Annotated in this window: 68 protein-coding genes, 4 tRNA genes and 1 riboswitch (1 of these 73 cut by a window edge); of the genes, 51 read left to right on the top strand and 21 right to left on the bottom strand. The window is 65.7% G+C overall.

Annotation, left to right across the window (positions count from 1 at the left end; translation table 11 throughout):
- Positions 1 to 448: 448 nt before the first annotated feature.
- The 5 genes from IPV08_RS12770 to IPV08_RS12750 all read left to right on the top strand — a co-directional run bounded on the left by IPV08_RS12770 (position 449) and on the right by IPV08_RS12750 (position 5,149).
- Entirely contained in the window at positions 449 to 670 is a 222-nt protein-coding gene (locus tag IPV08_RS12770; protein WP_207412137.1) for a hypothetical protein, read from the top strand.
- Between the two features lie 80 nt (positions 671 to 750).
- Positions 751 to 1,602 carry a DNA/RNA non-specific endonuclease gene (locus IPV08_RS12765; RefSeq protein WP_207412148.1) on the top strand — a complete coding sequence of 284 codons (852 nt, stop codon included), beginning with the start codon at positions 751 to 753 and terminating at the stop codon, positions 1,600 to 1,602.
- A gap of 74 nt (positions 1,603 to 1,676) precedes the next feature.
- Positions 1,677 to 1,943 carry a hypothetical protein gene (locus IPV08_RS12760; protein ID WP_207412136.1) on the top strand — a complete coding sequence of 89 codons (267 nt, stop codon included), beginning with the start codon at positions 1,677 to 1,679 and terminating at the stop codon, positions 1,941 to 1,943.
- Between the two features lie 308 nt (positions 1,944 to 2,251).
- Positions 2,252 to 3,904 carry an energy-dependent translational throttle protein EttA gene (gene ettA, locus IPV08_RS12755; RefSeq protein ID WP_056429151.1) on the top strand — a complete coding sequence of 551 codons (1,653 nt, stop codon included), beginning with the start codon at positions 2,252 to 2,254 and terminating at the stop codon, positions 3,902 to 3,904.
- Positions 3,905 to 4,282: 378 nt separating this feature from the next.
- Positions 4,283 to 5,149, top strand: a complete 867-nt coding sequence (locus tag IPV08_RS12750) for a porin family protein (protein ID WP_056429153.1) — start codon at positions 4,283 to 4,285, stop codon at positions 5,147 to 5,149.
- Positions 5,150 to 5,279: 130 nt separating this feature from the next.
- Here IPV08_RS12750 and IPV08_RS12745 read toward each other — a convergent pair whose 3' ends face one another.
- The 3 genes from IPV08_RS12745 to IPV08_RS12735 form a co-directional block, all read right to left on the bottom strand.
- The gene (locus tag IPV08_RS12745) at positions 5,280 to 6,134 is read right to left on the bottom strand and encodes a formyltransferase family protein (protein WP_207412135.1); all 855 of its coding nucleotides are present in this window, start codon (positions 6,132 to 6,134) and stop codon (positions 5,280 to 5,282) included.
- Positions 6,131 to 6,901, bottom strand: coding sequence for an SDR family NAD(P)-dependent oxidoreductase (locus IPV08_RS12740; RefSeq protein ID WP_207412134.1), 771 nt, complete (start codon positions 6,899 to 6,901; stop codon positions 6,131 to 6,133). Before IPV08_RS12740 ends, IPV08_RS12745 begins: the two co-directional genes overlap by 4 nt.
- A gap of 117 nt (positions 6,902 to 7,018) precedes the next feature.
- Positions 7,019 to 8,326, bottom strand: coding sequence for a capsular biosynthesis protein (locus IPV08_RS12735; protein WP_207412133.1), 1,308 nt, complete (start codon positions 8,324 to 8,326; stop codon positions 7,019 to 7,021).
- 316 nt (positions 8,327 to 8,642) lie between these two features.
- Between IPV08_RS12735 and IPV08_RS12730 the strand changes: the two genes are divergently transcribed.
- From IPV08_RS12730 to IPV08_RS12720, 3 genes are all read left to right on the top strand, one after another.
- The gene (locus IPV08_RS12730; RefSeq protein WP_348646117.1) at positions 8,643 to 10,139 is read left to right on the top strand and encodes a capsular biosynthesis protein; all 1,497 of its coding nucleotides are present in this window, start codon (positions 8,643 to 8,645) and stop codon (positions 10,137 to 10,139) included.
- Positions 10,139 to 11,632: an LTA synthase family protein gene (locus IPV08_RS12725; RefSeq protein WP_207412132.1), complete on the top strand. Its 1,494-nt coding sequence runs from the start codon at positions 10,139 to 10,141 to the stop codon at positions 11,630 to 11,632. Before IPV08_RS12730 ends, IPV08_RS12725 begins: the two co-directional genes overlap by 1 nt.
- A gap of 234 nt (positions 11,633 to 11,866) precedes the next feature.
- Complete coding sequence (locus IPV08_RS12720) at positions 11,867 to 13,036, top strand: polysaccharide biosynthesis/export family protein (protein WP_207412131.1); 1,170 nt, start codon at positions 11,867 to 11,869, stop codon at positions 13,034 to 13,036.
- 176 nt (positions 13,037 to 13,212) lie between these two features.
- On the opposite strand, the gene IPV08_RS12715 is transcribed toward IPV08_RS12720, so the two are convergent.
- Positions 13,213 to 14,586: an aminotransferase class I/II-fold pyridoxal phosphate-dependent enzyme gene (locus tag IPV08_RS12715; protein ID WP_207412130.1), complete on the bottom strand. Its 1,374-nt coding sequence runs from the start codon at positions 14,584 to 14,586 to the stop codon at positions 13,213 to 13,215.
- Positions 14,587 to 14,652: 66 nt separating this feature from the next.
- Positions 14,653 to 22,065, bottom strand: coding sequence for a type I polyketide synthase (locus tag IPV08_RS12710; RefSeq protein ID WP_207412129.1), 7,413 nt, complete (start codon positions 22,063 to 22,065; stop codon positions 14,653 to 14,655).
- A 736-nt stretch (positions 22,066 to 22,801) separates the two neighbouring features.
- Here IPV08_RS12710 and IPV08_RS12705 point away from each other — a divergent pair.
- The 3 genes from IPV08_RS12705 (at position 22,802) to IPV08_RS12695 (ending at position 25,866) form a co-directional block, all read left to right on the top strand.
- Positions 22,802 to 22,876 (top strand) — tRNA-Val (locus IPV08_RS12705).
- Between the two features lie 283 nt (positions 22,877 to 23,159).
- Complete coding sequence (locus tag IPV08_RS12700) at positions 23,160 to 24,608, top strand: DUF1800 family protein (RefSeq protein WP_207412128.1); 1,449 nt, start codon at positions 23,160 to 23,162, stop codon at positions 24,606 to 24,608.
- Between the two features lie 22 nt (positions 24,609 to 24,630).
- The gene (locus IPV08_RS12695) at positions 24,631 to 25,866 is read left to right on the top strand and encodes a DUF1501 domain-containing protein (protein ID WP_207412127.1); all 1,236 of its coding nucleotides are present in this window, start codon (positions 24,631 to 24,633) and stop codon (positions 25,864 to 25,866) included.
- Positions 25,867 to 25,903: 37 nt separating this feature from the next.
- Here the strand turns inward: IPV08_RS12695 and IPV08_RS12690 are convergent, their stop codons facing one another.
- Positions 25,904 to 26,323 (bottom strand): PilZ domain-containing protein, encoded by a 420-nt coding sequence (locus tag IPV08_RS12690; protein WP_207412126.1) that lies wholly within the window; start codon positions 26,321 to 26,323, stop codon positions 25,904 to 25,906.
- 425 nt (positions 26,324 to 26,748) lie between these two features.
- Here IPV08_RS12690 and IPV08_RS12685 point away from each other — a divergent pair, with 425 nt between their 5' ends.
- The 5 genes from IPV08_RS12685 (at position 26,749) to IPV08_RS12665 (ending at position 31,959) form a co-directional block, all read left to right on the top strand.
- Positions 26,749 to 28,509, top strand: coding sequence for a type I secretion system permease/ATPase (locus tag IPV08_RS12685; RefSeq protein WP_207412146.1), 1,761 nt, complete (start codon positions 26,749 to 26,751; stop codon positions 28,507 to 28,509).
- A complete protein-coding gene (locus tag IPV08_RS12680) occupies positions 28,509 to 29,852 on the top strand; it encodes an HlyD family type I secretion periplasmic adaptor subunit (RefSeq protein WP_207412125.1) in 1,344 nt (447 codons plus the stop codon). The genes IPV08_RS12685 and IPV08_RS12680 overlap by 1 nt, the downstream gene beginning before the upstream one ends.
- 232 nt (positions 29,853 to 30,084) lie before the next feature.
- Complete coding sequence (gene ykgO, locus IPV08_RS12675; protein WP_003601867.1) at positions 30,085 to 30,210, top strand: type B 50S ribosomal protein L36; 126 nt, start codon at positions 30,085 to 30,087, stop codon at positions 30,208 to 30,210.
- Between the two features lie 84 nt (positions 30,211 to 30,294).
- Complete coding sequence (locus tag IPV08_RS12670; RefSeq protein ID WP_207412124.1) at positions 30,295 to 30,939, top strand: hypothetical protein; 645 nt, start codon at positions 30,295 to 30,297, stop codon at positions 30,937 to 30,939.
- Positions 30,940 to 30,945: 6 nt separating this feature from the next.
- Positions 30,946 to 31,959, top strand: coding sequence for an alpha/beta hydrolase (locus IPV08_RS12665; protein ID WP_207412123.1), 1,014 nt, complete (start codon positions 30,946 to 30,948; stop codon positions 31,957 to 31,959).
- 7 nt (positions 31,960 to 31,966) lie between these two features.
- Here the strand turns inward: IPV08_RS12665 and pyk are convergent, their stop codons facing one another.
- Positions 31,967 to 33,403: a pyruvate kinase gene (pyk, locus tag IPV08_RS12660; protein ID WP_056429184.1), complete on the bottom strand. Its 1,437-nt coding sequence runs from the start codon at positions 33,401 to 33,403 to the stop codon at positions 31,967 to 31,969.
- A 222-nt stretch (positions 33,404 to 33,625) separates the two neighbouring features.
- Here pyk and IPV08_RS12655 point away from each other — a divergent pair, with 222 nt between their 5' ends.
- The 3 genes from IPV08_RS12655 to IPV08_RS25060 all read left to right on the top strand — a co-directional run bounded on the left by IPV08_RS12655 (position 33,626) and on the right by IPV08_RS25060 (position 37,022).
- Complete coding sequence (locus tag IPV08_RS12655; protein ID WP_348646115.1) at positions 33,626 to 34,630, top strand: polysaccharide pyruvyl transferase family protein; 1,005 nt, start codon at positions 33,626 to 33,628, stop codon at positions 34,628 to 34,630.
- Positions 34,631 to 35,285: 655 nt separating this feature from the next.
- The gene (locus IPV08_RS12645) at positions 35,286 to 35,429 is read left to right on the top strand and encodes a hypothetical protein (protein ID WP_207412121.1); all 144 of its coding nucleotides are present in this window, start codon (positions 35,286 to 35,288) and stop codon (positions 35,427 to 35,429) included.
- Between the two features lie 114 nt (positions 35,430 to 35,543).
- Positions 35,544 to 37,022: a glycosyltransferase family 61 protein gene (locus IPV08_RS25060; protein WP_207412120.1), complete on the top strand. Its 1,479-nt coding sequence runs from the start codon at positions 35,544 to 35,546 to the stop codon at positions 37,020 to 37,022.
- 90 nt (positions 37,023 to 37,112) lie between these two features.
- Here the strand turns inward: IPV08_RS25060 and IPV08_RS12635 are convergent, their stop codons facing one another.
- The gene (locus IPV08_RS12635; protein ID WP_348646114.1) at positions 37,113 to 37,568 is read right to left on the bottom strand and encodes a DUF1036 domain-containing protein; all 456 of its coding nucleotides are present in this window, start codon (positions 37,566 to 37,568) and stop codon (positions 37,113 to 37,115) included.
- A 4-nt stretch (positions 37,569 to 37,572) separates the two neighbouring features.
- On the bottom strand, positions 37,573 to 38,901 hold the full coding sequence (locus tag IPV08_RS12630; protein ID WP_207412119.1) for a glycerate kinase: 1,329 nt from the start codon (positions 38,899 to 38,901) through the stop codon (positions 37,573 to 37,575).
- Positions 38,902 to 39,106: 205 nt separating this feature from the next.
- On the opposite strand from IPV08_RS12630, the gene IPV08_RS12625 reads away from it, so the two are divergent.
- Positions 39,107 to 39,853, top strand: a complete 747-nt coding sequence (locus IPV08_RS12625) for an N-formylglutamate amidohydrolase (RefSeq protein WP_207412118.1) — start codon at positions 39,107 to 39,109, stop codon at positions 39,851 to 39,853.
- 84 nt (positions 39,854 to 39,937) lie between these two features.
- Here IPV08_RS12625 and IPV08_RS12620 read toward each other — a convergent pair whose 3' ends face one another.
- A complete protein-coding gene (locus IPV08_RS12620) occupies positions 39,938 to 40,210 on the bottom strand; it encodes a hypothetical protein (RefSeq protein WP_207412117.1) in 273 nt (90 codons plus the stop codon).
- 352 nt (positions 40,211 to 40,562) lie between these two features.
- On the opposite strand from IPV08_RS12620, the gene IPV08_RS12615 reads away from it, so the two are divergent.
- Together IPV08_RS12615 and IPV08_RS12610 are read left to right on the top strand one after the other, a co-directional pair.
- Positions 40,563 to 40,871 (top strand): DUF1244 domain-containing protein, encoded by a 309-nt coding sequence (locus tag IPV08_RS12615; RefSeq protein WP_056429233.1) that lies wholly within the window; start codon positions 40,563 to 40,565, stop codon positions 40,869 to 40,871.
- 82 nt (positions 40,872 to 40,953) lie between these two features.
- On the top strand, positions 40,954 to 41,220 hold the full coding sequence (locus IPV08_RS12610; RefSeq protein WP_018044356.1) for a DUF2312 domain-containing protein: 267 nt from the start codon (positions 40,954 to 40,956) through the stop codon (positions 41,218 to 41,220).
- A 214-nt stretch (positions 41,221 to 41,434) separates the two neighbouring features.
- Here the strand turns inward: IPV08_RS12610 and IPV08_RS12605 are convergent, their stop codons facing one another.
- The 4 genes from IPV08_RS12605 to IPV08_RS12590 form a co-directional block, all read right to left on the bottom strand.
- Complete coding sequence (locus tag IPV08_RS12605) at positions 41,435 to 42,775, bottom strand: voltage-gated chloride channel family protein (protein ID WP_207412116.1); 1,341 nt, start codon at positions 42,773 to 42,775, stop codon at positions 41,435 to 41,437.
- A gap of 24 nt (positions 42,776 to 42,799) precedes the next feature.
- Positions 42,800 to 42,870, bottom strand: a riboswitch (Fluoride riboswitch).
- A gap of 122 nt (positions 42,871 to 42,992) precedes the next feature.
- Complete coding sequence (locus IPV08_RS12600; RefSeq protein ID WP_210348415.1) at positions 42,993 to 44,561, bottom strand: DUF882 domain-containing protein; 1,569 nt, start codon at positions 44,559 to 44,561, stop codon at positions 42,993 to 42,995.
- Positions 44,562 to 44,749: 188 nt separating this feature from the next.
- A complete protein-coding gene (locus IPV08_RS12595; RefSeq protein WP_207412115.1) occupies positions 44,750 to 46,858 on the bottom strand; it encodes a L,D-transpeptidase family protein in 2,109 nt (702 codons plus the stop codon).
- Positions 46,859 to 47,039: 181 nt separating this feature from the next.
- Complete coding sequence (locus tag IPV08_RS12590; RefSeq protein ID WP_056429202.1) at positions 47,040 to 48,533, bottom strand: sigma-54 dependent transcriptional regulator; 1,494 nt, start codon at positions 48,531 to 48,533, stop codon at positions 47,040 to 47,042.
- Positions 48,534 to 48,873: 340 nt separating this feature from the next.
- Here IPV08_RS12590 and IPV08_RS12585 point away from each other — a divergent pair, with 340 nt between their 5' ends.
- The 11 genes from IPV08_RS12585 (at position 48,874) to IPV08_RS12535 (ending at position 58,845) form a co-directional block, all read left to right on the top strand.
- Positions 48,874 to 50,715 carry a M3 family oligoendopeptidase gene (locus IPV08_RS12585; protein ID WP_207412143.1) on the top strand — a complete coding sequence of 614 codons (1,842 nt, stop codon included), beginning with the start codon at positions 48,874 to 48,876 and terminating at the stop codon, positions 50,713 to 50,715.
- Positions 50,716 to 50,774: 59 nt separating this feature from the next.
- Positions 50,775 to 50,999: an AbrB family transcriptional regulator gene (locus IPV08_RS12580; RefSeq protein WP_056429206.1), complete on the top strand. Its 225-nt coding sequence runs from the start codon at positions 50,775 to 50,777 to the stop codon at positions 50,997 to 50,999.
- The gene (locus IPV08_RS12575) at positions 50,996 to 51,382 is read left to right on the top strand and encodes a type II toxin-antitoxin system death-on-curing family toxin (protein ID WP_207412114.1); all 387 of its coding nucleotides are present in this window, start codon (positions 50,996 to 50,998) and stop codon (positions 51,380 to 51,382) included. The genes IPV08_RS12580 and IPV08_RS12575 overlap by 4 nt, the downstream gene beginning before the upstream one ends.
- A gap of 107 nt (positions 51,383 to 51,489) precedes the next feature.
- Positions 51,490 to 52,854: an AarF/ABC1/UbiB kinase family protein gene (locus IPV08_RS12570; protein ID WP_207412113.1), complete on the top strand. Its 1,365-nt coding sequence runs from the start codon at positions 51,490 to 51,492 to the stop codon at positions 52,852 to 52,854.
- 300 nt (positions 52,855 to 53,154) lie between these two features.
- A complete protein-coding gene (locus IPV08_RS12565) occupies positions 53,155 to 53,448 on the top strand; it encodes an aa3-type cytochrome c oxidase subunit IV (protein WP_056429210.1) in 294 nt (97 codons plus the stop codon).
- Positions 53,449 to 53,542: 94 nt separating this feature from the next.
- The gene (locus IPV08_RS12560; protein WP_207412112.1) at positions 53,543 to 54,685 is read left to right on the top strand and encodes a Re/Si-specific NAD(P)(+) transhydrogenase subunit alpha; all 1,143 of its coding nucleotides are present in this window, start codon (positions 53,543 to 53,545) and stop codon (positions 54,683 to 54,685) included.
- 17 nt (positions 54,686 to 54,702) lie between these two features.
- A complete protein-coding gene (locus IPV08_RS12555) occupies positions 54,703 to 55,143 on the top strand; it encodes a proton-translocating transhydrogenase family protein (RefSeq protein WP_056429213.1) in 441 nt (146 codons plus the stop codon).
- A 4-nt stretch (positions 55,144 to 55,147) separates the two neighbouring features.
- The gene (locus IPV08_RS12550) at positions 55,148 to 56,548 is read left to right on the top strand and encodes an NAD(P)(+) transhydrogenase (Re/Si-specific) subunit beta (RefSeq protein ID WP_056429217.1); all 1,401 of its coding nucleotides are present in this window, start codon (positions 55,148 to 55,150) and stop codon (positions 56,546 to 56,548) included.
- Between the two features lie 229 nt (positions 56,549 to 56,777).
- On the top strand, positions 56,778 to 58,517 hold the full coding sequence (recJ, locus tag IPV08_RS12545; RefSeq protein WP_210348434.1) for a single-stranded-DNA-specific exonuclease RecJ: 1,740 nt from the start codon (positions 56,778 to 56,780) through the stop codon (positions 58,515 to 58,517).
- A gap of 88 nt (positions 58,518 to 58,605) precedes the next feature.
- Positions 58,606 to 58,689 (top strand) — tRNA-Tyr (locus tag IPV08_RS12540).
- An 82-nt stretch (positions 58,690 to 58,771) separates the two neighbouring features.
- Positions 58,772 to 58,845, top strand: a tRNA-Gly gene (locus IPV08_RS12535).
- 164 nt (positions 58,846 to 59,009) lie between these two features.
- On the opposite strand, the gene IPV08_RS12530 is transcribed toward IPV08_RS12535, so the two are convergent.
- From IPV08_RS12530 to IPV08_RS12510, 5 genes are all read right to left on the bottom strand, one after another.
- Positions 59,010 to 60,419 carry a TAXI family TRAP transporter solute-binding subunit gene (locus IPV08_RS12530; protein ID WP_207412110.1) on the bottom strand — a complete coding sequence of 470 codons (1,410 nt, stop codon included), beginning with the start codon at positions 60,417 to 60,419 and terminating at the stop codon, positions 59,010 to 59,012.
- A 424-nt stretch (positions 60,420 to 60,843) separates the two neighbouring features.
- A complete protein-coding gene (locus IPV08_RS12525) occupies positions 60,844 to 61,047 on the bottom strand; it encodes a CsbD family protein (RefSeq protein WP_207412109.1) in 204 nt (67 codons plus the stop codon).
- Positions 61,048 to 61,125: 78 nt separating this feature from the next.
- Positions 61,126 to 62,043: a PhnA-like protein gene (locus tag IPV08_RS12520; protein WP_207412108.1), complete on the bottom strand. Its 918-nt coding sequence runs from the start codon at positions 62,041 to 62,043 to the stop codon at positions 61,126 to 61,128.
- A 90-nt stretch (positions 62,044 to 62,133) separates the two neighbouring features.
- On the bottom strand, positions 62,134 to 62,610 hold the full coding sequence (locus tag IPV08_RS12515; protein WP_207412107.1) for a CsbD family protein: 477 nt from the start codon (positions 62,608 to 62,610) through the stop codon (positions 62,134 to 62,136).
- Between the two features lie 336 nt (positions 62,611 to 62,946).
- Entirely contained in the window at positions 62,947 to 64,404 is a 1,458-nt protein-coding gene (locus IPV08_RS12510; protein ID WP_207412106.1) for a PAS domain S-box protein, read from the bottom strand.
- Between the two features lie 690 nt (positions 64,405 to 65,094).
- Between IPV08_RS12510 and IPV08_RS12505 the strand changes: the two genes are divergently transcribed.
- The 9 genes from IPV08_RS12505 to rplA all read left to right on the top strand — a co-directional run bounded on the left by IPV08_RS12505 (position 65,095) and on the right by rplA (position 71,288).
- The gene (locus tag IPV08_RS12505; RefSeq protein WP_246747926.1) at positions 65,095 to 65,685 is read left to right on the top strand and encodes a sigma-70 family RNA polymerase sigma factor; all 591 of its coding nucleotides are present in this window, start codon (positions 65,095 to 65,097) and stop codon (positions 65,683 to 65,685) included.
- Complete coding sequence (locus tag IPV08_RS12500) at positions 65,678 to 66,370, top strand: NrsF family protein (protein WP_207412104.1); 693 nt, start codon at positions 65,678 to 65,680, stop codon at positions 66,368 to 66,370. Before IPV08_RS12505 ends, IPV08_RS12500 begins: the two co-directional genes overlap by 8 nt.
- A gap of 412 nt (positions 66,371 to 66,782) precedes the next feature.
- Positions 66,783 to 67,973 (top strand): elongation factor Tu, encoded by a 1,191-nt coding sequence (gene tuf, locus IPV08_RS12495; RefSeq protein WP_207412100.1) that lies wholly within the window; start codon positions 66,783 to 66,785, stop codon positions 67,971 to 67,973.
- 121 nt (positions 67,974 to 68,094) lie between these two features.
- Positions 68,095 to 68,637, top strand: a complete 543-nt coding sequence (locus IPV08_RS12490; RefSeq protein WP_207412103.1) for an RNA 2'-phosphotransferase — start codon at positions 68,095 to 68,097, stop codon at positions 68,635 to 68,637.
- Between the two features lie 83 nt (positions 68,638 to 68,720).
- Positions 68,721 to 68,797 (top strand) — tRNA-Trp (locus IPV08_RS12485).
- A gap of 227 nt (positions 68,798 to 69,024) precedes the next feature.
- Complete coding sequence (secE, locus tag IPV08_RS12480; protein WP_056429694.1) at positions 69,025 to 69,327, top strand: preprotein translocase subunit SecE; 303 nt, start codon at positions 69,025 to 69,027, stop codon at positions 69,325 to 69,327.
- 67 nt (positions 69,328 to 69,394) lie between these two features.
- Complete coding sequence (nusG, locus tag IPV08_RS12475; protein WP_056429674.1) at positions 69,395 to 69,928, top strand: transcription termination/antitermination protein NusG; 534 nt, start codon at positions 69,395 to 69,397, stop codon at positions 69,926 to 69,928.
- Positions 69,929 to 70,126: 198 nt separating this feature from the next.
- Entirely contained in the window at positions 70,127 to 70,576 is a 450-nt protein-coding gene (gene rplK / locus IPV08_RS12470) for a 50S ribosomal protein L11 (protein ID WP_018044245.1), read from the top strand.
- Between the two features lie 13 nt (positions 70,577 to 70,589).
- Positions 70,590 to 71,288: a 50S ribosomal protein L1 gene (rplA, locus tag IPV08_RS12465; protein WP_056429676.1), complete on the top strand. Its 699-nt coding sequence runs from the start codon at positions 70,590 to 70,592 to the stop codon at positions 71,286 to 71,288.
- Between the two features lie 62 nt (positions 71,289 to 71,350).
- On the opposite strand, the gene IPV08_RS12460 is transcribed toward rplA, so the two are convergent.
- Positions 71,351 to 72,514 (bottom strand): YeeE/YedE thiosulfate transporter family protein, encoded by a 1,164-nt coding sequence (locus tag IPV08_RS12460; protein WP_348646113.1) that lies wholly within the window; start codon positions 72,512 to 72,514, stop codon positions 71,351 to 71,353.
- A gap of 56 nt (positions 72,515 to 72,570) precedes the next feature.
- Positions 72,571 to 73,467, bottom strand: a complete 897-nt coding sequence (locus IPV08_RS12455) for a sulfurtransferase (protein ID WP_348646116.1) — start codon at positions 73,465 to 73,467, stop codon at positions 72,571 to 72,573.
- A gap of 798 nt (positions 73,468 to 74,265) precedes the next feature.
- Here IPV08_RS12455 and IPV08_RS12450 point away from each other — a divergent pair.
- The 9 genes from IPV08_RS12450 to fusA all read left to right on the top strand — a co-directional run.
- Positions 74,266 to 75,600 carry a PLP-dependent aminotransferase family protein gene (locus IPV08_RS12450; protein ID WP_207412101.1) on the top strand — a complete coding sequence of 445 codons (1,335 nt, stop codon included), beginning with the start codon at positions 74,266 to 74,268 and terminating at the stop codon, positions 75,598 to 75,600.
- Between the two features lie 206 nt (positions 75,601 to 75,806).
- Entirely contained in the window at positions 75,807 to 77,435 is a 1,629-nt protein-coding gene (locus IPV08_RS12445; RefSeq protein WP_056429685.1) for a B12-binding domain-containing radical SAM protein, read from the top strand.
- A gap of 559 nt (positions 77,436 to 77,994) precedes the next feature.
- Entirely contained in the window at positions 77,995 to 78,525 is a 531-nt protein-coding gene (rplJ, locus tag IPV08_RS12440) for a 50S ribosomal protein L10 (protein WP_056429688.1), read from the top strand.
- 57 nt (positions 78,526 to 78,582) lie between these two features.
- Positions 78,583 to 78,954 (top strand): 50S ribosomal protein L7/L12, encoded by a 372-nt coding sequence (gene rplL / locus IPV08_RS12435; RefSeq protein ID WP_018044238.1) that lies wholly within the window; start codon positions 78,583 to 78,585, stop codon positions 78,952 to 78,954.
- A gap of 247 nt (positions 78,955 to 79,201) precedes the next feature.
- Complete coding sequence (gene rpoB, locus IPV08_RS12430; protein WP_056429690.1) at positions 79,202 to 83,326, top strand: DNA-directed RNA polymerase subunit beta; 4,125 nt, start codon at positions 79,202 to 79,204, stop codon at positions 83,324 to 83,326.
- A 179-nt stretch (positions 83,327 to 83,505) separates the two neighbouring features.
- Positions 83,506 to 87,714: a DNA-directed RNA polymerase subunit beta' gene (rpoC, locus tag IPV08_RS12425; protein ID WP_056429692.1), complete on the top strand. Its 4,209-nt coding sequence runs from the start codon at positions 83,506 to 83,508 to the stop codon at positions 87,712 to 87,714.
- Positions 87,715 to 88,364: 650 nt separating this feature from the next.
- On the top strand, positions 88,365 to 88,736 hold the full coding sequence (gene rpsL, locus IPV08_RS12420; RefSeq protein WP_018044234.1) for a 30S ribosomal protein S12: 372 nt from the start codon (positions 88,365 to 88,367) through the stop codon (positions 88,734 to 88,736).
- 99 nt (positions 88,737 to 88,835) lie between these two features.
- Positions 88,836 to 89,306 (top strand): 30S ribosomal protein S7, encoded by a 471-nt coding sequence (gene rpsG / locus IPV08_RS12415; protein WP_018044233.1) that lies wholly within the window; start codon positions 88,836 to 88,838, stop codon positions 89,304 to 89,306.
- Between the two features lie 30 nt (positions 89,307 to 89,336).
- Positions 89,337 to 91,205: the 5' portion of an elongation factor G gene (gene fusA / locus IPV08_RS12410; protein ID WP_018044232.1), read on the top strand. It continues 207 nt past the right edge of the window; the window shows 1,869 of its 2,076 coding nt (coding positions 1-1,869); it begins with the start codon at positions 89,337 to 89,339; its stop codon lies off the right edge, out of view.

Below are 91,205 nucleotides of genomic sequence, written 5' to 3'. Positions count from 1 at the left end.
TTCTCGGGAAGCGCGCGAAGAGCAGACGTCTCGTCAAGCCCGTCGAGGATCGAGGTTTCTATCCGTGACAATGGCTCACTCACTTCTTTGAATCAGGTAACCGATCGACAGCGCGCCCCACCTGCCGCTATCGGCTTCGGGCGAGACATCCGTCGATCCTGGCTTTGGCGACTTTCATACAGCGTGGCCGCCGTGACCAACGCGCATTATAACGCTACCGTCGGTCAATGCCACGCCGCCATATCGAGTCTTCTGGCCGTGCCCCACGCATTTGGTGCCTGGAACGGCCGAAGGAGGTAAGGATTTGTGGCTGATCGATCAATGTCGAAGATTGGCTTTTCGCACGGCGATGACTTCACGGCGAGCCCGAATGACCTGTTGTCGACCCCTGTCCGCGATGGTGCTCTTGGGCCTTTCTGCCTGTGTGACGCTTTGTCCTGAACCATCGGTGGCGTCTCCCCGATCCCGCCAGGGCTTCTGGGACGGCGTCCCGGCGCCGGTCTTCGAATTCAAGCTCCCATGCGACAGGCTCGATGGGTGCAGCCATCCCGGTGCGTCGCAGCAGCCCGACCGGCGGGTCCACCCCTTCGAGGGAACGCTCGGCCGGCCCTGTGGCTATCGCTGGCGTCCGACCCCCTCCGGCACGCGCAAGGTCCGGGTCTGCTATTGAGGGTCATCCTCCCGGAAGCCGCCTCGCCGAGGGTACGCCTCAGGCGGCTGCCACATGCGGCGGCGTTCCTGTTCGTCGGAATGTTGGTTTCGGCGGAGGAGAGCCGGGCAGGCGTCGCCTGCCCCTCCCTGTTCGCTCGCGGGCAGGTACCGGTGATCGTCAACCGCAAGCTCGCCGCGGAGACGACGAGCCTCTGCTACGAGGCTTTCGCGGTGCTGCATTCGGGCGTGTCGCGCACCCCCGTCTACGCCTCCGAACATCTGACGCGGGCGAGCGTCGCTGCGGCGCGCATCGTCGATCGGACCGATTCCTTCCACGAGGAAGACCGACTGCCGGTGGCTAGCCGCGCCCGGCTCGACGATTATGTCCGTAGTGGCTTCGACCGGGGCCATATGGCGCCTGCCGGGGACATGCCGAGTGAGTCGGCGCAAGCCGAATCCTTCACCCTGGCCAATGTGGTGCCCCAGGACCGTGCCCTGAACCGGGGCCTGTGGGCTGCGATCGAGGAGAGCGTCCGACGCCTCGCCATGGCGCGGGGGCAGATCTTCGTCGTCACCGGGACGATCTATGCGGGCACGAGCATCGACTCTCTCGACGGGCGTGTCCTGGTGCCGACGTCGCTGTTCAAGGCGGTGTACGATCCGGCCCGCGGCGAGGCGGCGGCTTATCTCGTGCCGAACCGCGCCGATGCGGACTGGCGGTCGATCCCGCTCGGCGAGTTGACGACGCTCTCGGGGATCGACGTCTTTCCCGGGCTCGTCGCTTCCATGATGGACCTGCCCGAACCGCGCACCTATTCCCGGGGCGACACGGCGGGTGGGCGACCGAAAGGGCGCACGCGCGATGAGCCGAGCTTCGAGGAATGGGCCCTTGCAACCCTCGAGCGGATCGCGCGGCGTGTGCTTCGCGAGTTTCTAAAGTCGATCTTCTGAACGCTCGAACGAGACGAGAGGCGGATATGACGAAGCCGGATGAGACAAGGGCGGCGGAGACCGGAGCGCCCACGATGAGGGCGGAACCTGACGCCTTCACGCCCTTCGCGGATGACGCCACGGTCGAGACCGTCGGGGGCCTCTCGGTGGAGAACGGCACCCTGGCGATCGCCATTCACGGCAGCCTCGACCTCTCACGGGACAAAGTGGGGCTGGAACGGGCGCGCAGGCTCAGAACCATCGCAGAGGCGATCGTCGCCGTGCTCGAAGCGGCCGACCTACCGGACGAGGTGGCGCGAACGGCCTCGAACACGCGCAAAGTCGAGAACCCTTTCGCGTGAGCCGCTTCGGCGCAGCTTCGACCCTGCGCAGAAAGGGCTCTTCCGCTCCCCTAGCGGACCATACCCGTTCTTGCCGCTGACCCGCCGCCCTGGTAGGTCCAACCATTGTCCGACGCGGTGCGGTTTCAAGGATGGCACGACGCCGTTCGATGCCACCGCACGTGGGACGGACCGGGCAGACAAGAGCAACGCGCGCCGCCCTCATGGCGCGCGACCTCGGCGGCGAGCCCCATTCACGCCATTTCCGGCGGCCGATCAAGCGCCCAAGCGCCGCGCCGCCCAGCAATAGTCAAGGATACCGGACGCTCATGGCGCGCGAATTCATCTACCACATGAAGGGTCTGACCAAGACCTATACCGGCGGCAAGAAGATCCTCGATAACGTCAACCTGTCGTTCTATCCGGACGCCAAGATCGGCGTGCTCGGCATCAACGGCTCGGGCAAGTCGACCCTGCTCAAGATCATGGCCGGCATCGACACCGAGTGGACCGGCGAGGGCTTCGTCGCCCAGGGCGCCCGCGTCGGCTACCTGCCACAGGAGCCGCAGCTCGATCCGAACAAGTCGGTGCGCGAGAACGTGATGGAGGGCGTCGCCGAGAAGCAGGCGCTGCTCGACCGCTACAACGAACTCGCGATGAACTATTCCGAGGAGACGGCGGACGAGATGACCGCCCTCCAGGACCAGATCGAAGCCAAGGATCTGTGGGAACTCGACTCGAAGGTCGATCAGGCCATGGAGGCCCTCGGCTGCCCCAGCGACGAGCAGCCGGTCGCCACCCTGTCGGGCGGCGAGCGCCGTCGCGTGGCGCTCTGCAAGCTGCTGCTCTGGGAGCCGGAACTGCTCCTCCTCGACGAGCCCACCAACCATCTCGACGCCGAGACGGTGAACTGGCTCGAAGGCCACCTGAAGCAATATCCCGGCGCGATCCTGATCGTGACCCACGATCGCTACTTCCTCGACAACGTCACCGGCTGGATCCTCGAACTCGACCGTACCCGCGGCTACCCCTACGAGGGCAACTACTCGGCCTGGCTGATTCAGAAGCAGAAGCGCCTCGCCCAGGAAGGCCGTGAGGACATGGCGCGCCAGCGCGCCATCAATCGCGAGCAGGAATGGATCTCGGCCTCGCCCAAGGCCCGCCAGTCGAAGTCGAAGGCCCGCATCACCCGCTACGAGGAGCTCGTGGCGAAGTCGCAGGACAAGATCGACGCTTCGGCCCAGATCGTCATCCCGATCGACGAGCGCCTCGGCAACAACGTCATCGAGTTCGAGCACCTCAACAAGGCGTTCGGCGACCGCTTGCTGATCGAGGACCTCTCGTTCAAGCTGCCTCCCGGCGGTATCGTCGGCGTCATCGGGCCGAACGGCGCCGGCAAGACCACCTTGTTCAAGATGATCACCGGCCAGGAGAAGCCCGACGGCGGCACTATCTCCGTCGGCGAGACCGTGCATCTCGGCTATGTCGACCAGTCGCGCGACGCCCTCGATCCCGGCGCCACGGTCTGGCAGGAGGTCTCGGGCGGCAACGACATCATCTATTTCAACAAGCGCGAGATCAATTCCCGCGCCTATTGCGCGGCCTTCGCCTTCAAGGGCTCCGACCAGCAGAAGAAGGTTGGGACGCTGTCGGGCGGTGAGCGCAACCGCGTGCATCTGGCCCGCACGCTCAAGGGCGGCGCCAACGTGCTGCTGCTCGACGAGCCCACCAACGATCTCGACATGGAAACCCTGCGGGCGCTGGAAGAGGCGCTGGAGGATTATGCCGGCTGCGCCGTCATCATCAGCCACGATCGCTGGTTCCTGAACCGCATCGCGACCCACATCCTCGCTTTTGAGGGCGAGAGCCATGTGGAATGGTTCGAGGGCAACTTCTCGGATTACGAGGAGGACAAGAAGCGCCGCCTCGGTGCCGATTCCCTCATGCCGAAGAAGATTAAGTACAAGAAGTTTTCGCGCTGACGACGCGGCCCGGTCCAAGACCGGGCCGTTTTCGTATGGCCCGTCGGGAGACCAAGGCGACGATGCCGCACCTTATCGATCGGGTAGCGGCATTGTTCTTGCCAAGCCCTGCAGAACTCACCCCGGTCTTCACCTAAGACCGGCACGATGTCGGCAGGGGGGTCAGCGTTGAAGCAAAGGTGATCGAAACGTTACCGATCTCGATGTCTTCGTTTTTTCGCCCCGTCGAACGAAATTTCTAAGGGCGCCGCCTCCGTATCGATGGAGATCGGCCGACGACGCTCGTTTCTACGTTAGGGTGTGGCTCGGGGGTCATAGGCGAGCCGTTTGAGAGGGGCTAATTTGACCTCAAGGTCAGCCCCCACGGACATCCTCATCATGATCGCGAAGCTTCTTCTCGCCGGTACCGCCTCCGTTCTTCTGGCCGGCGCCGCTTCGGCCGCGGATCTTCCGCGCCGCGCCGCTCCCCCGCCGGTCTTCTCGCCCGTCCCGGTCTTCACCTGGACCGGCTTCTATCTCGGCACCCACAGCTCCTACGCCTGGAGCGACGATCAGACGATCCGCACCACCGGCAACGAATTCAACACGCGCGAGAACGTGCGTCTGGACCGTCGCCCCGGCACGTTCCGTTCCGAGCAGGACGGTATCGGCAATGTCGGCGGCGGCATCGGCTACAACTATCAGCTGACCCCCGGTTCGGGCTTCGTCCTCGGCGTCAACGCCGACGTGACCTGGACCGACATCAGCAAGAGCTACGCCTATTTCGGCCCCAGCAGCACGGTTGGAGGCCCCCTCAATCCCGCTAATCTGCGCCAGCGCCTCGACTACCTCGGCACCGTCCAGGGCCGCATCGGCTACGCCTTCGACACGGTCCTCGTCTACGGCACCGGCGGCTTCGCCTACGGCAACGTAAATTACGGCGCCAACTTCTTCAACGGCGCCGGCGCTCTGGCCTATGCCGGCCGCTACAACGACATGGAGACCGGCTACGCCTATGGCGGCGGCATCGAGTGGGCGATCCCCACCGACAGCTTCCTCAACCGGTTCAACTTCATCGGCAGCTTCATCGGCGCCAGCGCCATCACGCTGAAGGCCGAGTACCTGCATTACGACCTCGGCAGCCGCAACGTCCTGGTGAACAACACCGGCCTCGGCGCTCCCTCGACCGGTTCCTACACCTCGCGCTTCAGCACCGAGGGCAACCTCATCAAGGCCGGATTCAACTACAAGTTCGGCGGCCTCTGAGGTCCGACTCTGCCGGAGCGGTCTTCGCTTCGGCAGTAGAACGACAGCGAAAGCCATCAAACGGCCCGGTCCCCAGGACCGGGCCGTTTGTTCATGACATCAATCCAGCTGCTCCGGCCGGTGGGCGCATTCAAGTCGTCGCGTGCACGCTCAACGCGGCTCGCAGATCGGCGCCATCGACGAGCTTTCGGTTCTGTCTCGCGAGACCCGCCAGCAGCGCCCGGTCCGGGAACGGGCAGTAGGGCAGGGCCTCCGCCACCATGCCTTCGCCTAGGATACCTGCGGCGAGATCGTCGAGCACCCCATCGAGGAGGACGCGCCCCCTCTCGTGCAGCAGGATCGCCGCGCGGGTGGCGGTGGTGCCGGACGGAAAGTCCGATGCTTCCTGGGCGAGGATCGCCCCCGCGTCGATTGCTGGCGTCAAGCGATGGATCGTGACGCCGAAGCCGGGAACCTCCTCTGCCAGCGCGTGGATCGTCGGCACCGGCCCACGATGGCGCGGCAGCAGGCCGGGATGGACGTTGATTCCTCCAAGCGGCGCCAATGCCAGGGTCGCGGCGAAAAAGATCTGGTCGAAATGGAACGCGACGATGAGGTCCGGCACATGGGCCTCGAAGGCCTGGACCACATCCGATCCGTTGACGTCATCGATGCGGAGAGTCGGAATACCAAGCGTCCGGCACAATGCCTTGAGCGGCGTCGCAGTGGCCACATGTCCAGCCCCCGTCAAGCGCCGCAGCATTCCCGATGCCGGAGCCAGCAGATCGGGCAGGCCGAAATTCACCGCGAGATAGGGCAGGAATGCCGGGCCGGACCGGGCGAGGTGGCGCCGGACCTGGCCGGTGAGACCACCCGAGTTCGGACGCTCCGCATTCGACAGCCCGACAAAGGCGATGTCGCCGGCATGGTCCTGCACGAACTGGCGGGCGGCACGGGCATTCGGCAACGCTTCGAGCACGAACAATGCGATACGGGGGCGCGTCATCGCTTGCTACGCCCGACCTTGAACCGGAAACCGCGCATGGAGCGGCGTCGCAGGCTCTCCGGCAGCAAGGCCGATCCTCGTGCCAGGGAGGCGAGGGGCTCTGGGAAGGCGATGATGTCGAGGTCGCGGGCGAGGCCGCGCGCGATGCGGACAGCCGCCTCCTCGGCACTCATCTCCATCGGACGCCAGCCCTCGTAATCCCCACCCATGGTGGTTTTCACGTAACCGGGAGTCACCACGTTCATCCGGACGCCACGCGGACCGAGCTTGGCGCGCAGCGCCAATCCGTGGGCGAGCAAGGCCGCCTTGGTGCCGCTATAGGCCGGTGCGTCGGGCAAGGGCGCGAAGGCCGCGAGAGACGAGATCAGGGCGATCTGGCCGCTCCCGCGCGCCAGCATCAGGGTCACGCAGGGTAGGGCGACATTTAGTGCGCCGTTGAGATTGACGTCGACGGTCTCGAACGCCATCGCCTCGGTCTCGATATCCCCACCGGGATGGCCGCCATTGATGCCGGCATTGACGATGACGAGATCGAGGGGCGTCACCGCGTGCGTCTCGCGTAGCCATTCGCCCACGGCCTGCCTGTCGCGCACGTCGAGGGACCGGGTCGCCACGGTTGCGCCGAGGTCGCGGCATACGGCGGCGACGGTATTCAGCCTGTCGATGCCACGCGCATTCAGAACGAGATGCGTGCCGGGTGCAGCGTAATGCCGGGCCAGAGCCGCGCCGATACCGCTCGACGCACCGGTGATGAGAATGACGGGCATGAGGCCTGTTCTAGAGCATCACCCTGGCAAGCGGGAACCCGTTCTCGGACAAGATGATGCCGTGCCGATATGAAGGCGCACCGTCCCCGGAATGAGTCGAAGCCCGGCGGCGCTCCGTCAGTAGACCGGCGCGAGTTCCGGCGTCGTCGTCGTGCGCTCGCGAATCACCCTTGCGGCGGCCAGGGCCGGTGCAGGCAGACGGGCTTCGAGGCGCGAGACGCTCCCCGCCACGGCTCGGTCGATCGACGGACGGGAGAAGAATCCGCCATTCACCTGGGTCCGATGCAAGACGACCCGACGAAAATCCGCGACCAGCTGCATGTCGGGAGCTTCCGGCTTCGTCCAGAAGGTATCGAGCCCACCCTGATGCGTGAGGCCGGGTATGTTGTAGATCGCATCACCCGCGGCGACCGTCGGACGGCCGAGCTCCAGGGACAGCATCCCCACCGTGCTGTTCACCAAGACGACGCCTCGGCTGCCGGCGATGAGGTTCGGGAGGTCGCCGCCATCGATGAAATCGAGCCGGTCTTCCACGCCATGACGCCGGGCGGAGTTCCTGGCGTGTTTGCGCCAATTGACCAGCCCGCTGTCGAGGGGGTGAAGCTTGATCAGTAGGCGCGCGGCGGTGTTGGCATGGGCGGCAAAGGACGCGATGGCCCGGTCCATGAACCCTTCGACCCCCAGAAAGGGCGAGTGGATGCGAATCTGGTAATCGCTGTCGAGCTGCAATGGCAGCAGGAAATACTCGTGCTTGCGCGCCAGATAGATCTCATTGAGTTCCCGCGCCTGGCGGCGTGTACTGGCCCGGCCGGCGAACTTCTTGATCCAACCGACATATTCCGCCGCGATGTGAATCGGCCGGTGGCTGCGGAAATGCGGGAAGAAATAGGGAAAGCCGATATTGGCGACGTTGTAGGCCACATCCCACAGGCTGCGCCGGGCCATGTCACCGCTCGCCGGCATAGCGCGGCCGGCCAGCGGCAGGCGCCGGGCGATGGCGCGGATCTCATCGGGACAGCGAGGCAGCGAGGAATGGCCGTTGACACCGCCGAGTTCGCACGTGACCCAGTTCGGCCGCAGATAGCCTTCCTCGAACACGTGGATACGAACGCCGAGGGGGCTTGCGGCCTCTCGCGCCGCGACGTGATAGGGCCGGCAATCGCCGAACAGGACGATATCGGTCACGCCGTGCTCGACGATATAGCCGGCGATATAGGCGTCCCAGCCGTCGCGAGGGCCGCGATAATTGTCGGAGCCGAGGCGCCAGAACAGCCAGTCGCCCGATGAAAAGTTGATACGTCGAACCCGATGGCCGCGCTTGAGGAGCGCTTGGCCGAGATCCGCAAAGAAGGGCGACGCGATCCCCTGCAGAAACAGGAAGGTCGCTGGCCTCTCGCGTGTCGTGTCTACGCGTGTCGGCAACATGCGGAAGTGCTTGCTCCTGCGCCCGGCGAGGGCGTGTCGAATGGGCACGTGAGAGCCCTGATCGCACGGATGGTGCATTGCGGCAATTGGGTAGCACGGGGTCCTTAACGGAATTCCTGGCCGCGTGATGTGTCTGCAACATGACGCGCTGGCGACGCCTTTGAGATCCCGAACTCGAACGCTCCGATTGCCCGTTCTCCCACGAGATCGCATCGCGTGACGGCGCGGATCGTCGTATGCCTGCGGCCCCGCATAACCGGATCCGCCATAACCATTGCCCGAGCTTTCGCCACCTTTCCCCCCGGCCGCCTCGTCGGTGCCCCGGCCGCTGCTTGCCACGAGCCGGCCGATTCGGGCTCTGCGAGTCGAGATCGAATCCGTGACCGGTCTCGTCTTCGCTCAAGCCTGGGCTCCGGGCGCCATCGGTGTGATCTGGGGACGGCGCGGGCTTGCCGGGCGGTGCCTGCAAATGGCGGGTCGCCGGGTCCTTACCGTCGAACCGGGGCCTCTGCTCAGCCCCTACGATTCTCCCGAAAGGGGTCTGTCCAGCCTGCGCTTCACCTTTGACGGAGTTCCGTTCGGCGGCGAGGCCGGGATCCACGCGTTCGACCCTTGGACTCGGCAGCCGATCACCCTCGACGAATGCCGCGATCGGGTGGCCTGGCTGGAGCGCCGGTTCCGCGACAACGAGAGCCTCACCGTCCTCGTCGGAATCTCGCGCTGGAAGCGGCCGGCCCTCGATGTCTTCGTCGGCGGACCGGCGGGTAAGCCCGTTTACGCCATGAATGCCGAGGAGGCGGTGGCGAAGGCGAGGAGCAGGGGACAAGCCGGAAAGGCCCGCATCCTCGCCTGGGCGACGCGGATGCCGGCACATTTGCCGTCGCTCTGCGCGGAGCACGGTATTCCCCTGGCCCGGATCGAGGACGGATTCCTGCGGTCGGTGGGGCTTGGAGCGAGCCTACAGCCGGGCGCTTCTATCGTCGTGGATGACAGCGGCATCTATTACGACCCCCGCACCGAAAGCCGCCTCGCTCGCATCCTGAAGAACGCGGATTTCTCGCCCGAGCTCGTGGCCAGGGCCTCGCTCCTGCGCCGGCTCGTGGTGGAACGGCGCCTGACGAAATACAATGTCGGGCTCGCCGGAGATGCATCGGGTTGGCCCGAGGATCGGCGCATCGTGCTGGTGCCGGGGCAGGTCGAGGACGATGCCTCGGTGCGCCACGGCTCACCGCATGTCCGCTCGAATCTCGAACTCCTGCGCGCGGCCCGCAGCCGTAATCCGGGGGCATTCCTGCTCTATAAACCGCATCCTGACGTGGAGGCCGGCTTCCGGCCGGGCGCGATCCCGGAGGCCGAGGTTCTGGCCGTGGCCGACAGGATCGTGGCGGGGCTCTCCATCGTCGACCTCCTCGACCGGGCGCACCATGTGGAGACGATGACCTCGCTTGCCGGATTCGAGGCCCTGATCCGGGGCTTGAGCGTGGCGGTCCATGGCCGGCCCTTCTATGCCGGCTGGGGGCTCACCGAGGATCTCGCACCGGGCGCCGACAGGGGGCGGCGGCTCGCCCTCGACGAACTCGTCGCAGGAGCGCTTCTCGTCTACCCGCTCTATCTCGATCCCGTGGCGATGAAGCCGTGCACGCCCGAGCAACTCCTCGAGCGGCTGAGCCAGAGCCGAGAGGCCGCTCCCCCCTCGAAGCTCGCCCTCAGCCGCAGGGCACAGACCGTCATGCGCCTACGCTACGCTGTTCTGAACCCCATCGTCCGCCTGATCCGGGCGCGGCGGGGGATCGGACGAGGCGGCGACAAGTGATGACTCTGCTCGCCGCTCTCACCCTGGCGTTGATCGGCTCCCTCGCCATCGAGGCGTGGGATGGTGCGGGCCGGCGGCCCATCGGCAGACGCCCCAGCGAGCTGGCCGTACGACTTGGCGGCTATGCGCTCCTGACGATATTCTGGTTCTGCTTCTCCTGGCGCCCCTGGCTCGCAGCCTTTTCCTGCCTGCTCACCGTCGCGATCCTGGTCGTGGTCAGCCGGTTGAAGCAGGCGGTGATCGGCGAGCCGCTGGTCTTCAGCGATTTCGCCCTGTTGCGCCAGGTGCCTCGCCATCCGGACCTCTATTATACGAGACCGATCACCGACCCGCGCATGGCTATCCCCCTCGGGGCAAGCCTCGCCGTCGTCGCCCTGTGGTACTGGATCGAGCCCAGCGCGCTGCCTGAAGAGCCGAGCGTCGCCGTCGTCTCGCTTATCGGTCTGCCCTGCCTCCTGGTCGGATTGGCCTCCGGCCTCGCCACAGGAATGGCGGCGCCATGGCTCGCGACCCGGTTTCCCCGACCCGATCTCGACGCGGATTGCGCCCGCTACGGGCTGCCGGCCACGATCATCGCCTATACCCTGCGCTGGACGAGCGACGTGCCGGCTCCCGAACCGGACGATACCGCTGCGCCCGGACCGGCCGCTCCGGCACCGGTCATTGTCGTCGTCCAGCTCGAATCCTTCGTCGATCCAGCCCGGCTCGGCGGTCCGGATCTGCCATTGATGGAGACGATCCGCCACCGTGCCTCGCGCTATGGCCGGCTGACGGTCCCGGCCCACGGTGCCTACACGATGCGGACGGAGCACGCCCTCCTCACCGGACGAGAACCGGAAAGCCTCGGGTTCGGGCGCTACGATCCCTATCTCAGCGGCGGTGGCGACGAACCGACGAGCCTTGCCCGGCTTGCATCGGGGGCAGGGTACGCCACCGTGTTCGTGCATCCCTTCCACCGCGACTTCTTCCAGCGCGCCGAGGTGATGCGGCGGTTCGGTTTCACCCGGCTGGTGATGGAGGATGATTTCATCGGGGCCGCGAGAATCGGGCCCTATATCGCCGATGAGGCCGTCATGGCCCGCATCCTGGCGGAGGTCGATGCGGTGCAAGAGCCCGTCTTCGTTTTCGCCGTGACCATGGAGAACCATGGGCCGTGGAAACCCGGGCGGCTCGACGGCATCACCGAGCCGCTGGACCAGTATCTCCACCACGTGGCCCATACCGGCCGGGCCGTCGAGACCTTGATCGAAGGTCTAGAAGGGCGCGATGCGATCCTGTGCGTCTATGGCGATCACGCCCCATCCCTGCCGACCTGCACGCCCGGCTTCGGCGATACAGCTACCGATTACGCGATCTTCGGCTTCGGAGCGTTCAGGGAAACGCCGCAGCGCATCGATATGAGCGCTGACGGACTCGGTCGTTTCCTCCGATTCCGCATCGGGGAGCGCTCGGCAGACGAGGCCGGATCGGCTATCGCCTCACCATCGTACTGACACGAACGTGACCGACGCGAGACCGCGCATCGGCTCGACCATGCGATAGTAGAGCGATCGTTAAACGATCGAAGAGTTTTGACGCTATGAATGGTGGACCGTTCGAAAGGTCCGCTCTCGCACAGGCCCACGTGGCCAGCCAGCGAGACTGGAGATGACGGACGGTGCGTATCCGCCGACCCGACACGTGATCTGACAAGGCACTCGTCGCGGGGGCGGGTCTAGGAGAGTTCGATGTTTCCCAAAGCCACCCTGGCCATTGCCATCGCCGTCACGGTGTCCGGCTGCAACGCCTTCCTGCCCGCCGCCGGTCCGTCGACCTCGGCCGTGGTGGACGGCGCGGATCAAACGACGAGCGAGGGGACGTTCGCCCGCTACGAGTTCATCGACGTGAACGCCGCGGTGGTGGAGGCCCTGCGCGGACGACCCCTCGACAGCCTGCTCTCCTCGTTCGGGGATGGACGCATGCCCTCGGAAGCGGTGATCGGCATTGGCGACGCCGTGGCCGTCTCGGTGTTCGAAGCCGGATCGGGTGGCCTCTATTCCGGACCGCTCACGGTCAACTCGATGTCCGCCGGCTCGAAGGCGGCGCAGCTGCCCGAGCAGGTCGTCTCACGCGATGGCGCGATCTCGGTCCCCTATGCCGGCCGGATCAAGGTCGCGGGGCGCCGCGCCCAGGACGTCCAGTCGCTGATCGAGACCGAGCTCGCCGGCAAGGCGATCCAGCCTCAGGTGATCGTCACCGTGAGCCGCCCGGTCTCGCAATCCGTCACGGTAGGCGGCGAGGCGGTGGGGGGTGCCCGCGTCCCGCTCGGCACCCAGGGCGATCGCATCCTCGACGTCATCGCCACCGCCGGTGGTGTGAAAGCCCCGGTCAGCGAAACCTTCGTGCGTCTGTCGCGCAACGGCAGGACGGCAACGGTGCCGCTGACGACGGTGGTGTCGAACCCCAAAGAGAACATCTACCTGCGCCCCAACGACAACCTCACCCTGGTGCGCGATCCCCAGACCTTCCTGGCCATCGGGGCCCTGGGCTCGTCGAATGAAATCCCGTTCCAGGCCGAGGGCATCACTTTGGCGCAGGCGCTGGCCAAGGCGCGCGGCCAGAGCGATGCCGATGCCGACCCGACCGGCACGTTCCTGTTCCGCTTCGAGCCGGCGCCGGTGGTCCGTCGCCTGAAGCCCGGAAGCCCCCTTCTCGGTACGCCGCTCGTCCCTGTGGTCTATCGGTTCGACATGCGCGACCCGAACAGCCTGTTCCTCACCCAGGCCTTCCGCATGCGCAACCGCGATATGGTCTACGTCTCGAACGCGCCGTTCACCGAGATCAAGAAGGTTCTCTCAGTCTTCGCCGCCGCGTCCCAGCCGATCACGACCGGCGTCCGCGTTGGCGGTGCCTTCTGAAGGGGAAGGCCTGTAATCGCGGATCGGCGGATCGCTCGACCGTTACGGGCGCCCCCCCGCGAAGCGGCGGCCCCGGCTTCGGGGTCGCGCCATCCGGCCGATGGTGCCGGCCTCAGGATCACACCCGTCGCGGGCGATGCCGCGCCGTCTGCACGGCGGAGCCGGGCAGGGTGCTCTCAGGGCTTGCCGCGCTTGGCCATCAGCTGCTCGATGAGGGAGCCGCCCTTCTCGATCTCCGCGAGTTCCTCGGCCACGGCCGTCACTGTCTCGCGGATCTGCTCCGGCGTGTGTTCGGAGGTGATGAAGAAGCGCAGGCGCGAAGAGCGCTCGGGCACCGCCGGATGGATGATCGGCTGCACGTTGATGCCGCGCTTGTACAGGCGGTCCGACAAGGTGACCGATTTCAGCGAATCGCCGACAATGACGGGAATCACGGCGAGGCCGAGGCTCGTTCCGGTATCGAGCCCATGCTTCTTGGCGCATGACAGGAACAGGTGGCCGTTCTGGCGCAGTCGCTCGACCCGGTGCGGCTCGGCCTGCATCAGGGCAAGGGACGCCTCGGCGGCGGCGGCCAGCGGCGGGGACAGGCCGACGCTGTAGATGAAGCCCCCGGCCGTGCATTTCAGGTACTCGATCAGGGCCGCCGGGCCGGCGATGTAGCCGCCGCAGGACGACAGGGTCTTCGAGAGCGTGCCCATCCAGATATCGACGAGGCGCGGATCCACGTCGCAATGCTCGGCGAGCCCGGTTCCCGTACGGCCGAGGACGCCGAGCCCGTGTGCATCGTCCACCATCAGCCAGGCATCGTAGCGCTGTTTCAGGGCGACGAGGCCGGCGAGGTCCGGCGCATCCCCGTCCATGCTGTAGAGGCCTTCGACCACGATCAGTGCGCGGCGATGCTCGTGGCGCGTGGCGCCGAGCAGGGTCTCCAGGGCGTTGAGATCGTTATGGGCGAAGGAGCGACGCTGGGCTCCCGAGAGCTGGGCCCCGGTGACGATGCTGTTATGGCTCAGCGCATCGTGGAAGATCACGTCGCCGGGTTCCAGCAAGGCGCCGATCGTGGTGACGTTGGTGGCATGGCCGCTCACCATCACGACGCAGGCTTCGGTCTCGTAATGATCGGCCAGCGCCTGTTCGAGGCGGATATGGCCTGGGCGCTCGCCGGCAACGATCCGGCTCGCGGAGGCCGAGGTGCCGAACTCGTCGATGGCCCTGCGCGCCGCCTCGCTGACGTCGGGATGTCCGTTGAGCCCGAGATAATCGTAGGACGAGAAATTGACGAAGCCCTTGCCGGCGATACGCGTCGTGGCGCCCGCCCTGGTCTCGTGGACCCGGAAGAACGGGTTGCCGAGGCCGATCAGGTCGGCGGCCGAGCGCTGCAGCCGCAACTCGCGGTAGCCCGGCAGGGTCTCGAATTTCTGTACCGATGCGTCCGTGGCCTTCGCCTCGGGGCGGGGCGGGGCCTGCCGGTTGGCATTGCGGCCGAGCCGGTTGGTGACGAAGCCCGCGAGCGCCGCGCGGCCGCCGTCGGGGCGGGCTGGATTACTCATGCGTGTTGAATCTTCCGATTGACCGATGCCGCCGAACGCGACCGGCCTTTCGGCCGGCCGCGCGGATCATGGCAGAATTTCTTTGATCTGGAGACTGTTCTGCTCGACGAGCTCGTGGAACGGCTCGAGTGTGCGGACATCCACGCCTTCGCTGGCATGGCGCTGGGCGAGGCTCATCACCGCCGCCGAGGCCTCATCGACCGGCGCCGCCACGGACTGGATCAGCGTTTCGGCCAGTTCGACGACGGTCAGGCCCGAGGAGATACCCGAAGGCGGCGCATCGAGGGCGAAGCGCTCCTGCAGGCTGGCGCCCAGTTCCACACCCATCAGCGAGTCGAGGCCGATCTCGGAGAGGTGGCGGACACGGCTGATATCGTCCTTGGGCAGACGCAGGATGCGGGCAATGTCCTCTACGATGGCATCGGACACGGTCTTGCGCACCGCATCGAGGTCCAGGCTCTTGAGCAAACCACCGATATCGATGGCGGTCACGGTGCCGGATTCCGCCTGCTGGTCGGAACCGAGATCGCCGTAGCTCGGCGAGCGCATGGTCGCGAGACGTTCGCGCGCCTTGCCCCAATGCATCGAGGCAATGGCCAGGACGGCATCGTCGGGTGACGAGCCTTGCCCTTCCAGGGCCTCGGCCATGAGGTCGAGGGAGCGGCGGGCATCCATCGGCGTCACGCCGACGCGGCCAGCCAGGGTCTCCATCACCGCGCGGTTGCGCGCCAGTACGCCGACATCGCCGATCGCGCCCCAGGCGACCGCGAGGGCGGGCAGTCCCAGCGCCTTGCGACGGCGGGCGAGCCCTTCCATGAAACCGTTGGCGGCGACGTAGGCACCCTGTCCCGGATTTCCGATGAAGGTCGTGGCCGAGGAGAACAGCACGAAGTAGTCGAGCTGCCGCTCGCGGGTGGCGGCATCCAGATGCTCGGCGCCGACGACCTTCGGTCGGATGACCGCGTCGAGGGCGGCCGCGTCGAGATTGGCGATGAGGCCGTCCTGCAGCACCATCGCCCCATGGATCACGCCCGCGAGCCTGCGGCCATCGCCCTCGACCTCGGCAAGGAGATCGTCCACCGCCTCGCGACTGGTGATGTCGCAGGCCATCGCAGCGACGCTGACGCCACGGACCGCCAGATCGGCCACCACCTGCTTGGCCTCAGGGCTCGAGGCGCCCTTTCGGCCGACCAGAACCAGGTGACGGGCTCCCCGGTCGGCAAGCCACCGGGCCGCCTCGATGCCGAAGCCGCCGAGCCCTCCGGTGATGAGGTGGACGCCTTCCGACGAGACCCGGAAATCGGACTTGCGCTCGACCACGATGCTGCCCGGCTTCGGCGGGGCGATAACGATCTTCCCCACATGCCCGGATTGCTGCATCAGCCGGAACGCGTCCGAGACCTCGTCGGCGGTGAAGGGCTGGAACGGCAGGGGCTTGAGGCCGCCTTCCGTGAACAGGGCCATCACCTCTCGGAACAGACGCGCCCCGTCCTCGCCCTGGTGCTGGAGCACCTGATCGAGATCGACGCCGAAATAGGAGAGGTTCCGGCGGAACGGGCGCAGGCCGATATGGGTGTTGGCGACATAGTCGCGCTTGCCCAGCTCGATGAAGCGACCGAACGGCTTCAGGCAGTTCAGGCTGCGTTCCATCGCTTCGCCGAACAGGCTGTTCACCACGATGCCGACGCCGTCGCCCGTGATGCGGCGGACTTCGTCGACGAAGGCGAGGGAGCGGGAATCGAGGACGTGCTCGGCCCCGAGAGCCTTCACCAGCGCACGCTTCTCGCGCGACCCGGCGGTGGCGATGACGCGGGCTCCCTTCAGCTTGGCGATCTGCAGGGCGGCGAGCCCGACGCCACCGGCACCACCATGGACCAGCACCCATTCGCCGCGTCGCAGCCGGGCGCAGCTGACGAGGCTGTAATAAGCGGTGAGGAAGGCGACCGGCACGGTGGCCGCCGCCTGCGGGTCGAGGCCGGGCGGGCTCGGTGCCACCACGAGCTCGGGCACCACGATATGGGTCGAGAAGCCCGATTGTGCGAAGGCGACGACAGGGTCGCCCACCTTGAAGGCAGCGACGCCCTTGCCGACCGAGACGACGCGACCGGCGACTTCGAGGCCGAGACGCGGACCGGCGAAGCCATCCTCCAGGATCTCTTCCGGGAGCATCGACAGGGCCCAGAGCACGTCGCGGAAGTTGAGGCCCGTGGCCTCCACGGCGATCTCGACCTCGCCGCGTCCGGGCGTGCGCCGCTCGGCCGGTCCCCAACGCATGTCGTTGAGTCCGCCGGTGACGCTGCGTTCCAGCTGCGCGGCTGGAGCCGCTACGGCATCGGAGGCGGGACGGCGCGAAAGCTGCCCTGGCGCGAACCGGATCACGCGGGTGGCGTCCGCGTCGAGGATGATCTCCGTCTCGGTCGTACCGGACAGGATCACGTCACGCAGGCGCTCTGATGCCTGCTTACTCGGCATCGCCGCGGTGAGATCGATGCGGCGAATGTCGAGGGTGGCGACCTCGTTGGCGAGGGTGCGGGTGAAGGCCCAGAGGCCCGCTTCCACCGCTCCGTCGGCGTCTCCGTCATGACGCGTCGCGCCCGGACAGATGACCCAGAGACGGGTCTGACGGGTCCCGAGATGTTCGACGCAGCGCTTGAGACCGAGGCAGCGTTCGCGCAGCCGGTCGGCGGCGTCGCCCTTGGTGTCGAAGGCTCCGGCGAGGAACACCACCGTATCGGGGGTCTCGCGTTCGAGTTCGAGCAGCGATTGCTCGGAATCGAGGATGATCGAGACATGGACACCGGCGGCGACGAGGAGCGTCGCCAGCGACGAGGCGGTTTCCGCCGCGAAGGAATCCTGCGACCCGATGATGAAGGTGAAGGTCTGGCCGGTGGAGGCCTTTGCCCGTACCGGTGCCTCGGCGAGGAAGAGAAGATCGTCGCCATTGGCCGAGACCGCCCGGTCGACGGCGACGCGGACGAGACCGGTATCGCTGAGCGAACGCTGCCAGCCGGTGATGTCGTCGAGGCGTCCCAGGGGCATCCCGTCCAGACTCTCGAACCAATCGGGCAGCAGACCGAAGACGAGGTCGCGGAAGAGCGAAGCGCCCGGCTCCACCGCCAGCAGGAACCCACCCGTGGCGAGGGCGTCGGCGATCTTGCCGAGAAGGCCGCGCTCGGTCCGGTGCAGGACGTTGCTTGCCAGGATCGCGTCGAAGCCGCCTTCCGTCAGGTCGGCTTCGTCCTCGATCACGGTGACGCCGCGCGGCAGGGCGAGGCGGGCGCGCTCGGCGAGGCGGCGATCGGTCTCGAACACCGTAAGGTGCGCGGCGATTCCATCGGCGATGGCGGCCGCCTGGGCCGAGAGCGGCCCGAACCCGAGCTGAAGCAGGCGCAGGGATCGGTCCGTCGGAAGGTCGGCGCGGGCGCCGTCGAGGATACCGGCGATCACATCCGAGGATGCGCGTGCGCTGGCGCTGCGCAGGACGAAGGCGTCGAGAGCGTTCTGCGACAGGGTGGGCTGGCTCGCGAGATCACCGTCGAGGAGGCGGGAGACGACGGCGCCGAGATCCGCCGTGAGCACCAGTTCGGCGGACAATTCGGGATGGTCGGCCGCGATCCAACGCATGATCTCGTCGGGGGCGGGCAGGGTCACGTCCTTGCGCAGAGTCCAACGCGTTCCGTCGAGGGTGGCGAGCCCGCTGCTCTCGAGGGCGTAGAGGGCGTTCAGCAGCCAGGGCCGCATCGATTCCGGCACACGATCGTCGATGGCGACGGTGCCCGAGCGCTGCAGCCCTTCGGCCATGCGGTAGGCGAGGGAGGTGGCCCAGCCTTCGAGGAGAAGATGGCCCGGCGAGAGTGCAGCATCGGCGGGCGCGAGAGCCGCCTTGATGCCCGGACGGACCGCATCGGCGATGCGGGCGCGGCGATCGAGGGGGATCGCGGTCGGCTCCGTGGCGAGTTCCGACCTCTGCGCGATGGCATAAGCGGCGAGATCCTGGCCGGACTTGGCGCGCAAGGCCTGGAACCGGCCTTCCCGCAGGGTCGCGATGACGTCGCCGGCCTCATCCACCAGGGTGAAGTCAGCGAGAATGCTGCGCTCGTTGCAGCGCCGCGTGCGGATCATCGCCCGGGCGATGACGGCACCGGGCCGAATCAGCCGGATCTCGCCGAAACGCACCGGTACATAGGCCTTGGTCGATCCCTCGCCCAACAGGTCGGCGAAGAGCAGGATCAGGCCGTGGAAACAGGCATCGAGCCGCGCCGGCACGAGGCCGAAGCGCGGATCCGGCTCCGCCGGCTTGAGTTCGGAGACGATCACGGTCTCGTCCACACGGGCGCTGAGGGCCACTTGGCGGAAGCTCGGCCCGAAATCGAGACCTGAGGCGGCTGCGAGACGATACAGCCCCTCTCCCTCGACGGCGTTCTCGGCCGGGATGATGATGTCCTGCCGGGGACGTGCCGCGAAGGTGCCGTCCACGATCTTGGCGGAGGCGTGCAACTGCCAGCCCGCCTGGGTCAGCCGAGGCCGGCTGAGGATCTGGATCTGGTTGCCGCTGCCCGAGAGCCGCACGGCGACTTCGCGGAGGGCGTCCTCACCGAAGACCATCGGCGACTGGATTTCGAACTCGGCGAGGACGACGTCGTCGCTGCGCATCGCCTCGCGGGCGACACCCAAAGCCATCTCGATGAAGGCCGCACCGGGCAGGATCGCTTGGCCGTCGATACGGTGGTCATCGAGTTCCGGCACCGTAGCGATGTCGAGATGGCCGTTCCACTCGAGCCCGTCGGCCGAAAGGCGCGATCCGTAGAGCGGATGATAGGCGCGGGCCGTCGCGGCGCCCACGCCTTCCGAGGTCTCCGACAGCCGGAACGGCCGACGCTGCCAGGGATAAGTCGGAAGCGCGACATCGCCCTTCGGGTTCTCGCCGAAGACCGCCGCCTCGTCGACGGCGGCACCGTGGACGAGGGCCGAGGCCAGGGCGCGGGCGAAGGGGTCACTGCCAACGGGTTTGTTGGTGAGGACGCCGACCGTGGCATTCTCGATGCCGAGGGGCTCGATGCAATCGCCGATATGCGGAAGCAGGGTCGCCCTTGGGCCGACCTCGACGAAGATGCGGGCGCCCTTGCGGGTCGCTTCCTGGACAGCCTCGCAGAAGCGCACCGGCTCGCGGATGTTGCGCCACCAATAGCCGGCGTCGAACTCCCCGCCCTGCAGCACGGCCCCGGTCACGGTGGAGACCATGGGAATCGTGCCGGGATGCGGCTTCAATCCTGCGAGATCGCGCAGCAGCGGCTTCTCGGTCGGGTTCATCAGCCGGCCGTGGAAGGGGTAGGCGAGGTCGAGCTTGCGACCACGGCGGCGCTTGCGCGCCAGCGCCTTCATGGCCGCGTCGATATCGGCGACCGGGCCCGCCACGGTGACGGCCTTCGGGCTGTTATAGGCGGCGATGTCGAGGCTCGGATAATCCTCGAGGAAGATCTCGATCTCCTCCACGGGTGCCAGCAGCACCGCCATGGTGCCGAGGCCGCGCGTCGTCTCCTGATGCTGGCTGCGGTAGAAGATGACCTTCACCGCCTGTTCCAGGCTCAGGATGCCGGCTCCCTCGGCCGCCGCAATCTCACCCACGCTGTGGCCGAGCACGTAGGACGGGACGAGACCGGCGGCCTTCAGGGCCGTGGTCGAAGCGCTGGAAATGGCGAAGATCAGCGGCTGCGAGACCCGCGTGAGGACCATGCGCTCGGCCAGATCCTCGGCGAACAGGGCTTCCTTCAGCGACCAGCCCGAGATCTCGGCGAACAGGACGTCGATCCGGTCGAAGGCCGACCGGTAGATGGCGTTGCGGTCATAGGCCTCCCGGCCCATCCCGACCCATTGGCTGCCATTGCCGGAATAGACGAACGCGATCTCGGCGCTACGGTCGACGGCGGTGCCGACCCGGGCGATGTCGGTCTCCTCGGCATCGGCGACCGCGCGCAACGTGGCGGGCAGGTCTGCGTCCATGGGCATGGCGAGGCGGGTCGACAATCGCTCGCGGCGATGAGCGGCGGCGGCGGCGATCCGCACGGTCTCGGCGGAATCTGCGCGTTCGAACCGATCGGCGTAGTCGAGAGCGAGTTCGTTCAGCGCGGCGCGGCTCTGGGCAGAGAGAAGTAGCAATTCTGGCCCGCGCCCGGCATCGCTCGAGGCCGAGGCCGGCGCGCCGTCGGTGAGGACGATGTGGGCGTTTGTGCCGCCGAAGCCGAAGGAGTTGACGCCGGCGAAACGCTCACCCCGGCCACGCGGGATCGCCAGCGGCGCGGTGACCACCGAGAGATTGAGCTTGGTGAAGGGAATGTCGGGATTGAGAACGGTCGCATGCAGCGAGGGCGGCAGCAGATCGTGCTCGAGGGCGAGACTTGCCTTCAGAAGACCGGCGAGGCCCGAGACCGGCTCGGTATGTCCGATATTGCTCTTGATCGAGCCGATCGGCAGCGGCTCCTTGCGGGGCCGGCCGATCTTCCCACCGATGGCGCCGGCCTCGATCGGGTCGCCCACCGCCGTGCCGGTGCCGTGCGCTTCCACGAACGCGACCGCATCGAAATCGATCTCGGCCTCGCGATAGACCTGTTCGAGCAGCGCGCCCTGTGCGTAGCCGGAAGGCAGGGAGATGCCGGTGGTCCGGCCGTCGGAATTCACGCCGCTCGCAGCAATGACGCCACGCACGGTATCGCCGTCGCCCGAAGCGGCCCGCGCCGATTTCAGGACGAGAACGACGCCGCCCTCGGACCGGACATAGCCATCGGCATTGGCCGAGAAGGCTTGGCACAGCCCGGTCCGCGACAGCATCTGCGCGTTGGAAAAGCAGATGAAGTTGAAGGGGCTGGCGAGCAGGTTCACGCCCGCCACGACCGCAGTGTCGATCCGGCCACTGGCGATCGCCGCGACGGCGGCATCGAGCGCTACGAGCGAAGAGGAGCAAGCGGTATCGACGGTGAAGCTCGGCCCCTTCAGGTCGTAGATGTAGGAAATCCGGTTGGACAGGATCGAGAGCGTGTTGCCGGTCGCCGCATAGGCATCACCCGATGAGGTATCGAGGACGCGCAGGTTTCCGTAGTCGAGGGACGAGGCGCCGACGAACACCCCAATCTGCGATCCGGCCACGGCGGAGGGACGCAGGCCCGCATCCTCCAGGGCCTCCCAGGTCAGTTCGAGGAGGAGCCGCTGCTGCGGGTCCATCTGCTCGGCTTCGCGGGGCGAAATGCCGAAGACGCCGGGATCGAACGACCAGATGTCGTCCAGAACGCCTGCCGACCATGTGTAACTCTTACCGCGCTCCTGCGCGCGTGGATGGCCGAACCGCTCCAACGACCAGCGATCGTCAGGGATACGCCCGACGGCGCAGCGGCCCTCGCTCAGAAGCTGCCACAGGCCATCGACGCTTGCAGCGCCGGGCAACCGGCACGAACGGCCGACGATCGCTATGTCTGTACGCTTGATCACGTTCGGTTCGCACACGCTCTTGATCGAGGACATCGCCGTCTCGCACCTGCAGCGGACAACCGACGTGAGGATGCATAATATGCAGCCGGAACCGTGTCCAACCCATGGCAGCTTTGCTGCAGCAAAGAGACAGAGGGGATTTCGAGATACGGATAGTTTCACGGGCTGATAAAAATCACACAGTCATGATTACGGCAGCATTCAATATAGGCCGCTACTTCAACGGCACGTCTGAAACTGTACAAACCTATCCCGCATCGGCATAATATCAAACATTATTAACGCACCGCGCCATCGGTTTCCAGAATTATTATTGTATTACTACAATAAAAAATCGACACTTAGTAACAAACGTGACTTAATTTACATAACTCAACAATCTATGCATCAGAAAATCCCCAATGCTAATACGCCTGTCATATTTGTGATAGTATAGTAAAAGGTGATTTATAGCATATCCTTGGATTGTCATGAAGGTGTCGATTTTTCCATTCCTCTTATTGATAATGCCTGGAATAAAAATCCACTTACGCTCCGTCACGATATTCATTCAAGCATCTCTATGCTGCGCCGCAATATAAATGCCTCACCTAGAGCTCGATGGGATAGGGTGGTCCCATCGAAGAAAACGCGGCCCGGATCGAAGGAACGCCTGCTTTCCGCGAAAAGGCCCTTGACGCCCGTTCCAGCCGAAAGCTATACGCCGCTCCTCGCTGCAGCGGAAACGCTTCAGCCGGGGCGCGTAGCTCAGCGGGAGAGCACTACCTTGACATGGTAGGGGTCACAGGTTCGATCCCTGTCGCGCCCACCATTTCCCTTCGGGCGAGATGGACGAGAGAACACAAGCCCCGGAAACGGGGCTTTTTCTCGTTCTGGCAGCCCCTCCGTCGTGAACGCACGACTTGCTCATACGTCGAGGCTTCCGCGTCCATCGCGCCCCAGGCAGTGAATGGCAGTTGTCTCATGCCAGCCACTGTCACGCTTGCGTGAGCCGCCGTCCCGGTCACAGAACCGCCTCAGACAAAGAGTGTAAGGCGAGCGCTTTCATTCGGTGCCGGGCATCTCGGCCACCGTGCCGGATGCCGGAGATAATGATGAGCCGAAACTTGGCATTCTCGAATGCGGTCGGACGGTTCGGCCTCGGATGCAGCGCCATCGATCTACGCGCCCTCGACGATCCGCGCGGCTACGTTCGCGCTCAGCTCGACATGTCGGTGACGGCGCCCGAAGCCAAACTGATGTCAACGACCGATCAGCTGCAGGCAATGATGCATCGTCGTCAGCTCGCGAAGCAGCGCCGCGAAGCGATGGCGGATGCGGACGGTGCCAAGGTCAAGCTAGGCAGCAATATGCAAGATGGTGCCATGGCGATGGCACCCGGCGCAGAGCCATCAATGGGTGGCGGCATGATGGAGAACGACTCCGAGGCCAAGGCCACTCAGGGGTCGATCACGAAGAACGCCGATGAGCTGATCACCTGGCTCAGACTGGCGGCGGCGACCAAGGCACCTCTGCACGAGCGGCTGTTTCTACACTGGACCAATCACTTCACCATCGGGGCTGGGAAGGGGAAATCCAGCCTTACGGCGGGTTCGTTCCAGCGCGAAGCCATTCGGCCATTCATTCTCGGCCGCTTTCACGACATGGCCAAGGCGGCGATCCTGCACGCCTCCATGCTCTATTATCTCGACAACGCATCCTCGATCGGCCCCGATTCCAAGGTTGGTCGCATCAAGAAATCCGGCCTCAACGAGAATCTCGGACGCGAGGTGCTCGAACTCCACACACTGGGCGTCGATGGCGGCTACAGTCAGGCCGACGTCACGGCATTGGCCTCCGTCCTCACGGGCTGGACCGTGGATATCAGCCCAAGATCCGAGACTTTCGGCGAGGTGGTGTTCCGTGAACGGCAGCATCAACCAGGGCCGAAGACCATCCTCGGTAAGCGTTACGCGGAAGCGGGAGCGGAGGAGTTTCCCGCGGTCCTGACCGACCTCGTCCGCCACCCATCAACGGCACGCTACGTGACGCGACGGATGGCGCGTGCGTTCGTATCGGAAAAGGCGTCGGACTCTCTTCAGAAGAATCTCGCCAAGGTCTTTCAGGACAGCGACGGCGACCTGAAGGCCGTGACCGCCGCGCTGATCCAAAACGACGAGGCCTGGACCGCCGCTCCCGTGAAGCTCCGCTCGCCGATCGAGTTCCTCGCCGCGACCGGTCGCCTCCTCGGACAAGCGCCGGTTAGGCCATCGCCGAAAGCCTCGCTTCTCGCGATGGGCCAGCCGTTCCTGGCCGCCCCGTCACCCAAGGGATGGGCCGAGGAAGACGATGCCTGGGCGACCTCGGATGGCATCAAGAGCCGGATCGACTGGGCGCAGCAATGCGCGACGTTCAACGCGAACCATGTCGATATCCGCAAACTCGTGGACGACCGGATCGGCGGCTATTTCTCGGACGAGACCCGGCGCGTGATCAGGCAGGGCGAAAGCCCCGAACAGGCGTTGGCCCTGCTGATGCTCAGTCCGGAATTCCAGCGGCGCTAGCCGGTCGAGAGGCGATGACCCCATGAATCCTCAGGAACACGCCCACCTGCCGACGCGCCGCAACCTGCTGCTCGGCGCCGGCGCCCTCTTCGCCTGGCCCTATGTGCCGAAGGTCTGGGCCGCGTCCGGCCGCGACCCGCGCTTCCTCGTGGTGGTGCTGCGCGGTGGGCTCGACGGCCTGTCGGCGGTGATGCCGGTGGGCGATCCGCAATTCGCTTCGATCCGCTCCGGCTTCAAGCTGTCCCCGACGCACACGCCCTTCCGGCTCGATCCGCTGTTCTCGCTCAATCCGGCCATGCCGAACCTGGCCGATCTCTATGCCAAGCGCGAGGCCACGCTGTTCCATGCCGTCGCTACCCCCTACCGCGCCCGCTCGCATTTCGACGCGCAGGAGGTCCTCGAGAACGGGATGACGCGCTCCAGTTCCGGCGTCGATACCGGTTGGCTCAATCGCGCACTGTCCCTCATTCCCAAGGCCAAGGGCATCGAGTTGCGGCCGACCAAGGCCCTTTCCGTCAGCGCAACAACACCGCTGATCCTGCGTGGTCCGGCCCAGGTCGAGACATGGCAGCCTCAGACTCTGCCCTACGCCTCGGCCGATACGCTGATGCGGCTTCAAGCGCTCTACGACGACAAGGACCAGGCCCTGGCAAATGCCCTGCGCGAGGGTGTGCAGGTCGACGATTTCATCGCCTCGGATCCGAGCATGGCGGCGATGGGCAAGCAGCCGTTGAAGGGCCCCAACAGCTTCGCCTCGGCCGCCCGCGCTGCGGCCTCGCTCATGGCGCCCGTCACCGGCCCCCGCATTGCCGTGATGAACTTCGACGGTTGGGACACACACTCGTCCCAAGGCCCCTATGAGGGGCGTCTTGCCAGGAACCTGGCCTCCCTCGATGCCGGCATAGCGGCGATCAAGGAGGGACTCGGCGCCTCCTGGGCACAGACCTCCGTTCTGATCGTCACGGAATTCGGCCGCACCGTGCATGTGAACGGCTCCTCCGGCACCGATCACGGAACGGCGACGGTGGCCTTCCTCGTCGGAGGCGCGGTGGCAGGGGGACGGGTGATCGCCGATTGGCCGAGCCTGAAGGAAAGCGCCCTGTTCGAAGGTCGCGACCTCGCGCCGACCACGGATCTGCGCGCCGTGATGAAGGGCCTGCTGATCGATCAGTTCGGGTTCGAGGAGAAGATCCTGTCGGAAAAGATCTTCCCCGGCAGCGAGAAGGCCCCCGGTATGAGGGATCTGCTTCGGGCCTGACCTGCGCGAGGCGCAGAGGCTACGCCATCGACCCTCGTCAAAAGATGGAGGGGGTCCGTCTGCGCGAAGGGATGCCGACGCCGCCCGGTTCGTCGGTGTTTGGGGGCTCCTCTACGGCGCTCTCCACGGCCGGGGGCAGCTGCGCGACCTGTTTGGCGCGAGACGGCGCCACCTTCCCGACGCGCTCGATCCTGACGCCGACATAGTCACCCCGCCTCCAGGCGAGCTTCACCATGCAGACGAAGTCACGGCCGATGATGCGGAGCAGAAAGGAAGGCGGCAAAGCTTGGTAGGACGGGATGCCGAGCTTGGCACCGGATTTGGAGACGTCCTTCACGGTGCAGGGGATTTCGCTACCGTCCGGAAGGCGGATATTCGCGATCCAGTTGGTTGAGTTCCGGTCCTCGCGCCGCGGCACCGGATCCTGCGACTCGCCCGTCTCTTTGTCCGACCGCACTTAAGACGCTCCGGCGTTTCGCCATTACTCGCATCGGCATAAGCCGAGAACGTTTACGGACATCTACTGGCAATCGGAATTTCTCGCGGTGCTTGGCGGCCGATACGCGAGGTCGCGCAATCCGAAGCATAGGGCATCGCGGACATTTTCGTCGCCGGATTGGCCCAGATGCGCGCGGACTTCGCCAGTCAAAAGATGCACCTGATCACCCCCACAAAGGCTGGATTGGACTACCAAAGGCGCTGCTGGAGAAGCGCCCGCCGGACGCAGGCGGTCATAATCCAACCGCACGGGCATGTTTTCGAGTTCTCGAATTCACACTTTTCTTCTAAGAGGAAGAGAGTGTCCGACCGCCGTTCGCAAACGGTATCGCAGACTTTCCTACGAACTAAGCTTGACAATCGAACGTGACGGCGGGGGCGGCAGTGGCTAAGGGGCGGGAATCGGCCGAGATCATTTCGGCGTTGGCAAGTTGCCGGACAGCGTTCATCGGCGTCGCGGTGATGAGCGGTTTGGTCAACATTTTATATCTGACCGGATCGTTCTTCATGCTCGAAGTCTACGACCGCGTCATTCCGAGCCGCAGCGTGCCGACACTGGTCGGTCTGGTGATCCTCGCCCTCGTCCTCTACGGATTTCAGGGCATTCTGGAGACGATCCGCTCGCGTATCCTTGCACGCGTCGGCGCGTCTCTGGACGAAGCCCTCAGCGCGCGGGTGTTCGACATCGTCGTACGGGCTCCCCTGAAGGGTGCCACCCCGGGCGACGGGCTGCTGCCCCTGCGCGATCTCGACCAGTTGCGTGCCTTCCTCGGCGGCACGGGCCCCTCGGCCTTCTTCGATCTGCCGTGGATGCCGATCTACGTCTTCATCTGCTTCCTCTTCCACCCGCTCATCGGCGTCGCCGCGCTCGTGGGCGCGGCGGTCCTGGCCGTCCTCGCCCTGACCACGGATCGCTCGACGCGCGGGCCCTCGCAGACCGCCACCGCCCACGGCATGCGCCGCAACGGATTGGCGGAAGCCGGCCGCCGCAATGCCGAGGTGCTCGCCGCCATGGGAATGCAGGGACGTTTCGCCGATCGCTGGGGTGGTGCCAACCGCGACTACATGCAGTCGCAGATGAACGTCTCGGACGTCGCCAGCGGTTTCGGTGCGGGCTCGAAAGTGTTCCGCATGGCGCTGCAATCGGGTGTGCTTGCCCTCGGCGCATGGCTCGTCATCAACAATCTGGCTTCGGCCGGCGTCATCATCGCCTCGTCGATCCTCGTCGCCCGTGCCCTGGCTCCCGCGGAACTCGCCATTGCGAACTGGAAGGGATTCGTTCAGGCGCGCCAGAGCTGGGCGCGGCTCTCGGAGCTGTTCGCGCGCCTGCCCGCCGCCGAACAGCCCCACGCGCTGCCCGCTCCGTCGCAGAGTCTCGTCGCCGAGAACGTCACCCTCGCACCGCCCGGCACCCAGCGCATCGTCGTCCAGGATGTCAGCCTTTCGCTGCAGCGCGGACAGGGGCTCGGAATCATCGGCCCGAGCGCGTCGGGTAAGTCCAGCCTCGTCCGCGCCATCGTCGGCGTCTGGCCTCCCGTTCGCGGCAAAGTCAGGATCGACGGCGCAGCCATCGACCAATGGTCCAGCGCCGATCTCGGACCGCATATCGGCTTCCTGCCGCAGGAAGTGGAGCTGTTCGCGGGCACCATCGCCGAGAACATCGCGCGGTTCGATCCCAACGCCCAATCGGGCGCCGTCATCGCGGCGGCCAAATCGGCGGGCATCCACGAGATGATCCTGCGCCTCACGGAAGGCTACGACACCCGGATCGGGGAGGGCGGCGCCGGCCTGTCGGCGGGTCAGCGCCAGCGTGTCGGCCTGGCGAGGGCGCTTTATGGCGACCCCTTCCTCGTAGTGCTGGATGAACCCAACTCGAATCTCGACGGGGAGGGCGAGAACGCCCTGACCCAGGCCATCGTCGGTGTGCGGCAGCGCGGCGGCATCTGCATCGTCGTGGCGCACCGCCCCAGCGCCCTGGCGGCCGTCGACATGATCCTGATGATGGCCGACGGGCGGGCCCAGGCCTTCGGCCCCAAGGACGAGGTGCTCAAGCGCGTCCTTCGGTCGACCCCAGCTCCCGCTGCCGAGCCCGTCGCCGCACAACGAACCGGCGCGAACGTCGCCACCCTTCAGGAGAGCGCGTGATGGCCATCGCACTGTCGCCCGTCGGACTTCCCGCCGCCCAGGTCCGCCCCACGGCCAACGGGTCCATCCGCCGCCACCTTGCCGTCGCCATCGGTGTCGGCGCCGTCCTCGTCGTCGGCATCGGCGGCTGGGCCACCTTCACGATGATTTCGGGAGCGGTGATCGCTCCGGGCCAGCTCATGGTCGAATCGGATGTGAAAAAGGTCCAGCATCCCACCGGCGGCGTCGTCGGTGAGTTGCGGGTGAAGGAGGGCGCACGGGTCAAGGCCGGCGACATCCTGATCCGCCTCGACGAGACCCAGACCCGCGCCAATCTCGACATCATCCTGAAGGCGCTCGACGAATTCGCGGCCCGCCGCGCCCGCGACGAGGCGGAGCGTGACGGCGCATCCGAGATCACCTTCCCGGCGGATCTCCTGGCCCGCAAGGCCAAGGATCCGTCCGTCGCGCATCTGGTGGACAGCGAAACCCGTCTGTTCCAAGCCCGCGTCGCCGGCCGTGAGGGCCAGAAGGCGCAGTTGCGCGAGCGCGTCTCCCAGCTCGGCGAGGAGATCAAGGGTCTCACCGAACAGGCCGCCGCCAAGGAGCGGGAAACGGCGCTGATCGGGACCGAGCTGAAAGGGGTGCGCGAGCTCTACGGCAAGAACCTGGTGCCGCTCTCGCGCGTCACGGCGCTCGAACGCGACGGCGCCCGGCTGCAGGGCGAGCGCGGTCAGCTCATCGCCTCCACCGCATCGGCCAAGGGGAAGATCACCGAGATCGAACTGCAGATCTTCCAGATCGATCAGGACATGCGCACCGAGACCGGAAAGGAACTCGCGGAGATTCGCGGCCGCTGGTCGGAATATGTCGAGAAGCGCATCGCCGCGGAGGATCAGCTCAAGCGCATCGACATGCGCTCGCCTCAGAACGGCACGGTCCACCAGCTGACCGTGCACACGATCGGCGGTCTCGTGGTTCCCAGCGAGCCGGCGATGCTGATCGTGCCCGACGCCGACAAGCTCATCGTCGAAGTAAAGATTCAGCCGCAGGACATCGACAACGTGCGTGTGGATCAGCGGGCGGTCCTGCGTTTCCCGGCCTTCAACCAGCGGGTGACGCCCGAGATCGACGGGATCGTGAGCCGGGTTTCGGCCGACGTCTCGCAGGACCCGAAGAGCGGCATGACCTACTACACCGCGCGCATCCGCATGACGGAGGATCAGGTGGAGCGCCTCGGCAAGGTCCAGCTCGTGCCCGGCATGCCTGTGGAAGCGTTCATGCAACTCGGGGACCGCTCGGTCATCTCCTACCTGACGAAGCCTCTGACGGACCAGATCGCCAAGGCTTGGCGCGAGCGTTGACGGCTCCGAGAGGCGAAGCATGGAGACCCCGACCATGCGTCGGGGCGAGAGTTTGAAGAATCCGCATCATGGGCAGGTCGGTTGCATCTTGCCTTCAGGCGCTCAAGCCTGATATGGCAACCGCCTTTCCGCGATGCGTGAACTGCCATCGCCGAGGACGCCTTACCGAGGTGCCTCGTTCCCGAGACCCTATGGACAGGCGGCGGGCTCAAACCCGGCCGACGTGAGACCGATGAAGATTCGCAACTCCCTCAAGTCCCTCCGTGGCCGTCACCGCGACAACCAGCTCGTGCGCCGTAAGGGCCGCGTCTACGTCATCAACAAGACGCAGAAGCGCTTCAAGGCCCGCCAGGGCTGAGGCTGCGGGCTGCCCGGCAATTCGGGGCAGCCGCGTCAAGCCTGCCTGTTGACGGCGGCGTGAAGGGCGAGGAAGCTCGCTCTCATGACGCTGTCCCGGCACCTCGGCATTCTTTTCAACGCTGCGCTCCTGAGCGCCGCGTTTTTTTCATTAGGGGCATCGTCCGCCGACGCTCTGCCTCAAGCGAGTCAGGGCCGGGAGACCGGACGGGTCAGAGAAACCGAGAAGGATGCACCCAGGAAGGTGCAGGCGCCGAGCCTCGAAGATCTCTACGCGAGGCTGAAGGCGTCCGAGGACGATGCCGAGGCCAAGGGTATCTCCCGCCTGATCGAGCAGCGTCTCGGGCGCTCCGGCAGCGCCACGGCAGATCTCCTCACCGAACGTGCCCGCCAGGCGATGTCGGGCCGCGATTATGCCCTCGCCGTCGAGTTGATGGACCGCGCCACTACCCTCGAGCCGCAATGGGCGGAGGGCTGGAACCGGCGGGCCACGGTGTTCTGGCTGCTCACCGACCAGACCAATGCCGTGGCCGATCTGCAGCGGACGCTGGTGCTGGAACCACGACATTACGAGGCCTGGGCGGCACTGGGCCGGATCTACCTATCGATGGATGACAAGCGCCGTGCCCTCGACGCTTTCCGACGCGCCTCCGCCATCTATCCGCGCATGGAGAAGCTCCAGAGCGCCATCGACCGGCTTGTCCCCGAGATCGACGGACGGGACCTGTAACCGGACATGGTTCTTCTGCACTGGCTCGGCCTGATCGCGGGCGCGATGCTCGGATTGATCGTCAGCGTGCTCGCGGCCGGCGCTCTCGTGACCTTGATCGTCACCCTGCGGGTCGGCACCAAGTTCCCGCCGCTCGGCCCCTCCGTGGAAGTGGCGGGCGGACGGCTCGCGACGATCCAGGCCGGTCCGAATCCTTCCTCCAGGGGAACCATCGTGCTCCTGCACGGGGCTTCGGCCAATGCGGCCGATCCGATGGAAGGTGTCGGCCGCAGGCTCGCGGAGAGCGGTTTTCGCGTCATCGCCTTCGACAGGCCGGGATACGGCTGGAGCGACCGCCTCGGCGACCGCGATATGGCGAGTCCGGCGGCACAGGGACACGCCATCGCGCAGGCTATCGAAGGTATCGGGACCGGCCGTGTGATCCTGATGGGGCATTCCTGGGCCGGTGCGCTGGCCACCGCCATTGCCCTCGACCATCCGGAGGTCGTGTCCGGCCTCGTGCTGGTGGCGCCGGTTGTGATGCCGTTTCCGGCCATGGCGCCTCTGCCATGGTATTACCGCGTCGCGTTGAAGCCCCCGGTCGCTTGGCTGCTCAGCCGCACCGTCGCGACACCGCTCGGCCTCTATTATCTCGAACGCGCAGGGCGTGCGGCCTTCCGGCCGCAGGAACTTCCCGGAAATTATCTCGACCGTAGCCGCTCAGCCCTGGTGCTGCGCCCCGCGACGATGTTAGCGAATCTCGAAGACCTGATCGGCCTACCCGCAGCCTTGGCGGCCCAGGCTCCGCGATACGGTACGATCGCCGTGCCGACGGTGATCGTCTCCGGCGATGCGGATGCTGCCGTTCCGGCGACGCGCCATGCGGAGCCTTTGGCCAGGACTATCCCCGGCGCGCGCCTCGTTCTGCTGCCGGGCATCGGCCACATGGTGCCCTATATGGCGACGAATGCGCTCGTGGATGCCATTGAGCGCCTCGCCGCCGAGATCGGCGCGACGGAAACTGAACCCGTCGCGCCCTGACAGTCGATCAGGCTCTCGCGGCGTGATCGCGGGTGACGAAGGCGATCCGCACCAGGTTGGTAGCGCCCGGCGTCCCGAACGGCACGCCCGCCACGACGATGACCCGGTCACCGATTTCGGCGAAGCGTTCGCGAACGGCGAATTTCGCCGCGCGGAAGGCCATGTCGTCCACGTCGCTCGCATCGTTGGTGACGATCGGGTGCGTGCCCCAGCACATGGCCAGCCGCCGGGCGGTCTCGCGCTTCGGCGTGAGGGCGATGATCGTGGCGTTGGGCCGCGAGCGGGCGAGACGCAGGGCCGTCGATCCCGAATGCGTCCAGGCCATGATGGCGGTGAGGCCGAGAGCACCGACCATTTGATGCGCCGCCGCCGCAATGGCGTCCGACGCGGTGGCATCGGGCTCAGAGCGCTGCGCCGTCAGGATCGTCCAGTAGAGCGCGTCGCGCTCCACCTGCTCGGCGATACGGCTCATCATTGAGATCGCCTCGATCGGGAAGGCGCCGGAGGCGCTCTCCGCCGACAGCATCACCGCATCCGCGCCCTCGTAGACTGCCGTCGCCACGTCCGAGACCTCGGCGCGGGTAGGGACCGGCGCGGTGATCATCGATTCCAGCATCTGGGTCGCGACCACGACGGGCTTGCCCAGACGCCGCGCACCACGCGTGATCCGCTTCTGCACGCCGGGCACCTGCTCGAGCGGCATCTCCACGCCGAGATCACCACGCGCCACCATGATGCCGTCGGAGATCTCGATGATCTCGTCGAGACGGGTCAGCGCCTGCGGCTTCTCGATCTTGGCCATGACCAGCGCGCGGCCGGCGGCGACCTTCTTCACCTCGGCCACGTCCTCGGGGCGCTGGACGAAGGAGACCGCGATCCAGTCCGCGCCGGCATTGAGGCCGGCCTCGAGATCGCCGCGGTCCTTTTCGGTCATGGCCGCGACCGGGATCACCGTGTCGGGCAAGGACACGCCCTTGCGGTTGGAAATCCTGCCGCCGATGACGACCTCCGTCACCGCGCGTCCCTCGGAGACTTCGGTCACGACGAGGCGCAGCTTTCCGTCATCGATGATGACGACGTGGCCGGGCTCGAGCGCGGACAGAATCTCGGGGTGAGGAAGGTAGACGCGATGGATGTCGCCCGGCGTCGGATCCGAATCGAGCACGAAGGAGGCCCCGTTCTCGAGGATCGCGCTGCCCTCGGCGAAGGCAGCGACCCGCAGCTTCGGGCCCTGGAGATCCACCAGGACGGCGATGGGCCGGCGCAACTCGCGCTCGATGGTACGGATCACCTCGATCTTCTCGGGCAATTTTTCGCGCGGAAGGTGGCTCATGTTGAGCCGGAACACATCCGCACCGGCGCGGAACAGTTTCTCGATCATCTCCGGCGTATCGGAAGCCGGACCGAGGGTGGCGATGATCTTCGTGCGGCGCGAGCGTTTCACTCCGGTCTCCCGTTTTCTTATGATTCCGCCTGTCGTGACCGACCGGACGAATGGAGGGCGAGCGGTCACAAGCACCGGGGCGGGTCAGGCGTCAAGGTGAGGGGCGCCGGCTGGAAATGATTGCCCCCGCCGATCGCCCGGATGGGGCCCCTCGACACAGGCCTTCGCAGGGACGATAAGCTCACGCCATTAGGGTCGACGGGCTGCCTGGGGAGACGGAGCGTGACGGAGAAGGAAAAGGCCGACAAGGGCAAGCTGGTCTCTCGGAAGTTGGCAACGCTGATCAGGGAAGGCGACAGGAAAGGATTTGAGAAGCTCGCAGCGGATCTTCTCGCCGAATCGGCCGAGGAATGGAGGCCGATGCTCAATTCCAACCGCGCGCTTCTCGACTTCGAGGACATGGCGGCGCAGGCCGGCCTCGAGGAGCAGTATCGTCCGAAGATCTGGTGGATGCGCAGCCCTTATCCGGGCAATTTTGGCGATATCCTCACCCCTTACGTATTGTGGCACGCTTTCGGCGTGATGCCACGCTGGGTTTCCAGTAAGGAGGCCGATGGCCTCTGCATCGGCAGTATCGCGAAATTCGCCAGACCGGGTATGCGTCTGTGGGGGACGGGCATGCCACGCGCTACCGATCCGCTCTGTCCCACGGCGATCTATGCAGCGGTTCGCGGCCCGCTCTCCCGCGGTGCCGTACTGGCGGCAGGCGCAGAATGTCCCGAGATCTATGGCGACGCCGCAGTGCTTCTGCCCGAAATCTACGCTCCCGACGTTGCCAAGACCCACAAGATCGGCATCATTTCCCACGTCCTGCAGGATGCGGAGATTCGGACTGCGATCCGCAAGCTTGGACTTGATCACATCAAAGTGATATCCCTCCACTCGGTGTCATTCGACGATATCGAACGTGTCATCAGAGATATTTTGAGCTGCGAAGAGATTGTCACGACCTCATTGCATGGTCTCATCGTGTCTCATGCTTATGGTGTTCCTGCCCAATACATGAACCTCAATGGAGACACCAACTCCTTCAAGGTGGAAGATTACAAGCTATCGGTGGGACTTACGGATCCGGCCCTCCAAGCGCAGCGCGAGTTCACCGATGTGGATTGGCTGGACGCGCGCCGCTGCGTCCTGCCCCCGTCGCGCATCGATACGGTGGCGCTCCGCTCAGCCTTTCCCTTCCCGGTGCGGAACTTGAGCGAGACACGCCCTCCGATGAAGTGAGCTGCACGCATCGAACCTTACGTTGTTATCTCTGCGTCATTTGCAGTTCGAGGCAGGCCAACCGGTTCGTTAGGCATTCCTCCATTCATGCGCCGCCTAGCAGGCTTAATTCCAAGTCGAGCGTGCTGGCGGACCATCCTTTCAGGTCCGCCGAGGTTGAGTTCGTTGAAAGTGCCTCATAGTGAGCCGGAACCCGTCCGCACCGGCGCGGAACAGTTTCTCGATCATCTCCGGAGTGTCGGAAGCCGGACCGAGGGTGGCAATGATTTTCGTGCGGCCTGAGCGTTTCACTCCGGTTCTCGGAGTTTTTTGAGTATCCCCGTCGGGTTCGAACGGCCGATTGGGGTCGAGGGGCCACAACCACCGAGGCGGGCCGCGCGTCAAGGTTTCGCGCTCATATGGGTGTGCGAAGCGGTCTGCTTGATCCGCTGCCGCGTCGGTCCGGGATCGCGTTTGCTCAGGGAGTGACCGCGGTTGAGAAATACGGCGGCTCGCCGTGCATGGCACGAGACCGAGACGACTGATCGAAAAGAAGCAAAATTCAGCGCGAGCGTCGAGCGCTTCGCTTTGACAGCGCTGCACGCATTAAGGTAGTCCCGCGGTGCAAGACCGGAGTTGTACCCAGTCTGGTTTCCCGTAGAAGCAAGAGAAATCGATGGACGAGCAATCTACTCCTCTGCGTTCGGAATCGGCCGAGAAGCGGCGTCAGGAGCGTATCGCCGCTCGTAAGGCGGCACGCCGCAAGGCTCGTATCGGGGCCCGTCCCGACAAGGCCTCGGATTCAACCAGCGACAACTGAGTGATCGAACGGACGGGGAATACTGCTCCCCCGTATTGTACGCCGGCTCCCGCTCATTGAGACTGGTCATCGCGGGTTAGCAGCCTTGGGCCGAAACGACGGAGTTGGACGATAGTGAGCGCTGGGAAGACCGAAGCATCGCCCAGTCATGCGAATGCCGTGCTCCATGCCTGTCGCAAGCACGCGGTGGCAAACGAATGGGCCGCCGTAATTGATAAGACGGAGGATCGCGCCCTCCAGATCTTGCAGCCTCAACTAGTCATGCAACGGCTTTATGCGGCGCTGATGTTGAATGACGAGGTGCTAGTGACTCAGGTGACCGAGCGCGTCCTCGAACCGGACATCTCCGTGGGTGTGAAGCTCGCGGCGGTTAAGGAACTCGCCTTGCGCAAGCACCCCGAGAAAGGCGCCCGTATCCTGATCACCGATTCCGAGGCCCAGGCCTCGCCGCGCTTCGGCAAAGCCGCAAGACACGTCTTCAAGCATTTGCAGGATCCTATCCTCAAGAATGAACTCAAAGACTGCGTGAGCAACTTCCGCGGTGGCGGCGACCTGATCAAAAGTGATAAGACGAGCTTTTCTTTCCGGAAGCAGCCCAAAAACGAAGTCTGGGGTACGGTTGCGCTGACGGCATCGCCGAAGACGTCCTCTCATCACGCCGAGATGCTCACCAGCGATGCTGCGAAATTCCGTGAGTCGGCGGAAGCGGGGAGACAACCGAAAGTCATCGAGTATCGGAATGTCTTCACGGAACCATCGGGCCAGATCTGGACGGAAAAGGGTGAACTCATCGTCCCCCGTGGGATACCCATGGCGACCTTGGACCGAGCCTCCGTCGAGACGGTCTCGATCGGCTTTGCTGGAAACCGCGGAAGCCGTGGGATTTACCATTGGATCGCGGATTATCTACCCCGTCTCGCCTGGATCCCCGATAGCGATATTCTCGAAGATGAAGGCTTCAAAATCCTGTTGAATGGGAAGAACCCCGGATTCGAGCAGGTGACGCTGGATATCCTCGGCTTCGGCGCAGCGGCGAAGAAGCTGACGGAACCGGTTTTCGTCGAACGGCTGCTTCTTGCACCCGTCACCTTCAAGGGGATGGTGGGCTGGAAACACCTCGATCCGGTCTACGAGACGCTGGGGGAGGAGGCCAGCCGATTAGCGGCCGAGCACGGCGTCGAGCTTCCGGAACGCCTCTACATCACGCGGCGCGATGCCGACCGTCGCGTGCTGACCAACGAAGCCGAGATCGAAGCCCTTGCCCGCGAACGTGGCTTTGAGATCCAAGAATTTTCAAGCATTCCGCTCTGGCACCAAATTGCCCTCGCCCGGCATGCCTCGGTGATTATGGCGCCCCACGGTGCGGGCTTGTCCCATATCGTATTCTCGCGACCAGGAACGATGATACTCGAGTTGCTGCCCATCAAGGACGGCTCATATGCACTTCGTTTCAACTACGCGCGCCTGTCGATCACCAAGGGGCACGATTACCGCGCTTGGTTGGAAGAACAGCAGATTCTCGTCAATGAATGGACGATCGACCTCGATTCCTTCGTACCTTTCCTCGATTCGGCACTGCACAAGGCCGAATGACGCGTCACGATAGGTGAAGCCTGTCATTTCGCTGCAATTCGGCCCTGGCCCGTCGAAGGGGCCTTCCCGACAAGCAAGGATATTATCCGATCAAGGCGCCGCCGGCTGGCTCGGATCCGTGAGCTGGATCGTCCAGCTTTTCTGCTCGCCGGTATCGACCTCATAGAAGCCGTTGCGATCGAACCCGCGGGCAAGGCAATCCTCGACGCCGTGGATCGTGAACTCGGCGTCCTTGGTGCACATCAACGAGCGACCGTTCCATTCTCCGCCGCGGGTATAGTCCACGGCGAACACGTAATAGAATCTCGAGGCGAGCGCGCCACGCAGCAGGGTTTCGCAGCCCTTGGGGGCCACGTCCCACCAGCCTTCCGTCACCCACCCCTGGCCGTCGCGATATCCCAGCGCGATGCCGACCTTGCTCCCGGTTTGGTTGCACATACGGAGGTCCGCCTGGGCCGGCAAGGGCCGGGCGACGAGGCTGGCAAGAACGAGGCCGGCAAAGACCGCCCCTCGCCCGCCAATGGGGGAGGGGCGGCGACAGCTCACGTCGTCAACCGACGAGAATGATACGGCAATCATTGACATTGGTGCGTGTGGGACCCGGTTGGACGAGGTCGCCGATCGTGGCGAAGAACTTCGTCGAATCATTGTCCGCCAGCATGGCAGCCGGGTCGAGGCCGGCGGCGCGGGCGCGCTCCAGCGTGGTCGGGTCGACAAGCCCGCCGGCTGGATCGGTGGCCGCGCCACGTCCGCCATCGGTCCCGTCGGTATCGGCGGCGATGCCGAGGATGCCGGATTCGCCATCGAGGCCGATCGCGAGGGCGAGGGCGTATTCCTGGTTCGGGCCGCCATGGCCCTCACCGACGATGGTCACGGTGAGTTCGCCGCCGGAGATGATCGCCACCTTGCGGCCGGCCGCCTTCATCTCCTTGGCAAGGGCGGCGTGTTCCGCCGCGACCTCACGGGCTTCCCCCTCCACATCGGGGCCGAGCATCACGACCTCGTAGCCGGCGCGCTTCGCGGCCTCCGCCGCCGCATCCAGGGCGTCGATGGGACGGGCGATGATGCGGTATTCGGCGCGGGCGAAGGAGGGGTCGCCCGCCTTCGGCGTCTCGTTGGCCGGGTCGTTGAGGAGCGCCTTGGCGGTCTCCGGCAAGGGAATGTTGCGGCGCTCGCAGATCTCGCGCGCGTCGGCGAGCGTCGAGGGGTCGGGCACGGTCGGGCCCGAGGCGATCACCGCCGGATCGTCATGCGGCACGTCGGAAATCGCCAGCGTCAGGATCGAGCGCGCGTTGCGGGCCATCATGGCCAGCCGGCCGCCCTTGATCCGGGACAGGTGCTTGCGCACCGCGTTGATCTCGTTGATCGGCGCGCCGGAGCGCAGCAACGCCTTGGTGATCGCCTGTTTCTCGCCGAGGGTGAGATCGCCGGCCGGCGCGATCCAATTCGCCGATCCGCCACCCGAAAGCAGCACCAGCACATCGTCTTCCGGACCGGCATCGGCGGCGATCTTCAGGGCGTCGATAGTGGCGTCGATGCCGGCCTGGTCCGGTACCGGGTGTCCGGCCTCGACCATGCGGATCATCGGGGCTTCTTCGCCGTAGCCGTGGCGGGCCACCGCCAGACCGACGATGCGGCTCTCGTCGACGCCGTGCTGCTCCCGGTAGAACCGGCTCGCGACCGCGGCCATGCTTCCGCCGGCCTTGCCGGCACCGAGGATGATCAGCCGACCAGTGCCGGGGGCGGGCAGATGCGGCACCAGGCAGCGGGAGGGATGCGCGGCGGCGATCGCCTCGTCGAGGAAGCCGAGAAGCAGGCCGCGAGCGGCGTCGTGGGACGAAGGGGAGGGAGCGGGCGAAGCGTGTGAAGGCGCGGTCATGGCGTGTCCGTGTCTCATCAAGGTCCGATCGCGCGGGCCGGATTGCTTGTCCGCCGGATTATTGCCGTGGCGGCGCGATCGCCTATACGTGCTGTGCCCGAGCCCTGCCGCCTCGGCAAGCGTGCGATGACCCGACCGGCGGCGTGTTTCATGCCTGAAGAGGGGGATTTCCTCCCGATCGGCCCCGAAGGACCGTGCCCGCCTCATGTTTCCGCCGCATCCCGTCGAGACGATTCCCGGGGATCCCGCTTCGGGTCTCCTCCTTATCTGCGAGCATGCCTCGAATCACGTTCCGGAGGATCTGGCGCAGCTCGGGGTGCCCGAGCGGGAATTCGCGCGCCACATCGCCTACGATATCGGCGCGGCCGAGGTCACCCGGCGGCTTGCGGCCCATCTCGGCGTGCCGGCCATCCTCACGCGGTTCTCACGCTTGGTCATCGATCCCAACCGGGGGCGCGAGGACCCGACGCTGGTCATGCGTCTGTCGGACGGCGCCGTGGTGCCGGGCAATGCCAGGATCGACGAAGCCGGAAAGGAGGAGCGCATCCGGCGCTTCTATGTGCCCTTCGACGAAGCAGTGGATACGGCCGTCGCGCAGGCCACTGAGGCAGGCGTGCCGCCCTCCATCGTCACGATGCACAGTTTCACGGCCTCATGGCGCGGCTATATGCGGCCCTGGCATGTGGGCATCCTGTGGGACAGGGACGACCGTATGAGCGCGCCCCTCATCGCCGGGCTCCGCGCCGACCCGGCCGGGCTGACGGTGGGCGACAACGAGCCTTATGGCGGCGGCCTGCCGGGCGACACGATCGATCGCCACGCCATCGCACGCGGCCTTCCCAACGCCCTCGTGGAGATCCGGCAGGATCTCATCGCCCTGGAGCCGGGCCAGATCGAATGGGCGGCGCGTTTCGCCAAGCTCCTCCGACCGCTGATGCCGAAAGCCGGCTGACTTTCATTCCGCGATGAACAGACAGCACATACGAAAGCGGCGGGGCTCAGGCCCCGCCGTTTCCGTCATTCCGTCGGCCTCTGTTTAGCGGGGGCCGCCCGAGGTGCGGCCGTACTGCCAGACCGGGAAGCTGTTCTGCTCGGCGTTGCCTTCCTGGGCGGAGTCGACGCTGCGGCGGCTGACGACCGACCCGGTGGTCAAGTCGTCATCGGCGACGACCTGACGGCCTGCACTGCCGGGAGCTGCATAGGCCGAGATACCGGCGGGCGCATTATAGCTCTGAGCGAGAGCAGGCGAAGCAGCGACGCCGAGGCTCAAAGCAACAGCAGCGACGGCGGAAGCGAGACGAGTGTTCATGACTAAGTCCTATTGAATGTCGCGGTCTCCGTCAGAGGGCGGTGGGCCGTGAGTTCTTGTGTAGCCCCGATGTAGGACGAACCCTGCCGCAACGTCGTGCGGTTTGGCACCTGCATGCGCGAGACGCCGGACGAGCGCTGATTTGAGTCCTTGCGATGCGTCAGGCGCAAGAGAGCGGAGAGAAATGTCCGGCGCCTCCCGCATTCTCGCGGGAGGTCATGCGCGCGCAGGAACGCCGGGAAAGCCATGCGTCCGAAAGCCATGCGCCCGAAAACGGGACCGCGCGTCAGCGATGGTATATCCTCGCGCGAAAGCGGTGACCGCCCGCGAGCCGAAGGATGAGGAAACTGCCATGACCGAGATCGACACCGCCACGCAGACCGAATTGGAAGCCGCGGTGTTCCGCCGCCTCGTGGCGCATCTGCAGACGCGCAGCGACGTCCAGAATATCGACCTCATGAACATGGCCGGCTTCTGCCGCAACTGCCTGTCGAACTGGATGAAGGACGCCGCCGACGAGCGCGGCCTGGGCCTCAGCAAGGACGAGACTCGCGAGCGCGTCTACGGAATGCCCTACGAGGAATGGAAGCGGCTGAACCAGGCCGAGGCCACGCCCGAGCAACAGTCGGCCTTCTCGAAGGCGCAAGCCGAGCCGCACTAAGCTTCCGGTAAGCGTGATCGCTTAACCAGCCTCCTCCGGCGCATCCCACCCGATGCGCCTCAGATCAGGAATTGAGACGCTCATGGCCGCTTCCGCCGCACCCGCCGTCGATGCCTCCTCGGTTGCCGCCGACCAGCTCAAGAGCTTCATCGAGCGCATCGAGCGCCTGGAGGAGGAAAAGGCCGGCCTCGCCGGCGATATCAAGGACGTCTATGCCGAAGCCAAAGGCACCGGCTTCGACGTGAAGGCCCTGCGCAAGATCATCTCCCTGCGCAAGAAGGACCATGCCGAGCGGCAGGAGGAAGAAGCCATCCTGGAGCTCTACATGCAGGCCCTCGGCATGGTGTAGCCCGACATCGCGCGGCGCTCCATCAAGGCCGAAGGCGGCCGTCTTCCCCTGACCGACTGGGCGGAAGACGGGTCGAGCTGATGCTGACCGTCGCACTGAGCCCGGCGGGCTCGCCTCCGCGCGGCGGCACGGACAGGCGTGCGACACGGCAGACCCACTTCGTCACGACACGAGCTGAGGACCGGGCGGGAGGTGCTCGGTGCCTCCCGCCGCCTCAGCGCCGGGTCCGTTCGCCGCGCAGGGTGGCCCCCGCCTCGACGGCCCCACCCTTTGAGACGGCGATGCGCTGCGACAGGTAGATGCCGCGATGGCCCGAACAGGCATAGGCGGTGAAACACGCGACCGCGATGGCGACGCCGTGTGTCGCCCCGAACAGTTCGATCCCCATCAGCGTACAGGCAAGGGGGGTGTTAGCCGCTCCCGCGAAAACCGCCACGAAACCGAGAGCCGCCATCAGGTCGAGGGGTGCCCCCATCAGGCTACCCAGCGCATTGCCGAGGGCGGCGCCGATGAAGAAAAGTGGTGTGACTTCCCCACCCTTGAAGCCCGAGGCCAGAGTGACGACGGTCAAGAGGATCTTCCAGGCCCAGGACCAGGGGTGGACCTCCGGCCCGAAGAAGCTCGCGATGCTCAGGCCTCCCGCATCCGGCGCCGCGACGCCGAGGCCGAGATAGTCACGGGTGCCCAGCGCGTAGACGAGGCCGATCACGGCCATTCCACCCAGGACGGGGCGCAGGGGTCCGTAGGGAATCAAGCGCTTCAGCCAGCCGCCGAGGAGGTGGTTGGCTTCCGCGAAGACGAGCGCCACGAGCCCGAAGGCGATGCCGGCGACCGCCGTTTTGGCCAATAGGCTCGGATCGAGGGCGATCGGGCCGGTCACGTCCGCCAGATAGGCGATGCGAAAGAGCGAATGATGGATGCCCCAGGCCTGGCAGGCCCAATCGCCGATGACAGACGCCAGTAGGCAGGGGATGAGCGCGCCATATTCCACCCGGCCGATAGCCAGCACTTCGAGAGCGAAGACGGCCCCGGCGATAGGGGTGCCGAACACCGCCCCGAACCCTGCGGCCACGCCTGCCATCAGCACGATGCGGGTGGCCGCCGGATCGAGCTTCGCCAGCCGCCCCATGCCGCTGGCGAGGCTGCCGCCGAGTTGCACCGCCGTACCTTCCCGCCCGGCCGAGCCGCCGAAGAGATGTGTGACCACGGTGCCGAGAAAGATCAGCGGTGCCATGCGCAGCGGAACGCCGCCCCCGGGCTCATGAATCTGATCGACGATGAGGTTGTTGCCGCCCTCCACGCTGCGCCCGACACGGTGATAGAGCAGGCCGATGGCGAAGCCCCCGACAGGCAGCAGGAACAGCAGCCACGGATGCGAGAACCGGGCTTTCGTCGCGACGTCGAGACTCCAGAGAAACGCTGCGCAAAGCGTGCCGACGACGGCCGCCAGCGGCACGAGGATCACCGCCCAGCGTGCGAACGCCACGACCCAAGCCGCGCATCGCCTCGTGGCGCGCTTAAGCCCGGCAAACCGATTTTTGAGGAAGGCGAGCATGGCTCCACCGTCTTGCTGAATGGCAAAAGGGTAGGAATCATCAGCCCTTATGGCGGTTCGGCTTACGCCCGGCAGAATCCATTGCCAGGGCCTTCGTGTCCCGTGGCCGGCATCGCGTCAAGCCGGGGCGGCTCCCCGTACCCAACGATGCGCAGCCCATCACCGCCGCCCCGGTTTCGGCATCGACGCTGGTGGGCGACCCTCGCCGTCGCGACGTTCAGCGACCGGCAGCCACAGCGCGGGTGGACGATCCGGTGAAGCGCGCGGCGGTGAGGTCGTCGCCGGGGCTACGTCCCGAGAAACGGCTGCGCACGCCGCTTTCCGCCTGAGCGACGAAGCCGGCCGGCGCGGCATCGGTGCGAGCACGCGACGGGGCGACATGAACGGGCGAGGCGCGGCTAGCCGGCGCGGTCGAAGCGGCGGCCACCTCGAACAGGGCGCGCAATTGCGTCTTCGCGTCGGCATCGGCCGGCACGGGCCGGGCCAGGCGGGCGGGTGCGGCAGGAACGGTCGGAGTCGCGGCCATCCCGGTGGGGCCGAGGCTCGCCACCTGGATGGAAGGCCGTGGCGGCGGCAGAGGCATGGTGAGGGCCGCGGCGACTGCGGCGAGTTCCGAGGGCCGGCGTGGCGGCAGCGGCACGTCGATCAAGCTCGATTCTGCATCGGCGGCAGCGGTCGGTTTGGCGACCTCCTGGGTGAGGAGGCTCTGCGCATCGCGTTCGTCACGGCGCAGAAGAGCACCTTTGAGGGCATCGGAGGCGGCCGGGGCCGCGTAAGCCAGGGCCTCGCGGGTGCCGGACTGGTCGTCAGGATCGGCACTAGCTACGAGAACGGTGGGCTTTGCGCGAGCCCGCGCCGGAGCTTCGGGCGGCGGCGCAGGGGTCTTGGAGCCGCCACCGAAAAGGCTGGCGAAGAAGCCCTTGATGCTCGGGCCGTCATCCTCCTCCACCGTCGCGACCTGGGTCACGCCGAGCACGGTGCCGCCACGGGCGAGCACTTCGGCACGGGCAAGCTCGTAACCCGGCAGGGGCCGGTTGTCGGCGGGCAGGTGCACGGTCTTGCCGTCGGGGAACAGGCGCGCCAGCTGGTCATGGCTCATGCGCGGCCAGGAACGGACCGACCCGACATCGAGATGGACGAAGGGCGAGCCGGCATGGGGATACCAGCCGACACCGCCGCGCTGCATCCGCATACCCACCGCACGAAGCTGGTCGATGGAGACATCCGGCAGGTAGAAATCCATCGCCTTGCCGAGCATGTGCTGGCTGAACTCGGCCACGGCGCGCGACCGGCGGCGCAGCATGGCGTTGGTGCCCGGTGACCGATAGGCCGAGACCACGGTGATCGGCTCCTGCGAGCCTACCGAGCGGTAGGCCTCCCATACCGTGTCGAACAGGCGCGGGTCCATCTTGGTGGGCTCGTCCATGCGCCAGTCGCGCAGCATCCAGTTGAGCTGTTCCAGCGCCGCCCGATCGTAGCGTCCGTCACGTTTAAACGTGATCGTGGCGCTCTCTTTCGTATGGGTATGGTAGATCGAGAGGGTGCGGGTATCGCCATTGGCGACCGCATCCTGCGTCCCCCGCGTGCCCGCGCCGAGCGCCAGGGCGATGCCCGACGCCACGATGATCGCGCGGCGTAGGCGAGGGCGGGAAGAGGCATTGCGGAGATAGACGAGCAGGCGCGAGGCAGGCTGGGTGGATCGATCGGCCGGCTGGGCCTCTTCTCGTAGCGAACTGCCCACGATCGTCCTCACCTCTGCCAGACCGCGCGTTGTCGCGCGGATCATGGTGAACGCAAGGTTGCCGAAAACCGTAAATGGACGGTTATCGGGTCCTCAGCCATTCGCCGGTCTACAAAACGGCTAGGTTTGAACCGTGGCGAAATCGTGCCGGCGCGCCGGCACGATCACGACGCCGCAAGAGCAGCATCACACATTCTGGCTCGCGTGACATTCACGCAACAAGAGGAGGCGCGCTACCACCAGCCGCGGGAGACCGGGGCCGGGGCAGGGGCAGGGGGGGCTCCCCATGGATCGACGCCTGCGGCTTCGGCGGACCGGGAGGCGCGGACGGGAGCGGCTCCGGCTGACACGGCGGGGCGGGACACCGTACGGCGAGCCTCTGTCGACGGCGCAATCGCACCCGGTGCCGATGGCGCCGGTCGCGCCGCGACCTTGGCCGGAGGCTTTGCGGGTGCCTTGGTCGGAGCTTTGGCGACGAGCAGGCTTCCCGGCGCGAGGCCGAGCGCGATCTTCATACGCGCGTCGTGGCCGTAGAGATCGGAATAGGTGCGCAAAGCCCCGTGATCGTCCGCCGCGAGGGTGAAATACGCGAGATGGACCGGCAGCTTCTCCGGCAGGCGGATGGTGCGCTCGCCCTTGCCGATGAGCTTCTTCAAGCGCTCGCTCGACCAGGCTTCAGGAAGCACCGAATCGGCGAAACGGAAGGGATCGTCCACGCGCACGCAGCCATGGCTCATCGCCCGCTGGGAGGCGGAGAACAGTGAGCGGTTGGGGGTGTCGTGCAGGTAGACGGCATGGTTGTTGGGAAACAGGAACTTGATGAAGCCGAGCGCATTCCGCTCGCCCGGCGGCTGGCGCACGGAGATGTTGCCGTTGCGATAAACGACCTCGTAGCCGCGACGAGCCGCGTAATTCGGGTCGCGGGCCAAGGCGGGCAGGAACTCGTTCTTCAGGATCGAGGGTGGCACGTTCCAGGATGGGTTGACGACGGCGTATTCCATCATCCCCGAAAAGACCGGCGTCGGCGTCTCGGTCTTACCGACGATGACGCGGGTCTCGTCGCGCACCGACCCATTGCGGATCACGCGCAGGCGAAATTCGGGAATGTTGACCAGAACGTAGTCGCGTCCGAGATCGCTCGGCAGCCAGCGCCAGCGCTCCATGTTGACGAGAACTGTCGATTCCTCGTCGCTCGCGCGTGCAGACGGCTCGGACCGGCCGAGGGCGGCGACGGTCTGTGGCGTGAGCGTACCGGAGGCCGGCAGGCCACGGCCCCGCTGAAACTTCGCCACCGCAGCGGACACGGCCCCGTCGAACGCATCCGGCTCGCCCGACGCGGTGTCGAGGGTACCGGCGGTGCGGGTCGGCAGACCGAAATGCCTGCGCAGGGCAGGGACACGGGGATCGTGCATCCCAACCTTCAGGACCGGTCCGGCGGGAATCGACACGGGCGACGTCGCCATGGGCGCGCCGTGAAGATTGCGCAGGCTGGCGAGCCGGGCTTTCAGGGCGAGGTAGCCGGCCTGCGCCGGGTTATAGCCCTGCAGCGCGGCACCGGCCTGCGGGCCGGCGCTGGCGACGCGCGCCAGAACCGCATCCGCTCCGGGAATGTCGAGGGTGGGCGTGATCAGGCGCGAGACGGCGGCCAGATTGACGCGCGCGCCGCGCGCATCCTTGGCGTAGAGCACGATGGCGGCCGAGAGTTTCAGCTCGATCTCGGCGGTCTGGGCCTCGGTCAATCCCTGCGTGCCGATGACCGGTACCGGATAGGCCTGAACGTTGAGACCATCCTCGGCCGCGAGGGCGAGCCGCGACGCGGCGGCCTTGGCGGCAGCCGTGAAGGCTCCATCGACCACCCAGACCGGCTTGAAGGCGCCGAGCCCGTAGAAGGCCTGCATCGCCTCCCGGTCCTTCGTGCTCAGGCGGGCGAGAAGGGGGGCCGGATCGGCGAGACGAGCGGCCAGGGCCGCCCCCATCGGATCGGTCGGCACCGGAGCGGCGGCCACCGCGGCGGCGGGCTCGGAGCCCGTTTCAGCCTTCGAGGGTGAATCCTCGGCGCTTCTGGTTTCCGACGCGCCTTCCCGGGGGGCATCGGATGGGACCTGCGCGGAATCTCCCGCCACGGCGGGCTCTGCCGGGTTGGGGGAGGGGGATACGGGCGAGGAGATCGCCCCGGTCGCCGCCGTATCGCCCAGTCCCTGATCGGATGAGACCGAGGGCGTGGCGGCGCTCTGCACCACGGACGGAGTTTGGTCGAGCCGAGGCTCGGCCCTTGCCGCGTAGCCGACACAACCGGCCATGAGGGCGGCCAGTGCGACGGAGGCGGAGCGCGAAGCGCCCATGATGAAACTCCCGGGACCGGCCGTATCGGCCGTGTTTGCGGTCAAACAATCGCTGCTTGCGCAACCGCTTGCAACGGCGCGCGGGCAACAGTGGAGGCTTGCCGGGATCTCCCGGCCCGAAACGCAGTGCCTTGACGCACATCCCGGCCAGACGAGCCGCGACGGAAACGCTGCCCCAGTCTCAGGCGGCGGCTTCGTCGCTCTTCTCGTCGTCGTCGAGACCGAGATCCTTCAGCTTGCGATAGAGCGTCGACCGGCCGATGCCGAGGCGCCTCGACACTTCCGACATGCGGCCCCGGTAATATTGCAGAGCGTAGCGGATGATCTCCGCCTCCAGCTCGTCCATCGGCTTCATCTCGCCGGTCTCCTCGGTCACGAGGGTCATCGCATGGGGGTCGCGGACTTCGACGCGGACGATTTCGCGCACCGGCTCGGGCATGCCGGCCTGAACCATGGGCTGGACCGGGGCGGCCGGAATGCGCACGTCGAACCCTTCCACCTGCGCGGCGATCTGCGGGAACTCGGACACGGTGAGCTCGTCACTATCGGCGAGCACCACGGCGCGGAACAGGGCGTTCTCGAGCTGGCGGACATTGCCGGGCCACCCGTAGCGGCAGAGCAGCGACATGGCCTCCGGCGTGATCGCACGGACGCGCTTTCCTTCCTCGGCCGCGAAGCGCGCACAGAACGAGCGCACCAGGTCCGGGATGTCCTCGCGGCGCGCCCGGAGCGGGGGCAGGGTCATCGGGAAGACGTTGAGGCGGTAATACAGGTCCTCGCGGAAGCGACCCTGCTTGACGAGGTCGAGGAGCGAACGGTTCGTGGCCGAGATCAGCCGGATGTCGATCCGAACGCTGCGCTTGGCGCCCACCGGATCGACTTCGCCCTCCTGCAGCGCGCGCAGGAGCTTCACCTGGGCATCGAGCGGCAACTCGCCGATCTCGTCGAGGAACAGTGTTCCGCCCGAGGCTTCGACGAACTTGCCCATATGACGCTCGGTCGCGCCCGTGAACGCGCCCTTCTCGTGCCCGAACAGGGTCGATTCCACGAGATTGTCGGGGATCGCCCCGCAATTGACCGTGACGAAAGCCTTGCCGCGCCGATCGCCCGAACCCTGGATCGCACGCGCCAGCACTTCCTTGCCGACGCCGGACTCGCCCTCGATGAGGACCGGGATGTTGGACTTGGCCGAACGCTCGGCCAGCCGGATCACACGCTCCATGTCGGGACTGCGCGAGGACAGGTCCTTGAAGGTGAGCGAGCCGGAGGCGCGCCGCCGCATGCGACGCACCTCTTCTTCCAGCTGATCGACCTTGAGCGCGTTCTTGATCGACACCTGAAGCCGCTCGGCACCGGCCGGCTTCACCACGAAATCGGTGGCGCCGGCCCGCATGGCGTTGACGACGGCGTCGATGGAGCCGTTGGACGTCTGGACGATGACGGGCGTGTCGAGGCCCGATTGGCGCATCTGGGCCATGACGGCGAGACCGTCGAGCCCGCCTGGCATCACCAGATCGAGGAGCACGACGTCGATAGGCTCGCCGGACCGCAACACGGACAGCCCGTCCTCACCGCTCTCGGCGACCTTCACTTCGAAACCGAGGCGACGCACCATCGCTTCGGCGAGCCGGCGCTGGACGGGATCGTCGTCGACGATGAGGACCGTTGTCGACATGCGGAAAGCCTCGACCGTGTGCTGTGAAAGGTGATCGCCCCCAGGATATCGCCCTGCGAACCAGCCACCGGTGTTTCGTTTCGATCCGTAGGGTGAGCGAAGAGCGTAAAGCTGTGCTTAACGACGATCCCACTTTCTTTCCTGATGGTCCACTCCCCGGGCGGGTTGGGCCGGCGGAGGCTCTGCCGGAGATTCGTTGCGGCGGAATGCACCGACTCGGTTGATCACGCGGCCCTGGCGCTCGATATCAACCCCGACGGCGCGGGAACGCCGCTTCAGGATCAAAGTCACCATGTCGAGCCGAGCCGTCGTTCATGCCAGCCTGCCCAGCGCCGCCCGGATGCCGGCCGGCCAACGATCGGAAGGGACCAACGTCGCGAGGGCTGCCGCTCTTGCTCTCGACCTCGGCTCGCTTCCCGAATGGGATCTGAGCGACCTCTATTCCGGAATTGATTCGCCGGACTTCCGTAGCGACATCGCGCGGGCGGAGCGCGAATGCAGTGACTTCTCGGAGCGGTGGAACGGCGTCATCGCCGAGATCGCCGCGGGGCCCGATGCGTCCTCGCGGCTCGCCGAGGCGGTAGCCGCCTATGAGGCGATCGAGGACCGCCTCGGCCGCCTGATGTCATTCGCCGGCCTCGTCTATTCGGGCGACACCACGGACGAGCGGCGCCAGAAGTTCTACGGTGACACCCAGGAACGCCTGACCACGGCCTCGGGCCACCTCCTGTTCTTCGCCCTGGAGATCAACCGCGTCGACGACGCCCTGATGGACGCCGCCATGGCGGAAGGCCCCCTGGCGCATTACCGCCCCTGGGTCGAGGATCTGCGCCGCGAGAAGCCGTTTCAACTCGACGACCGCACCGAGAAGCTGTTTCTCGAGAAGTCGGTGACCGGACGTTCTGCCTGGAACCGGCTGTTCGATGGCACGATCGCGTCCCTGCGCTTCCCCCTCCAGGGCGAGATGCTCACCCTGGAGCCGACGCTCAACAAGCTGCAGGACCCGGACGGGGCGGTGCGGAAGGAAGCGGCCGGGGCCCTGGGCGACGTGTTCCGCGCCAATCTGCGGACCTTCGCCCTCATCACCAACACCCTGGCCAAGGACAAGGAGATTTCCGACCGCTGGCGCGGGTTCAAGGATGTGGCCGACGACCGCCACCTGTCGAACCGGGTGGAACCCGAGGTGGTGGCGGCCATGGTAGACGCCGTGCAGGCGGCCTATCCACGCCTCTCGCACCGCTATTATAAGCTGAAGGCGAAGTGGTTCGGCGTCGACGTCCTGCCCTATTGGGACCGCAACGCACCGCTGCCGCGAGTGGAGCAGCGCACGATTCCCTGGGCCGAAGCGCGCGACATGGTGCTCGACGCCTACGGGGCCTTCTCACCGCGCATGGCGGACATCGCCAAGAACTTCTTCGACCGCCGCTGGATCGATGCGCCGACACGTCCGGGCAAGGCTCCGGGCGCGTTCGCCCATCCCACAGTGCCCTCGGCGCATCCCTATGTGCTGGTGAATTACCAGGGCAAGCCGCGGGACGTAATGACCCTCGCGCACGAACTCGGCCACGGGGTGCATCAGGTTCTGGCCTCGCGCAACGGGGCGCTGATGGCGCCGACGCCGCTGACGCTGGCCGAGACCGCGAGCGTGTTCGGCGAGATGCTGACATTCCGGCGCCTGCTCGCCTCCACGACAGACACGGTCCAGCGCAGGGCCATGCTGGCGGCCAAGGTCGAGGACATGATCAACACGGTCGTGCGCCAGATCGCGTTCTATCTCTTCGAGCGGAAGGTCCATCTCGCCCGCGCCGAGGGAGAACTCACGGCCGAGCAGATCAACGGCCTCTGGATGTCGGTGCAGGCCGAGAGCTTCGGCCCGGCGATCTCACTCGATGCCGGCTACGAGCCGTTCTGGGCGTATATTCCGCACTTCATCCACTCGCCGTTCTACGTCTACGCCTACGCATTCGGCGATTGTCTCGTGAACTCGCTCTACGGCGTCTACGCCAATGCGGAGGAAGGCTTCGTCGACCGCTACTTCGCGCTGCTCTCTGCCGGTGGGTCGAAGCCCTACGGCGAGCTCCTGGCCCCCTTCGGCCTCAATGCCAGCGACCCCGCCTTCTGGCAGATCGGCCTCAACATGATCGAGGGGATGATCGTCGAGTTGGAAGCGATGGAGGGATAGGGGCCTTTGCGCTGCGGTCTTTCCGTTGTACAGAACGTACAACGGAAAGACGAATTGCCATGAAGCTCGAGGTAAAAAAGATCGGAAATTCCACTGGGCTCATCCTGCCACGGGAATTGATCACCAAGCTCAATCTGCGGCAGGGCCAGTGGCTCCACATCACCGAGATGCCCGATGGTGGAGTGCGGCTGACCCCCTACGATCCTGATTTCGACAAGGCGATGGCGATCGTCGACGACATCATGGAGGAGTATAAGGATACCTTGCGGGCGCTGGCGCAGTGACCGAGCCCCGTTGGCTGACCTCTGAAGAGGTCAAAGTCGCCCACGAGCGCCAGCTCGTCCGGTTTGGTGGTCCTCCTGGTCTCAGAGACGAGAACGCACTCGAATCCGCTTTGGCGCGGCCTGTGAATCGCTGGCGGTACGAAGACGGCGATTTAGCGTTACTGGCTGCGGCCTATGCATTCGGTCTCGCGCGCAATCATGCCTTCATCGATGGCAACAAGCGCATCGCCTTCGTGGCGATGACATTGTTCCTACGGCTCAACCACGTTGCTTTCCGCCCGGATCAGGCCGAGGCGACTCGAATGATTTTCGGTCTCGCCGCGAGCGAGATCGACGAGGACGGCCTCACGCGCTGGATCCGCGACAACTGGCCAACGGCGTAGCCCCTTCCGCGACGCAAGTTCCGCGACCCATGGGCCCATGGCTCTGGTACCCTTGGGGAAGGAGCCTATCTCGTGGTGACACTCCTTCGTCGCGCAGAATGGATTCGATGGCCGATCACGACAACGAAGCCAACCGCTTCTCGGCGCGCGCCAGCCGCTATGCCCGGGTGGGTGCGAATGTGGGCGGCGTCGCCGCGCGCATGGCCGGCGCCAAGTTCTTCGGTAAGGGCGAGACGCCGACCAACGCGGCGGCATTGGCACAGGCCCTCGGCGGGCTGAAGGGCCCGATCATGAAGGTGGCGCAGCTGCTCGCCACCGTGCCGGATCTGCTGCCACCGGAATACGCGACCGAGCTACAGAAACTGCAATCCGACGCGCCGCCCATGGGAGCGGCCTTCGTCAAGCGCCGGATGATGGCCGAGCTCGGACCCGATTGGCAGAAAAGGTTCGGCTCCTTCGATCTCAGGCCCGCCGCCGCCGCCTCCCTCGGCCAGGTCCATCGCGCGACCGGCCTCGATGGGACACCCTTCGCCTGCAAGCTTCAGTATCCCGACATGCAATCGGCCGTGGAGGCCGATCTGAAGCAGTTGGAAATCGCCTTCGCCCTCCATCGCCGCCTCAGCTCGTGGCTCGATACCCGCGAGATTGCCAAGGAAATCGGCGCCCGAGTCAGGGAGGAACTCGATTACGAGCGCGAGGCGAAACATGCCGCCCTCTACGGGGCGGTATTGCAGGACATCGCGGATGTGAGGGTGCCGGCGATCCACACGGATCTTTCGACGAAGCGCCTCCTCACCCTGGGCTGGCTCGAGGGGGACAGGATCCTCGACTTCACCGAGGAGCCGATCGAGATCCGCAACCGCCTCGCGCAGGCGATGTTCAAGGCGTGGTGGCACCCTTTCAGCCGAGCCGCCGTCATCCATGGCGACCCGCATCTCGGCAATTATACCGTGTTCTCGGAGGACGGTGAGGCGCGCGGCATCAATCTTCTGGATTACGGCTGCGTTCGCATCTTCCACCCCCGCTTCGTGGGTGGGGTGGTCGATCTCTATCGCGGTCTTCTCGAAGACGACAATGCCCGGATCGTCCACGCCTACGAGGTCTGGGGGTTCAAGAACCTCACCAAGGAGCTGATCGAGATCCTCAACATCTGGGCGCGGTTCATCTACGGCCCAATCCTGGAGGACCGCACGAGGACCGTGGCCGATGGGGTCAAGCCCGGAGAATACGGACGGCGGCAGGCCTTTGAGGTGCACCAAGCCCTGAAGCAGCGCGGCCCCGTGACGGTGCCACAGGAATTCGTCTTCATGGACCGGGCAGCGGTGGGGCTCGGCGCCGTGTTCCTGCACCTGCGTTCGGAGCTGAATTACCATCGGCTATTCGAGGCCGAGATCGAGCGCTTCTCTCTCGAGACCCTGACCGAGCGGCAGGGCACGGCCCTGATGGCGGCAGGCCTTCCGCTTCCGGTCTAGGTAGATCGCGAAGCGGCTTTCAGCGAACCCGCATTCGAACACCGGCGATCCGTCGAAGACCGGGCGGGTCCGCTTCGGCCCGTTCCCACGAGTCTTGTTCGCCACCGGGAAGCACCGAAGGGCGGGCACGACCGCCTGCGGGTAAGCTCGCCCATGACAGGCGGGGATGAACTGTCATTCCATTGGATAAATCCCGCTTCCCATATTTTCGCCAGTCGGTATCTCGATTGCGAGCGATCGAGGCTTGCGCTAAATCCGCTTGGAACCAATCAAGATGATGACCAAGGGGACGAGCGCAAGATGGCTGATGCGAAGAGCGTGACCGGCGTGCATTACAGCCCGGCGATGGACGAGAAGACCCACGAACAGACCTATCGCGGCTTTGTCCGGTTTGTGGAAATCGGCACGGGCGTGGTGATCTGCTGGGTGCTCGCCCTGGCCGTGGGCGGTATTCACGAGGCCTGGCTCACCGCCATCTTCGGTGTTCTCCTGTCGGGAGCCGCCGGCGCCGTGGGTGCATTCGTACCCAGCATCGGCTGGAAGGCACCGTTCGCGGTGGCGCTCCTGCTGGCGCTGTACCTCTTCTTCGCGTGACGTAGCCCAGGATCGCTGGTATACCAGCGATCCGCGGCTCTATATTCCTGCTAAGCCGCGGCAATCGAGCATGATTGCCGAAGGAGGTCTTTGAATGCGCATCGCTGTCCTGACAGAGTCTGATCCCGCTGAGCCGCGGGTGGCGGCGGTGCCCGATACGATCAAGAAATTCAGAGGACTCGGCGTCGACGTCACGGTCCAGTCCGGCGCGGGCCTGAAGGCCGGTGTTCCGGACGCGGAATACGAAGCGGTGGGCGCCAGCATCGCCGCAACGGCCGAGGAGACGGCGAAGGACGCCGATCTCGTCCTCAAGGTCAGGCGCCCCAGCGAGGACGAGCTGAAGCTTCTGAAGAGCGGCGCCACTGTCGTCGCCATCATGGATCCCTACGGGAACGAGACCGCGCTGCAGGCCATGGCGGATGCCGGCATCAGCGCTTTCTCGATGGAGCTGATGCCCCGCATCACCCGCGCCCAGGTGATGGACGTCCTGTCCTCCCAAGCCAATCTCGCGGGCTACCGCGCCGTGGTCGATGGTGCCGCCGAATACGGGCGCGCCATGCCGATGATGATGACCGCCGCCGGTACCGTGCCGGCCGCCCGCGTCTTCGTCATGGGTGTCGGTGTCGCCGGTCTCCAGGCCATCGCCACTGCTAGGCGCATGGGAGCCGTGGTGACGGCCACGGATGTGCGGCCCGCCACCAAGGAACAGGTCGAATCCCTCGGGGCCAAGTTCGTGGCCGTGGAGGACGACGAGTTCAAGCAGGCTGAGACGTCCGGCGGCTATGCCAAGGAAATGTCTGCCGAATACCAGAAGAAGCAGGCCGAGCTCGTGGCGACGCATATCGCCAAGCAGGACATCGTCATCACGACGGCGCTGATCCCCGGTCGGCCGGCCCCGAAGCTCGTGTCGGAATCCATGGTCGCGTCCATGAAGCCGGGTTCGGTGCTCATCGACCTCGCCGTCGAGCGCGGCGGCAACGTCGCCGGTGCCGAGGCGGGCGAGATCGTCACCACCGAGAACGGCGTCAAGATCGTGGGCCACGTGAACGTCGCCGGCCGCCTCGCGGCCACGGCGTCCAGCCTCTACGCCAGAAACCTGTTCGCGTTCGTCGAGACACTGATCGACAAGGAAGCCAAGGCGCTCGCCATCAAATGGGATGACGAGCTCGTGAAGGCGACGAACCTCACCCGGGACGGACAGGTAGTCCACCCCGCCTTCCAGCCCAAAGCAGCCTGATCCCGGCGGAGAGACAGATGGCCACCCTTCCCCCCGAACAGGCCGCCGAGCAGGCGCGCGCCGCCGCTGCCGCCGCCCGCGCCTCCGCCGACCAGGCGCAGAGCATCGCCGACAGCCTCAGCCAAGGCCTCAGCCACGGCATCTCCGTCGTCACCCATGGCGCGGTCGATCCCACCGTCTTCCAGCTCGCGATCTTCGTGCTCGCGATCTTCGTCGGCTACTACGTGGTGTGGTCGGTGACCCCGGCGCTCCACACCCCCCTGATGTCGGTCACCAACGCGATCTCCTCGGTCATCATCGTCGGCGCGCTGCTGGCGGCGGGCGTACCGTTGATCGAGAAGGGAACCGGCTGGGCTCGCTTCTTCGGCTTCGTGGGCATCGTGCTCGCCAGCGTCAACATCTTCGGCGGGTTCCTCGTCACACAGCGCATGCTCGCCATGTACAAGAAGAAGGCTTGAGACGATGTCCCAGAACGTCTCCGCCCTTCTCTACATCGTCTCCGGCGTCCTGTTCATCATGGCGCTGCGGGGGCTCTCCCACCCGACCACGTCGCGGCAGGGTAACCTGTACGGCATGGTCGGCATGGGCCTCGCGGTCCTGACCACCCTGGTCGGCCATCCGCCAGCCGGATTCGGCGCCTGGATCATCGTCCTCCTCGGCCTCGCCATCGGCGGCGGCGCGGGCGCAGTGATCGCCAAGCGGGTGCCGATGACGGCCATGCCGCAGCTCGTGGCCGCCTTCCACTCCCTCGTGGGTCTCGCCGCCGTGGCGGGTGCGGCCGGCACGCTCTATGCCCCGCAGGCAGTCGGCATCCTCGAGAACGGCCATATCCATAAGGAATCGCTGTTCGAGATGGCGCTCGGCGTCGCTATCGGGGCGATCACCTTCACCGGTTCGGTCATCGCCTTCGCCAAGCTCGACGGACGCATGTCCGGCAAGCCGATCATGCTGCCGCAGCGGCACGCGATCAACATCGCCCTGGGGATTGCCCTGGTCGGCCTGATCGCCGTGTTCATCGGCACCGAGAGCAAGGCGATCTTCTGGCTGATCGTGGTGCTGTCCTTCGTGCTCGGCGGGCTCCTGATCATACCGATCGGCGGCGCGGACATGCCCGTCGTCGTATCGATGCTCAATTCCTATTCGGGTTGGGCGGCGGCCGGCATCGGCTTCACCTTGGGCAACCTCGCGCTCATCATCACCGGCGCCCTCGTCGGCTCCTCCGGTGCGATCCTTTCCTACATCATGTGCAAGGCGATGAACCGCTCGTTCATCTCCGTGATCCTCGGTGGCTTCGGCGGCGACGCCGCTGCGGCCGGTGCGGGTGGCGCTGTCGAGACGCGCCCCGTGAAGCAGGGATCGGCCGACGATGCGGCCTATATCATGAAGAATGCGGAGCGCGTCATCATCGTCCCCGGCTACGGCATGGCGGTGGCGCAGGCCCAACACTCGCTCCGCGAGATGGTGGACCTGCTCAAGAAGGAAGGCGTCGACGTGAAATACGCCATCCACCCCGTCGCCGGACGCATGCCCGGGCACATGAACGTGCTGCTGGCGGAAGCCAATGTGCCCTACGACGAGGTCCACGAGCTCGAGGACATCAACGGCGACTTCCCGCAGGCGGACGTGGCCTTCGTCATCGGCGCCAACGACGTCACCAACCCGGCCGCCAAGACCGACAAGACCTCGCCGATCTACGGCATGCCTATCCTCGACGTGGAGAAGGCCAAGACGGTCCTCTTCATCAAGCGCGGAATGGGCTCCGGCTATGCCGGCGTGGAGAACGAGGTCTTCTTCCGCGACAACACCATGATGCTCTTCGGCGATGCCAAGAAGGTCGTGGACTCGATCGTCAAGAACCTCTGAGCGACGTGGGGCGGCCCTCCGCCCCGTCAGTCTCGACTGCGAAGGGTCGGCGCCATGCGCCGGCCCTTTTCGCGTCTGGGTAAGAGCGAGTTCCGGTCTTGCCCCACGCGTCACCGCGAAGCCGGCAGCGCAGTAGCGCCGGATAGCCCCGGCCGGGTAGACTGATTGCGTGTCAGCCGCCTCAGCCCTCGCCCCAGCCCGCGCCTTCCTCGGCGTCACCCGCTCCATCATGGGGCGGCCCTGGCGTGACCGCTGCGGCGAGGCGGCCGCCCAGGCCTATGCCGCGACGATGGTTCAGGCCCATGGCCTGCCCGACCTTCTCGCCCGTGTCCTCGCCTCCCGTGGCGTCCGGCCCGACGAAGCGGAGGCCTATCTCCAGCCGCGACTACGCGACCTGATGCCGGACCCGTCCCGCCTCGTGGACATGGAAGGCGCGGCCGAACGGCTCGCCCGTGCGGTCGAGAGCCACGAGCATGTCGCGGTGTTCGGCGATTACGACGTCGATGGCGCGGCGAGCGCGGCGCTGATCGCCGGCTACCTACGTTCTCTCGGCCTGACGGTGGACATCCACATTCCGGACCGGATCACGGAAGGGTACGGCCCCAACGTGGCAGCAGTCACGTCGCTGGCGGAGGGCGGGGCAAAGCTCCTCGTCTGCGTCGATTGCGGCACGAGCGGCCACGAGCCCCTCGCAGCCGCGGCCGAGCTCGGCCTCGATGTGATCGTCCTCGATCATCACGGCGCACCGGAGGTCCTGCCTTCGGTGTGCGCCTTGGTGAACCCGAACCGGCTCGACGACATTTCGGGCTTCGGCCATCTCTGCGCGGCAGGTGTCGTCTTCCTCACCCTCGTAGCGCTCAACCGCCGCCTGAGGCGGGGAGGGAGGGAGGATCTGCCCGATCTCGCCGAATCCCTGGATCTGGTGGCGCTGGCGACGGTGGCCGACGTGGTGCCACTGACCGGCCTCAACCGCGCCTTCGTCGTCCAGGGACTGAAAGTGATGCGCGGCCGGGGCCGGATCGGCCTCGCCGCCCTGTTCGATGCGGCATCCTTGAGCGAGCCGCCGGAATCCTGGCATCTCGGCTATCTCCTCGGTCCGCGCATCAATGCCGGCGGGCGCATCGGCCATGCGGGGCTCGGTGCCGCCCTTCTCACCAGCACCGATCAGGCCGAGGCGAACCGTATCGCCACCGAACTCGATCTCCTCAACCGCGAACGCCAGGGCATCGAGGCGCAGGCCGTTCTCGAAGCCGAGGCCGAGATGGATCGCGCCCTGACCCTGGATCCGGACAAGCCGGTCCTGGTGACCGCCTCCGTCACTTGGCATCCGGGCGTGGTCGGCCTCGTGGCGGCCCGCCTGAAGGAACGTTTCGGTCGACCGGCTTTCGCGTTCGCCCTACGGCCGGACGGGACGGCGACGGGGTCGGGCCGCTCCGTAGCCGGGGTCGATCTCGGATTTGCGGTGCGGGAGGCAGTGAATGCAGGCCTTCTCGTCAAGGGCGGCGGGCACGCCATGGCGGCTGGCGCAACGCTGCCGGGCCACGATCCCAGGCTCTTCGGCGAGTTTCTCGCCACCGCCCTCGCAGCAGCGGTGGCGGAGGCGAGGGCGGTGGAAGCGCTCCTCATCGACGGTACGGTGAGCGCGGGCGGTGCGACGGCGGAGGTGGTTCGCCTCGTCCAGCGCGCCGGGCCGTTCGGTGCCGGGGCGCCGGAGCCCGTCTTCGCCCTGTCGCATCACCGGCTCGTCGATGCGGGCATCGTCGGCAACGGCCATGTGCGCGCGCGCTTCAGGAGCCGGGACGGCCAAGCCATCGGCGCCATCGCCTTTCGTTCCGCGCAGGGGCCGTTGGGACAGGCGCTCCTCGGCGGGATCGGGCAGGAGTTCCACGTGGCCGGCACCCTCGCCATCGATACCTGGCGTGGCGGTGAGCGGGTGCAATTGCGCATCGGTGATCTCGCCACACCCTGAACTTTGCGCGCCCGCATGCGCAGGATGTGTTGACACCCGCGCAAGCCCTCACCATAAGGGCCCGCGCGCTGCCGAAAGGCGGTGGTTTGGGGGAATGTCCCGAGCGGCAAAGGGGGCGGACTGTAAATCCGCTGCGTAAGCTTCGTAGGTTCGAGTCCTACTTCCCCCACCAATCCATACCGACACGCTGGCAGCACGGCCGATGAAGGGATAACCTTCTCAAGACCGCGTCGCCATGCTATCGGGCGCCATATGCGGGTGTAGCTCAATGGTAGAGCAGCAGCCTTCCAAGCTGAATACCCGGGTTCGATTCCCGGTACCCGCTCCACTTTCTTCCCCGACCGATGCGAACGACGTTGCCGGGTGAGGCCGTCCTTCCCTCTCGGTGAACATGCAGGTGACGCCCCCGGCGCGGCGCCCCTCTTCCTTCTCGACCAGCATGAATAAGCAGCGCCTCGGGCCGGTCGAGCAGGCGGGCCGGACCGCTTGCCTTCAATCCGCCGCGACCGATTCCGAGTTTGTTGTGCGCCCGGCCAATCCGGGAGAGTCGGGGGCGTAATGTCCGGCTGCGATCGTGCGTTTGACCGTGGACCGCGCGGCATCGATGGCGATGGCGGCGGCCGAGAGGGTCTTCGCCTCTGTCGGACGCTCCAGGGCGTGCTTGGCGATATCCCCGGCGAGGTCGTCGATCTCACGGGCGAGGCCTTCGAGGCGCGTCGGGTCGGCGATACCTTGCGCCTCCTGGCGGATCTGCAGGAGGCGGTCGGTGGCCTCCTCGATCCGTTCCCGGCGCAACCGCGACAGACGCTGTCCGATCCAGGCCAATGCCGAGCCGATACCGCCACCGAGGAAGGCGACGAGATAGATCCAGGTCTCGTAGCGTTCGATGAAGCCTTGCTGTTCGCGCTCGTAGAAATCGACGGCGCCCGGGTGGATCGGTAGCCGCGCGCTCGTCGCGCCGGCCGTGCTGTCGTAGCTCGGCGCCTGCATGTAGTCGGCGGCAGCGGTGACGTTGGCCATGCCGCTGCGCAGCTCGAACAAATGCTGGGTCACGTCTGCCGCGACAGGGCGGGACAGGCCAGCCCGCGCCATCAGGCGATAGGACGCTCCCACCGTGTGGACATCCTCGGCCGGAACTTTGGGACTGCCGCCGAACGTCTCGGCCGGCATGGTGACCGATTGCAGACGCGGCATCCGCGCGACGATGGCGTCGGCGTTCTCGACGGTCACGAAAGCGACCTTTCGCGTCTTGCTGGCCGCCTGAACGATGCCGACGATCCGCTGTGCCGTGGGCGCGGTCGGGGAAATGACCGAGACCACGGCATCGACCCGCTTCTTGGCGAATGCCGCCGGAAGCTCGGCTTCGGTCATCTCCACGAGGGCAACGTGGCGCGGCGGCAGCGGTCCGTCCGGGTCCTTGTCGAGCAGCGTCAGGCCGTAATGCCCCACCATCGCCTTGATCAGTGCTTGGTCGGCGTCGCGATGCGCGAGGATCGCGAGACGCTTCCGGTCGAGTTCGGGGAAACTCGTCAATCCGGATGGCTCGGGAGACGCGATAATCATGGCCTGATCGCGGAGGATCGCTAGGGTCAGAGCATTATCCGGCAAGTCGACATCGGGGCGGACCACGGCGAGGTCGGCGCGCCCCTCCTGTAGGGCGGCGGCACTGTCCCTAACGTCGTCGAGGGCGATGACCTTGAGGCGGATCTCCTTGTGCCGCCGGGCAAGAGCGTCCGCATAGGCTTGGATCAGCGCCGGCTCGGTCCCGTCCTTCGGCGCGACCGCGATGGTGAGGACGGTCGCCCGAGAGATCCAGTAGGCCGTGGCTGCTCCCAGGCCGAGCAGCACGGCCAGGAGGAGGAAGACGAATTCACGGCGAATGATGCGGCCGGCGAATTTCATGTCTCGGCACTCCGCTCGCCGCTTTGCCGGACGGCACGCTGCATCATGCCACGCCGGAGGGCAGGGCGTGGGGATCGTGCCGGCGAGATTACACGAGACCGAGGTGGAGTGATGTCAGCGGGGCCGACGCGGCTGTGTGGTGGCCCGGCCGCTGAGACGGCGGGTGATATAGGCGATGATCTTCGGAAGCACGAAAACGGTCAGGAGTTTACGGAGCATCGAGACTTTCCGGAATGAGGGGGATCGGCGCTCGAGACCGGCAGCTAACCTGGTGTGAGACCGAGGGGCTGGTGACCGCTGCCTGCACGGAGGACCGACGAGACACGTTCTTTGACAGTGCGGCAGGCGGCGCGAACCCAATCGGCTCCGCCGAAATATCCGCATGCGCGTGGAGGCAGAGCGGCGCTCTGCCTCGCTTGCCAGTTCAGCGCTTGCCGGTGACCGTGTCGACCACCGAGGCGACGCCGTCCTTGGCCTCGCCGACGGTGCGCTGGGCCTCGCCCTTGACTTCCTGGGCCTTGCCCTCGGCGACCAGCGTGTCGTTGCCCGTGACCTTGCCGGCCGCCTGCTTGACGTTGCCGGCGGCTTCGTTGGCGAGGCCCTTCAGCTTGTCCGTGGTGCTGCTCATGGGGATGCTCCTTCGGTTCGGGAATGAGGATCGTAGGGGGAGGTCCGGCCGGTCGCGGGTGACCGGCCGGGGAGTGGCTCAGGCGCGGCGGGCGCCGTAGCTGTCGGCGAGGGTGTGGAGCTTCGGGGCGCCGAGGCGGCCGCCGAAGAAGCCGGCGAGCGCGCCGAGGATCAGGGCGAGCGCGCCGTAGAAGGCGCCCTGGGTGGCGGCGGACTTGGCGGCGACGGCGGCAGCCTCAGCCTTCTGCTTGGCGGTGGCGACGGTCTCTTCGTATTGCTTCCTGTAGTCCTGGATCTGCGTCTTGGCCTGGTCGACCGGGATGCCCTGGGCCTTGGCCAGCGCGTCGGCGGCACGGTTCTCGGCCTGGGCCTTCTGGGCGGGATCACCCGTGAACAGGGCGCGGATCGCGGCGACGGCGGCGTCCTTGGCGGCCTGCGGGTCCTGGCCGGCAGCCTGGTTGCGGACGCTCTGCTCGATGCCGTCGAGCGGGTTGGTGATCTTCGACAGCGACGGGGCAGCGGCCTGGGCCGCGGTCTGCACAGTGCCGCCGACCAGCGAGCCGGCTCCGCCCAGCGTGCTGGTCACGCCGGAGAAGGCGCCGCCGATGAGGCCGCCCGCAGCGGAGGTGAGAAGATATAGGACGACGAGGGTGGTTACCGCCCAGGAAACGAGGCCGTGCAGGCCGGCGGCGCCCGTGACGGGCTTGCCCGAGAGACGCCCGGCGATGAAGCCGCCCGCCAGGGCGGCCACGATGCCCGAGACGATGAACCAGATGCCGGCGCTGAGCGACAGGGTCGAAGCGGCCGGGTTGTCGGCGGCCACCGGTCCGACGCTGGACAGGCCGATGCCGACGCCGACCATGTTGAGGATGACCTGGGTCACCAGGGCGGTGACGGCGCCGGCGAAGATCGCGCCCCACGACACCTGGTTCAGCAGGACGGTGCGGGTGTCGGCGGTGGCGATCGGCGATGCCGGAATGTTGGCGGAAGAAGACACGTGACAAGGCTCCAGGGTCGTCGGCAAACCGAAGGATTCGGTCGTCCGAGCGGGGAAGGACGAAGGGGAAAGTCTAGGGATGGCGGGAGCTTAGTCGCGCCCGTGGATGAGGAGGCCGATTCCGTAGCCGAGGAAGCCGGCGGCCAGCAGGGCGGCCACGGGATGTTTGGCAACCTGATGGGTCACCTCCCGACCACCCCGGCGCAGGTGATTGCCGACGTTGTCGTAGGCATCCTCGGCATCATCGTAGGCCTCGCGTGCGGCATTGCGCACGGAGCGTTCGGCACGCTCATAGGTTTCGCCGGCGGCGTTCTGAGCCTCACGCACACGGGCCTTGATCTCACGCCCGTCTGGACCCGCAACGTCGTCGATGGCGTTGCGGGTGGCACTGGCAGCCTCGACGATCGCGTCTTTGGCTTGGCCGTAAAGGTTCTCGACCTCGCCATGGACTTCGCGTGCACGGCCCTCGACGGAATTTCGGTTCGAACCGGTCAGATCGCCGACAGCCCCCTGGATCTTCCCACCGAGTTCCTCGGCGACTCCAGTGATCCGATAGGTATCGACCATGGTATTCCCCCTGTTTACGTACTCATTCGATAGGATCGCGCTGGTATTACCCAGAATACGCCAGACCGAAGATTTCGCTTCGGACAACCATCCAGATCAGATAAGTTTCCGCTGATTTTTCCATTAGACGCCGATCTTTACGTCACCCAATATTTTGATGACGACGTATTTGATCGAGGCCTTTGTAATATGCGCCTCTGCTGCAGATTTAGTCTCGTTCAGATATCCATTGGATGTTCTTGGCGCGCACACCTGCATGCCTTGTAGTTCGACATCTTAACTGGCGCGCATCACCCGCCAATCAATGGTTGATTTGTACTGGTACAGGGATTTTATTTAACCGGTTGATCCGGCCGGAAACCCATTGTTCCGTCCCCAGACGATGGCTTCGGAACGCTTGTGCACGCCGAGCTTGCGGTAGAGGGCGGCGGCGTGGTTGCGCACGGTGTTTCGGGACAGGGTCAGGCGCTTGGCGATGGCATCGTCACCGAGCCCGGAGCAGATGAGATCGAGAATCTGCCGCTCGCGCACCGTCATGTTCGGCGCGATCGCATCCATGTGATCGCCTCCCGGCCCGCGCAGGTTGGCGAGCTTGTCGATGAGCCCGCGACTGAACCAGGACGTATCGGCCATGACGGTCTCGATGGCCTCGAACAGGTCGCGCTCGCCGCGCTTGCGCTCCGTGATGTCCTGCAGGACGAGGAGTGCGTAGACATCGTCCCCGATCTCGACCCGTTCGGCCGAGACGAGGCAATCGAGGCTGGTTCCGTCCTGGTGGCAGAGGCAGACTTCAAGGCCGATGACGTAGCCGGTCAGAGCCACCGCGCTCTCGAATTTCTCGCGGGCCGCATCGTGAACCCAGAGCCCGAGCTCCGCGGGCGAACGCCCGGCGACCGTATCGCTGGCATGGCCGAAGACCCGGCTGAAGGCCTCGTTCACCCCCGTGATCGTGAAACCGTCCGCCCGTGCCAGCACGGTTGGCACGGGGGTCAGGCGGAATGCCTTGGCGAAACGCTCCTCGCTCTGGCGCAAAGCCATCTCGGCCTTCCGGCGCAATTCGAGGTCGGCGAAGGTGAAGAGCATGCAGGCTTCTTCGCCGAGCTCCATCGGCTGGCCGGCGACGATGACGTGACGCTCGCCCCCGTCGGGCAGATCGAGACAGGCCTCCATCTGCGGGATGGTGCCACCCTCGTTCAGTCGCGAGATGGCCAGGTCCCGGTTGCGGGCGCCCGCCAGCACATCGACCTCGTAGACGCTGCGGCCGATGACGGCATCCCGGGTGTAGCCCGTCATCTCGAGGAATCCGAGATTGACCTTCACGTGGCGCAGGTCGGAGAGCCGGCAGATTACGGCCGGGGCCGGATTCGCGTTGAAGGTCTTCTCGAAGCGATCCTCGGCCTCGAACTGGTCCGAGACGTCCTTCAGGATGAGGGCGAGGCAACTCGGATTGCCCTCCCGATCCGTGGCCACGAGACTGCGGAGGGAATGGACGAAGGTCACGTCCGGCTTGTCGGTCCGGGTCACCTCGACGATCACGTCGTGGAACGTCTCGCCGGATACGACGCGCTCGATCGGATATTGATTGGGGGTGCGATTATTGCGGTAGCGCAGGGCGAAACGCTCGCGATAGGCATCGACCGTTTCCCCGAGCACATCCATGGATTCCACGCCATGCATCGCCAGGGCAGCCTCGTTGGCATAGGCGATGGTCTGGTTCGGCTCGACCAGGATCACCCCCTCGCTGAGGCCGGCGATGATCTGCCGGAGTTCGTACCTGTCGACGCCAAGTGTCACCGTCGCTCCCACCGCTCCCCGATCCGGGCCACAGCCCCGCCTTCAACAGATGCATGCGTAAGCAGTTCCAGGGTAAAGCGTCGAAACACTGGTATATCTCGCTGAACACAGCCCTCTTGATTTCGGTGCGCCCATTCATGATGACGATTGGCGAACTTAAATATTCATTATCTGATGGAACAGGACCCGTTCTTTACCTTGAGAAGTTACGCTCTGAACATCGAGACAAATCAATTTACAAATAAAGATTCGACCTAAAAAGAAATCGACGAAACAACGTGCTCTATTCAATCATCGCTCGAAAGTTTTTGGTGTGGGCACGCGGAGGCAAGAGGCGGAAAGTCCCGCGTTCCAACGGGGGGCGCGTCGTCACGGAGCGAGCCTGTGTGTTCCCGGCCCGCGACCATCGCTGCCCCTGACGTAACCGGGAGCGTGTGATCGCCGAAATCCGTCTCAGAGCCGCCGTCGAACCTGAGTTGCGATAAGGGGACCGTTCCACATGAGCACGCTTGCCCGCGCTCCAGCCGTCGCGGCGGAATGCCGTTGCCACGATCTCGATGGCGGAGGGCGGTGTGGCCAAGTCCCCGGCAGCGAATTAGAGTCTTGGCGATGAGCCTGGCGCAGGCGGCATATTCGGGCCGCTTCTCCGTCCTACCGGCTCGGTCCGAAGCCCCCGGAAGCATCGCGTCCATGCCCGCCCGATCGACGCCATCGTCCGGCGAGGCGTCACTGGCAGCTGCGATGCAGGCGGCTCAGAACGGCGATGCCGTCGCCTATCGCCAACTTCTGCGAGACTGCGTGCCCGTCATCTCCGCGATGGCGAGGGCCAAGGGCGTGCAGGGGCCGAGCCTCGACGATGTGGTCCAGGACACTCTGCTGACGATCCACCGGGCGCGGGCAAGCTACGACCCGTCCAGACCCTTTCTCCCGTGGCTCCGCGCGATCGCCCATCGGCGCGCCATCGACGCCATGCGCCATGACAGCCGTCGGCCACGAGAGGTTCACGATCCTATCGCCTACGAGACACGCGCCGATGATGGGCCCCCGCCCGGGCACGATCTTGAAATCCGAGCTCGGCATCGGGCCGTGACCGAGGCCGTCGCCCATCTTCCCCCGGGGCAGCGCGAGGCGATCGAACACATCGCCCTGCGCGAGTTATCCCTCGAGGAGGCGTCCGTTCTCACCGGGCGGACCAAGACGGCGCTGAAAGTCAATTTCCATCGGGCTCTGAAAGCCCTGCGTGCCGCTCTCTCATCCAGCAAGGAGGGCTCGGATGTCTGATCCCGCCAGCCACGAACGTCTCGTCGAGGAGCTGGCCCGGTCGCTCGCGCCGGTCCGCCCGCTGCCGGGGCCGGGATGGCGGGCCGTCGCCTGGTTCTCCGCCGTGCTCGCCCTGGCCATCCTCCTGCTGCCCCTGTCCGACGCCGCCAGCCTGCAATTGCGCCTCGGCGTTCCGGATCTTCGCTATGCCGCGCTCGGGGCGATGTTGACGAGCATGGCCGCAGCCTTCGCGGCCTTCCAGAGCAGCGTGCCGGGCCACAGCCGGGCCTGGGCTCTTCTGCCGATCCCGCCTCTGGTTGTGTGGCTCGGCGTCAGCGGGCTCGGTTGCCTGCGGGCCTGGCTCGCTCCGGCTTCGAACCTCGCCGAAACCGGAGAGATGCGCGGCTGCTTCGTTTTCCTGATGGGCGTCTCTCTGCCGCTCTCAATCCTGCTCGTCACGATGTTGCGCCGGGCCTGCCCCTTGAACCCGAGCCTCACGGCGGCTCTCGGAGGCTTGGCCGTCGCGGCGGCGGCAGCGGCGCTTCTGGTGCCGTTCCATCCCCACGACGCCACCGCGACGGATCTGGCGGTGCACCTCGTGGCCGTTTTCATCGTGGTCGGCCTCAACGGACTCCTCGGCGGGCGCATCCTCGAAGGCGCACCCCGCCGACGCCCGGCCGCCACGGCGTCGGAGGCCGATCCGTAGGCGGGCAGGAGCAGCGTTTCCGATCGAGCGGGGCCCCGCGGCGGCCGGTGAGATGGCCTAGATCATGCCGCGCTAACGTCCTTCGACCGGCCCTTCCGTCCGCCGACGACACGCATGACCGTGCCATCTCCCTCGGCGCAGATCTTCACGCCGACCGACAGTCTCGTCGTTCCCATCTTAAACGAGCGTGCGGCCGGTGCCGTCGTTCGCGGAACGGTGTGACCCCGCATCCGAGGTGGAGGCCGGACAGCGAATGGACGACCAAGCCGCAGGCTCGATTCGGCCTCCACAGTCATCATCCCTTGATCATCTGACGCCAAGCCTCTATCCGGGCGGCGTCTTTCGCCCGGCTCGACACCTCGAGCGCCGCCCTGGGCGACCGCTCATGTGACTTTGTCTTAGGAATGTGACGATGGCCAAAGAGAAATTTGCCCGCACCAAGCCGCACTGCAACATTGGCACGATTGGTCACGTTGACCACGGCAAGACGTCGCTGACGGCTGCGATCACGAAGGTCCTGGCGGAGTCGGGTGGCGCGACGTTCACGGCCTACGACCAGATCGACAAGGCCCCCGAGGAGAAGGCGCGCGGCATCACGATCTCGACGGCTCACGTCGAGTACGAGACGGCCAACCGTCACTACGCCCACGTCGATTGCCCCGGCCACGCCGATTACGTGAAGAACATGATCACGGGTGCGGCGCAGATGGACGGCGCGATCCTGGTCGTGTCGGCCGCCGACGGCCCGATGCCGCAGACCCGCGAGCACATCCTGCTCGCCCGTCAGGTCGGCGTGCCGGCGCTGGTGGTGTTCCTCAACAAGGTCGACCTCGTCGACGACGAGGAGCTCCTCGAGCTCGTCGAGATGGAGGTGCGCGAGCTCCTCTCCAAGTACGACTTCCCCGGCGACGACATCCCGATCACCAAGGGTTCGGCCAAGGTGGCTCTCGACAACGGCGACAAGGCCGTCGGCCATGACGCCGTGCTGGCCCTGATGGCGAGCGTGGATGCCTACATCCCGCAGCCGGAGCGTCCGATCGACAAGCCGTTCCTGATGCCGATCGAGGACGTGTTCTCGATCTCGGGACGCGGCACCGTGGTGACGGGTCGCGTCGAGCGCGGCATCGTCAAGGTCGGCGAGACCGTGGAGATCGTCGGCATCCGCGACACCCAGACCACCACGGTCACGGGCGTCGAGATGTTCCGCAAGCTGCTCGACCAGGGCCAGGCCGGCGACAATGTCGGCGTGCTCCTGCGCGGCACCAAGCGTGAAGACGTCGAGCGCGGCCAGGTCGTGTGCAAGCCGGGCTCGGTCAAGCCCCACACCAAGTTCAAGGCCGAAGCCTACATCCTCACCAAGGAGGAGGGCGGTCGCCACACCCCGTTCTTCACCAACTACCGGCCCCAGTTCTACTTCCGCACCACGGACGTGACCGGTGTCTGCGAACTGCCCGAGGGCACCGAGATGGTGATGCCCGGTGACAGCGTCACCATGGACGTCACCCTCATCGTCCCCGTCGCCATGGAAGAGAAGCTCCGCTTCGCCATCCGTGAAGGCGGACGCACCGTCGGCGCAGGCGTCGTCGCAGCCATCAACGACTGAGAATGCGGAGAGCCGCGCCGTTTCGGCGACGCGGCTCGCCCCACCTGTAATGTTCGAAAGAGCCGGCTTCGCGCCGGCTCTTTTGTTTTGAGCGAACGCCACCGGGAAACAGGAGCCCGTCGTGAGCAAGGAAACCAGCAAGTTTCTCAGCTACGTGCTGCGGCATGCCCCGGATGCGATCGGGATCACCCTGGATCGTCAGGGGTGGGTCGACATCGACACCCTGCTTGCGGCCGCCCTCCGATCCGGGACAGCCATCGATCGCGTTACCCTCGACGAGATCGTCGCCACGAGTGACAAGAAACGCTTCACCCTGTCGCCGGACGGTTCGCGGATTAGGGCGGCCCAGGGGCATTCCGTCGAGGTGACCCTGGATCTCGCTCCCTGTAAACCGCCGCCCATCCTGTTCCATGGCACCGCGATCCATGCGGTTCCGGCCATCCTGGCCAACGGCCTCAGGCCCGGCGCGAGGAACCACGTCCATCTCTCCTCCGAAGCGGAAACCGCCCGCCGCGTCGGCCGGCGGCACGGGAAACCAGCCGTCCTCACCGTCGCGGCGCAGAGCATGTGGCAGGCCGGCACGCATTTCTACCGTGCGGACAACGGTGTCTGGCTCGTCGGGCATGTGCCGCCAGCCTATCTTGGCCGGTTCGAGGAGCCGTGACAGCTGTACCATCGCAATTTCGGCGGCGGCACGCCTTGGGCTCTTGCGCCGGCGGAAATGATCGGGCATTGAGCGTCCCGCGTAGGAGTGTAGCTCAACTGGTCAGAGCGCCGGTCTCCAAAACCGGAGGTTGCGGGTTCGAGTCCCTCCACTCCTGCCAGTGTTATCCTTAAGCGCAATGCCGGATCGGCCTCCCATCGGGAATGTCGAACCGGAGCGTGTCTCCAGCTTTCTGTCGACATGTCCGCGACGGTCGACAAGACCCGGGACTTGCGCTAGAGCGTTCGCATTCCGAGATCGGTAAATGTGTTCGGTGCGGGCTTCGACCAGAGCCTCCGCACCGGTCCGCTTTCCGGTCAGGGCCGATTTTCCCTGTTGTTGGCATCAATGGCATCGAACGAAGCAACGAAGAAGGCGGATCTGGCGCGCACTCCGCAGCGCGGCGCCGCTACGCCGACGCCGCCTCGGGGCACTCCGCCCGTGCGGCCCGCGCCCAAGCGCGTCGGCCCGGCCGAGTTCCTGTCCCAGGTGCGCGACGAGGGCCGCAAGGTCACGTGGCCGAGCCGCAAGGAGACCACCGTGACGACGATCATGGTGTTCATCATGGTGGTGGCGGCGAGCATCTTCTTCACGGTCGTGGACCAGGCACTGCGCTACATCGTGACCCTGATCCTCGGGGTCGGCGCCTAGAACAACTGAGTCTTCCTGGGCGCGTCGTCGCGACCGGGCAGGCCGACGTCAGGATTTGGTGAGAACCGTGTCGAAACGCTGGTACATCGTCCACGCCTACTCGAATTTCGAGAACAAGGTCGCGCAGTCCATCAAGGATCAGGCGGCGCAGCGCGGGCTGATGGAGCTGTTCGACGAGGTCATGGTTCCGACCGAGAAGGTCGTCGAGGTTCGCCGCGGCCGCAAGGTCGATGCCGAGCGCAAGTTTTTCCCGGGCTACGTCCTGGTGAAATGCGACCTCACCGACGAAGTCTACCACCTCATCAAGAACACCCCGAAGGTCACGGGCTTCCTCGGCGCTGACAAGTCGAAGCCGGTGCCGATTCCCGATTCCGAGGCGGAGCGGATCAAGGGGCAGGTCGCCGAGGGCGTCGATCGTCCCAAGCCCTCGATCTCCTTCGAGATCGGCGAGACCGTCCGCGTCTCCGACGGTCCCTTCGCATCCTTCAACGGCACCGTCGAGGAAATCGACGAGAGCCGTTCGCGCCTCAAGGTCGCCGTGTCGATCTTCGGTCGCGCCACTCCGGTGGAACTCGAATACGCTCAGGTCGAGAAGGTCTGATCGTCAGGCGAATGACGAAACGCGGATGGCGAAGGTAGGCAAAGCCTCCTCGCCGTCCGCGATTCGCGTTCGTCATAACCCGCGGGAGGTCCGCCCGGTTTGCCGCCGGGATCCACGGATCGCACCGCGACCTGCAACCGCTCGTATCGTCCGTGCTCGAGGCAGCCGGGCGACGGGCTACATTTGGGAGCAGTCCCTATGGCAAAGAAGATCACGGGCTACGTGAAGCTTCAGGTTCCGGCCGGCGCCGCGAACCCGTCGCCGCCCATCGGTCCCGCGCTCGGTCAGCGCGGCCTGAACATCATGGAATTCTGCAAGGCCTTCAACGCGAAGACCTCTCAGATCGAGAAGGGCACCCCGATCCCGGTCGTCATCACGGCGTATCAGGACCGCTCCTTCACCTTCGAGATGAAGCAGCCGCCGGTCACCTTCTTCCTGAAGAAGGCTGCCGGTCTGAAGATCGGCAAGAAGCCGGCTTCCGGCTCCAAGACTCCGGGCAAGGGCCCGACGGTGGGCAAGGTCACCGAAGCTCAGCTTCGCGAGATCGCCGAGAAGAAGATGCCCGACCTGAACTGCGACTCGGTTGACGCCGCCGTCGCCATGATCCGTGGCTCCGCGCGGGCCATGGGCCTCGACGTCGTCGCTTAAGGGGGAGGGCACAATGGCACATGAAGGCAAGCGCATCCGCGCCGCCCGCGAGGGCATCGACGCGCTCAAGCTCTACCCGATCGCCGAGGCGATCGCCCTGGTGAAGCAGAAGGCCAGCGCCAAGTTCGACGAGACCGTTGAGATCTCGATGAACCTTGGCGTCGACCCGCGCCACGCCGACCAGATGGTCCGCGGCGTCTGCAACCTGCCGAACGGCTCCGGCCGTACCGTGCGGGTGGCGGTGTTCGCCCGCGGCGCCAAGGCCGACGAGGCCAAGGCCGCCGGTGCCGACATCGTCGGCGCAGAGGATCTGCTCGAGATCGTCCAGAGCGGCAAGATTGAGTTCGACCGCTGCATCGCGACCCCGGACCTGATGCCGCTCGTCGGTCGTCTCGGCAAGGTGCTCGGCCCGCGCGGCCTGATGCCGAACCCGAAGGTCGGCACCGTCACCATGGACGTGAAGTCCGCGGTCGCCGGCGCCAAGGGCGGCTCGGTGGAGTTCCGCGTCGAGAAGGCTGGCATCGTCCATGCCGGCATCGGCAAGGTCTCCTTCGACGAGACCAAGCTCGTCGAGAACATCAAGGCGTTCGCCGACGCGGTGGCCAAGGCCAAGCCGGCCGGCGCCAAGGGCACCTACATCCAGCGCATCGCCGTCACGTCGTCGATGGGCCCCGGTGTGAAGGTCGAGCCGTCGACCGTGCTGACCGCCTGATCGGCACCCGCCTCACGAAAATAGGAAACGCCCGGCTGTCATGGCCGGGCGTTTTCTTTTGTCTAAGCGAGAAGCTTCAGACGCCGGCCAGCGAGAAGCGTCGCGGTGAGGCCGGCGAACATCGCCGCGCCGAAGACCCATCCGGATGCGGCTCCGGCCATGATTCCCGATAGCAACGTTCCGACGCTGCAGCCGAGACCGGTCATGGCGCCCCAGCCGAGGAGAAGGCCGCCGACGAGACCGCGCACGGCCTGGCCCCGCGTCGGCAGGGCGGGGCGGAACTCCCCCGCCGCCAGAGCGGCGGCCAGGGACGCCGCGACGAGCCCCGCGATGAATACCCCGTTCGGCGTCAGGATCGCATCGCGGATGGCGGTGGCGCAGCCACGAAACCCGTCGAGCCCTTCGAGGCGCGCGGGCAGGAGATCGAGCCCGGCAGCGGCCTGCCTCGCCCGTCCGCCAATCTCGGCGGTGACGCCGAGGGGGCCGACCCTGAGATACGCCAAGGTTCCGAGAGCGCCGACAGCGAGTCCGCCGAGCCAGGTCGGCCAACGCTCGACGAAGACGGCACGCAGCGGCGCGATGCGCCTCGATGGCGCCGCATCGGCGGGCGGCAGCCACCGCAGAAGGGGCACCGCGAGAGCCGCCAGGACCGCGAGAGTGAGGACGAGGCTGCCGGCATAGCCGAGATGTCGGGGCAGCCAGATGACGGGCGCTTCCGAAATGCTGGCGAGATAGAGCGTGTTCCAGGTGAGGAAGCCGAGGACGAAGCCCAGGGCTGTTCCGACCAGGGCGAACGGTGCCGTGGGTGATCCCTCGCCGAGGCGGTAGAGATGAGCGCCGATGCAGGAGCCCGAGATCGCCATGCCCGCTCCGAAAGCGGCACCGGCAAGGGCGAGGATCGGCCCGACGGGACCGATATGGGCGTCGGGCGGCAACCGCACCCCACTCGGATCGGGCAGCCATGCCCCCAGCACGACAGCATAGCCGACCGTACCGGCGGCGAGCGCGGCGAGGATGCCGAGGGCGCCGCGCGGGTCTCGCCGGTCGATCAGATCGCGCCACAGGCAGAAGAAGCAGAAGCGCGAGCGCTGGAGCACGAAGCCGAAAAGGGCTCCGAATGTCAGCGAGAGCGCGAGACGGCTGCTGCCGGGATCGCCGGAGAGATTCAAGGCGGCGGCCAGGATACTCACGCCGATCAGGGCCGCCGACGCGAACCGCAACGGCACGGGGGAACGCCCGGTCGAAGGACCGGGCGCTGGAGGTTCGGATATCGGCGACGCCGTCACTTGCCCGACCACACCGTCCCGGCAAGGTTCACCACCGGCACGCCGACGGCGTTTCCGTATTCCGTCCAGGACCCGTCGTAATTCCGCACGGGGTAGCCGAGGACGCGGCTGAGCACGAACCAGGAATGGCTCGAGCGCTCGCCGATGCGGCAGGAGGTGATGACCGGCTTGGACCCATCGATCCCCACATCGGCGTAGAGCTTCTTCAGCTCCGGCACGGATTTCAGGGTGCCGTCCGGGTTCACGGCCTTGGCCCAGGGCACGTTCACCGAACCGGGGATATGGCCTGCCCGGATCGCGAGTTCCTGCACGCCTGCCGGCGCGATGAGCTTGCCCGAGAACTCATCCGGCGAGCGGATATCGAGGATCGTCTCGTCCCGCTCCTTGCGCGCCACGGCGAGCACGTCCGCGAGACGGGCGCGCTGGCCCGTCGAGACCGGCGTGACGGGGAAGGCCGAGGCGGCCACGTCGGGGCTGCGGGTATCGAGCTGCCGCTTCTCGGCCTCCCATTTCTTGCGGCCACCATCGAGCAGCTTCACGTTGTCGACGAGACCGTACTGCGCGAACACCCAAGCCCCCCAAGCGGCGAACCAGTTGTTGTTGTCGCCGTAGAGGATCACCGTGGTGTCGCGGTCGATGCCGAGACGCCGGATCAGGGCGGCGAACTTGTCCGGTCCCGCGATGTCGCGGCTCACCGTCTCCACGAGATCCGTGTGCCAGAGGACGTTCTGCGCATTGGGAATGTGGCCGCGCTCGTACACGCCTGGCTCCACGCTGACCTCGACGATCCGCAGCTTCGGCGAGTTTAGGTTGGCCTCGAGCCACTCGGTGGATACGAGGGGGCTGGTTTGGGCTTGTTTCTGTTCGGCGGCATGCGCCGCCACATGCCCGATCGTCGGCAACGCCAAGGCGGCCAGCGCGATACGAGCGGCAAGAAGGGTTCTGAAGGACACGGGCGCGCTCCGGCGAGGATAAGGTCGTCGCGTCGCGGTGGGCTGTGCTCGGCCGTCGACCGTGCCGCCCGGGTCGTATCGTCGACCACGGGCCATGCCCCGAAACTTGACAATATGATGGTGTTTCCGATCGCCAGCAGAATCAATACAATGGTTTTTCAAATATTTGCGTGATGTTGGAATATAGGTTCCAATGCGAGCCTAAAAAGACAGGGATTATCTTCGCCATTGAACCGTCCGTGAAAGCCGATGAATCCGATGACGGCGGCTACCCGGAACCGGGTCCGAGATACCCGGCAGCGCCGGAGCCCTGAGCGTGGATAATTCCTCGCTGGGTAGCCCGAGGGCTTTGCGGCCCGTCCGCACGAGCCCGCTCCCGGATTCCGACGCTGTCTTCAGGTTCATGCACGCCAGAACGGTTTCGCGGCTTCCAGGCGCAAAGCCACGGGATCGAGATCGAGCTCTCTAACTTGCTCCGAGGTCAATTCTCGAATTGTACGCCTCCCGGTGAAGCGCCTGAGCCAGATTGATAGGATCCCGAGGGGCCCAGGCGAAAGTTGCCTCTGTGCTTGGTCGGAAGAGGTCCTTAGGCTAGGAAGGAAAGCGACCTTCCGTTCGGGACTTAGGATCGGCCCTAGAGTATCGCGGTTCGGCATTTCGATGGGGCTCCATTCGCTCGCAACTCGTCATTGATCCGAATTTGAATCGAATCAATCAATACATTGCACTCGGAGCAATATGAGCTTGGCCGACTACCGGATGATTTCGGACGGGATCGCTGCGGATATCGCGCAGGGGCGCATGGCCCCGGGAAGCCGGATGCCGACGCAAAGGCAATTCGCATACGAGCGTGGGATCGCCGTCTCTACCGCCAGTCGAGTCTATGCGGAGCTCACGCGGCGCGGGCTCGTCACCGGAGAAGTCGGCCGCGGTACGTTCATCCGCAACGCGGAGCCGGACGCGGCAGGCGAACGAGAGGCGGAAGGCGGCCTCGTCAATCTCGAACACGTCTTCTCCATCCTGCCCCATCAAGCGGCGGATCTCGCCGCCAGCCTCAAGCCTCTTCTCGATCCGGCCCGGATTCAGGCCACGTTCCCACCCGTCAGGCCGGGTGCGGCCGGGCCGGCGCGAGCCAAGGCGGCCGGTTTCTTCGCGCGGGGAGGGTGGTCGGCCGATCCCGAAACCGTCCTCTTCACCGGGACGGGACGTCAGGGCATCGCTGCGGCCATGGCGGCGCTGGCCCAACCCGGCGACCGGATCGGGGTGGAGGCCATGACCTATCCCATCGTCAAAGGCCTCGCGCACCGCCTCGGTATCGAGCTCGTCGCCCTACCGATGGATGCGGAGGGGGTGACCCCGGATGCCATCGAGCGAGCGCATGGGGAGAAGCCCCTGCGGGCCCTCTATCTGCAGCCCGTCCTGCAAAGCCCCCTCGGCCAGAGCATGAGCGCAGAACGGCGGCGCGCCGTAGCGTCGGCCCTCCACCGGCACGACCTCGTCTGTATCGAGGATTCCGTCTACGGTTTCCTGTGTGACGAGGAACCCTTGGCGGCCCTGGCACCGGACCGCGTGATCCTCATCGACAGCCTGTCGAAACGGCTGGCTCCCGGCCTGAGCCTGGGCTTCGTCGCGGCGCCCTCCGGTTTGGTGCAGCGGCTCGGCGCCGCGATCCGCACCGGAGCCTGGACGGCGAGCGGCCTTCCCCTGGCGATGGCGCTCCACCTCATCGACGACGGAACCGCGAGGCGGATCGAGACCGCCAAGCGGGCGGACGCGACCGCGCGCCAGCATGCCGCCAGGGAAGCATTGGCGGGCCTCGACGTGCGGGGTGACCCGAGAGCCTTCCACCTCTGGCTCTCGTTGCCCTCCCATTGGAGCGCCGAACGCTATGCGGCTGCCGCGGCGCGCAACGGTGTCGCGGTATCCCCCGCCAGCGCCTTCGCCGTCGGGACCTCGACGCCGGAGAATGGGGTGCGCCTCGCCCTCGGCTCGCCACCTTTCGCGCGTCTGGACAGCGCTCTACGGACATTGCGGCGCCTCGTCCTCGATGGTGACGAGGCCGTGGTGGAATAGGCTCTCCGGGCCATTCGAAGCCTACCGGCCGATGCCGGACAGTCGCATCGCACGCTTGAATCGACGCGGCCCGTTCGAGGCTGCGTCAAACGCGCGCGAACGTCACGGCTCCGGCTTGGGCACGATCAAAACCCGCCCTGGAAAGGGCAAAGAAATCAACATGCGAGGGTGACGCCTTCGCACCTGTCTGTGCTAGGTATGCCGCCATGCGATGCACCCTCTCCGTCACCTCGAAACGACGCATCCTGTGCGTCTTTCCCGCATACACGCCGTCCTTCGGGACTTTCGCCCACGCCTACCCGTTAATGGGCGGGGTAAAGGCGTTCATGCCGCCTCAGGGCCTGCTCCTCATCGCGGCTTACATGCCGGAGGAATGGGAGTACCGGTTCATCGACGAGAACATCAAACGGGCCGGGCCGGACGATTTCGCCTGGGCCGATGCGGTGTTCGTATCGGGCATGCACATCCAGGCACCCCAGATCCGGGACATCTACGCTCGGGCGCATGCGGCCGGTAAGGTGACGGCGCTCGGCGGCCCTTCGGTCTCCGGATCGCCCGAGCAATATCCCGAGTTCGACTATCTCCATATCGGCGAGATCGGCGACGCTACCGACGAACTCGTGTCGATCCTCGACCGCGACGTGTCCATTCCGGCGAGCCAAGTTCGCCTCGAAACCAAGGAGCGTCTGCCGCTCTCCGATTTCCCGGCGCCTGCCTACGAGGCCGCTCCCCTCAAGCGCTACCTCATCGGTTCCCTGCAGTTCTCGTCCGGCTGCCCCTATCGCTGCGAGTTCTGCGATATCCCGCAGCTATACGGCCGTCAGCCCCGCCTGAAGACTCCCGAGCAGATGCTCGGCGAGCTCGATGCGATCATCTCCCAGCCGGGCCATCCGGCCGTCGTGTACTTCGTCGACGACAATTTCATCGGCAACCGCAAGGCGACGAAGGACATGCTGCCCCACCTCGTGGAGTGGCAGAAGAAGAACCATTACCCGCTTCAGTTCGCCTGCGAGGCGACCCTGAACATGGCCAAGCAGCCCGACATCCTCGAGCTGATGCGGCAGGCGAACTTCATGACCGTCTTCGTCGGCATCGAGACGCCGGAAGAGGACGCGCTGGCGGGCATCGACAAGAAGCACAACGCCGCCGTGCCGATGTACGAGGCCATCGAGACTCTCAACAGCTTCGGCCTCGAAGTCACCTCGGGCATCATCCTGGGCCTCGACACGGAGACGGACGGCTCGGAGCAGAAGCTCATCGACTTCGTCGATAAGTCGGCGGTGCCGGTGCTGACGATGAACCTGCTCCAGGCCCTGCCGAAGACACCGCTCTGGGACCGGCTGACCCGCGAGGGACGTCTCACCCATGACGCGGCGCTGGAATCCAACGTCCTGTTCAAGCGTCCGCATGACGATGTGGTGGCGAGTTGGCGCCGGGCCATCGCCCATGCCTACGAGCCGGAGAACCTGTTCGCGCGCTTCCGCTATCAGGTGGAGCGGACCTATCCGCACAGGATCAAGACGCCGACCAGGGGCAAGCTCACACGGACCAATCTCCGTCGCGGTCTCGTGCTCGGTTTCAACATCGCCCTGCGCGTGGGCATCCTCTCGGATTACCGGGGCGTGTTCTGGCGCGCGGCCGGCCATGCCTTGAAGCGCGGGCAGATCGAGGCGGTCTTCAACATGGGCTTCGTCGCCCACCACCTGATCCGCTTCACCCGCGAAGCCCTGCGCGGCGAACACAACGCCTCCTTCTACGCGGCCAAGGCCGAGCAGAAGCTGGAGAATGCCCGGACGCCCTGGTGGCAGGCCGCGCGTAAGTTCCTGCCGACATAGGGACTTCCGTCCGCGCCCGAAGATGCTCCCGCCGAACAGGAGGGAGAAAATCCCGTCAACCAGAATCGTACATGCGAAGCGGATTTCTTCACCTCGGGCACTTGGCAGGGCGCTTGCTAGGGCCTATAGACCCCGCTCCACGTATTTCACACTTTGAAAGGATTCGACCAATCGGTCGATATCCGACATGCGAATTCGCCTGGGCAACCAGGCGATAATGGCCGGAAGGCTTTAAGGGGCGAGCAGCTCCTTCAAGCCTCGTCCGGCCATGTCCTGTCCGAGACTGCAGGCGCCGGGCAACCGGCTTAATTCCCCAGCCTGCACAGACGGGGAAGACCGAATTCAACACCCTATCGGCACCGCGATTCGCGGCGCAGGCAGGTATCGGTTTGAACCATCTCGCCCGTGCCGTCCACCGTTCCGGAGGATGTCAGGGGACAGGGCCGTGAAGCGTCGTCCAGGACGTTCCGGCTTCTCGCTGAGCCGAGTTCCGTTCCGGGCGGCATGTGCAACCGGCGGACCCTCCTCGAGGGGGCCCCGCCAACCGGAGAGAGCCCCAGTGGACAGGACAGCCAAAGCTGATCTCGTCTCGACGCTCAACGGCGTGTTTGCGAACACGTCCGTCGTCGTCGTGGCCCACTACAAGGGCCTCACGGTCGCCGAGATGCAGAAGCTGCGCGCGCAGATGAAGCAGGCCGGTGCCACCGTGAAGGTCACCAAGAACCGCATCGCCAACATCGCTCTCGATGGCACGGACGTCGCCTCCATCAAGCCCCTCCTGAAGGGCCCGACCCTGCTCGCTTATTCGAGCGATCCGGTCGCGGCTGCGAAGGTTGCGGTGGACTTCGCCAAGGGTAACGACAAGCTCGTGATCCTCGGCGGCGCCATGGGAACGACAGCTCTGAACCCGGACGGTGTGAAGGCGCTTGCGTCGCTCCCGTCCCTCGACGAACTGCGCGGCAAGATCGTGGGCCTCATCCAGGCTCCCGCGACCAAGATCGCCCAGGTCGTCAGCGCACCGGCTGCCAAGCTGGCTCGCGTGTTCGGAGCCTATGCCACCAAGGACGCGGCTCAGGACGAAGCGGCCTGAGGCCGCATCGCCCTTCCCTCATCACCCGTTCAAACCGACATCTAAAGGAACATCACCATGGCTGATCTTGCCAAGCTCGTCGACGACCTGTCCTCGCTGACCGTTCTCGAAGCCGCCGACCTCGCCAAGCTCCTCGAAGAGAAGTGGGGCGTCTCCGCCGCCGCTGCCGTCGCCGTTGCCGGCCCGGCCGCCGGCCCGGCCGCCGTCGTCGAGGAGCAGACCGAGTTCACGGTTCTCCTGACCGCCGCTGGCGACAAGAAGATCGAGGTCATCAAGGAGGTCCGCGCGATCACCGGCCTCGGCCTCAAGGAAGCCAAGGACCTCGTCGAGGGCGCTCCGAAGGCTGTCAAGGAGTCGGTCAACAAGGAAGAGGCCGAGAAGCTCAAGGCCCAGCTCGAGAAGGCCGGCGCCAAGGTCGAGCTCAAGTAAGTTGCCGATGGGCCAAATCAGGCCCGTCACTTCCGGTCGGTCCCATCGGGGCCGGCCGGCACCGACGCCCGCGGGTCTCCGACCCGTGGGCTAAGGTCGCTTCAAGCGACCGGGCGGTCCTGGAACGGACCGGCGGCATTCATTTCGGGTGGGCTTCGTCCGGCGGGACAGGTTCATCGCCTGGTCGCGGGAGGCATAAAGCCTTCCCCGGGCACCCGGTACGCGGGACGTAGGAGCGAGGTCACCCATGGCCAACACGCTGGTCGGTCGCAAGCGCATTCGCAAGTTTTTCGGCAAGATCAAGGAAGTCGCCGAGATGCCGAACCTCATCGAGGTTCAGAAGGCGTCCTACGACCAGTTCCTGATGATGGACGAGCCGGAAGGCGGACGGGGCGACGAAGGCCTGCAGACCGTTTTCAAGTCGGTCTTCCCGATCTCCGACTTCTCGGCGACGGCCCTCCTCGAATTCGTGAAGTACACGTTCGAGCAGCCGAAATACGATGTCGACGAGTGTCGCCAGCGTGGCATCACCTTCGCGGCCCCGCTCAAGGTGACGCTGCGCCTCATCGTGTTCGATGTGGACCCCGATACTGGCGCCAAGTCCGTCAAGGACATCAAGGAGCAGGACGTCTACATGGGCGACATGCCCCTGATGACGGAGAACGGCACCTTCATCGTCAACGGCACCGAGCGCGTCATCGTCTCGCAGATGCACCGTTCGCCGGGCGTGTTCTTCGATCACGACAAGGGCAAGACCCATTCCTCGGGCAAGCTGCTCTTTGCCGCGCGCATCATCCCCTATCGTGGCTCGTGGCTCGATGTGGAGTTCGATGCCAAGGACATCGTGCATGTGCGTATCGACCGTAAGCGCAAGCTTCCGGCGACGTCGCTGCTGTTCGCCCTCGGCCTCGACGGCGAGGAAATCCTCTCCACCTTCTACAACCGCGTCATCTACGATCGCGACGGCGCCGAATGGCGCGTGCCGTTCGATGCCGACCGTCTGAAGGGCTTCAAGGCCTCCGTCGATCTCGTCGACGCCGATTCAGGCGAAGTCGTCCTCGAAGCCGGCAAGAAGCTCAACGCCCGCAACGCCCGCCAGATCAGCGAGCGCGGCGTCCAGTTCCTGAAGGCCACCGACGAAGACCTGATCGGCCAGTACATCGCCGAAGATCTGGTCAACGCGAAGACCGGCGAGATCTGGGCCGAGGCCGGCGACGAAATCTCCGACAAGCTCCTCAAGAGCCTGGAAGAGGTCGGCGTTTCCGAGCTCCCCGTCCTCGACATCGACCACGTCAATGTCGGTCCCTACATCCGCAACACCCTCGCCGTGGACAAGAACTCGTCCCGCGAAGGCGCGCTGTTCGACATCTACCGCGTCATGCGTCCCGGCGAGCCGCCGACGCTCGACACCGCCGAGGCGATGTTCCACTCGCTGTTCTTCGATTCCGAGCGTTACGACCTCTCGGCCGTCGGCCGCGTGAAGATGAACATGCGCCTCGACCTCGATGCCGAGGATACCGTGCGCACCCTGCGCCGCGAGGACATGCTCGCGGTCGTCAAGGCGCTGGTGGACCTGCGCGACGGCAAGGGCGAGATCGACGACATCGATCACCTCGGCAACCGCCGTGTGCGTTCGGTGGGCGAGCTCATGGAGAACCAGTACCGCCTGGGTCTTCTCCGCATGGAGCGCGCCATCAAGGAGCGCATGTCCTCCGTCGATATCGACACGGTGATGCCGCAGGATCTCATCAACGCGAAGCCGGCAGCGGCCGCGGTGCGTGAGTTCTTCGGCTCGTCACAGCTGTCGCAGTTCATGGATCAGACCAATCCGCTCTCGGAAGTGACGCATAAGCGTCGCCTCTCGGCGCTTGGTCCGGGCGGTCTCACCCGTGAGCGCGCCGGCTTCGAGGTGCGCGACGTGCACCCGACCCATTACGGCCGCATCTGCCCGATCGAGACGCCGGAAGGCCCGAATATCGGTCTCATCAACTCGCTCGCCACCTTCGCGCGGGTGAACAAGTACGGCTTCATCGAGACCCCGTTCCGTCGCGTGAAGGACGGCGTGGTGACGAAGGAGGTCTCCTACCTCTCGGCCATGGAAGAGGCGAAGTACTATGTCGCCCAGGCCAACGCCCAGATGGACGAGAGCTTCAAGCTGACGGAAGACCTCGTGGTCTGCCGTCGGGCCGGCGACGTCATCGTCGTGCCGCCGGACCGCGTCGACCTCATGGACGTGTCGCCGAAGCAGCTCGTCTCGGTAGCTGCCGCACTCATCCCGTTCCTCGAGAACGACGACGCGAACCGCGCTCTGATGGGTTCGAACATGCAGCGCCAGGCGGTGCCGCTGGTCCGCGCCGACGCGCCGTTCGTCGGCACCGGCATGGAAGCCGTGGTCGCCCGCGATTCGGGTGCCGCCATCGCGGCGCGCCGCTCCGGCATCGTCGATCAGGTGGATGCGACCCGTATCGTCATCCGCGCCACCGAAGAGGCCGATGCCAACAAGCCTGGCGTCGACATCTACCGCCTGCAGAAGTTCCAGCGCTCCAACCAGTCGACCTGCATCACGCAGAAGCCGCTGGTCCGCGTGGGCGAGCAGGTCAAGAAGGGCGAGATCATCGCCGATGGTCCGTCGACGGAGTTCGGCGAGCTGGCACTCGGCCGGAACGTGCTCGTCGCGTTCATGCCGTGGAACGGCTACAACTTCGAGGACTCGATCCTGCTCTCCGAGCGGATCGTGAAGGATGACGTGTTCACCTCGATCCATATCGAGGAGTTCGAGGTGATGGCCCGAGACACCAAGCTCGGTCCGGAGGAAATCACCCGCGACATCCCCAACGTCTCGGAAGAGGCGCTGAAGAACCTCGACGAAGCCGGCATCGTCTATATCGGCGCCGAGGTCCATGCGGGCGACATCCTGTGCGGCAAGATCACCCCGAAGGGCGAGAGCCCGATGACGCCGGAGGAGAAGCTCCTCCGCGCCATCTTCGGCGAGAAGGCCTCCGACGTGCGCGACACCTCGCTCCGGGTTCCCCCGGGCGTGACCGGCACGATCGTCGAAGTCCGGGTGTTCAACCGCCACGGCGTCGACAAGGACGAGCGCGCCCAGGCCATCGAGCGCGAAGAGATCGAGCGTCTCGCCAAGGATCGTGACGACGAGCAGGCGATCCTCGACCGCAACACCTACGCGCGTCTCGCCGGCGTCCTGATCGGCCAGTCGCCGATCGCGGGTCCGAAGGGCTTCAAGAAGGAGACCACGCTCAGCCGTGAGCTCCTGAACGAGTACCCGCGCTCGCAATGGTGGCAGTTCGCCGTCGTCGACGACCGTCTCATGACCGAGATGGAAGCGATGCAGAAGCAGTACGACGAATCGAAGAAGCGCCTCGAACAGCGCTTCCTCGACAAGGTCGAGAAGCTGCAGCGCGGCGACGAGTTGCCCCCCGGCGTGATGAAGATGGTCAAGGTCTTCGTTGCGGTGAAGCGCAAGATCCAGCCGGGCGACAAGATGGCCGGCCGTCACGGCAACAAGGGTGTCGTGTCGCGGATCGTGCCGATCGAGGACATGCCGTTCCTAGAAGACGGAACGCATGCCGACATCGTGCTCAACCCGCTCGGCGTGCCGTCGCGCATGAACGTCGGTCAGATCCTGGAGACCCATCTGGGCTGGGCTGCCGCCGGTCTCGGCCGCAAGGTCGGGCTCGCCGTGGACGCCTACCTCCGCAGCAACGACATCGCGCCCCTCAAGGCGGAGATGGAGGCGATCTACTCGCCGTCCGAGCTCGAAGGTCTGTCGGACGAGGACATGGCGGAGGCGGCCAACAACGTGCGCCGCGGCGTGCCGATGGCCACTCCCGTGTTCAACGGCGCCAAGGAAGCCGACATCGAGACGATGCTGGAGATGGCCGGGCTCGACCGCTCGGCGCAGTCGACGCTCTATGACGGGCGTACGGGTGAGCCTTTCGACCGCAAGGTGACGATGGGCTACATCTACATGCTGAAGCTCCACCACCTCGTGGACGACAAGATCCACGCTCGGTCGATCGGTCCTTACTCCCTCGTCACCCAGCAGCCGCTGGGCGGTAAGGCGCAGTTCGGCGGCCAGCGCTTCGGCGAGATGGAGGTCTGGGCTCTGGAGGCCTACGGCGCGGCTTACACGCTGCAGGAGATGCTCACGGTGAAGTCGGACGACGTCGCCGGCCGCACCAAGGTCTACGAGGCCATCGTCCGTGGCGACGATACCTTCGAGGCCGGCATCCCCGAGTCCTTCAACGTGCTCGTCAAGGAAATGCGTTCGCTCGGCCTCAACGTGGAGCTCACCTCCTCCAAGAAGCTCGCGAACGACCAGCTCGACCCGCCCGCCGAGGCAGCCGAGTAAGACCCACGATACGCTCCCGCGCCGGCTCACCGTGAGCCGGCGCGGTTCGAGCGGGGAGGGGAAGCGCCTCTCGACGGACGAAGGCCAGCGGCGACCCGGCCGGTCGCAGCGCCTCATCGATTTCAGCACGTGGTCATCCCCTCGGCGGAGGGTGCAGCCCGTCAGCTCAGGAGCAGATCATGAACCAAGAGGTCATGAATCTTTTCAACCAGCAGGCTCAGCCTCAGAGCTTCGACCAGATCAAGATTTCGATCTCCTCACCCGAAAAGATCCTTTCGTGGTCCTTCGGCGAGATCAAGAAGCCCGAGACGATCAACTACCGTACGTTCAAGCCCGAGCGTGACGGCCTGTTCTGCGCGCGCATCTTTGGACCGATCAAGGATTACGAGTGCTTGTGCGGCAAGTACAAGCGCATGAAGTACAAGGGCGTCATCTGTGAGAAGTGCGGCGTCGAGGTCACCCTCGCGCGCGTCCGGCGTGACCGCATGGGCCATATCGAGCTGGCCGCGCCCGTCGCCCATATCTGGTTCCTGAAGTCACTGCCGAGCCGCATCGGCCTGTTGCTCGACATGGCGCTCAAGGACCTCGAGCGCATCCTCTACTTCGAATCCTACTGCGTCATCGAGCCGGGCCTCACCCCCCTCAAGGAGCGTCAGCTCCTCTCCGAGGAAGAGTACCTGCGCGCTCAGGAAGAGTACGGCGAGGACAGCTTCACCGCCATGATCGGCGCCGAGGCCATCCGGCGCATTCTGCAGGAGCTCGACCTCGATGGAATCGCGAACTCGCTCCGCGAGGAAATCGCCACCACGACCTCCGAGCTGAAGCCCAAGAAGCTTCTCAAGCGCCTGAAGATCATCGAGGCCTTCCAGATGTCGGGCAACAAGCCCGAATGGATGATCCTCACCGTGGTTCCGGTGATCCCGCCGGACCTGCGCCCGCTCGTCCCCCTGGATGGCGGCCGCTTCGCCACGTCCGATCTGAACGACCTCTACCGTCGCGTCATCAACCGCAACAACCGCCTGAAGCGGCTGATCGAGCTGCGCGCGCCCGACATCATCATCCGCAACGAGAAGCGCATGCTTCAGGAGGCGGTGGACGCGCTGTTCGACAACGGCCGTCGCGGCCGCGTCATCACGGGTGCCAACAAGCGCCCGCTGAAGTCGCTCGCCGACATGCTCAAGGGCAAGCAGGGCCGCTTCCGCCAGAACCTGCTCGGCAAGCGCGTCGACTATTCCGGCCGTTCGGTCATCGTGGTGGGTCCTGAGCTCAAGCTGCACCAGTGCGGCCTGCCGAAGAAGATGGCCTTGGAGCTGTTCAAGCCCTTCATCTACGCACGCCTCGACGCCAAGGGTTTCTCGGCCACCGTCAAGCAAGCCAAGAAGCTCGTCGAAAAGGAGAAGCCGGAGGTCTGGGATATCCTCGACGAGGTGATCCGCGAGCACCCGGTGATGCTCAACCGCGCGCCGACGCTTCACCGCCTCGGCATCCAGGCGTTCGAGCCCAAGCTGATCGAAGGTAAGGCGATCCAGCTTCACCCGCTCGTCTGCGCGGCGTTCAACGCCGATTTCGACGGCGACCAGATGGCCGTCCACGTCCCGCTCTCGCTGGAAGCCCAGCTCGAAGCGCGCGTGCTGATGATGTCGACCAACAACATCCTGCACCCGGCCAATGGTCAGCCGATCATCGTGCCGTCGCAGGATATCGTGCTCGGCCTGTACTACCTGTCGATCGTCGCCGAGGGGGCCATCGGCGCCTTCGACCCGACCAACAAGAAGAACCCGATGCAGGGTGTCTTCGGCACCATCGGCGAGCTCGAGCACGCACTCGCGGCCAACACCGTGAAGCTGCACTCGAAGATCCGCTGGCGGTGGAACGGCATCGGCCCCGATGGCGAGCCGCTGACCCAGACCTACGACACGACACCCGGCCGCGTGATCCTGTCCACGGCCCTGCCGCTGCACAAGAAGGTCCCCTACGACGTCGTCAACAAGCTGATGACGAAGAAGGAGATCTCCGCGATGATCGACACCGTCTACCGCCACTGCGGTCAGAAGGAGTCGGTGATCTTCTGTGATCGCATCATGGCGCTCGGCTTCAACCACGCGTTCAAGGCCGGCATCTCGTTCGGCAAGGACGACATGGTCGTGCCGGACAACAAGTGGCCGATCGTGGACGACACCCGCGCGCTGGTGAAGGACTACGAGCAGCAGTACAATGACGGCCTGATCACTCAGGGCGAGAAGTACAACAAGGTGGTGGATGCCTGGGCCAAGTGCTCGGACAAGCTCGCCGCCGAGATGATGCTGCGCATCTCCACCGTGCAGAAGGACGAGAACGGCGCCGACAAGCAGATCAACTCGATCTACATGATGAGCCATTCCGGTGCCCGTGGTTCGCCGGCGCAGATGAAGCAGCTCGCCGCGATGCGTGGACTCATGGCCAAGCCCTCGGGCGAGATCATCGAGACCCCGATCATCTCGAACTTCAAGGAAGGCCTGGACGTTCTCGAGTACTTCAACTCGACGCACGGAGCCCGTAAGGGCCTCGCCGACACCGCCTTGAAGACCGCGAATTCCGGTTACCTGACCCGCCGCCTCGTCGACGTGGCCCAGGACGCCGTCATTCGTGAGGTCGATTGCGGCACCACCAACGGCATCAAGATGCGCGCCATCGTCGATGCCGGCCAGGTCGTGGCTCCGCTCTCGATCCGCATCCTCGGCCGCGCCACGGCCGAAGATCTCGTGGCTCAGGACGGTACGGTCATCGTCAAGACCAACGAGACGATCGAGGAGAAGCACCTGCCCGCCATCCAGGCGGCCGGTATCCAGGAGGTGAAGATCCGCTCGGTGCTCGTCTGCGCCACCAAGAGCGGCGTCTGCGCCACCTGCTACGGACGCGATCTCGCCCGTGGAACGCCCGTCAACATGGGCGAGGCCGTCGGCGTCATCGCGGCGCAGTCCATCGGCGAGCCGGGCACCCAGCTCACTATGCGTACCTTCCACATCGGCGGTGCGGCGCAGATCGCGGATTCGTCCTTCATCGAGTCGAGCTTCGAAGGCACGATCAAGATCCGCAACCGTGCCCTCGCCCGCAACACCGATGGCGATCTCATCGCCACCGGTCGTAACGTGGCGGTGGTCATCGTCGGTACCGATGGAGCGGAACGCGCGGTCCACCGCCTGCAATACGGCGCACGCCTGCGGGTCGACGAGGGCGACAAGGTCAAGCGTGGCCAGCGCATCGCCGAATGGGACCCCTATACCCGTCCGATCATCACCGAGACCGACGGTATCGTGGCCTACGAGGATCTGATCGACGGCCAGTCGATCACCGAGACCACCGACGAATCGACCGGCATCGCCAAGCGCGTCGTCATCGACTGGCGTGGTACGGCCCGTACGGCAGACCTGAAGCCGGCCATGCTGGTCCTCGACCAGGACGGCAAGCCGATGAAGCTGCCGCGCGGCTCGGACGCCCGCTACTTCCTCCCGGTCGACGCCATCATCGGCTACGACCCGGGCGGCACGGTGAAGGCCGGCGACATCCTCGCTCGTGTCTCCACCGACTCGGCCAAGACCCGCGACATCACCGGCGGTCTGCCGCGGGTGGCGGAGCTGTTCGAGGCCCGTCGTCCGAAGGACGCGGCGATCATCGCGGAGAAGTCGGGCACGATTCAGTTCGGGCGCGACTACAAGAACAAGCGTCGCCTGACGCTGACTCCGCATGACGGTTCGGATGCGGTCGAGTACCTGATCCCGAAGGGCAAGCACATCCACCTCCAGGACGGCGACGTCGTGGAGCTCGGCGACTACATCGTCGACGGCAACCCGGCGCCGCACGACATCCTGGCGATCAAGGGCGTGGAGGAGCTCGCTGCCTACCTCGTCAACGAGATCCAGGAGGTCTACCGGCTCCAGGGCGTGTCCATCAACGACAAGCACATTGAGGTGATCGTCCGTCAGATGCTGCAGAAGGTGGAAATCACCGATGGCGGCGATTCGGAGATCCTGACGGGCGACCAGATCGACCGGACGGAACTCGCGGACATCAATGAGAAGCTGCTCGCCGAGAACAAGAAGCCCGTCGTGGGTGTGCCGGTGTTGCTCGGCATCACCAAGGCGTCCCTGCAGACGAAGTCGTTCATCTCGGCGGCCTCGTTCCAGGAAACCACCCGCGTGCTCACCGAGGCGGCCGTCAACGGCAAGATCGACCATCTCGAGGGTCTGAAGGAGAACGTCATCGTCGGCTCGCTCATTCCGGCCGGTACGGGCTCCATGGCAGCCGACATCCGCGCCGTGGCGCGGCGTCGCGATGCCATGATCCTTCAGCAGAAGGCCGCCGAGAGTGGCGCCCAGCCCCTCAGCGAGCTGCCGCCGGCCGCTGAGTGATCTCCGCGTAGCCTTCAAACGAGACAAGGGGCGGCCAGCGATGGCCGCCCCTTCTTATTTCGCAACACCGCCTTCGGACCGGAGAAAGCTCCCCGGTACCGGCCGCACCTCGACAAATCGCAGCATCTGTGCGGCCTCGTCCGACAGCCCGCCAGGACCCATCCTCCGCACGTGAACCGCCATCCAGGACTCCGCCAAGCTGATCGGCAGGTTGATCCGAGACCGTGACACCGCCCTGGATCGCCTCGTCCTGGCGCAGAACTCCAAAGCCATATAATAATCGGGCGTTAACCGCCGGTCAGACCAAACTTTATCGCGCTTCGGGATTGACGTTCCACCGTCCCCCGCATAGAAGCACGCCACTCCGGCACAACAGCAGGACATAGCGAGTCGCGGCCCTCGGGCCGAAAGACAATCGCTAATCCGGTTCCGGCACTCACATCGACTGACGTCCTTGTCAGATCAGTAGGTACGAGCGCGTCGTAAGGCGTGATCCTCTGCCGAACACGCGCCACGGGTCCTCACCGATCCATGGCGCATATTCGTTTTGCGGATCTTCTTATCGAGATCCGCGACAGCTCGGAAACGGGCTGCATCGTGAAGCCGAACATGGGATCGCGCCTAAGCGGTCCGAATGAAGAGGGCAGAGTATGCCGACGATCAACCAGCTGATCGCTCAGCCGCGTAAAGCGCAGAAGAGCCGCAACAAGGTGCCGGCGCTCGACGCTTGCCCGCAGAAGCGTGGCGTTTGCACCCGCGTCTACACGACGACGCCGAAGAAGCCGAACTCGGCTCTCCGTAAGGTCGCCAAGGTCCGTCTGACCAACGGTTTCGAAGTCATCGGGTACATCCCCGGTGAAGGTCACAACCTTCAAGAGCACTCCGTGGTCATGATCCGCGGCGGCCGCGTGAAGGATCTTCCCGGCGTTCGCTACCACATCCTGCGCGGCGTGCTCGACACGCAGGGCGTCAAGGGTCGTAAGCAGCGCCGCTCCAAGTACGGCGCCAAGCGTCCGAAGTAAGAATTTCGCTCATCCCGTAAGGATGTCGCCGACCTCGACGAGGTTCAGGCGGCCTGCGCGGGGTGGTTTCAAGACCTTGATTTATAGACGGAGCGAGCGATGTCCCGCCGCCATTCTGCTGAAAAGCGTGAGATCATCCCGGACGCCAAGTACGGCGACATCGTGCTCACCAAGTTCATGAATTCCATCATGTACGAGGGCAAGAAGTCGATCGCCGAGGGCATCGTGTACGGCGCGTTCGACATCGTCGAGAACCGTGCCCGTGCGAACCCGATCGAGGTGTTCCGCGCCGCTCTCGAGAACGTCGCTCCGGCGATCGAAGTGCGGTCCCGTCGCGTCGGCGGCGCGACCTACCAGGTCCCCGTCGAAGTCCGTACCGAGCGTCGTCAGGCTCTGGCGATCCGTTGGCTCATCCAGGCCGCCCGTGGCCGCAACGACCGCACCATGGTCGAGCGCCTCTCGGCCGAACTCCTCGATGCCGCGAATAACCGTGGCAACGCGGTCAAGAAGCGGGAAGACACGCACCGGATGGCTGAAGCCAACCGCGCCTTCTCGCACTACCGCTGGTAAGCGGCCCCGGACCCTTTCAGGAGCAATCCGATGCCCCGCACGCATGCGATCGAGGACTACCGTAATTTCGGCATCATGGCTCACATTGATGCTGGAAAAACCACGACCACTGAGCGGATCCTCTACTACACCGGCAAGTCCCATAAGATCGGCGAAGTCCATGACGGCGCCGCGACGATGGATTGGATGACGCAGGAGCAGGAGCGTGGCATCACGATCACCTCCGCTGCGACCACCTGCTTCTGGCGCGACAAGCGCCTGAACATCATCGACACCCCCGGCCACGTTGACTTCACCATCGAAGTGGAGCGCTCGCTGCGCGTCCTCGACGGCGCCGTTTGCGTGCTCGACGGCAACCAGGGCGTCGAGCCCCAGACAGAGACCGTCTGGCGCCAGGCTGACAAGTACGACGTTCCGCGCGTCGTGTTCGTCAACAAGATGGACAAGATCGGCGCCGACTTCTTCAAATGCGTCGCCGATATCATCGACCGCGTCGCCGGCAAGCCCGTTTGCCTCCAGCTTCCGATCGGCGCCGAGACGACCTTCAAGGGCGTCATCGACCTGATCAAGATGAAGGCCATCGTCTGGACGTCCGAGAAGCTCGGCGCCGATTTCTCGGAGACCGAGATCCCGGCCGACCTCGCCGATCAGGCTGCCGAATACCGGATCAAGCTCGTCGAAGCCTGCGTCGAGATGGATGACGATGCCATGTCGGCCTATCTCGACGGTGTCGAGCCGGATGCCGAGACGATGCATCGCCTCGTGCGCACCGCGGTCCAGCGTCGCGCCTTCCACCCCGTGCTCTGTGGCTCGGCCTTCAAGAACAAGGGCGTTCAGCCCCTGCTCGACGCCGTCGTCGACTACCTTCCGTCTCCCGCCGATCGCGGCGAGATCAAGGGCCTCGACTTCAAGACCGAAGAAGAGACCGTTCGTCATCCGTCCGACAGCGATCCTTTCTCGATGCTGGCGTTCAAGATCATGGACGACCCGCATGTCGGCACGATCACGTTCTGCCGTGTCTATTCGGGCAAGGTCGAGTCTGGCGCCAACGTCATCAACTCGTCGCGCGACAAGAAGGAGCGTGTCGGCCGCATGCTTCTCATGCACGCCAACAACCGCGAAGACGTGAAGGAAGCCTTCACCGGCGACATCGTGGCTCTGGCTGGTCTCAAGGAAACTCGTACCGGCGATACGCTGTGCGACCCGAAGGACGCCGTCATCCTCGAGAAGATGGAGTTCCCAGAGCCCGTCATCGAGATCGCGGTGGAGCCGAAGTCCAAGGCCGATCAGGAGAAGCTGGGCATCGCTCTTGCCAAGCTCGCTGCTGAGGATCCGTCCTTCCGCGTCTCCACGGACCAGGAATCGGGCCAGACCATCCTTCGCGGGATGGGCGAGCTCCATCTCGACATCAAGGTCGACATCCTGCGCCGTACCTACATGGTCGACGCGAATATCGGCCAGCCCCAGGTGGCGTATCGTGAGAAGCTCACGAAGCGTACCGAGATCGACTACACCCACAAGAAGCAGACCGGTGGTACCGGTCAGTTCGCTCGGGTGAAGTTCGTGGTCGAGCCGAACGAGCCGGGCAAGGGCTTCGAGTTCTCCTCGAAGATCATCGGCGGCACGGTGCCGAAGGAATACATCCCGGGCGTCGAAAAGGGTCTCAACTCGGTGCTCGGCGCCGGTATCCTCGCCGGCTTCCCGGTGGTGGACATCAAGGTCGAGCTGATCGACGGCGCCTATCACGATGTCGACTCGTCGGCCCTGGCCTTCGAAATCGCCTCTCGTGCGGCGCTCCGTGAAGCCCTCCAGAAGGGCGGATCGGTCCTGCTCGAGCCGGTCATGAAGGTCGAGGTCGTCTCGCCGGAAGAGTATACCGGTTCGGTGATCGGCGATCTG

Source organism: Methylobacterium sp. SD274 (assembly GCF_017355285.1).
Lineage (GTDB): Bacteria > Pseudomonadota > Alphaproteobacteria > Rhizobiales > Beijerinckiaceae > Methylobacterium.
Note: the sequence above shows the minus strand (reverse complement) of the source record. Positions and strands in the feature narration are given on the sequence as shown.

What these genes read in the sequence shown, in the direction of transcription:
- recJ (WP_210348434.1), top strand. Translation starts at nt 56,778, where the DNA reads ATGGGGCGGCCCTGGCGTGACCGCTGCGGCGAGGCGGCCGCCCAGGCC.
- tuf (WP_207412100.1), top strand. Translation starts at nt 66,783, where the DNA reads ATGGCCAAAGAGAAATTTGCCCGCACCAAGCCGCACTGCAACATTGGC.
- IPV08_RS12760 (WP_207412136.1), top strand. Translation starts at nt 1,677, where the DNA reads ATGAGGGCGGAACCTGACGCCTTCACGCCCTTCGCGGATGACGCCACG.
- IPV08_RS12765 (WP_207412148.1), top strand. Translation starts at nt 751, where the DNA reads ATGTTGGTTTCGGCGGAGGAGAGCCGGGCAGGCGTCGCCTGCCCCTCC.
- IPV08_RS12725 (WP_207412132.1), top strand. Translation starts at nt 10,139, where the DNA reads ATGACTCTGCTCGCCGCTCTCACCCTGGCGTTGATCGGCTCCCTCGCC.
- IPV08_RS12715 (WP_207412130.1), bottom strand. Translation starts at nt 14,586, where the DNA reads ATGAGTAATCCAGCCCGCCCCGACGGCGGCCGCGCGGCGCTCGCGGGC.
- rpsL (WP_018044234.1), top strand. Translation starts at nt 88,365, where the DNA reads ATGCCGACGATCAACCAGCTGATCGCTCAGCCGCGTAAAGCGCAGAAG.
- IPV08_RS12590 (WP_056429202.1), bottom strand. Translation starts at nt 48,533, where the DNA reads ATGTCGACAACGGTCCTCATCGTCGACGACGATCCCGTCCAGCGCCGG.
- IPV08_RS12735 (WP_207412133.1), bottom strand. Translation starts at nt 8,326, where the DNA reads ATGTTGCCGACACGCGTAGACACGACACGCGAGAGGCCAGCGACCTTC.
- IPV08_RS12600 (WP_210348415.1), bottom strand. Translation starts at nt 44,561, where the DNA reads ATGATCCGCGCGACAACGCGCGGTCTGGCAGAGGTGAGGACGATCGTG.
- IPV08_RS12585 (WP_207412143.1), top strand. Translation starts at nt 48,874, where the DNA reads ATGCCGGCCGGCCAACGATCGGAAGGGACCAACGTCGCGAGGGCTGCC.
- rpsG (WP_018044233.1), top strand. Translation starts at nt 88,836, where the DNA reads ATGTCCCGCCGCCATTCTGCTGAAAAGCGTGAGATCATCCCGGACGCC.
- IPV08_RS12750 (WP_056429153.1), top strand. Translation starts at nt 4,283, where the DNA reads ATGATCGCGAAGCTTCTTCTCGCCGGTACCGCCTCCGTTCTTCTGGCC.
- IPV08_RS12665 (WP_207412123.1), top strand. Translation starts at nt 30,946, where the DNA reads ATGGTTCTTCTGCACTGGCTCGGCCTGATCGCGGGCGCGATGCTCGGA.
- secE (WP_056429694.1), top strand. Translation starts at nt 69,025, where the DNA reads ATGGCATCGAACGAAGCAACGAAGAAGGCGGATCTGGCGCGCACTCCG.
- IPV08_RS12605 (WP_207412116.1), bottom strand. Translation starts at nt 42,775, where the DNA reads ATGCTCGCCTTCCTCAAAAATCGGTTTGCCGGGCTTAAGCGCGCCACG.
- IPV08_RS12530 (WP_207412110.1), bottom strand. Translation starts at nt 60,419, where the DNA reads ATGAAATTCGCCGGCCGCATCATTCGCCGTGAATTCGTCTTCCTCCTC.
- IPV08_RS12745 (WP_207412135.1), bottom strand. Translation starts at nt 6,134, where the DNA reads ATGACGCGCCCCCGTATCGCATTGTTCGTGCTCGAAGCGTTGCCGAAT.
- ettA (WP_056429151.1), top strand. Translation starts at nt 2,252, where the DNA reads ATGGCGCGCGAATTCATCTACCACATGAAGGGTCTGACCAAGACCTAT.
- IPV08_RS12615 (WP_056429233.1), top strand. Translation starts at nt 40,563, where the DNA reads ATGACCGAGATCGACACCGCCACGCAGACCGAATTGGAAGCCGCGGTG.
- rpoB (WP_056429690.1), top strand. Translation starts at nt 79,202, where the DNA reads ATGGCCAACACGCTGGTCGGTCGCAAGCGCATTCGCAAGTTTTTCGGC.
- IPV08_RS12570 (WP_207412113.1), top strand. Translation starts at nt 51,490, where the DNA reads ATGGCCGATCACGACAACGAAGCCAACCGCTTCTCGGCGCGCGCCAGC.
- ykgO (WP_003601867.1), top strand. Translation starts at nt 30,085, where the DNA reads ATGAAGATTCGCAACTCCCTCAAGTCCCTCCGTGGCCGTCACCGCGAC.
- IPV08_RS12525 (WP_207412109.1), bottom strand. Translation starts at nt 61,047, where the DNA reads ATGAGCAGCACCACGGACAAGCTGAAGGGCCTCGCCAACGAAGCCGCC.
- IPV08_RS12550 (WP_056429217.1), top strand. Translation starts at nt 55,148, where the DNA reads ATGTCCCAGAACGTCTCCGCCCTTCTCTACATCGTCTCCGGCGTCCTG.
- IPV08_RS12515 (WP_207412107.1), bottom strand. Translation starts at nt 62,610, where the DNA reads ATGGTCGATACCTATCGGATCACTGGAGTCGCCGAGGAACTCGGTGGG.
- IPV08_RS12445 (WP_056429685.1), top strand. Translation starts at nt 75,807, where the DNA reads ATGCGATGCACCCTCTCCGTCACCTCGAAACGACGCATCCTGTGCGTC.
- IPV08_RS12580 (WP_056429206.1), top strand. Translation starts at nt 50,775, where the DNA reads ATGAAGCTCGAGGTAAAAAAGATCGGAAATTCCACTGGGCTCATCCTG.
- IPV08_RS12555 (WP_056429213.1), top strand. Translation starts at nt 54,703, where the DNA reads ATGGCCACCCTTCCCCCCGAACAGGCCGCCGAGCAGGCGCGCGCCGCC.
- IPV08_RS12610 (WP_018044356.1), top strand. Translation starts at nt 40,954, where the DNA reads ATGGCCGCTTCCGCCGCACCCGCCGTCGATGCCTCCTCGGTTGCCGCC.
- IPV08_RS12695 (WP_207412127.1), top strand. Translation starts at nt 24,631, where the DNA reads ATGAATCCTCAGGAACACGCCCACCTGCCGACGCGCCGCAACCTGCTG.
- IPV08_RS12740 (WP_207412134.1), bottom strand. Translation starts at nt 6,901, where the DNA reads ATGCCCGTCATTCTCATCACCGGTGCGTCGAGCGGTATCGGCGCGGCT.
- IPV08_RS12450 (WP_207412101.1), top strand. Translation starts at nt 74,266, where the DNA reads ATGAGCTTGGCCGACTACCGGATGATTTCGGACGGGATCGCTGCGGAT.
- IPV08_RS12670 (WP_207412124.1), top strand. Translation starts at nt 30,295, where the DNA reads ATGACGCTGTCCCGGCACCTCGGCATTCTTTTCAACGCTGCGCTCCTG.
- IPV08_RS12720 (WP_207412131.1), top strand. Translation starts at nt 11,867, where the DNA reads ATGTTTCCCAAAGCCACCCTGGCCATTGCCATCGCCGTCACGGTGTCC.
- IPV08_RS12620 (WP_207412117.1), bottom strand. Translation starts at nt 40,210, where the DNA reads ATGAACACTCGTCTCGCTTCCGCCGTCGCTGCTGTTGCTTTGAGCCTC.
- IPV08_RS12700 (WP_207412128.1), top strand. Translation starts at nt 23,160, where the DNA reads ATGAGCCGAAACTTGGCATTCTCGAATGCGGTCGGACGGTTCGGCCTC.
- IPV08_RS12625 (WP_207412118.1), top strand. Translation starts at nt 39,107, where the DNA reads ATGTTTCCGCCGCATCCCGTCGAGACGATTCCCGGGGATCCCGCTTCG.
- rplL (WP_018044238.1), top strand. Translation starts at nt 78,583, where the DNA reads ATGGCTGATCTTGCCAAGCTCGTCGACGACCTGTCCTCGCTGACCGTT.
- IPV08_RS12680 (WP_207412125.1), top strand. Translation starts at nt 28,509, where the DNA reads ATGGCCATCGCACTGTCGCCCGTCGGACTTCCCGCCGCCCAGGTCCGC.
- IPV08_RS12565 (WP_056429210.1), top strand. Translation starts at nt 53,155, where the DNA reads ATGGCTGATGCGAAGAGCGTGACCGGCGTGCATTACAGCCCGGCGATG.
- rplA (WP_056429676.1), top strand. Translation starts at nt 70,590, where the DNA reads ATGGCACATGAAGGCAAGCGCATCCGCGCCGCCCGCGAGGGCATCGAC.
- IPV08_RS12645 (WP_207412121.1), top strand. Translation starts at nt 35,286, where the DNA reads ATGGACGAGCAATCTACTCCTCTGCGTTCGGAATCGGCCGAGAAGCGG.
- IPV08_RS12500 (WP_207412104.1), top strand. Translation starts at nt 65,678, where the DNA reads ATGTCTGATCCCGCCAGCCACGAACGTCTCGTCGAGGAGCTGGCCCGG.
- rplK (WP_018044245.1), top strand. Translation starts at nt 70,127, where the DNA reads ATGGCAAAGAAGATCACGGGCTACGTGAAGCTTCAGGTTCCGGCCGGC.
- IPV08_RS12560 (WP_207412112.1), top strand. Translation starts at nt 53,543, where the DNA reads ATGCGCATCGCTGTCCTGACAGAGTCTGATCCCGCTGAGCCGCGGGTG.
- rpoC (WP_056429692.1), top strand. Translation starts at nt 83,506, where the DNA reads ATGAACCAAGAGGTCATGAATCTTTTCAACCAGCAGGCTCAGCCTCAG.
- IPV08_RS12595 (WP_207412115.1), bottom strand. Translation starts at nt 46,858, where the DNA reads ATGGGCGCTTCGCGCTCCGCCTCCGTCGCACTGGCCGCCCTCATGGCC.
- IPV08_RS12505 (WP_246747926.1), top strand. Translation starts at nt 65,095, where the DNA reads ATGCCCGCCCGATCGACGCCATCGTCCGGCGAGGCGTCACTGGCAGCT.
- IPV08_RS12630 (WP_207412119.1), bottom strand. Translation starts at nt 38,901, where the DNA reads ATGACCGCGCCTTCACACGCTTCGCCCGCTCCCTCCCCTTCGTCCCAC.